The following is a 115343-nucleotide window of genomic DNA, read 5'->3' on the forward strand; positions in this document are numbered from 1 at the left end:
TTTCCCATCAGCAGATTTTTTATTAACTACCAAACCAATGTGTGAGATATTACCACTTAAATTCCAGCAAACAATATCTCCGGGTTTATAATCCTCCCCATTTCGTGTCGATGGTTTAACTGCTCCCTTACGCTTAAAGAAAACCATTAAATTATAAACTCTTCTGTGATCTATATTTCTATCAGTTGTTTTTCTGCTCCAATTTTTTGGGTATAAACTGAAATTTGGCTTCATATCTTCATGAACATTCTTTTGCAAATCTATCCCCAAGGTTCTATAGGCTCTAATCACTACATCGGTGCAAACTCCTTTGCCAGCAGGAACATCTCCGTTTGGATAAGGTATTTTAAAATAAGCAGGGTCGTAAACCACTTTTTGCTTTGTTAAGGCAATTGCTGCATCAGAAAGTTTTAGCGCTTGTAGAGACTGCCCAGAACCTTGAAAGGCTACAAAAAAGAGAACCAAAAACGAAAGTAGTTTTCTTAACATATTAATCTGCTTAGTTGTTCCAAATCTAATTCAATTTTATGGTATAGAAAAGTTTAGAACAATGTTTAGACATACATGAGTTCTATTATCTATGACTAACAAAAACAATCGTTTAGTTAACGTTTATTTTTAATGCTTTTGCTATTTAGATAGAATGATTTATTATATTGTGTTCGCTATTGTAAAGAACGAACCATTATAAATCCTAACCTAAAAACAATGAAACGTAGAAACTTCATCCAATCTAGCTCCATTTTATTAGCAAGCACCGGCCTAGCTTCAGTTATGCCTTTAGATTTACTTGCATCGGCTACCCTAGCAGATAAAGTTCGTTTTGCTGTGATCGGTGTAAACGGAATGGGTTGGTCTAATTTAAATGCTTTGTTAAAAGATTCGAGAGCTCAATGTGTTGCGATTTGTGATGTTGACAAGAATGTTTTGAATAAAAGAACTGCTGAATTAGCGAAAAGAAATATAAATGTAACAACAGCTTCAGACTTTAAAACGATATTAGAGAACAAAGATATTGACGCGATAGTAATTGGCACGCCAGACCATTGGCATTGTAAAATGATGGTTGATGCACTTGCTGCTGGCAAAGATGTGTATGTAGAAAAACCTGTAGGTAATTCAATTCATGAATGTAATATCATGGTTGCCGCTCAAAAAAAATACAACAAAGCAGTACAAGTTGGACAATGGCAACGTAGCCAAAAACATTTTGCTGATGCCATGGCTTATGTTCACTCTGGTAAGTTGGGCAATGTACGTCTGGTAAAAGCTTGGGCATACCAAGGATGGATGAAGGCCATACCTGTTGTAGCTGACTCAGCTGTGCCCGATGGTGTTGATTATGCTGCTTGGCTTGGGCCTGCAACTAAAAGGCCATTTAACAAAAACCGTTTCCATTTTGAATTTAGATGGTTTTGGGATTATGCAGGTGGTTTAATGACAGATTGGGGGGTACACATGATTGATTTTGGTCTAATTGGTATGAAAGCACAAACTCCAATAAGCGTTGTTGCTTCTGGAGGTAAGTTTGCAAATCCTGATGATGCTTCTGAAACACCCGATACTTTAACTACCATATTTCAGTTTAAGGATTTTAACTTACAATGGGAACATGCTACCGGAATTGATGGCGGTCCATATAATAGAAACCACGGTGTTGCCTTTATAGGTAACAACGGCACATTAGTCGTAAATAGACAAGGCTGGGAGGTAATCCCAGAAAAAACAAATGGAAAAGACAAAATTGAACGTATAGAGCTTCAGAAATCTGTTGATAATGGCTTGGAAAAACACACCAGCAATTTCTTAGATGTTATACAATCTAGAAAGTTTGAAGACCTAAACGCACCAATTGAGGCCGGTTCTCATATTGCAAAAATTTGTCAAATGGGCAACATTGCTTATAAAGTTGGCAAAAAAATATATTGGGATGCTGAAAAGAATAAATTTACTGATGGAGAAGCCAATAAATACCTTGCCGCAGCATATCATAATGGTTATAAAATGCCAACCGTTTAGGCCTCAAATTATTTTTTTTAAACAGCTAAGAAATTACATAGTTAAGCTTTAGCTTTGCATCAAACATTTTAAAAGCCCTTTTAGGGGTTTGGGGTATGAAACAATATTTAGATTTAATGCAACATGTGCTTGATTATGGCACTCAAAAACATGACCGCACCGGCACTGGAACAATTAGCGTTTTTGGTTACCAAATGCGTTTTAATTTGCAAGAAGGTTTCCCAATGGTAACCACAAAAAAATTGCACCTTAAGTCTATTATCCATGAGTTGATTTGGTTTTTAAGTGGTGATACGAATATCAAATACTTAAAAGATAACGGTGTTAAAATTTGGGATGAATGGGCTGATGAAAATGGGAATTTAGGCCCTGTTTATGGTTCACAATGGAGATCTTGGCCGAAACCAGATGGTGAAAAGATTGATCAGATTACTCAAATCATCAATACCATTAAGAATAATCCAGATTCTAGAAGGATTATTGTTTCTGCTTGGAATGTTGCCGAAATAGAGAATATGGCATTACCTCCTTGTCATGCATTTTTTCAATTCTATGTAGCAGATGGTAAATTAAGCTGTCAATTGTACCAACGCAGTGCAGATATATTTTTAGGTGTACCATTTAACATTGCCTCTTATGCATTGTTAACCATGATGGTTGCTCAAGTTTGTGGTTTGCAGTATGGCGATTTTATCCATACGCTTGGCGATGCACATTTATACAATAACCATATCGAACAAGCAAAACTGCAATTAAGTAGAGACACCAAGGCTTTACCAACCATGAAAATAAACCCAGAGGTAAAAGATATTTTTGATTATAAGTTTGAAGATTTCACGTTAGAGAATTACGACCCACATCCACATATTAAAGGGGCAGTGGCGGTATAAATTTGTTCATTGGCCTCATTAGTTCATTAGGCATAGTTTCATAGCATAGGTCGCTTGAGAAGTTTAAATCATCCCGAAAAGATTTAAACATTAAAAAATGAGCTACAATAGAATTGAAGATTTAGAAGTGTACCTACTTGCAGAAGATTTTGCAAATGAAATTTGGGATATTGTAGTTCAATGGGATTTTTTCGCAAAAGATACCGTTGGCAAACAAGTTTGTAGATGTGCTGATTCAATAAGCGCAAATATTGCCGAAGGATATGGACGTTATCATTTTAAGGAAAACAAAAACTTTTGCTATTATAGTAGAGGTTCAATTTTAGAAACCAAGTCGTTTCTCAGAAAAATGAAACATAGAAGCCTGGTTACCAGTGAAGGTTATGAGAGTTTATTTAATAAATTAGAGCTTATTCATATTAAACTTAATGCATACATTAAATACATCGGAAAAAATACTACTTAGTTATTGTACTCTGTAACCAATGAACCATTCTATCAGAACCTGCATACCTAATGAACAATTGAACCAATGAACCACTCTATCCAACCTTGCATACCTAATGAACAATTGAACCAATGAACCACTCTATCCAACCTTGCATACCTAATGAACTATTGAACTAATGAACAAATTATCCCTAATCGTAGCCATCTCAGAAAACAATGCCATTGGCAAAGACAACAAATTGTTATGGCATTTACCTGCCGATTTAAAACATTTTAAGGAAATTACAACTGGACATCCTATTCTTATGGGGCGAAAAACTTATGACTCTATTGGTAGACCCTTACCAAACAGAAGAAATATTGTGATTACCCGTTCTGCAAGTTTAGAAATTCCAAATGTAGAGGTTGTAAATAATTTAGAGGACGCCATTTCATTATGTGCAAAAGAAAATGAAGTATTTATTATAGGCGGTGCCGAAATTTATAAACATGCACTAGAACTTACAAATAGAATATACCTTACAACAGTTCATCAAACTTATGAAGCTGATGCTTTTTTTCCAGAACTAAAAATGAATGAATGGAAAGAAGTATTCAATGAGTATCATCCGGCAGATGAAAAAAATAGTGTAGCTTACACTTTTTCAACGTTGGAACGTATATAATTCAACTTCCTTAATAAAAGTAAAATAACAAGTCCTATTATTTAAAAAAATAATTAGATTTGCCGACTTGTTTAAAAACAGCACTATAGAAAATAATTACATAACAAAAAATGCAAGGTAAAGGTTTTATTAAATTTATGGCGATACTATTAGGTATTGTCTGTCTGTATTCACTATCATTTAATTTGGTTACATACAATGTAGAAAAAGACGCGAAAGCGTTTGCCAAAGGTGATGTAGTTAAAGAAAAAGCTTATTTAGATTCAATGGCGAGTGTGCCAGTTTATCCAGTATTAGGCTTAACTTACCAACAAGTTAAAGGTAAAGAAATTAACCTTGGCCTTGACTTAAAAGGCGGTATGAACGTTACAATGGAGATTTCATTAGCTGAGCTAACCAAATCTTTAGCCAACAATACAAATGATGCTACTTTTAACCAAGCATTAGCAAATGCACAAACTCAAATGAATGCTGGTGGAAAAGATTTTATCGCTTCATTTGTAAATGAATATGAGAAACTTGCACCAAACGGAAAATTAGCTGACTTTTTTGCTAATCAAGATAATACAGCATTATTAAAAGCTAACGCAAGCAATGCTGAAGTGAAAAGTTATTTATCTAAAGAAGCTACTAGCGCTATAGACCGTTCATTTACCATTTTACGTAGTCGTATTGATGGTTTTGGTATGGTTAGTCCAAACATGCAAAAACAAGAAGGTTCTAACAGAATCTTTATTGAGATGCCAGGTGTGCAAGACAAAGAGCGTGTGCGTAAGTTATTACAAGGTTCTGCTGAATTACAATTTTGGCAAGTTTACCAAAACGAAGAAGTTGTTGGTATTTTAGAGAACATTAACAAAACATTAGCTTTAACCGTAAAGGACACAACGGCTGTTGCTACAACAGCGGCTAAGCCAACAGATACTGCTAAAGCTGGTGCTGGTAAATTAGCAGACATTGTTAAAGGAACAAAAGGAAAAGATACTTCAGCAACTGCTAAAACAGCAGAAGCTGCTAAGAAAAATCCATTGTATGCAGTACTAAGTATCCCTACTTACACCGCAGAAAACGGACAACAAGCATTACGTCCAGGTCCTGTTGTGGGTTGGGTGTTGCAAAAAGATACTGCTAAAGTTAATGCATATTTTGCAAGAGCAGATATTAGATCGTTAATTCCAGGCACACTTAAATTTATGTGGAGCCTTAAGCCAATGGATAAAACCAAGGTTTTTGAATTGTATGCAATTAAAGCAACTTCATTAGATGGTAAGCCAGATTTAGGTGGTGAAGCTGTAGCAAATGCTCGTGATTCATTCGATCAAAATAACAGACCAGAAGTTACTATGTATATGACTTCTGATGGTGCTACTAAGTGGAAAAAAATTACTGCAGATGCCTCTGCAGATGCTAATAATAAAAAAGCAATTGCCATTGTTTTAGATAATACAGTTTACTCTGCTCCTACTGTACAAAACGAAATTCCAAATGGTGTTTCATCAATCTCAGGCAGTTTCACTCCAGAAGACACTAAAGATTTAGCGAACATTTTAAAAGCTGGTAAATTACCCGCACCTGCTAAAATCGTTTCAGATTATGTTGTTGGTCCTTCTTTAGGTCAACAAGCAATTGATAGTGGTTTAGCATCATTCATTATTGCATTTGTTGTTATTTTAGCTTTCATGGCTTTGTATTATAACAAAGCTGGATGGGTTGCTAACCTTGCCTTATTGATCAACTTATTTTTCATCATGGGTGTATTAGCAGCATTTGGTGCTGTACTTACGCTTCCTGGTATTGCTGGTATCGTGCTAACTATTGGTTTGTCCGTTGATGCAAACATCCTGATTTTTGAGCGTGTTCGAGAGGAGCTTGCTTTGGGCAAGAATACCGGAACAGCAATTAAAGAAGGTTTCAAACATGCAATGTCTTCGATCATCGATTCAAACGTTACGCTATTGATCTTAGGTATCATCTTAGGTATCTTCGGTACAGGACCAGTTCGTGGTTTTGCTGTAACTTTATGTGTTGGTGTTGTAACTTCATTCTTCGCAGCTGTTTTAATTTCTAGAGTAATTTTCGAATCGATGTTAAACAGAAAAGTAAACATCTCTTTCGACAATAGCGTTACTAGAAATGCATTTAAAAATATTGCTTTCAACTTCGTTGGTCGTAGAAAAATTTATTATGCAATATCAACCGCAATTATTGCTTTAGGTATAGTTTTCTATATTATAAATGGAGGTTTACATCTAGGTGTAGATTTTAAAGGTGGTAGAACCTACATGGTTACGTTTGACAAACCAATGAAAACTGAAGATGTGGCTCAAAAATTATCATCAAACTTTGATGGTGAAGAAGCATTGGTTAAAACTGCTGGTGCAGACAACGCATTAAAAATCACCACCCCTTTCCACATTAATGACCAAGATCCTAATGCAGATAAAACTGTAGAAAATGCTTTAAGAAAAGGATTAGGTGAGTTGGGAACCAAATATACTATTGAGAGTTCTCAAAAAGTTACACCAACTATCGCTAGTGATATTATCTATGGAGCTTACGGAGCAATCTTGTTCTCATGTGTGGTAATGTTTATCTATATCTTAGTTCGTTTTAGGAAATGGCAATATGGTTTAGGCGCGGTTATTGCATTATTCCATGATGTGGCATTGGTTTTATCTTTCTATACGATATTAGATGGCGTATTGCCTTTCCCATTAGAGATCGGACAAGACTTTATTGCAGCCATCTTAACCGTAATGGGTTATACCATGACAGAAACAGTTGTTGTATTTGACCGTATCCGTGAGCGTTTAGCAGAAAAAGGTAAAGATGATGTATATGGTGCTGAACGTGATACATTGATCAACTTCGCATTAAACAGCACTTTAAGTCGTACAATTTTAACTTCGTTAACTGTATTCTTCGTACTAATTGTAATCTTCATCTTTGGTGGAGATAGCATTAGAGGATTTATCTTCGCTTTATTAATTGGGCGTATCATTGGTACATATTCATCACTATGTATCTCTACACCAATCGTAATCGATTTATCTAAAAACGAAGCAAAAAAACTAAGTAAATAAGATTATAATCTTTAAAAATATAAGGGTCTCGAATTTCGGGACCCTTTTTTATTTGCCGTGTTTTAAGTTCAACCGCAAAGAAGCAAAGGTCGCTAAGATTAATTTTTCCTTTAAGCAAGATAAACCACTAAGGCATAGAGGCACTAAGTAGAACTTATATTTTCTTAAATGGTTTATACGGTTTAAACCCAATGTGTCTCTGTTTTCTTTGCGCTCTTTGTGTCTTTGCGGTTATTAATTAATCAAGTAAAAAATTACTCTATGCTCTCTGTGGAAATCTCTGCACTCTCTGCGTTAAAAAAAGCGACATTTTCTTAAACTGGTTTAATGTTTATTGACTTGATAACTTACTATATTTGCTAAACTAATTGATAGGTTCATTAGTTTATCTACTATGGAAAACAAAAAGCAAAGAATTGTAATTGTTGGTGGCGGTTTTGGTGGGATTGAGTTAGCAAAAAAACTTAGCAAAGAGAATGTAGAAGTGGTTATTTTAGATAAGCACAATTATCATACTTTTCAACCTTTGCTTTATCAAGTTGCTACAGGTGGCTTAGAAGCAGATTCTATAGCTTTTCCAATTAGGAAAATATTTAAAGGACAAAAAAATCTAACTTTTAGAGTTACAGAAGTAGAAAAGATAATTCCTGAAGAAAATAAGTTACTTACCTCCATTGGTGAAATTAACTATGATCATCTAATCATTGCAACTGGTTCTACCAGTAATTTCTTCGGTCAGGATGAGATACAACAAAATGCAATGCCGATGAAATCTATACCTGAAGCATTGAATTTACGAAGCTTAATTTTACAAAATTTAGAAGCATCACTCATTACAAAAGATCCTACAACCAAAGCCGGGTTGTTAAACTTCGTAGTGGTTGGTGGCGGACCAACTGGTGTAGAAACTGCAGGTGCTTTAGCTGAGCTAAAAAAGCATGTATTAAAAAACGATTACTCGGAAATAGACATCAACAACGTTAATATTTATTTAATTGAAGGATCCCCTGAATTGTTGGGACCTATGTCTCCTCAGGCTCAGAGAAAATCTCAAGAATTTTTAGAAGAAATGGGGGTTATTGTTTATACTGAGGCTAGAGTAAAAGGATATGATAGTAAAGCTATTACCTTACTAGATGGCAGAGTCATTCCATCAGCAACGGTAATTTGGAGTGCCGGCGTAAAAGGTGTTGTTTTAGATGGTTTAAAACCAGAATGTACGGTTAGAGGAAATCGATTAAAAGTAGATAAAATAAATAAAGTTGAATGTTACGATAATATTTATGCCATAGGCGATGTTGCCGCAATGATTACCGATGAAACCCCTAATGGTCATCCTGGAGTTGCTCCTGCTGCAATACAACAAGGAACTTTGTTAGCCAAAAATCTGATTAATATCATAACAGGAAAACCTACAACAGATTTTAAATATTTTGATAAAGGTTCTATGGCAACTGTTGGTAGAAATAGAGCGGTAGTAGATATTGGTAAGATCCGTTTTCAAGGTGTATTCGCTTGGTTTACTTGGATGTTTGTACACTTAATGACCTTAGTGGGCTTTAGAAACAAATTAATCGTGTTTGTAAATTGGGTTTGGAGCTATTTTAGTTATGACAGGGGAACAAGATTAATTATTAGACCGTTTATAAAAGGCGAAAAATGGAAAGCAATTAATACTACGGAAGTTGCAAAGACTGAAGGTTCAGTGGTTCATTAATTATTGGTTCATTAGTTCATTGGTCATTGGTTCAATTGTCTAGGCGACATTACAAATCTCAATACGCAATACTCTATTCTCAATACTCAATACTCACTTCTCTATACTAAAAACATGAAACTCATAGAATGCCCTCGTGATGCCATGCAAGGTTTGCATAATTTTATTCCTACAGAATTAAAAGCAGCATACATTAGTCTCTTATTGCAAGTAGGTTTTGATACCATAGATTTTGGAAGTTTTGTTTCACCAAAAGCAATTCCGCAATTAAAAGATACTACTGAGGTTTTAGCGCAATTAGATTTAAGCAATACAACTACTAAATTGCTTGCCATTGTAGCTAATTTAAGAGGCGTAGAAGAAGCTGTTCAACACAACGCGATAAGTTACCTCGGATTTCCCTTCTCTATCTCAGAAACATTTCAACAGCGAAATACAAATTCCAGCATCGCCCAATCTTTAACAACTGTGGAAGAAATGCTAAATCTTTGCGATAAAAACCAAAAGACAGCGGTAGTTTATTTATCTATGGGTTTCGGCAATCCTTATGGCGATGAATGGAATATAGAGATAGTAGAAAAGTGGGCAGAAGAATTAGTGAGCAGAGGAGTTAAAATACTTTCATTGGCAGACACTACAGGTGTTTCTACCCCAGAAAAAATTAAAACCATCTTACCAGCACTAATTGAAAAGTTTAAACAAACAGAAATCGGTATTCATTTACACAGCACACCGTTTACCCGTTTAGAAAAAATTGAAGCTGCTTACAATGCTGGCTGCAAACGCTTTGACAGTGCTTTAAAAGGTTTTGGAGGTTGCCCTATGGCCACTGATGATTTAACTGGAAATATGGCTACTGAAGATTTAATCTCTTTTTTTCAAAGCAAAGGCGAAGATTTGAATATGGATATGAAAAAATGGAATGAGGCGATGTTATTGTCTTCGAGTGTGTTTGCAGCAAATTAATTTTGAAAACATAAAGCAGAGTACAATACCTAAAGATCATTGTAATAGTATTGGAAGTAAAAATTTATGCTATAGAGGTAAATAAAGTAAAACAGCTGATGGATTAGGATTGTAAAATCTTTTATACCAACATTTAAAAAGAACTTATTTACATATCTTAGATTTAAACAAATTATTTAATCTATCAATAAACCTCTCCACCATGTTTAAAAGATTATTTACCTTTTTGGTAGTCGTATCTATAGCAAATACTTCGATTGCACAAGATTTTGAACCAAAAGACTATTTTACAAAAGAATTTCATGCCAATAGAAGAGAAGCATTGCGCAACAGTATGCCAGAAAGCTCAGTAATGGCAGTTTTTGCATTTCCAATGCGTAATTTCTCTAATGATGTAGATTACCTTTATCACCAAAATCCAGACCTTTATTATTTTACCGGATATAAAGAACCCGATGCTGTTTTGTTTATTTTTAAAGATGCCCAAACCGATGATAAAGGTAATACATATAAGGAGCTTTTCTTTGTACAGAAAAGAAATCCGATGCAAGAAAGTTGGACAGGGAAACGTTTGGGTACAGAAGGTGTAAAAGAAAAACTAGGCATAAACATGGCCTTTAATGGATCCGATTTTAAGGATTTCCCAGTTGACCTCTCTAAGTTTACAAATATCATTTACAGCCTACCTCCAGATTTGGTAATGGCTAAAAGCGAAACTGTTAATTTGGCCGGATTAGTTAATTCATTTTTAAGAAAAGCTAATATTTCTTTAGATCAAACAACGAATGTAAATACGGCAAGAAGAACATATTATAAACTTACTGGTCAGTTAAGAGAAATTAAAACTCCAGAAGAAACAACAATGTTGCGTAAAGCGGTAGAGATTTCTTGTCAGGGACAAAATGAGGTAATGAAAGCTGCTCATGCAAATATGAGTGAATTTGAAATTCAAGGCTTACATGAATTTGTACATAAAAAATATGGTGCGGAAAATGTAGGATATGGATCTATTATTGGCGCAGGAGAAAATGGATGTATCTTACATTATGTAACCAATACAAAAACCAAAGTTGGCAATTCACTAATTTTAATGGATGTTGGGGCAGAATATCATGGTTATACAGCCGATGTTACCCGTACAATACCAGCAAGTGGCAAATTTACTGCCGACGAGAAATTGATTTATCAAATTGTTTATGATGCTCAAGAAGCTGCATTTAAGACTTTAAAGGATGGTTCTTCTTTCGCAGCAGCTAGTAATGCCGCAAATGAAGTAATTTCTGAAGGCTTATTCAAATTGGGCATTATTAAGGATAAAAAAGATTATAGAAAGTACTATACACATGGGCTAGGTCACCACATCGGACTTGATGTACATGATAGAGCCGCTACTAACAAATTGCTAAAAAACATGGTGATTACCATTGAGCCAGGTATTTATATCGCTCCAAATAGTGATTGTGATAAAAAATGGTGGGGAATGGCCGTACGTATAGAAGATGATGTGCTAATTACCCAAGATGGTTATGAATTACTATCTAGTTTTGCACCAAGAAGCATTGCTGATGTAGAAAAGAAAATGGCAGAAAAGAGTGCCTTAGACAATTTCAAACTCCCTGTTCTGAAATCCAAATAAACAACCTAAACTCATTAAAAAAGCCTTTGATAGAAACATCAACGGCTTTTTTTGTATATTTTAAAATAACTAGCCTGTTGCCATTTAGTATTGAGAAATGAAAATAATACATTGTTCTTATCTTCAAAGGTTTTAATAGGAAATTAATAATTGAATTTTATATTTGAGTTAAATAAAAAGGAATAAATCCACAATATGGACATAAAAGACATTGAAAAAAACTATGAAAGAATGTCTGATAATGAAATTATCAGAATAGCCACAACTAATGCTTATGGATTGCGTCCTGAAGTTTTTGGAATTATCGAAAATGAAATCAATAAAAGAAACCTCAATCCAGACATTTTAAAAGGTGCAATAGCTCAAAATAAAGATTATTCCGTAGAAGAGATTGAAACCTATTCAAAACTATTGAGAGATTTACCATGCCCTATATGTGAGAAATACGAAGAGAAATTAAACGGAACAATTTCCCACACTGTTAAAAGTTTTATTTTCTTTACATCATCCGAAACTGAACTAACAATTGCCTGCCCTGATTGCTTAGACAAAAAGAACAATAATGCAATACTTTCTACAGCACTCCTTGGTTGGTGGGGTATCCCTTGGGGTCTTTTTAAGACACCAGTCTATATTTATAGGAATTTTAAGGCCAAAGAAAAAAATAGACTTGAAAACCCAAATGAATCTTTACTTTCCTACACATTGGGAAACATTGGTGAAATCGAATCCTACAAGGACAATAAAGAAAAATTAAAAGATATTATAACCACTAAAAGATAATAAGCTACAACTATATAGTTGAAATCATCAAAGTTTCAACCACTTAGTATCACATAAAAAGCATTAAATCTTCTTCACCATTTTAAAGTGCTGTATACCTGCTTCTTCAAATTGGTCACCCTCTGCAATGAAACCAAATTTGGCATATAAGCTCATGGCATCTAACTGAGAATTTAGATAAATGTAATTGGCATCTGGAGGCAAATCATCTAATGCAGTTGCGATTAAAGCTCTTCCAACCCCTTGGCCTCTAAATTCTTTAAGTACTGCAAAACGCTCTAGTTTATAACCTTTATCTGTTTTACGCCACCTACAAGCACCGCACGGTTGATGATCTGATAAAGCTAAAAAGTGATGTGAAACATCTTCATTTTCCCATTCTAATTCTGGCGGACAGTTCTGCTCTTCAACAAAGACAATTTTGCGAATGGCAAAAACTTTTTCTAATTCTTGTTCAGTTGTCGCTTTTTGTACGTGCAGTGTGTCCATTTTTCGGTTTTTTATAATGTTTAATATTTTTTGCTTTTTCAGTACTTAATTCTTCTGCAGCATCTATAGAATGTGAACAATGTATATCACTTTCTTTCTTGGCTAACATTGCTAATTTAACGTAATATTTGTGTAATTGGTCTAATTCATCCTCTGATAGGTCTTCAATGTCAACCATCCTATTGCTGGTATGTTCTTGTGCCGCAATCAACTCATTCAATTTCAACTGTATTGCTTTACCATCTTTATTCTGTGCTTTTTGAATTAAAAATACCATTAAAAAAGTAATAATTGTAGTTCCAGTATTGATAACCAGTTGCCAAGTTTCAGAATAATCAAATAAAGGGCCCATTGCGGCCCATAACACAACTACTCCCCCCGCAATTAAAAAAGCTGGCGAACTGCCAGTAAATTTAGTTGCCGCATTAGCAAATCTTTCAAAAAGACTAACACCCGTTTTCGTTTTCATTTCTAAATGTTTAGGTAATCAAATATAACCTATATATCAATTAAAGTTATGAGATAACTAATGACAAATCACAAACAAGAAAGTTTAACTAAACCTAGTCATTGTATAGTAATCAAATCTTCTATAAAAATCTCCATTTCATAGGCTCATACACTTCGTTTGTCGCAATTAACATTTGTTAACAAGCACTTTTTTAAAATTTGCCTTCACATATGAGGAGAATTTTATTATTATTTAGCATGAGCTGCGCCTTGAGCCTTAGCGCCTTCGCCCAGCGACCATTAAAAACTGATGCTGTTATTAGTGGTTTCTTTACCATACCTATGGAAACGATGTTAGATACCATCGCAAAAAAAAGCAAGATTAGGTTTATCTACGACCATGAAATGATCAAGAATATTCAAATTACAGATCAATTTCATCAAGAACCTGTAAAAAATGTATTGTCTAAAATCTTTAAAAGCAACGACCTTCACTATTGGGTAGAATCTGATCAAGAAATCTATATCATTAAAATGCCTGAAGACTTGCCTCGGCTTAAAAAAATGGCATTGGTTGGAGATTCTAATTTGTTTTACTCCAATCAGCATGCAAAAATGGATAAGAAAGAACTACCAATCTTAAATGCAAAACTGAACGCTGAGGTTATTAATGTAAAACCACAAAAAAAAGTTGAACCATTTACCATTAATGGAAAAGTAATAGATCAAAACACGGGCGAATCATTACCATCGGCAATTATTAAAGTAAGAAATACCAATATTAGTACATCTACCAATTCTGATGGTTACTTCACCATATTGCACGTCCCATCAGACACTTGTACGCTAGAAATCAACTATGTTGGCTACAGAAGAGATACTTACGAACTTAATAGCGAGAACATAAAAAAAGAAATCGTAATCGGATTATTCATTTCTGTAAAATCACTGAATGAAGTAATTGTTGTGGGTAAAAAGGGAGAAAGTGTTATGACGACCGACAAGCGTAGGGTAAGTGTGTTGCAAATTTCTCCAGCAAAGCTTGATGAATTACCAAATATTGGAGAAAGAGATATTTTAAGGTCTTTCCAGTTAATGCCAGGTATTAGTGGCAGCAATGAATCCTCTTCTGGAGCTTATGTAAGAGGCGGAACACCAGATCAAAACTTGGTGCTTTTTGATGGCTTTACGGTTTATCAAGTAGATCACCTTTATGGCTTTTTTAGTGCTTTTAATAGTAATAGTGTTAAAGATGTAACGATGTACAAAGGTGGTTTTTCTAGCAAATATGGCGGACGATTGTCTAGTGTAACGGATATTGTAGGCAAAGAAGGTAATAGTAAAGAATATAATATTGGTGGGGATATTAGCCTTTTAAGTGCTAATCTTTATTTAGAAAGACCTATAAATGATAAATCTACCTTATTGCTAGCTTATAGGCGTTCTTACGAAGGTCCCCTCTATAATAAAATCTTTAATAAATTTAACACAACAACTACTTCTACCACCGGTGGTCCCGGAGGTGGACCAAGCGGAGGTATGGGTGGCCCTCCAGGTGGCGGTGGAAGAGGTGGCTTTAGTCAAACCGTAACTACACCAGCTTCAGCTTTTTATGATTTAAATGCTAAATATACTTATGCTCCCGATCAAAAGAATAGATTTTCATGGAGCGTTTATCAAGGAAATGACAACTTAGATAATAGTAAAACCATAGAACTACCTTCATTTATTTCTAGTGGCGGAGAAATTACCAATACCGATAAAACTACTTATGGCAATTTAGGTTCTAGCTTAAAATGGTCGAGACGTTGGACACCGAAAGTCTATTCAAACACATTAGCTAGTTTCTCTACTTACCATAGCAATAGGGACAATAGCAATAAGGTTACTATTGCAGACTCACTTGGTAATGAGACAGAATTAAACAATGGTACCTTTGAAAAAAACAGATTGAAAGATTTTAGTATGAAATCTGATTGGGAGTGGCAAGTTAAAGATAAAGTAAAAGCACTTTTTGGTGTGTATGCTTCAAACCAAGATGTCTCTTACGAGTATAGCCAAAACGACACCAGCAAATTAATTGACCAACATACCAAGGCAAATATTGGTGGGCTTTATGGCGAAATAGAGTTTAGTCCCGGTAAAAACTTGCAAATTAAGCCAGGAATTAGATCAACCATTTACGACCAAACCGGAAAGGTCTATTTTGAGCCACGTTTATCTGGAACTTATACTTTAAATGATAAACTTACGCTAAAAGCCTCCACGGGCAAGTTTTATCAATTTACCAATCGTGTAATAAGAGAAGACATTTTATCTGGTAGTAGAGATTTTTGGGTATTGGCCAATGGCTCTTCTATTCCGGTAAGTTCGGCTTACCATTACATTGCAGGTTTTAGTTATGAAGCAGATAAATTTTTAATTGATGTAGAAGGATATTATAAAACGTTAAATAACTTATCTGAATATTCGCAAAGACAAATTGGTAACAGGAGAACTGGAATTTCTTTAGAGGAGCATTTCTACACGGGTTCTGGTTATACAAAAGGTATCGAATTTCTAATTCAAAAAACAAAGGGTAAATACACAGGGTGGATAAGTTATACACTCGCCGAAGCAAAAAATAATTTCGAAGCCTATGGTGGTGAATTTGCAGCCAGCCAGGATACTCGACACGAGCTAAAGTCAGTTAACTTATATCACTACGGTAGATGGACATTTTCTGCTACCTGGATTTTTGCGACAGGCAAACCTTACACTGCACCTTTAACGAGCTATACCGTTAACGACTATAGCGGAAATGCAAGGACATTTTTAACCATAAGCGATAAAAACAGTCAACGTCTTCCATCCTACCACAGGTTAGATATTTCTGCACTGTACGATTTAATTAAAATTGATAGCCGTAAGATAGGTAGCATTGGCTTCTCCATCTTCAATGCCTATAACCGAGGTAATATATGGTACCAACAATATTCAATTGTAAACAATCAAGTCATCACATCAAACGTAAACTATTTAGGGCTTACACCTAACATAACACTCAGCTTAAAATGGAAATAAATAAAAACCTGAAATATCTATTTACTTTAATATTCATCGTTATCGTTTACTGCTTTTCATCTTGTCAGAAAGATAATGCAGCTGCAGATTATGCTCGGCCAGTTGTAGAAGCTTATTTAATACCTGGTCAAGCTTTACAGGTAAAGGTATATTATCAGAAATACCTTGAGGATACGATATCTTATGGATTCCCCATTACGGGATTGGCACTCAAAGTTTCTGATGGAACAAGTAATGTTTCGTTAACCGAGACAAAATCTGGCATTTATACTTATGCAGATGCAAATTTCATTAAGGATAGCAAAACTTATGCATTAAGTTTTTCTTATTTAGATAAAACGATAAGTGCACAGACTACAATACCAAGTAAACCAGCAAATTTTAAGGCGTCAAGTACGCAGCAAGAAGTCCCAGCAATGACAGTTGGTTCTACACCAACAACTTTTATACCTGTAACATATAGCTGGGCAAATGCTACATCAGATTATTATATGTTATCGATTCAAAATATAGAAACTTATCCAAGCAGTATCTCTAGAAATACAAGGTTAAAAAACGAAGTATTGGTTGGTCAAGTTTCTACCTATAATACAGAAGCCATGAATTTTAGCTATGCAGGTAATCATAAAGTATTATTGTTTCATATTAATAAAGAATATAATGATGCCTTGAAAAACATAGGTGGAAATTCACTTAATTTAACAAATCCATCAACAAATGTTATCAATGGTTTAGGTATTTTTACCGGACTTAGAGCAGATACTTTAGACTTGTTTGTTTATCAGTAAAACATTAATAAGCAACACGATAACTAAGAATGGTAAAATTAAAATCCTGGAGGTTTTTTAACATCGTTATCCCTCTTCTATTTTGGGTTATTGTATTTAGTTTGCCCTATTTTTCTGGGCCAGATAACTTTCCAAAAGAGTTTCGTGAGCAACACTTAAAGAGCATGTTAGTTTCTAACTCGCTTCTTATCATCATTTTCTATGTACATAGTTATTTAATTTATCCCATTAGAGAAAAGAAAAATGGCATACTGTTCTATATTACCCTATTACTAGCATGTATGGCTATTTATCTTTGCACCAAAGATCTCTTTAGACCAGATTTTCCAAAAAATCCAATGTTTACTAAAGGGCAAAGGCAATTTGGACCACCCCTATTAAACATCATGTCTATTTTTCCTTTTCTTTTTGTAATTGTCGCCAGCTTCTGCCATCAATTATATTTAGATAAGGTGAGGAGAGAAAAATTAATCAAAGAGCGTGAAAACATCCATCTAAAAACAGAGCTTGATTTTCTTTCCTCACAAATCAGCCCTCATTTTATGTTTAATATTTTAAACACTATGGTATCTATGGCAAGAAAAAAATCTGAGGAATTGGAATCATCACTCATTAATCTCTCTCAGTTGATGCGTTACATGCTTTATGACACCAATGGCAAACCGATTAATCTTGCTGATGAAATAGAATATCTAAAAAGCTATGTTAATTTGCAATTAATTAGGTTTAAGGACGATGTAAATGTAAATATTCAGTTAACAGGAAATTTTGAGAATTTGCTCATAGAACCTATGTTACTTATTCCTTTCATAGAGAACGCATTTAAGCATGGGATTGGAAACATTCAAAATCCAACTATTAATATTTCTATTCAAGTAGATGATAAAGAACCATCTTTGAAGCTGATGGTCATCAATAATGTAGCACTAATAGAAACAAAACCAGAGAAAAGCTCAGGAATAGGGTTAAATAATGTTAAAAGAAGGCTAGAATTGCTCTATAAGGGTAGGCACCTACTCCATACCCAACAAAAAGATAATACTTTTATAGCTATACTTCAAATTACCTTATAAAATGAATTGCATTTTAGTTGATGATGAGAAACCTGCGCTAGAATTATTAGAGGACAATGTAAAACAAATCCCTTTTTTAAATCTAATAGCAACTTGTCGTAATCCCTTACATGTAGCTGACTTACTAGAGAAAAATGTTATTGACTTGATTTTTTTAGATATACATATGCCAAGCATTAATGGTCTTGAATTACTAAAAACACTCAAAAATCCACCAATGGTTATTCTAGTTACAGCTTATGAGGAATATGCAATAGATGGTTTTAATTTAGATGTAGTAGATTATTTGGTTAAACCAACCCCATTTAATCGTTTCTTAAAGGCAGTAAATAAGGCCCACGAACTTTATTTGAGCAAACAGAAGAGAGTTTTGCCAGAAAATGATTACGTATTTGTAAATGCAAATTATTCATTAATTAAAGTAAAAATACAGGATATTACCTTTATTGAAGGACTTAAAGACTATGTGAGAATTCATATAACTACAGGAAAACCAATAATTACAAGATTAGGGCTAAAGGGCCTAGAGGAAAGATTGGGCGCAAGCAAATTTATCCGCATCCATAAATCATATATTATTGCGTTAGATAAAATCGAATCGATTCAAAAAACCCAATTAGTTGTTGCTGGAGAAGAAATCCCAGTTGGCAATGGTTATCGCGATTTACTGCAAGAATACATCAACCACAAAAACTTATAAAAAAGGGCTTCATTTTTAAAAATGAAGCCCTTTTATTTTGGTATAGCTTACTTATAATTTATCGTTTGCATTAATGCAATTCAAATCTTCAAAAGCGCCAGTTAAACGTTTCACAAATTCTTCTTCGCCTTTACGTAACCAAACACGTGGATCATAGTATTTTTTATTTGGCTTATCATCTCCATCCGGATTACCAATTTGACCTTGCAAAAATGCTTCGTTCTTTTTGTAATAATCTAAAATACCTTGCCAAAATGCCCATTGCATATCAGTATCAATGTTCATTTTAATTGCACCATAAGAAATAGCTTCTCTAATTTCTTCTTGAGATGAGCCAGAACCCCCATGAAACACAAAATTGATTGGTTTCTCTGCAGTTAAGCTATATTTTTCTTTGATATAATCTTGAGAATTTTTAAGAATAATTGGCTGTAATTTTACGTTACCTGGTTTGTAAACACCATGCACGTTACCAAAAGCCGCAGCGATAGTAAAACGATCACTTACTTTACTTAATTCATCGTAAGCATAAGCAACTTCACTAGGTTGAGTATATAATTTAGAGCTATCTACATCACTATTATCAACACCATCTTCTTCCCCACCGGTAACACCTAATTCAATTTCAATGGTCATTCCCATTTTGTTCATGCGTTTGAAATATTCAACACAAACTTCCATGTTTTCTTCGATAGATTCTTCTGAAAGATCCAACATGTGTGATGAAAATAGAGGTTTACCTGTTTCTGCAAAGAATTTTTCGCCATGTGTTAAAAGGCCATCAATCCAAGGCAATAACTTTTTAGCAGCATGATCTGTATGTAAAACTACAGCAACACCATAATGCTCTGCTAATAAATGAACATGCTTAGCTGCAGAAACTGCACCTAAAACGCAAGCATTTAAGTTATCATTATTTAAAGTTTTACCTGCGTAAAACTGTGCACCTCCATTAGAAAGTTGGATCATTACAGGTGAGTTTACTGCTTTTGCAGTTTCCATTACCGCATTTATAGTATTGGTACCTGTAACATTTACCGCTGGTAATGCAAATTGATGTTTTTTAGCCTGTTCAAATAATTCCTGAACGGCTGCTCCGTAAATTACGCCTTTATAGCCTTTTAAACTCATTTCTATTTAAATTTGATGTTCCGAAGTTATAAAAAAAATTAAGAAAACAACAATTTTTACCTAAGTGTACTTTTTACAATAACTACAGCTTATTTTTACCATTTGCCACAAAACAGTTCATCAAAAACAGGTGCTATTGTTAAAAAAATTTTCGTTTCTTTGTACTCGCATTTTTAAAAGTAAACATGGCTTGGTTTAAGAGAGAAAAAAAAGGTATCAGTACCACTACCGAAGAAAAGAAAGAAGCACCAGACGGCTTGTGGAATAAGTGCCCAAATTGTAAAAAAGCACTTCACAGTGCAGATTTAATAGAAAACAAATACGTTTGCCACTATTGTGATTATCATTTAAGAATTGGTTCTAAAGAATATTTTCAAGTTCTTTTTGACAATAATGAGTTTACAGAAATGTTTGCAAACTTAACATCTGGTGATCCGCTACAATTTAACGACAATAAACCTTATACAGATAGAATTGTAGAAAGTCAAGCAAAAACTGGTTTAAAAGATGCTATTCGTGCTGCTCATGGTAAAATAGATGGTCAAGAATTAATGGTAGCTTGTATGGATTTTGCTTTTATTGGTGGTTCTATGGGTTCGGTAGTTGGAGAAAAAATTGCCCGTTCTATTGATTATAGCATTAAAAATAAAGTGCCATTCTTAATGATTTCTAAATCTGGTGGTGCCCGTATGATGGAAGCTGCATTTTCATTAATGCAAATGGCTAAAACTTCGGCTAAACTGGCATTGTTAAGTCAAGCTAAAATTCCATATATCTCTTTACTTACCGACCCTACAACTGGGGGTGTTACCGCATCTTATGCTATGTTGGGAGACATTAATATTGCAGAACCAGGTGCCTTAATCGGCTTTGCTGGTCCACGTGTAATCAAAGAAACTATAAAAAAAGATTTACCAAAAGGCTTCCAAACTTCTGAATTTGTATTAGAGCACGGCTTTTTAGATTTTATTGTTGATAGAAGACAGATGAAAGCTAAACTGGCAACGTTCTTGAAAATGATGAAGAATTAATTAGTTCAATAGTTCACTTGTCATTAGTTCATTAGGTAGGTTGGTTGCCAAACCAATAATACTGTTGAACCAATGATACCAATGAACCAAATATATCAGAAAAGCAGGGTTCGAAATTCGTAGGAATGTCAATCCTGCTTTTTGCTTTACTTCACTTCGTTCCGTGTTCGCTACAATCAGGTTTAAATACATAGGTTTGTACAGCTATTTAAGGTTTCTGCAAACGTAAAAAACATTTAATAATCGGATATTAAAGGATTATATTCGTTTGTTAATCTTTATATCCGATATGTAGCGTAAGCGGCAACTTATCGGCAACCTTCGATTACATTAACTACTAATAGGCAAACAGAACTTAAAAAAATGACAATGACTTTAAAGACTATTATAATGACAACTGTTGTATTGTTATTTTCTATAACAGACATTAAAGCTCAAAATGCTTGCCCTCTTAATTTTGGCAGCAAACAATTGGAAAAAGCAAAGCATGACATTAAGAATTGGAACGGAAAAATAATAGCTTGTGATGTTGAAGTAATTCAAGTTGAAAAAGGATATCAAAGCAAACCCTACTATAAAGTAAAACTTGAAGATGGCGGACAATTTTGGGTTGGTTCATTGGTAACAAGTGGCTACGAAAAGACTAGTGCAAAGCTTAGACTTTTGGGTTACTTTTCATTAGTCGATAAAGACGATATTGGAAATAAATTTAATAAAGACGGTTTTCATATTTTATCATTTGTAGTTATTGACCTTGCGACAAAACAAATGGCAATGTTTCCTGGCTCTGACAAACAAGTTAAAGAATGGATGAATGGAACTGTTCCTGTTGGGCAAAAATAAAATTAATAACAGCGAGTTAAATAGGATGGCAGAAGAAAGGGGCTTCAAAAAAATCCTTATTAAATTGAAATCTTTATCTTAGTTATTCAAAATCATTTCAAATGAAAAAACTATTGCTATCCGTATTTGGCTTAATCTTACTTTCTAGTTTTACAATTAGCCATTTAAATAAACCAAAGGCAATTGTAGTGTGGCAACCATCACATCAAACAGATACTGGAAAAGACTTTAGTGAAGCGGCTGTTTGCAATGGCATTATTGAGGCTGCAATAGCTGGAAAACCAAATTTAAAAGAATACAAAGTTTGGAGTTTAAATAAGCCAAACCTTCATCATCCAAATGTAGGGAGCAACACAATTATAGAACACACATCTGCAGTTATTGATGGCAAAATATCAGGCTATGCTTACGAGTTGCAAGAGTCGAACAAGAAGAATCCAACTGTTTTTATAGCAGTTCATAATAACGGTGGCACAAAACGCCATGCCATTTGGGGTTTTATTCATGATGGGGATGAATATGAAGCAGAAAACAGAGCCTTAGCAGCAAGGTTAATTGCAGCAGTTAGTGCAGTTACAGATTTAGAAAATAGAGGTGTTCAATTAGATAGTTCAACTGGCAGAAATGATTACACCTGCAAAAGCACTGGAAAAAAAGCATTCTATAGTCTTGATGAACATATCAATACTGCCAAATACAGGGTGCTTTTAGAAGTAGGTGACAATGGTGTAAGCAAAGAATTCTTGGAAAATCCTGCTAACCAGAAAAAAATGGGTGAAGCCATTAAAGCTGAATTGGCGAAATGGCTTACTGAAAAAAATTTAAATTAATTCATAAATCATAATACCATGAAAAAATTAATGTTCTTATTTATCTGCTTATCAATAGGATTTGTTGTAAATGCACAAGACAAAAAAGTAAATCCAAATTACGATGCTGCCCTAGCAAAACAGTATGGTGCCGATGATTATGGAATGAAAATGTATGTTTTAGTAATCTTGAAAACAGGAACAAATACTACTGCCACCAAAGCAGAAACTGATAGCTTATTTGCAGGACATATGGCTAATATAGGCAAATTGGTTAAATTAAATAAACTCGTAGTAGCTGGTCCATTGGGAAAGAACGACAAAACTTACCGTGGTATTTTTATCTTAAATACGAAATCAATTGATGAAGCGAAAGAGTTATTAGGCACTGACCCTGCCTATAAAGCAAAGTTACTCGACGCCGAAATTATCAATTGGTATGGCTCTGCAGCCTTGGCCGAGTATTTAAAAGCAGATGATAAAATTGGAAAGTATAAATTTTAGTTAGTTTTTGTCATCCAGAGCGAAGCGAAGGGTCTATTTATCGAACACTTCAAACAGATTCCTCCAAAGTCGGAATGACAAGTCTATTGAGCATTTTGTCATCCAGAGCGAAGCGAAGGATCTATTAATCGAACTCCTCAAACAGATTCCTCCAAAGTCGGAATGACAAAAAAAATTTTTCTTTGCGTTCTTAGCGCCCTTTGCGGTTATCCCTACTCTTCCTTTTGCTGAAACTTATAAAACAAATATCCTAAAAAAGGCAGGATCAAAAAGCTACCAAGCACCAATGCCCAACCTAAACTCTCTACCGTTTTAACTGGAGCAATGCTATCATAAAGTGAAATAGCGCCCCCAGCTTTTAACCTAATAAAATTTGGAAAGTGTGCATAGCTTATTGCTACTAAAATCATGGTTACTTGAAAACCGGCTAGAACCCTCAGTACTTTTGTTTTTCCTTTTAAGAGTAAATACCACAATAAAATAAGTGATAAACTTGCTAAAACAACTGCAATTAATCCAACTTCATTTTCAAAAACCCAAGTCATTAATGGTACATTTTCGAAATAAGCAGCTGTAAAAACCACTGCTCCAAAAATTACTGCAGCTACATTCATAAACTCAGCTTTTTTAATGAAACGCTTTTTGTCTTCATCAGCTTTACTTTCACCTATTAAATAAATAGCAGCCAGAAAACCACACAATGCCACTGTGAATAAACCTACTGCAATAGAGAACCAATTTAACCAACTAAAAACATATGCTGAAGCAAAATCCTTTGCCTGTGTATCTATTTGACCTGAAATTACACTTCCGGCAATTATGCCCAAGAAAAGAGGAGTAATAAAACTAGAATAAATAAAAATCTTATTGTAAACTTCCTGCATTTGGTCTTTTACCGCATCATAATGTCTAAATACAAAAGCTGTCCCCCTAGCAATAATTCCAATTAACATAATTGCCAATGGAATATGTAGATGAACTGACATGGTAGTATATATTTTTGGGAAAGCAACAAACAAAATTACAATGGCTATAATTAACCACATGTGGTTGGCTTCCCAAATTGGACCAATGGCTTGGTTCATTGTTTTACGCGTTTTACTCCTATTTTTTTGAGAGGTAAATAGCTCAATAATTCCAGCACCAAAATCGGCACCACCAAGTAAAAAGTAAAGCAAGATGGCCAAACATAAAAAGGCTATAATTACGTAATCCATATTAATCTGCTTTGAATTGGGTTGAAACTTGGGCTGGACTATATAAAATTGGCACCATCTTAATTTGTCGATATAATAAGAAAATGACAATAACATTTAATGATGCGTAAATTGCAGAGAACAAATAAAATGACCAAGCAATTCCAGGCATCGGCGTAACTGCGTCTTTGGTACGCATAACGCCATAAATTATCCAAGGTTGGCGACCAACCTCTGTAACCACCCAACCCGCCTCTAAAGCAATGTATCCAAGTGGGATGGCCAATACAAATAGTTTCAACAACCATTTACGCTCCAATATAGATTTCTTGCGCAATAACAAAATAAAATAACCTAACGAAATCAGCACTAATAAACTACCAATCCCAACCATAATCTGAAAAGCGTAATGCGTAATTGCAACTGGTGGCTGTTCATTTTCTGGAATTTTATCTAATCCTGTTACTTCAGCTTTAAAATCACCATGAGCTAAAAAGCTCAATGCACCCGGAATTTCAATGGCATGACTTACTTTTTTATCTTTTTCGTTTACAATTCCACCTATTAATAAGGGTGCCGGTTTTTGTGTTACATACAAAGCCTCCATTGCCGCCAATTTTGCAGGTTGTCTTTTTGCTACATCTTTTGCAGATAAATCTCCACTTATGGGTTGTAAAACAGCACAAATTGTAGCAAATACTGCAGCAATTTTAAATGCTTTATAATGAAAATCGGTGTTCTGCTTTTTTAAAATCATAAGTGCGTGTACACCCGCAACGGCAAAACCAGTTGCCGTAAAGGCTGCCAAACACATGTGTAAAGCTTGCGTAAACCACGCTTTATTAAACATAGCTGCAATTGGATCTATGTTTAAATATTTTCCATCCACGAAATCAAATCCAGCTGGACTATTCATCCAAGCATTTGCAGCAACTACCAAAATTCCAGAAGCTAATCCGCTTACACCTACCACAACTCCGGTAAACCAATGAAACCATTTATTCAATTTATTCCAGCCATATAGAAAGAAACCTAAGGCAATCGCTTCGATAAAAAATGCTGTTCCTTCTAGCGAAAAAGGCATTCCGAAAATTGGGCCAGCATGTTCCATAAACTTTGGCCAAAGCAGACCCAGTTCAAATGAAAGCATAGTGCCTGAAACCGCACCAGTAGCAAAAAAGATAGCTACACCTTTACTCCAAGCTTTTGTAATGTTTTTATAAACTTCATTATTGGTTTTAAGCCATTTGTAGTGTGATATGGCCATGAAAAATGGCATCACCATTCCGATACAAGCATAGATAATGTGGAAGCCCAATGAGAGGGCCATCTGTGAGCGGGCTGCTAAAAAATCATCCATAAGAAATAAGGATTTATGTTTCAGCAAATATACCCTATAGAATTTTGGAATTCTTTAACTGTCAATTAAATAGCTAAGAAAATTTTAATATAGAATGTTTATAAATTGCATTTTCTTTAAAAAAGATAGCCGCAGATTTGCAGATTATATTTAAAAACAAATCTGCTGATCTGCGGCTATAAATTAATAGAAATTAACCAGTAGTTAACTCTGTATAAGCGGCTGTTAAACTTCTTCCAATACCGTCTCCTTGCCATTCTGGTGCACCTGGAATTGTAGTTGCTTTTAAAATTTCTTCTTTAGTTTTACCTGCTTTTATCTCCCCTTTAACAAAGGCCAATAAGCTTTCTAAATAGTTTTTAAAAGCCTTTACATTTTCTTTATCTCCAACTACTTTATCTGGATCTAAACTATGTCCAGTAATTACAATTGTATCCTTATCAAACTGATTGTATATTTTATCTAAAGCAGTAATCCAATTACCAATATGCGCACCATTAGCTTGGTCTATAAACGGAAAACGACGATTGAAAACCAAATCTCCAACATGTACAATATTTGCATTTTCAAAATGATAAACTACATCACCATTAGTATGGCCCGAACCATAATAATAGGAGCTTATTTTTTCTTTCCCTACAGGTGCTTTCCAACCTTTACCAAAAGTAACATCTGGATAAAGCTGCTTATCATCATTTTTAGCTTTTTCTGCTGCCAACTTCATATTCACTAAAGCATTTTGATGTGCAACAACGTGTTCTGCTAAGCCTTTAAATGCAATATTGCCCGCTGTATGATCTCCATGATGATGTGTATTGAGCAAATACTTAAATGGTTTTTCGCCCAATTTTTTCAATTCTTCAATTACATGCGGTGCAGATGTAGGAAATTGTGAATCGACTACTACAAAACCATTTGTACTATTTAACCAGGCAATGGTACCACCTTGTTCTGTAAAAATTCCTACATCATTTCTTAAAGCTTTAAATTGATAAGCTCTTAATTCATTTGAACTTGCAAAAGCATCGCTTTTATAAAAAGCTAAAACTGCAGCTGCCAATGCAGAATTTTGGATAAACTGTCTTCTTTGCATAATAAGGAAAATTAAAAAACCACGAATATGATCGTGGTTTAAATGTAATGAAATATTTTTTCGAATACTATACTCCCGTTCCAGGCATTGTTCCTGGCTCATGCCCATCACCTAATGCATTGTTAGTACGGCCATGTTTTTTCTGAAAATTACTAGTAACTTTCGAAGAAGAATTCTTTTCTACATTCTCTTCATTTCTTGGTGTTTCTTGCTCAGTATCTGTTACAGTAGCATCTTTTTTAATGGCACTGTCTTTTTCATTATAATTTTCCATGATATTTAATTTTTTGATGTACTTAAATAACAATGTTCAAAATATTTTGTTTTTTATAATTAGAAAAGCTGTAACACTAAAGCTATCAAAAGGTAGTCCTGCCAATGCTTCAATCTTTTTGTTTTGTGTCATTTGGACTGTAAGGAGAAATCTGAAATAAACAAAAAGGATTTTCGCGTATGTCAGGTTTAGCATACACAGTCTTTGCTACTATTTAGGTTTGCTCCTAGCAGCTGCCAAGAATTACAAACTTTGTTATTTAAACCTGATTGAAATGTAAAGCCCCGATTTTCTTCGGGCTTGCAATGAAAAGCAGGACTGCTTTATCCGATGAAGAACTGACATTTATTTACAAAAAAGCCTTAACAAAAATGCTAAGGCTTCAATATTATAAATGAGGTCGCTTAGTACCTCGCAATGACGATTAAGCTAACGCATTTTGCTTAACCACCATTTTAACTTTTTCTAACACGTAATCTAGTTCTTCTTTTGTGGTGTATTTACTAAAAGAAAAACGTACTGATGGCCGGTTTGGATCGGCTTTAATTCCATTTAATACATGTGAGCCAATGTTAGAGCCCGATGAACAAGCACTTCCGCCCGAGGCGCAAATACCATTAATATCTAAATTAAACAACAACATATCTGCCATGTCCATTTCTGGAAATGATACATTTAAAACAGTGTACAAGCTTTTATTCGGATCGGTTTCACCATTAAAAGCAATACCAGGAATTTCTGCAATTAGTTGCTCTTTTAAATAATCTTTTAAACCCTGAATATAGTCCTGATGTTCAGTCATTTCTGTATAAGCAATTTCTAAAGCTTTTGCCAAACCAACAATACCATACACATTTTCTGTACCACCTCGCATGTTGCGTTCTTGTGCACCTCCATAAATCATTGGTTGAATTTTAATATTGCTGTTTACATATAAAAAGCCAACACCTTTTGGCCCATGCAATTTATGTGCAGCACACACAATAAAATGAGCTTTAAGTTTACGTACATCATGTGCATAATGCCCCATGGTTTGAACGGTATCTGCATGGTAAATAGCATTGTATTTTTCGCAAATATCACCTACCTTTTCCATATCGGTTAAGGTACCCAACTCATTATTAGCATGCATTAAAGAAACAAAACTACGTTCGTTAGTTTGTAGTAATTCTTCTAAATGATTGTAATCTACATTACCTTTTTCGTCAATATTAACAAAACTTAATTTATCTATAATCCCATCTTTTAAAAGCATCCCTAAAGTATGTTCTACAGCATGGTGTTCTATTTTAGAGGTAATGGCATGTTTAATTCCATATGCAGAGATACCACAACGAATAGCAGTATTATCAGCCTCTGTACCACCAGATGTAAAAAAAATTTCTGATGGAGATGCATTTAACAATCCCGAAACAGTTTTTCTAGCTTTCTCTACCAAAGTTCTAACTTCACGACCAAGGGCATGTATTGCAGAAGGATTTCCGTAAAAATTCTGCATTACGTCAGTCATTTCAGCTATAACCTTAGGGTCTAGAGGTGTAGTTGCTGCATTATCTAAATAAACTCTTTTCATATTAAAATTGATTACACTGATTACTAAAATTGCACTGATTAAAGTGATTTCATAGCAATAGGTTATTGATTAGTTAAGTTGTAATATTTCTTTAATATCCGAAATGATTTTTTTGGCTAAATTTTCTGCTACAGTTTCATTTTCTGCTTCACTATAAATACGAATGATTGGTTCTGTATTAGAACGGCGTAGATGTACCCATTCATTAGCAAAATCAATTTTTAACCCATCAATTGTACTTGTTTTTTCGTCTTTATATTTCTCTTGAACTTTAATTAATAACGCATCAATATCCATTTCTGGTGTTAATGTTATTTTGTTTTTTGAGATATGATAAGCAGGATAAGTACTACGCAAACGTGAAATTGTAGTACCTTCTTTTGCCAAATGTGTTAAAAATAAAGCAATGCCAACTAAGGCATCTCTTCCATAATGTAGTTCTGGATAGATAATACCACCATTCCCTTCACCACCAATAATTGCATTGGTAGCTTTCATTTGGTTTACCACATTTACTTCACCAACGGCTGCAGCATTGTATTGTCCGCCTGCTTTTTCTGTAACATCTCTTAAAGCACGAGTTGATGAAAGATTAGAAACAGCATTTCCAGGAGTATTTTTGAGGATATAGTCTGCAACAGCAACCAAAGTATACTCTTCTCCAAACATAGTTCCATCTTCGTTAACAAAGCAAAGCCTATCAACATCAGGATCTACAACAATTCCTAAATCTGCTCTTTTAGCTTGAACAACTTTTGCAATTTCCGTTAAATTTTCAGGTAAAGGCTCTGGATTATGAGGAAACTCTCCGTTGGGTTCACAATACAATTCATAAACGGTTTCAACCCCTAAAGCTTTCAATAAAGCTGGAATAAAAATACCACCACTTGAATTCACACAATCAATAGCAATTTTAAAATTTGCCTTTTTAATCACTTCAACATCTACTAACGGCAATGCCAATATTGCATCAATGTGTTTTTGCAGGTATGTGTCGTTACTAACTACTTTACCAAGCTCATTTACATCGGCAAAAGCAAAATCAGCAGCTTCAGCAATTTCTAAAACTTCCTTACCATCAGCATCACTAATAAATTCACCTTTTTCATTTAGCAATTTTAATGCATTCCACTGTTTAGGATTATGGCTTGCTGTTAAAATAATACCACCACCTGCTTGCTCCATAGGCACTGCAATTTCTACAGTTGGAGTAGTAGACAATCCTAAATCAATTACTTCAATGCCCAAGCCTTGTAAGGTGCCAATAACTAAATTATTAACCATCTCACCAGAAATACGAGCATCTCTACCTAATACAATTTTTTTATTTTGAGTTTTATTTACTACCCAAGAGCCATAAGCAGCAGTAAATTTTACAATATCAATTGGGGTTAAACCATCACCAGCTTTTCCGCCAATGGTCCCTCTAATTCCGGAAATAGATTTTATTAAAGTCAAGTTCTATAAATTTTCTCAAAAATATAAAATTTTAATCAATGGTAGCATTAAAAGGCACACATCTAGGTAATTTTTGATGAGATTTTTACCAAGTTAATATTTAAAAGTCATAACTGTTGAACATCAAAATGCTATATTTGTTCCTCACAAAAAGTCAACAGATTAGCAGGATGCAGCGAAAATGGTTTCAATATTGGTTTAATTCTCCGTATTATCACGTTCTTTACAGCCAACGTAATGATGAAGAAGCTGAGTTTTTGATTGACAACCTTTCTTCTTATTTAAGGCCCAAAACAAATAGCAGAATTTTAGATATCGCTTGCGGACGCGGGCGCCATGCTATTTATTTAAATAAAAAGGGTTATGATGTTACAGGAATAGACCTTTCTGAGCAGAGCATTAAATATGCACAACAGTTTGAGCAAAAAAATCTTCATTTTTATGTACATGATATGCGTAAGCTATCTTACATTAACTATTTTGATATAGCACTAAACTTATTTACCAGCTTTGGTTATTTTGATACAGAGAAAGATCATGTTAATGCTTTAAAAGCTTTTAGAAAAGGATTAAAGCACGATGGAACGCTAGTAATTGATTATTTTAATACGCAGAAAATTATTAAAAACTTAACCAATCAAGAAATTAAAACTATTGATGGCATTGAGTTTCATTTGCATAAATTCGTTTCTGAAGGGAAAATCATCAAACATATCAATTTTGAACATAAGCTAAAAGTACATGCTTTTGAAGAGCGGGTTCAAGCTTTTTTCCTTGCAGATTTTGAGAGGATGTTAACCAAAAGTGGCTTTATAATTACTGAAACCTTTGGAAATTATGCGCTAGATGCTTTTGATGAAATTAAATCTGATCGTTTAATTCTTGTTTGTAAGAAAGCGTAATGGCAGACATCCAACAGTTTGATGTAGAATTATTTGTACGAATCCACCGTGGTTTAAGTAATGGTTTTTTTGACTGGTTGATGCCATTATTGAGAAACCGTTTTTTTTGGTCGCCACTTTATCTATTCATCATTGTTTTTTGTATTAAAAGTTATAAAAAACAAGGTTATTATATAATTGGAATGATTTTAGTCACTTTTGCTGTAGGTGATCTAATTGCGTCTCGCTTAATTAAACCCTTCATTGGAAGAATTAGACCTTGTAATGATATTAGCTTAGCAAATGATATCATTCATCGGGTGCCGTGCGGAAGCGGTTACAGCTTCCCATCAACTCACGCCACTAACCATTTTGCCATTGCGATATTTCTAATCTGTTTATTCTATCCTAAATGGAAGCCAATATTACCATTAGGTATTTTTTGGGCATTTAGTATTGCTTTTGCACAAGTTTATGTTGGTGTGCATTACCCAATTGACACCATGTTCGGTGCTTTACTAGGTACTTGTATTGGTTTCTTTACTTTTTATTTATATACAAAAATAAAACCTGCAGTATAATGGAGATCTGGAAATTTCTTGTTCTGTTTTTTTGTGCCTTTTTTGGAGGATTAGCGATCTTTTTAGTTAAAAATGATAAATCTCAATTGTTAAAATTGATTCTCTCATTTAGCGGAGCTTACTTATTTGCAATTACGGTTCTACATCTAATTCCTGATGCTTATAGTGGAACAGATAAGGAAGAAATTGGGATTTTTATTTTAATAGGGTTTTTATTACAGATATTTTTAGAGCAATTTTCAGAAGGTGTAGAACATGGTCACATCCATAAACATCATGATAGTCATGTTTTTCCATGGGGAATTATGATCAGTTTATGTTTACATGCTTTTTTAGAAGGAATGCCTTTAGCTAAAGATCAAAATAACGAGTTGATCTTTGGCATATCTTTACATCATATTCCTGCGGCGTTTGCGCTAGCAAGCATATTAGTTCAGAACAATTTTAAGGTTAGCGGTGTTGTTTTTTACATTACACTTTTCGCAATTATGGCACCTGCCGGATACTATTTTAGCTTGAGCTTAAGTAATGGCAGTATTAGCGGAATGGAACCCTATTTTAATAAAGTAATGGGCATTGTAATTGGTATATTTTTACATATTTCTACAACAATACTTTTTGAATCAAATGCAGACCATAAAATTAATAAACGTAAAATGCTAGCAGTTTTATTAGGTATAAGTGTTGCATTAATAGGCTTTTTTGCAGCTGGACACCACTAATATCTTAACTGATTATCCTCTCATCTTATCTAATAAGCTATTCAACTGTTTTGCTTCTTCATCAGTTAAATTTGGAGCAATAAAAGTGGAGAAGTCAATCTGCTTATCCATTTTTTTTAACAACGCGAGTCCCTTTTCAGAAATGATAACATCAACTGCTCTTTTATCGTAGCTATTGATTGTTTTCTCAACGTATTCTTTTTGAATTAGTCTATCTACAATCCTAGAGGTATCACTCATTTTATCTAAAATTCTATTTTTGATAAGATTTACGGTTGCAGGACTCGGATATTGACCTCTTAAAATTCTAAGTACATTATATTGTTGCGGAGTAATTGCAAAAGGCTCTATGAGCTCTTTAACTTTTTGATTACTCCAGTGATAAGTGAACATTACATTAATTAATGTTTGTTGATAAACATTTTCAAATTTTGAAACTTTTACTTCTTTTTGTAGTTGGACCATTTAGCGTCTGATTCGTTAATAGATGATTTTGAGGAATTTTGATCATCAGTTTTCCCAAAATTCCACGGACAATGTTTGCATCTATTTTTACAACAGTGCCCCCTTTTAAGGTGATAAGCACTAGTAAAAACCATTAGTCCCTGTTCATTGAAATAATAATCAACCCCTTCTTCCATTAATTAAGCAATTTAACTACCAATTTAGATTCGAAATAAGATTTTAACTGAGTTCCACTCCCGTGTGTTGTCCATATTTGCATTGGCTTTACCATTTCAATGGTTTTTAAAATGGCTTTCCAATCTACGTGATCAGAGATATATAGTTGAATTTCGTTATTATTTTGCAAATGTTTCCATCCCGTAGCAAAAACTCTAACTACATTAATTGCCTTGAAATAACTGTTAAAAACCATTGGGGGAACGATGTAAATCATATTCGTTTGGTTATTTTTCATCACTTTCCTATCGTACACTTCATATTTACCTAAAGAAATACCCATTTCTTCATAAATTTTACCAAATGGAACAATGCTATGGTGTAGCAATATCCTTTTTTCTATACAGTGTTGATTGATCATGGCTATTAAACGCTGGCTTTTACCTAGGGCATAAGAGCCTAGCATGATATTAGCACTTACACTATTTAATTTTTTAATTTCTTCAATTGCATTTGGATGTTCAGTTTCGGGGTTTGCAAATGTTGTTTCTGTAATTAATACATCTGCATTAACAAATTCAATTGCCTCACAGGTAGAATCCTCCTCCAATTTATAATCTCCAGTATAAAGATATTTAATGCCTTTATACTGCATTAAAACCAGCGCAGAGCCAAGTATATGTCCTGCTGGATAAAAACTAATTTCAATGCCATTTAGCTCAAAAACTTCATGGTAAGTTTTAATATGAAAATCAACAGCCGCAAACTTTTTGTATCGATGTTGCATAAACATTGATGTAGCTTTTGTGCAGTAAACATTTGAATTGCCTCCTACCGCATGATCACCATGTGCATGAGAAATTACAGCATCTACTATAGGCTCTTTGGGGTCTAGATAGAAATTACCATAACTACAAAATAAGCCTATTTTAGTTTGAAGGATAAAATCGTCTATAATTTCATTTTGGTTTAACATAATTTTAGATGGGCAGTTATAGCTTTAAAAACTGCTGATGTAAGTCTAAGACTTGCATAATAACAGAATTATTTTCTGTATTTTCTATAAAGTAATCGGCCATTTTAGCCTTTTGTTTATCGGTAAATTGTTTATCCATTCGGGCTTTAACCTGGTCTTCTGTAACGCCATCTCGTTGCATTACCCGCGTTAACTTTGTAATTAAAGGAGCTGTAACTAAAATATTTTTATCACACATTTTATAAGAGCCACTCTCAAACAATAAAGCAGCCTCTTTTAAAGTATATGGCACAGTTGAAGGCATTTCTTTTTCCCACAAATCAAAAGCTCTAAAAACAGCAGGATGAACGAGCGCATTTAACTTTTCAAGTTCTTTTAAATTATTGAATACAATAGCTGCAATATGTTTGTTGTTTAGCTCACCGTTTTGCAGATAACTATCATTTCCGAAAGTTGATTTAATTCCATCTATCAAAACCTGATCAGTAACCATAATTTGCTTGGCAACAGTATCTGCATAAAAGACAGGAATACCTAAAGTTTCGAAAACCTTACAAACAGTTGTTTTCCCACTCCCTATCCCCCCAGTAATTCCAATTTTCAACATTATTTTTCGATGATAAAATTAATTTTATTAGGGACTATTTTAATCAACTTACAGTAGTTGGGGAAACGATTAATTTTAACTGTAAACTTATGATGGCCTAATTTTTTCCATTCGTTTACATCAACAACAGCGTCTATAAAATCTTCATCAACTTCTTGATAGCTTGATAGGGACACTAGAAATGTAATTTTTATTTTCTTTGGATAAAGCTTAATGTCATAGAAATCAATGTTATTAATTATCCTTAAAGGAACTTCAATCGTTTTCTCTGTAAATTCATCAACAGGCACCTTTACACCCACACTACTTGGATAAATGCTGATGTTATTTGAGTTATTTTGTTTTATTGCTATCCTCGCATTTGTCGTTTTTTGTAAGTCGGCTAGTTTTAATGTATCCGTATACCATTCTTTTATTTTTGCGAGCTCTTCTTGTGGTCCAGAAATATTTACATAAGCTGGTTTTAATTGAACTGGACTTGAAATTCCGTATTGTTTTAAAAAGGTAAATTTAGAAGTTAGTTTTATAGGAACACGTTTATTGGTACGTTTAGAGAAGTCAAAATATAAGGTATCCGGCTTAATTGAAATAATTTTTTGTGATGTTTCAAGCTGTTTATTAATCTGCGCAATCTGCTCAGAAAAAAGAATAAAACTTCTATTATTCAGTTTTTCTAAACTCACAGTAATTGATTGAGGATTAATGCGTAAACGCGAAAAAAGCAGTTGCCAACCCGTTCCTTCTACCAACAAATCTACTGCATTTGGCTGTAAAGGCTTAAATGCTTTATTTTGAGGTTCGTCCTTATAAATCAACTCTGTTTTTGCCGTGTATTTATATTTACCATTTAGTGCCATAAATAACCAAGCAGCCATAGCAAAAATTAAGCAAGTAACAAGCACTAAAAAACGTTTTCTTTCTACTTTAGTTAATCTGATAAAAGGCATAATGTAAAATTACAAAAAAAAGCCACTCTCCCGAAATTACGGAAGAATGGCTTAAATTTTAAAAACAATAGGTTCTATGCTTTAGTTGCTGGTGCCGGAGCTGAAGCAGCTTTAGTAGCATCTAAAGATATTGCTGATTTGTCAAAGCGAATTTTTGTACCACCTTCAACTTCAATTAAAAATGTTGTTTCGTTAGAACCAACAATTTTACCATGAATACCTGCTGTAGTAATAATTTTATCTCCTATTCCCAGTTCAGCAACTAATTTTTTATGCTCTTTTGCTTTTTTAACCTGAGGTCTAATCATGAAAAAATAGAATACGACCATAATCGCTCCCATCATAATTAGTGTTTTATAATCAAATCCTCCTGCTGCTTGTAATAATACTGATGATGTCATTATTTTATATTTATTGTTTGTTATTGTTAAATTGATTTATTGGTTAATAGTCGATGGTTGATAGACAATAGCCAGAGACTATCAGCTATAAGCCATCAACCTTTTTATTTCTTCTCTTTTATTTCTCCTACTAAATGCAATTTCTCTGGTTCAGGATTAGCATTAGATACTAATGTAACTTGTTTATCTTGCATACCAATTTTTCCAGCACTGTTAAACACTACTTTAATAATACCACCTTCACCTGGTTTTACTGGAGTTTTAGGAAATTCTGGAACTGTACAACCACAGGTAGCTGTTGCATCTGTAATTATTAATGGAGTTTTACCTGTATTTTTAAACTTAAAATCAAATGTAACCACTTCTCCTTGTTCAATTACCCCGAAATCATAAATTTCTTTTTCAAATTTAACTTTAGGGGCATCTTCTGATAATACAGATGGTACTGCTTTTTCAGCTTTATCTTCAATTGTTTGAGACTTATCTTGTGTGCAAGCCGCAAAAGAAAGTACAGTAAATGCTACGAGCAATAATTTTTTCATTTCTATTCTTCAATTAGGCCTCTGCCTATTTTTTTAATACTATTTGTTCTCTTTAAATCATTTAAAATTTTATCCAAGATACCGTTTATAAATGAATTACTTTTCGGCGTACTGTAATCTTTTGATAATTCTAAATATTCATTAATGGTAACTTTAACTGGAATAGATGGAAAGTTCATCAATTCACAGATTGCCATTTTCATTAATATCGTATCCATTAATGCAATCCTTTCCGATTCCCAATTTTTGGTCCGCTCTGCAATTAACTCCTGATAAGCACCGTCATTTTTTAAGGTATATGCAAATAGATCTTTCACAAATCTGCTATCTTCTGTCCAATCTGCACTAATTGGTGTTAATTTATTTTTAAAAGGATCTTCTGAGGTAAAATTCTTTAATGTTTTAGCGATCATGCCTTGCATTACCTCTCTATCTACAGACCAGTTGATAAATTTATCTTCAAAAGCCTGGATGATATTTTGATTTTTTAGCAATACTTTACGGAAAATAAATTTGATGATGTCTTTAGAGCTCTCTAAAGTTTCAGTTTCTTCCGCTAAATATTCGGCATATTCTTTAGTATCCTTTAGCTTGATAAAAATAGATTTTACCAATTCAGGATCTGAATGCCAATTTACCTGATACTTATTAACTAATGCAGTATATTCGGGATTTAGCTTTAAAATTTCAATAAATTTATTGTGCAATAACTTCTGATTTGGATTTAAATCTTCGGCCGTTGGCAAATGTTTATTAGCTCTTTCGATAGCATCATTTGCGGTATATTCAGTTACATCTACCAATAAGGCAAGCATACGAATGTACATTTCATAAACACTATCAATACTTTGCATTAAAGTTTTTTGACTGCTTACGCTATCTTTTTTTTCTGTCATGTGCCATGCATAAATATTTTGCAAAGCTTTAATTCTTAGGTGCCTTCTGTTTAACATGAATGTAAGAACGATTGGTAAATTATACCGTTTATAAATTTATTAATATGATGATTTGATTTTCTTTATATCGCTTATTCTTTTTTCTGCAATGCGACTTGCAGCTAAATTGGTAGGTATTTTTTCAGCTTTTGATAGTTTGATTACTTCACGAGTGGCATTGTAAATATTTTCTGTTAATTGCATTGTGCGTTTTTTGCCAAATCCAGTTAATTCAGAATAACAGTTAATCAATCCACCAGCATTTATTAAATAATCTGGAGCATACAAAATGCCTTTATCTAACAATAGCTGACCATGAACTTCTTCATCTGCTAGTTGATTATTAGCAGAGCCAGCAATGATGGCAAACTTCATGTTTTTAATAGTTTTATCATTAACGGTTGCCCCTAGCGCACAAGGTGCATAAATGTCTGCACCCATTGTAAAAATTTTATCTGCACTAATTGGTTTCGCCTTATATTTACGTGCAACTTCATGCAAACGCTCTTCATTAATATCGCTAATGTATACCTCTACATTTTCTTGTCTTAACAACTCAACTAAGTTTTCTCCAACGTTGCCAATTCCTTGTACCACTACAGATTTTCCTGCAAGCATATCAGTACCAAAAACCTCCTTTACACAGGCTTTTATTCCTAAAAAAACTCCTTTTGCAGTAACTGGAGCAGGATTACCACCACCACCAATAGATTCAGGCACACCGGTAACATGCTCCGTTTCCATACGGATATATTCCATGTCTTTGGTTGTAGTACCCATATCTTCTGCAGTAATAAACTCTCCGTTTAAATTTTTGATAAAACGGCCATAACTACGCATTAAAGCTTCAGTTTTTATCCTCCTTGAATCGCCAATAATTACAGCTTTACCACCACCTAAATTTAATCCGGTAATGGCAGATTTGTAAGTCATTGCTTTAGATAAGCGCAACACATCTTCTAAAGCTTCTGCCTCAGAATTGTAATTGAACATGCGTGTACCGCCTAAAGCAGGACCTAATGTGGTATCATGAATAGCAATAATGGCTTTTAATCCGGTATCGGGGTCATTACAAAAAACCACTTTTTTGTGGCCAGATGCACTTAATTGGTCTAAAACAGAAGTTACGATAGAACTATTACCAGACATACAAGATTGTTGAATTGATAGGCGCAAAATTAAGATAAAAAAACCATTATTTTACTTTGTTTTTAAATTTCACCAAAACTTTATATTCTTCTAGCGTTCCTAATTGGTGTTATTATAATTAACAAAGAAATTAATATCCTTTTGAATACTAACATTAAAAAAGTGGCTGGTGATAACACCAACCCACAAGGGAGTGTATCTAATGCTGATTTGTAGGCTCTCTATCTCTAGGAACATAGTTTTTGTTTCTATTAGGTTCATAAATAGCATCCAACATAAATAAATTAATATTATTGTTTGGCAATATAAGTTGTTTAAGCGCCCATTTTACAAATCCCTTATTTTCCAGGCTCAATCCTTTTTCATCCAAATACTCTTTAATCTGCATTACAACATCAGGATTTTCGGCTTTCTTAAGCATTTTTTTTTCTTTAGAATTGAAACCAACACTATCTAAAAGATACCTTAACGCTAACTTATGACCAGACGGCTTGGGACCATATTTTGGCTTATAGTTATTTTCATCGACTACTGGCAAACCTCTAAAATCTATGGGCAATAAGTCATCATTTTTCTTAAATAAACTATATTTAATCACTCGAAAAAAATCTATCCATTTTATTAAGTATTGACTTAAATCATTAACATCAGTTAAAGGATATTTATATTGAAGCCGTTCTTTAGTTAATTTGAGTTCATCCGTCTTCAAGGAATTCTTTATGTAGTATAAATAAATTTCAGGTGATTTTTTTATTTTATTGATATGATCTTTATAAAGAATCAAAACAGAGTCTTTTTTAATTGTATTATTCCTGTATTTTTCAAAATCTACTTTTAGATTTGCTAGTTTTTGAAAATCTAAACTTATTTGATTATCACTGATCTTTTGTGCATACGCCAAGTTCATCAAACAGATTAAATAAATTATGGTTAAAATAATTTTTTTCATAATTGTAATTATTTTTTTCTCCAATATATCCTTGACGGAAAGGTTTTTTATGGAAAAAGTTACAGGTTTAAAAAGTGGTTGGTGTTAACACCAACCACAAAAAAAGAGAAAATGTATTAAACGTTGATTAATTAAAACAATCAGCAGAGATTTTTTTTAATTCTACTTTAGCTATGGAATCTAATTCATGACTAGCATAAAAATGTAATGCCTGTGCCATAAATTTTGTTCTTTTGTGCATTCAATACATAATGATGCTGGTGGCATTTTTTTTACAAAATCTTTTCTTATTGAATCTATCTTTTTAAAAAGTACAGGATCATAAATTCCGTCGTATGGATTCCCCACATCTCTCTTTTTGATTTCTTTTATAGCGTCTGTACCTTTGTAGCTTTCTTGAAGTATAGAAAAAAACACCTTGTCTTTAAAGGCATTAATACATGGATTGGGGCCGTTATTATAATCAAATTTTGGGTATTTATATTTTGTTTTACACCCTATGCCTATTATAAGCACCATACCAATCAATATTATTTTTTTCATAATTTTATTGTAATACCCACACATCAATCCAAAAAAAACATGACCAAGGAATTATATTTTCTATTTTTCTTTTAGCTCAGGTGGTGGGAACATTGGTTCTTCATGCTCAACTTTCTTTTTCAAGTCTATATACCATTGATCTTTTTCAAAATCATAACTTTTTCTTCTTCCACCAATATCATTAGCAACTGCTACTATATTCCATCTTTCATTTTCCTCAGTTAGCTTGAAAAAATAAAATAACTGAGACCCATTTTCTACAAATGATACAGAGACTGTGTCTAGTATTTTAACAAAATTATATATACTTATTCTCTCCCTTTTATCATAGGGATAATTAATCCCCCCAATGTTTATCATCCTAGACCGAGGGCTATCTTCCAGAAAGACAATTTTAAAGTACTTGCTTTTTCTTGGCCAACTTTTATTATAAAACTTCGTTTTTAAAAAATAAAGGGTATCAGCGTTAATCGTTTCCTTAAGCAACACTTTATTTTCCAGAATACTGTTAAATATAGCTGTGGTATCACTTGCACTTAACCTTTTATTGTCAGCTTGTCTACATGATAATAGGCATATTGTCAACAACAAGTAAATTATATTTTTAAACATAAAATTAATTTTTAGTTTTAACTCTATAGTATCTCAACCATTCCTTTGCATTTTCAGGCACTAAATAGCCTGGAGCTCCAGGTGGTTGAATATGGCCCTCCATATACCAACCAGGCTCTTTTATGGTTCCTTTTATATTTGTCATTTCAACTGGTAAATTATTTATGTCTCTTCCAAAATGAACAAATTCATGAAGTGTTGCAATGGTTACAATTAAACCTAATTTTTGGTAATTGAAATTGGTTTTATTGTTTTCTAACTCATTTACAAAATCATTATCAATTTGTAGTGTCTTTGTTCTGCTATCATAGTGGCCAACTATATCATTCCCTTTATTATCTTTTAGATTATGTATGACAACTACTTTAGGTCCCTTACCAGGCTGCATTAATTCCTTTATTTTTTTCTCACTAAAACCTGTTGTATAAGTCAGAGCTTTTAAAATGTTAGGGTATCGGGTTAAAAAGTTAGGCAAATCTGTAACTAAGGCCTTAAAATTTGGATAGTTATTTAATTCCGAAACATCTAAATTAGGCAAATTAATAGTTGAGTTTGGAATATTATTCATCTCTGTTAAATCTGAGAAAGGAACATCTCTATTATCATCCAAATAACCAACAGCCCATTTCCCAAATTCTTTAACTTCTCTTTCTTCAGAATTTAAATGGGTTAGCAATTCGTTTGCTATAGTTGGATTATCATTTAAAAATGTTGCTTCAGCAGCAGATAGATGTAGTTGGGCATCGGGATCTGAATTAAACCAATCGATTAACAATTGTGCTGCTGTTTTTGGTGTTGGTGCATTAACGGGGGATCTGGTGTTCCCTCTGTAGGAATGGCGATTGAAGAACAGGGCAGCACGTACTCCATGCCAGGTGGGGGCGGAGTTGTTGGAATGGTATAATTTGGGTCGGGATTGCAGTTTAACGGGGTATAGTCGTTTGGATTGGGGCCACCTCCGCCCGGGTTCCCTATAGGACTATAGCCTGACCCATTATTGTTATTACCTGTTCCACCAGTTGGACCATCAGGTCCGTCAGGGGGCAATGCACAATCATATTCAACTTCCACCGCAATAGTTCTAGTATAACCTTTACTTGGTGGTGTTGGGCATGGGCAAAATCCAGCAACAAATTGTTCATAGGTATGGCCTTGGCATGGGCAAACTTTTGGCTCTGTTTTTATAGTAACAGTTGTGGTAACGGTACACAACATATCTCCATTGCCAGTATCCATTTTTGAGCCATTTATACTAGCAATCTTATTTAACTTGTGGTTTAAGGCTCCACTAACTCGAGCTGGCTCAGTATTTCCAAAAGAATATATCTTCTTTATTTTCCCATCCCAGTCTTTAACAAATATTTTCCCATCATATTTTCTAGAAAATTTGGCATCAACCCATTTTTCGGAAGGTTTTAGTTCTACCCATTCTGTGATGATGTTGTCATGTTTGTCCTTATACATCATCATATAGTTCAAATAGCCAAACTTAACCATCCTATCTTCTGAAATATGAACGTATAACCCTTCTTTGTGCATTGGTACCAAAACCGCATCAGTTTGTATAGACAGTTTTTTAAGTATAGACGCATCCCACATAGGCTGTTTACCATCAATAGGGTTTGATGATATAGTTGCAGAACTTGAACCATTAGTGCTCATCTGCTTTTTTAAATTCACAGTGTTTTGAAAGTTATGCTCAAAATAACTTTTTGCCTCGGCAATGGTTAAGTTGTTTACTCCTTTACTTGGCAATAAAGTTTCTTTTCGGCAAGATTGTGTTAGAAATAGACACAGTAAGAATGGAAAGAGCATAGCTCTCCCCTTGTAGAGTGTTAATTTGTTTTTCATAAATAGATATTATTTTATAGGTATCTAAAGTTAATGATATGCAATCTTAAAACCTACAGCTCTAAAAAATTATTTATAAATAATTGTTGCCAGTAGTTAATTTCTAAACATTATATCCAAAAAGAAAGTCTTTTGGCTAAATTAGCAGCTCATGAAACATTTAAGTTTTTTAAACAAATACTTCTATAAATATAAATGGTGGATAATCCCTGGGATTATTTTTGTAATTATCTCTAACATTTTTGGTGTTGTACCTGCTCAAGTTGTTGGTCATGCCTTCAATTTGATAACTGAGAACATTGCTATTTATCAACTTTTTAACGGATTTAATCGTCAGCAAGTTATTTATGATATTTTTAGTTATAGTCTCTTCTTTTTTGGCATCTTAATATTAATCATGTACCTCATCAGAGGGTTATTCTTATTCTTTATGCGGCAAACAATTATTCTAATGTCTAGACACATTGAATATGATATGAAGAATGAAATTTATGCGCATTACCAGAAATTAAGTCTAGGTTTTTACCGAAGGAACAATACTGGCGATTTAATGAATCGTGCTACAGAAGATGTAAATAGAGTTAGAATGTATGTTGGTCCTGCGATTATGTATACCATAAATACAGCGGTGCTTTTTTGCTTAATTATTTATTTCATGTTTGATGTGAATAGTACTTTGGCTATTTACTGCTTACTTCCCTTACCTGTTTTAGTAATTACTATATATTATGTAAATACGCTAATTAATAACAAAAGCGAAAAAATACAAGAGCAATTATCAAAATTATCTTCTTTTGTACAAGAGCGCTTTTCTGGCATTAGAGTAATTAAATCATACGTTAGAGAAGACCAAACCCAAGCAGTTTTTGCTCAGGAAAGCAATGCCTACAAAACAAACGCTATGAGTTTAGTTAAGGTGCAGGCTTTGTTCTACCCATCGATGTTATTATTAGTGGGGCTAAGTACCATTTTAACAGTTTATATTGGCGGAAAACAGGTAATAGATGGAGCCATAACTCCTGGTAACATTGCAGAATTTATAGTGTATGTTAACCAATTAACGTTCCCTGTTACCATGTTAGGTTGGGTTACCACTTTAATTCAAAGGGCAGCTGCTTCTCAAAAAAGGATCAATGAGTTTTTACAGTTAGCGCCAGACATTACATCAAATAATACTGAGACACCAGAATTTGAAGGAAAAATAAGCTTTAAAAACGTAAGTTTTACTTATCCAGATACCGGAATAGAAGCAATAAAGGATATCAATTTTGAAATAGAAAAAGGAAAATTCTTGGCGATAATTGGTAGAACAGGCTCAGGAAAATCTACATTAGCCAATTTAATTATGCGGATGTATGATGTTGATTCAGGAAAAATTGAAATTGATGGAAAAGAATTAAAAGGATTAAATCTTAATAATTACCGTGACCAAATTGGTTTTGTACCACAAGAGGTGTTCTTATTTTCTGATACTATAAAGAATAATATCGCTTTTGGTTTAAGTGCTGTAGAAGACGGGCAAGTTGAGCAGGCTGCTAAAAATGCAGCGGTTTACAACAACATTATAGATTTTGATTTAAAATTTGAAACGATGTTAGGCGAAAGAGGAATTACGCTTTCTGGCGGTCAAAAACAACGTGTATCTATAGCCAGAGCTTTAATTAAAGAGCCTAAAATATTAATATTTGATGATTGCCTATCTGCTGTTGACACCAAAACAGAAGAAGAAATACTGAGCAATTTAGGAAAAATAATGAAAGGAAAAACCAGTGTATTAATTGCACACAGAATATCAACCATAAAAAATGCAGATAAGATTATTGTATTAGATAATGGAAGAATTATTGAGCAAGGCACACATGATGAGCTACTTAAGAACAATGGTGCCTATGCAGAAATGCACGACAATCAATTACTTGAAGAAGAAAATAGCTAACAAGCCAATTGATAAGTAAATTATTTTTTGAGTTAATTGAAAATGTAGTTATTTCTATTTTGAATTAATAATTATTGCTTTATATTTACCCCAACCTTAAACTTATACTACGAGACACAATGGGAGATTTTGACAACAAAGAGAGAGAAGAAGTTTTTAGCAAGAAAGTAAGAGCTGGTAAGCGTACTTATTTTTTTGATGTAAAAGCAACACGTTCAGGCGATTATTACTTAACCCTAACAGAAAGCAAAAAGAGATTAGAGGATGGAGTATTTGTAAAACATAAGATCTTTTTATACAAAGAAGATTTTGAAAAGTTTACTGAAGGCTTAACCGAAACTGTAGAGTATATTAAATCTCATCAGGATGTGGTAGAAAAAAGATATGAATATTCTGAAAATCCAGAGTATACGCATACTCCAAAAACAGAGAGCGACGATTTTTCTTTTTAAGAAAATTAGATAATAAAAAAGTCCCTAATAAAATTAGGGACTTTTTTTGTGATCAAATTCTCTTTCTAAGAAGCTACTGCTCCACTCATTATCGTAGATATAATCATCAATATATATAGTGCGATGTATACAATTGTAATAATTCCCCAGTATTTAAACAAGGATTTCAATTTGCTCATTGCCTCATCTAAGCTTGCCTGCTCACCATACAAAACACCAAGTTTTGCTTTTGTAGCATATTTAAACATTAGTAAACTTGGATAAAAGATGGCAAAAGCTATCACCAAAAAAAACACAGTAAATACAATACTGGCTAATGAACCCATTGAAGTGGCTATAGCTAACATTTGTGGATTAGAATTGATTGCTGCACCAACTGTAAAGGCGCTTATTATCATGATACCAGTAAATACAAAGCCAATTATAGCTAAAAAGCTTGCCCATTTTGCTATTTCATAAATGTAGCTTCTCATCTCTTCACTAACTACTAATTTTAGCTCACTTTGTACTTCTGTTGTTTCTTGAAGGTTTTCCATTTTAAGCGTTTTAATCTAATTCGTAAATATATACATAATTAATATTAGCGTACCTATATTTTACTAGGCAAAGGCCTTAAAAATTAATATCTTTGCGCCCTTTGGGCAAATAGTCAATAGATTATGGCCCATAAACTATTTACAAATAATTAAAAATATAAATGGCATTACAATGTGGTATAGTTGGGTTACCTAATGTTGGTAAATCAACCTTATTTAACTGTTTATCTAACGCAAAAGCACAGGCTGCAAATTTTCCGTTTTGTACAATTGAACCAAATATTGGTGTAATTACTGTACCTGATGATCGTTTAACTAAACTTGCTGACTTGGTTAAACCAAACAAAGTTCAACCTAATACTATTGAGATTGTTGATATTGCTGGTTTGGTAAAAGGTGCATCAAAAGGTGAGGGTTTAGGAAATCAATTTTTAGGAAATATTAGAGCTACAAGTGCGATTATACATGTTTTGCGTTGTTTTGACGACGGAAACGTAATTCACGTTGATGGTTCTGTTGACCCTATTCGTGATAAAGAAATTATTGATACTGAATTACAGTTGAAAGATTTAGATACAGTTGCTAAACGTATCCAAAAAGTTGAGAAAATGGCTAAAACCGATAAAGAAGCCAAAAGAACATTTGATATCTTAACTATTTTTAAAGCTCATTTAGAAACTGGTAAGTCTATCCGTACTGCAAGTGTAGAGAAAGATGACTTCGATTTTATTGAGGATTTAGGGTTATTAACTCAAAAACCTGTAATGTACGTTTGTAATGTTGATGAAGCTTCGGTTATTGACGGAAATAAGTATGTTGATTTGGTTAAAGCAAGTGTAGCCGAAGAAAATGCTGAGGTTTTAGTAATTTCTGCTAAAATAGAATCTGAAATTGCAGAACTAGATAATTATGAAGAACGCCAAGAATTTTTAGCAGATTTAGGCTTAACAGAATCTGGTGTAAATAAATTGATTAGAGCCGCTTATCGTCTACTTGATTTATATACTTACTTTACAGCTGGTGTGCAAGAAGTTAGAGCTTGGACAATTACCAAAGGTTTTACAGCACCACAAGCTGCTGGTGTAATTCATACAGATTTTGAAAAGGGATTTATCCGTGCTGAGGTTATTAAATATAATGATTTTGTAACCCTAGGTTCTGAAGCGGCATGTAAAGAGGCTGGAAAATTAGGTGTAGAAGGTAAAACGTATGTTGTGGAAGATGGAGATATTATGCATTTTAGGTTTAACGTTTAACCCCTAAATCTCCTAAAGGGGACTTTTAATACGAATTGTAAAAATTTCAAAAGCTGCTTCAATTGAGGTGGCTTTTTTTGTTTTACTACAAAACCTTTATGAAACTCATTATATCCAACATTATTACTAATAGCGATAAAGTATAATGGTATAATAATAATCTTACGTTCATCCTTCGTTCATCTTACGTTTATCCTTCGTTTTAATAGGCATATCATAAGCTTGTTGATAGTAAGTAGTATTAATAAAAGATTGGCCAAGAACTTCAAAACTAAACAACTATAAAAGCTACTTCAATTTGAAGTGGCTTTTTTTGTGATTAGGAAATAAGGCTTTATTTAGATAGCTGGTCTTCAACAAGCTCAGACCGACACGAGTAAAACCTCTTAATAGTTGTACATACTATTGTTATTTAAACCCGATTGAAGTAGAAATACTTTTACCAGTCCCCTTTAGGGGATTTAGGGGTAAAAGATTGCAACGAAAAGCGGGACTGAACTGTCCGAAGAGCCGCTGCAATTTGGTTTTCAAAAATTTAATATTATACGCTAAGAATGGCATGAAGGAGATTGCTTCGTCGTTCCTCCTCGCAATGACGAAGTTATTATTAAAGCAAAATGCCTTTTAAAAACAACATTGCAAAAGAAAAATAAATAATTAAGCCGGTAACATCTACTAAAGTTGCTACAAATGGTGTTGATGAAGCAGCTGGATCTGCACCTAATTTTTTAAGTATTAATGGAAGCATTGAGCCCATTAGCGTACCCCAGAGCACAACACCAACTAGCGAACAACCCACTACTAAACCTATTAAAATGTAATGTTCACTAAAAGAAGGCATGATAAAATGCCAAACTAAAATTACACTGAAGCTAAGTAAACAGAGTGTTGATCCTAAGAAAATACCTGAAAAAATCTCTCTTCGCATCACATTCCACCAATCTTTTATAGTTACCTCACCTAATGCCATTGCCTGTATAATTAAAGTAGCTGCTTGTGAGCCACTGTTGCCACCACTTGAAATAATTAATGGAATAAAAGTGGCTAGAATTACAACTTTAGCTATTTGATGTTCAAAGTTTGACATAGCTGCAATTGTTAAAAGTTCTCCAAAAAACAACACAATTAACCAAACCACCCGCTTCTTGTAAAGTTCAAAAACCGGCACATCAAGATAAGGTTCATCTAAGGCTTGTGTACCTCCCATTTTTTGGATATCCTCTGAATATTCTTCGTGGGCAATCCACAAAATATCATCAATGGTAACAATACCTAATAACACATTCTGATCATCAATAACCGGTAAGGCTACTCGATTATTCATTTTAAATACGTTAATGGCTTCTTCTTGAGGGTCATTTACTTTTAATGCAATTAACCTATTATCTGTTAGCTCCCCTATCTTAACTTCTGGATCGGCCAATAAAATTTCACGAATCCGAATATCATCTAACAGCACACCATCTTTGTCAATTACATAAACAACATCTATGGTTTCCGAATTTTTACCATATCGGCGAATATGTGAAAGTACTTTACTTACTGTCCATTCTATTTTAACAGCAATAAAATCGGGGGTCATCATTCGTCCAACACTATCTTCTTTATAACCTAAAAGATGTAATGCCTCTATACGATCATTGTCTGGCAAAAGCGCTAAAAGTTTTTTTACAGCATCTCCTTTCAGTTCTCCTAAAAGCGCTGTTCTATCATCTGGAGGTAATTGCCTAATAATTTCAGTGAGCTTATTATTCTGAAGTTTTTTGATGATCCGTTCTTGTGTAGGAAAATCGAGGATACGAAAAACGTTTACCGCTCTTTTAATGGAAAGTGTTTCGATAAATTTAACGGCATATTGAGGAAGTTCATCTATCAAATGTTCAACATCTGAAATATTTAACTCATTTAAATAGGTCTTTAACTGCTTATCGCTGTCGTTTTCTAACAATTCCAACACTTCGTCTACAAGCAGTTCTTCCATAAGCTTACTATTTAATTACACGCTTTACTATTTACATCGTTTTGCAAAAGTGCTTTTTTCTTTTTGTAATGCCAATTAATACCTTATAAATAGTTTTTATGTTCATCAGGTTTTAAGCTGTACAAATAATAACGATTTATTTAGTTAAAAAAATCTATAATTAATTACATCTTATTATATTAGCGAGATAAAGCTCTCAAATTTTTGAATGAAATTTTTCTATTCTTTTATTCTCTCGGTTTTAAGTTGTTCCATCGCATTTGGACAAGAAACCCCTCGTAGTACTCAGTATATTTTCAATAATTACCTACTTAATCCAGCTTTATCTGGTATTGATAGTTATATAGATTTAAAATTGGGCTATAGAAAACAATGGTCTGGATTGGATGGTGCGCCAAGCACGCAATATCTTTCTTTAAGTGCGCCATTGGGCGAAGAATTTATAAGGGGCTCTATCAACTCATTTTCTTCTAGAGGTTACAATCCATTGAGCAGAAGTTTTGTAAATACTTATACCGCCGCTGAACCTCATCATGGAATTGGCTTGGTTGCAATGACAGACAAAGCCGGTTTAATAAGACAAAGTAATATCAATTTCACTTATGCCTACCATTTAGGATTAAGTAATGAAGTTAATCTGTCTGTTGGTGCATCTGCGGGGCTTAATTTTCTAACATTTAATGCTACCAATATTATTGCAGAAAGTGCATCAGACCCATTATTTGGGGCAGATTATAACAATAGATTTAGACCAGACGTGGGTTTTGGTTTGTGGTTATACAGCCCGAGGTTTTTTCTTGGAGCCTCTGCAAAACAATTACTTGGCACTAGGGCTGCAATAGAAGACAATAAGAGCGTTTCGCTTCCTTACCAATCTGTCTCAATTTATGCAACTGCAGGATATAAGATATTTTTAGATGAGGATATTGCCATGATCCCTTCATTTTTGGCAAGTTACCGTAAAAATTCGCCAGCAGCTGTGGATGCTAATTTAAAACTGGCTTACCAAGATAAATTTTGGATTGGGGCTAGTTATAGAAATAGCGATTCGTTTTCAATGCTTGCAGGTTTTAATGTTGCCTCAATTGTAAACTTAAGCTATTCTTACGATGTAAATACATCAGCTTTACGGTCAGTTAATAACGGAACTCATGAAATTGTGTTGGGCTTTTTGCTGAACAACAAATATGATGTAAAATGCTCTACCCGTCAGTTCTAACGCAATAACGTAATACTTCCACTTATTGGTTTACATTCTGCTCTTAGATCAATTATATAAAAATAAATTCCTGCTGGCAAATCTTTTCCTCTAAATCTACCATCAAATGGTTTAACGTAATTGCCTATAGATTCGTAAACCAACTGCCCTTCGCGTGTATATACTTTAATATTGTTTCCTTTAAAATCTGGCAATCCTTTAACCATCCAAGTATCATTTAAACTATCACCGTTAGGCGTCATCACATTTCCTAACTCAAGGTTGTCATGCGTTACTTCGATGTGCATTTTAGTAAACTCACTTACACATGTACCAAGTCTGCGTCTGATATAATAATCTGCAGTTTTGCTGATTTTGAAATTAAATATGCCTGTAGCTGTTTCAAAAAGTGGCTTATTGTCATTTAGATTAGCATACAGTTCATAAGTACCTTCTTGTTTGCCAATAATAGGAATTGCAATATCAGTTACATAACAAACCCTAATATCTGCAACTACAGGTGCTTCTAGTATAAAAGGCTCATCGATAATCTCATATTCTTGACTAATAGCATAACCACAGGCCGTCTTATCTCTTACTTCTAAGCGATATTTTCCAGCACCTACGTTTGTCAATTCTTGAGTAAACTGAACAGCTTGGCCAGCCTCATTTATCCATTTAAAATCATAATCTGTAACACCACCAAGCACTTGAACGCCTTTTACAGAACCACGTTTTAGCCCACAACCATCTTTAGCAGGCACACCACTATCGGGTACTACTGTTAATTTTGGAATTGTAATAATTCTAAAAGGACCATGAACAGAAGGGCAGTCGTTGATATCCCAAGCGTACAAAGTATAATTACCTGCCGGAAGATTTTTGATTTCGGTTCTCGTGCCAGGAATAATAGTCCCAGATTCATCTCTCCATTCAAACCTAGTTGGCCTTGCTGTAGTAGTATAGTTTAATACCACACTTCCATTGATCAATTCGCAAGTTGTATTGTTTTTTAATTCTGTGAATGCAAATACTTCTGGTACTAATGCCGTAACTGTAAAAGATCTATTTATAGCACAAGTGTAAAGTGTATTACTTGCTGTTAAAGTATAGGTTCCGGGAGCCAAATCTGTTAAGCCAATTTGCATTCCTGTAGAATACACTCCTTTTTTAAGTGATATACCAGCTGCATTTTTCCACTCGTAATAATCAGCATTGCTTATAGTAGGACTACTTATTGCACCATTATCTAAACCACATTTGCTTCGAGTAATTGTAGCATCGCTGATAGCAACATTATTATAAATGCCTACTGTATATTGTAGAGAAATGGGGCACTGACCATCATCAGAAATCATAACAGTATAAGTTCCGCCACCTACGTTTTCTAGATCTATTTTATCTCCAACTATTGTGGTACCAATTACACCAGTAATCGGATCATGTTTATACCATTTAAAAACTGCTGTTCCTGTAACATCCTCCAAAACCATCCCTTTAATGGACCCATTGTCATCTCCGCAAGCAGCATTCGTTCTCGTTGGTGCTGTCTTAACTTTTGGCTGTGGTTTTCTATTTATTGTCACAGGATCAGAAGGCAAAGTACAACCTGCTTCATCCTTAACTGTTACAAAATAAGTTCCTTCAGGTAAATTTGCAGGATTGTTTCTACTTAGTACCGTAGTTGGGTTTGCAACGCTATACCATTCATAACTTAATGTTCCCTTTCCTCTTAAAACTTCAGCAAGAAATGAAAATGTAGTTTGTCCGCAAGTTGGAATTGGTGCCTTAATTGTTGGTTTTGTGAGTTTTTGGTCCTTTACGATATGAATACTTGAAAAAGCTTTACAACCATCATCAATTGTTACTTCGTAAGTACCTACATCTAAACCAATAATACTTTGTGTATTTCCTTTTGGTGTACGACTGTTATCTGTCTCTATTTTTACCCAACTAAATGTAAAACCTTCATGATCTTCTGGAATAGTAATTGAACCATTCCCATTACAAGTTACAGGCTCTATAATTGCTTCATTTGGCAATAAGTCTGCAGTTGAGAAAGGTGATGTTGTTGCATTTAGTAAGCTAGCAGTAGCAGTCACGGTTCCACTTATATTGCCAGTATACTCCCATCGCCCATCACTTCCTGTCTGTACAGTTGTAATATATGTCTTTCCTTCACAAATACCATTGCAATTTTGAGAGAAAAATATTTCTACTTCTGAATTTGGAGTAGCTTTTCCAGAAACATAATTTGCTCGCTTTTTTAAGATCTGAATATAAGGTTGAAGTATTGTTAAAGTCTTCCCGATTCCGAATGTTTTATTACAAAACATACTATTACGCGTAATTTTAACTGCTTTTGTAGAAGTTGTTTCTATTCCAAAATTGTTATTTGCTATAATATTTTTTTCGGCACTAGCACCTCCTCCTATTGTTCCAATTCCATTATTCCCAATTTGAATTCCTATGCCATTGCCCATATCAATGGCACCGGTTAAATCCGTTCCTATTGCATTTCCTGTTAGGATAAAATCTGAGTTGGCTATGGAAACACCTAATGTTCTGTTACCACCAATTATATTGTTACGCACATAAAGTGCTGAGTTTATAGCATCTACCTTAAGACCAGAAATTTCTAAAGTTGAGGAGGAAAGAAAAATAGGCAATTGGCGAAAATCCTTTTGCCCAGTTACATCTACCCCTATTTTATTATTTACTACGTTGATGTTAAATCGATTACTTGTAGAACTAAATCTTTTAATGTCTACATTAATTCTATTGGCAGCAATTACGTTTCCTTCTCCTGCATTATCCCCACCAACTTCTAAATCACAATCATATAAACTTGCCGAAATACCAGTTACATTTGTATTAGCTGTTACACCATCATAAAATAAACCAATAAAATTCGACTGGATTTTAAGTTTACTTAGTGCATTCGGATTTGTAAATGAAGTTGAATTCTGAATGATAATTCCGTTGATATTACCCCCAATTACATTTCCTTTATTTGGCGCTCCAATAGTGATGTTATTTGATCTATAATCGATAACAATACCAGAACCTTGGTTTGTATTTACATTTTGTAGGTTTGTTATGGTTGCAAAATTTCTTAAATAAAGCCCATAAATTTCAACCGCAGTAGTTTGAATGCCTGTTGAGGAAGGTTGTCCGATTACCAATCCTGAAAAGGTTGTATTAGCAAATTCTGGTTCGATAATAATTTTTGCGCCTGAGACACCTAATGCTGACCAATTTTGAGAACTACCATCAATAACGGTATTCGATGTAACGAGCGGTAACGCAGAGCGCAATCTTATAGTTCTGTTGATATTATTTGTTGGATCTCCAGAGAGTTGGAAATTAATGATAAAAGGTGTAGCTCTACCAACTACTGAAGCATCCAAAAGCCCCTGTCTTAAAGTTCCAGGACCATTATCAGCTATGCTTGTAACCGTATAAGTTTGTGCATACAGCTTATTGAAAGTTAATAATATAACTAGAAGTGTAAAAAATCTGAGAGAGCGCATAAAACGATTTGAGTAGCCAAAATACAATTTTGTAAATGCATTGCCTAACAGATTAGTTAAAAAATTAAGCTATTTTTTTAGATTGCTTGAATTTTCTTTCTATAGGATATTTAAACAGATGTTTCTCTATATTTGCAAACTCTGCTCCCGTAGTTCAATGGATAGAATTATGGTTTCCGGTACCATCGATATGAGTTCGAATCTCGTCGGGAGCACAATAAAAAGGCTTGCAAAATTTGCAAGCCTTTTTTATAAAATTGTCGTCATGCTGAATTTATTTCATGGTCTTCTCTGCAAGCCAGATGCTGAAATAAATTCAGCATGACGATGCGGCGGGTTAGTTATTATTTATTGCCACCCACCACCAAGCGCTCTGTATAAAGAAACGCTAGCATTTAGCTGAGCAGTTTTAAGACTGGTTAAATTTAATTCGCCTTGCAATAAATTACCTTGCGCTGTAATCACTTCTAAATAATTTGCCATTCCACTTTTAAATAACAAATCTGAATTTTTAACAGCTATTTGTAAGGTTTTTACTCTGTTTTGAGCAATTTCAAATTCGCTTTTTAGGTTTACAATTTTTGCTTGCTCATTTGAAACTTCAACAACAGCTCCGATTACAGCCTGTCTAAACAATAAAACTGATTGATCTCTTTCTATTTTAGCAAGTTCGAATTCTGTTTTTAAAACTCCTCTTTGAAATATTGGTTGTGTAATTCCGCCACCAACTACGCCAAATAATGATGCAGGAATATTAAACCAATTACTTGCTTTAAAAGAATTTAATCCACCACTAGCAGAAATAATTAATGTAGGATATAATTTGGCATTTGCGATGCCAACTTTTGCATTTGCAATTCTTAAACCTAACTCTAAACTTCTTACATCTGGCCTAATATTTAACATGGTAGCCGGAACTCCAGTAGCTAATTGTTCTGGAATTGTGAGTTGTTCTAATGTTACCGAACGTTCTATTGCTGTCGGAAATTTTCCGGTTAAAGCGCTTAATGCGTTTTCCTGAATATTAATTTCCTGATTAATTTGAGGGATTAATTGTGTTGAACTTAATTGCTGTGCCTCTGCTTGTTGAATTGCCAATGATGTTACTTGACCAGCATCAAACTGCATTTTAATCATTTTTAGTGTATTATTGTTCAATTCAACGTTCCTTTTGGCTACATTCAACTGTGCATCTAACATTAATAAACGATAAAATCCTGATGCTACATCTGCCACAATACGAGTTTGTACCGCTTTTTTAACTTCAGTAGATTGTAAGTATCCAGCGTATGCTGCATCTTTTTGTCTACTGATTTTACCCCAGATATCCGCTTCCCAACTTAAGGCCAAATTGGCATTGTAATCTTCGATATGAGTTGTATTTAAAAATTGAGATGTGCTTAATCCATTTAAACTATTATCTGATGGGCGACTTGAATTTGCAGTTACCTGCAGATTAAGCTGAGGAATATTACCCAGCTTGGCTCTTTTTAAAATCAGTTCTGCAGCATCGATATTTTTTAATGCAATTTGTAAATCGAAATTCCTTATTAAGGCACTATCAATTAAATTGCGAATTGTAGCTGTGCTAAAAAAATCTTTTATAGGCAGTGCTCCAATACTTGCTGTATCATTTGCTGTTATGCCCCTAAAATTAATTGGCAAGCCATCTTTAGGGGTTACTATGTTTTTTGCTATACCACAACTGCTTAATACTAAAAGCAAAAGGGCAAAAAAACTATTTATAAATTGTTTCATTTTATTAAATTTTAGTTGTACCATTTCTTTAACCACGAAGAAATGAGTGGTAGGAACTCGTTAATTACAACTTGATCCTGCGTTTGTGTATTTTGATTAGTTTTCATGATTTGCTAAGTTTTGCTTTGCATTAATAACTGCCAGTGGTTCCTTCGTTATTTTTTCTTGTAAATATTGAAAGATGATGAAAAGTACCGGAATGATAAACAACCCTAAAATTACACCAGAAACCATACCTCCAGCTGCGCCAATACTAATTGAATGGTTACCTTGAGCAGATGGACCTGTTGCTATCGTCATTGGAATTAAACCAACAACAAATGCAAGTGAGGTCATAATAATTGGGCGAAGCCTTAATTTTGCAGCTTCCAAAGCAGATGCGATTAATGGTTGCCCTGCCCTTCTCCTCTGCACTGCGAACTCAACAATTAAAATCGCATTTTTTGCAAGCAAACCAATAAGCATAATCAGTGCTACCTGAACATAAATGTTGTTTTCTATTCCTGTTAAACCAATGGCTACAAACACACCAAATACTCCGGCAGGGATAGACAAAATAACAGCTAATGGAAGTAAATAGCTTTCATATTGCGCAGCAAGCAAGAAATAAATAAACACTAAACACAGCAAGAAAATAACGGTCGATTGTCCACCTGATGAAATTTCTTCTCTTGTTTGTCCAGAAAACTCATAACCATAACCAGCTGGCAACTGTTTTTCGGCTACTTCTTCTATTGCTTTAATGGCATCACCAGAGCTAAAACCAGGTTTTGGTATGGCATTAATTTGAATAGAGTTAAATAAGTTGTAACGTGATGCAGTTTCTGATCCATAAATACGACTCAATTTTACCAAGGTATTAATTGGTACCATATCGCCAGTTTTATTTTTTACAAATACCCTGTCTATAGCTGATGGATCTGCTCTGTCGGCAATATCTGCCTGAACAATTACCCTATAATATTTACCAAAACGATTAAAATCTGAAGCTTGAGCACTCCCGAAATAAGTTTGCATCGTTTGTAAAATGTCTTTTACATTTACACCGAGTTGATCAGCTTTTTCATCGTTGATATCTAATTGTAACTGAGGATAATCTGCCTTGAAACTGGTAAAAGCTACAGCAATTTCTGGGCGTTTCATTAATTCTCCAATAAAGTTTTGAGAGATTCCACTAAACTTATCAAGTTTTCCACCAGTTTTATCTTGTAAAACCATATCCAAAGCTTCAACATTACTAAAGCCAGGAACAGTTGGGAAACTGAATACGAAGAAAGTACCACCAGAAATAGTCCCTAGTTTACCTCTAACCTCATTCATAATCTCATCTATATTTTTCACCTTACCTCTTTCTTCTGTTGGCTTAAGTAAAACAAAAACCACTGCTGAAGATGGACTTGTAGAATTAGTTAATAGGTTAAAACCAGATATGGCGGTTACAAATCTTGAAGCATCTAATTTGTTTAGGGTATTTTCTGCATCTGTCATTACTTTCTGGGTTCCATCTAATGAAGTTCCCGATGGAGTTGATACAGCGATGGCGATAAAACCTTGATCTTCAGTTGGAATAAACCCAGCTGGAGTTATCTTAACCATCCAAACTGTAGCTAATGTAATTAAGGCTAATCCACCTAAACTTACCCATCTATTGCGAATTAAAAACTTTAATCCTCCAACATAACGGTTAGTCATTGCGTTAAAACTACTATTAAAGCCACTAAAGAATTTCTCTTTAAATGTTCTTTTAACGGTTTGCTGATCTTGATGATGACCAATATGGTTATCCTTTAAAAACAAAGCTGCAAGTGCTGGACTTAACGTTAAAGCATTAATTGCTGAAATTACAATTGCAATTGCCATTGTGAAGGCAAACTGACGATAAAAAACACCTGTTGAGCCTTCCATAAAACCTACCGGTAAAAACACTGCAGACATTACCAATGTAATTGAAATGATAGCCCCAGTAATTTCATGCATTGCTTCTTGCGTTGCAACTTTCGGTGATAAATGCTTATGTTCCATCTTTGCATGAACTGCCTCTACCACCACAATAGCATCATCTACCACAATACCAATTGCTAAAATTAAAGCAAACAGGGTTAGTAAGTTAATAGAGAAACCGAACAATTGCATAAAGAAAAATGTACCTAAAATAGCTACAGGCACTGCAATAGCAGGAATAAGTGTAGATCTAAAATCTTGTAGAAATATAAATACTACAATAAAAACTAAAATAAAAGCTTCAATTAGGGTATGGATTACCTGATCTATAGATTGATCTAATGCAACTTTAGTACTGTAAAAAATGTTGTGTTTAATGTCCTTCGGGAAATCCTTAGAAGCTTTAAGCATTAACTTATTAATGGCAACCTGAATGTCATTAGAATTGGAACCTGCCAATTGAATGATACCAATTACCACTCCTTTTTTCCCATTTAAGCGAGTTAAACTATTATAAGAATAAGCACCCAGTTCAATTCTTGCTACATCTTTTAAATGTAAAATGGAACCGTCTGGATTAGATCTAATAGCTATATTTTCATATTCATCAGGTTTAGTTAGTTTCCCTTTATATTTGATTACATATTCGAAAACTTCTTTACTTCGCTCCCCGAATTTACCAGGGGCAGCTTCCAAACTTTTATCTTGGATGGCTTTCATTACTTCATTTGGCGTAACTTTATAGGTAGCCATTTGTGTTGGATTTAACCAAACACGCATTGAATAATCTTTTACACCCCCAAAAATACTTGCAGCGCCAACACCTGGAATCCTTTTAATTTCAGGGATGATGTTAATTTGCGCATAATTAGCAACAAAAGTTTGGTCATATTTTGATTCGTCTTCTGTATACATTCCAATAGCCATAATAAAGCTATTTTGTTGTTTTGCTGTGGTTACACCTTGCTGAACAACTTCTGTTGGCAGTTGACTAGTAGCTTGTGCTACTCTATTTTGCACATTAACTGCTGCTTGGTCTGCATCAGTACCTAATTTAAAGAAAACAGTAATTGCTAATGAGCCATCATTACTTGCGGTTGAACTCATGTAAGTCATGTTTTCAACACCATTAATTGATTCTTCTAATGATGGTGCTACCGAACGTAACACTGTTTCGGCATTTGCACCAGGATATACCGCAGTTACCAAAACTGATGGTGGCGCAATATCTGGGAATTGTTGGAGAGGCAATTTTGTTAAACCAAGTACACCCAATATCACCAATAAGATGGAAATAACGGTTGCCAGTACAGGTCTTTGTATAAAAATCTTAAACATTATCTTTTTTTTATTTTTGAGAAATTAATTGAGCTATTTTATCATTCTTTTTATCTGGTTGAATAAGTTGCCCATCTTGGATGCGGTCTAAACCACTTAGAACAATTTGTTGTCCTGCTTTTAAACCGTCTTTTATTAAATAGTTTGTACCACTTTTTCCTTCAATAGAGATTGCAACTTTGCTTACCTTATTGTCTTTACCAACTGAGAAAACAAAAACTTTATCTTGCATTTCTACAGTTGCTGATTGAGGAACTAAAATTGCATTGTTATGTGTTAAACCTAATCTTACCTTACCAGTATTACCAGATCTAAGTAAACCTTTGCTATTAGCGAAACTTGCTCTTAAAGTTATTGCACCAGTTGTTTTATCAAACTGACCATCAATCATATCAATTTTTCCTTGTACAGGATATATGGTTTGATCTGCTAGAACCAATGAAACCGCAGGCAAATGTTTAATTCTATCTGCCACAGAATTACCAGGATAAGTTGTATTAAAATTGATAAAGTCAGTTTCTGCTAAAGAGAAATAAACATGCACTTCGTGTACATCAGAAAGTTGTGTTAATGCTTCTGCATCTGTTGGCCCAACTAAACTACCTTGTTTTTTAGGTAGCCTGCCTATATTACCGCTAATTGGCGCTTTAATTTGAGTATAGTTTAAATTAATTTGAGCGCTATTTACAGCTGCTTTTGCCTGTTCTACATTAGCTAAAGCTATTTGATGCGTTGTTTTTGCTGTTTGTAACTGAAATGCAGAAACTACTTTTGCCTGTACTAATGGGGTTAATTTATCAATTTCTAACTGCGCATTTAAAACCGCAGCTTTTGCAGCACTTAAAGCAGCTTTAGCATTATTTAATTGGGCTCTGAAAGGAAGTTGAGATATTTGAAACAGCAATTGACCTTTGTTAACTTTCTGACCTTCGTTAACTAATACTCTATCTATTGTACCAGCAATTTGAGGGCGAATTTCTAAATCTGAAACACCTTGTATTGATGCTGGATAATCTACAAATGTTTGTTGTGAAGTTTCATTAACTGTAAGTACGGGTAACGATGGTGGTGGCGGTGCTGCAGCCATTTGAGCTGGAGTTGAACTGCAACTTGCTAAAAATAAAACAATAGCAGTTGCTAGTGATATTATTATTGTGTTAAATAATCTAACATTGTTAGATGTTTCGTTGAAGTCTGGCATATAATTCATGATTAAAGGGATTTAAATTTTACTTTACGTTTATAATTAATTTAACAGCGTTAGATTTTTAAATAAAAAATTTTAGTCGTTTATGGTTTTAATAATTGCTTTTATTGCACTTCTTAAAATCTGTTGGTTAATTTCATCATCAGCCCCTTTTTGAACTAAATTGATTGAGATTAAGCCGTGTATAAGTGACCAAAAAGTATAATATTTTAAGCAAGATGTGTCTTCTGATACTGGGAGTTTAGTAAGCAATTTTTCAATTGCATCATAAAACAAATCAGTTGTGTATTCTGCTTCTGGCATTTTTTTATATAGCTCGCAACAGTTTACCTGTACACCATACATCAATTGATAAAACTCTTTTTCTTCAAAGGCAAAATCCCAATAGGCAAGCCACATTGCTTCTAATTGTTCTTCTGGATCGCTTTTACTGTCTCTAGCCGCTTTTACCTTTATACCTAAATGAATATAGCCTTGCCTGGTTAATTCAAGAAGAATACCTTCTTTGTTAGAAAAGTATTCGTAAATAATAGGAGCCGTGTATTCAATTACATCTGCAATTTTGCGCATACTTAAAGCAGCCCAACCTTCTTGTTTTACAATTTGTAAAGCAGCATCTAATATACTCTTGCGGGTATCTTCTTTTTGACGCTGTATTCTTTCTTTACTTCCCATGATTTGTTAAATGATATAAAATAATCTAACACTGTTAAGCAAATGTAGAAACACTTTTTAAAATGCGTATCATTTATTTGTCAGATAAAATAGAAAGTGCTTTTAACAAGTTTTAACAGCCTTTTTAATTAAAAATTAATACATTTAAAATATGGAAACACCCATTGAAAACTTAAAACCATGGTCAATTAGCAAAAGGTTTTTTACGCTATTATCTATCTATTTTGCTTTTTTGATGTTAGATTTTACCAGCAGTGATGAACTGTACCCGCACTTTGTATATGTACTTATGACTCCATATACTGAGTTTTGGCATTGGATAGTGCCTTGGTTTGGCGAACATATTTTGCATTTGAGCTATCCTATAACCGTAAAACCTAATGGCAGTGGGGATACAACTTATAATTATGTTCTTCAATTGTTATGGATAATTTTCGCTTTACTCATTACTACAATTTGGACTATTCTAGACAGAAGGAGGCCATCTTATCACCAATTTCAATATTGGTCTAGAATAGTTGTCCGTTATTTTTTGGCTTATATGCTTTTCGTTTATGGATTTGTTAAGGTTATCAAGCTACAATTTCCTTTTCCAGATTTGATACGATTGACTGAGCCTTATGGAGACTCGACACCAATGGGTTTAGCTTGGACATTTGTTGGTTATTCTTCTGGCTATAATTTATTTACCGGTGGAGCAGAAGTTTTGGCCGGCATTCTTTTATTCTACAAAAGAACCGCCTTATTTGGTGCATTAGTTGCAATGACAGTAATGGCTAATGTTGTTGCAATGAACTTTGCTTATGATATTCCGGTTAAAATCTTCTCTCTAAACTTATTAATTATGGCTGCATGGATAGCTTGGTACGATAAAGATAGGTTAATCAACTTTTTCTTTCTTAATAAAACTGCTACTCCATCCTTAATTGAATATACTTATCACACCAAGTGGAAAAAAAACATTCAACTGTCATTGAAAGTGATTGCTATTTTATTTGCTTTGTATTCAACGCTATATAGTAATCTTAACACAGCCAAAAAATATGGAGATGCCGCACCAAAACCATCTTTATATGGAATTTATGATGTTAAGACTTTTAATTTAAAAGGGCAATTACTGCCCCCACTTACCACAGATTCGCTCCGCTGGAAAAGAATGATTATCAGCTACCCTGGTTATGCACGGATTACAAAAATGAATAATAGCACATTTTGGATAAAACTAAAAGTTGATACCAATGCTAAAACGTTGAACTTTACTAGTACAAGCGATAGTACTCATCAATATATGTTAAACTATGCAAAATTGGGAAAAGACCAATTGGTGTTAAAAGGTTTAATGAATAAAGATTCCGTTAATATTCAATTTAAACAATTTGACCATACTAAATTTAATTTAGTTAAAACTGGTTTTAATTGGGTTAATGAATACCCTAATAATAGATAATTACGTTGTAAGAGTTAAATATCTGTTCGGTAGATTGGTGATAACACCAACTACTAGTAAGTGGAAAATTTTCGGATTCCTAAACTGTGGTCTGTGGCACACAGAAAACTAAATAAATATATTAAAGAAGAAAAGGTAAAATTTTAAGAGAAATATAAAGATTCTCGCTTTGCCCTGAATAACAATTAAAGCTGTTCATCGAACTTTTTTAAAGGATTTTTCTTAATCGATTTTTTCAATTTAGTAAACTGCTCATCATAAAAATCACAAGACATGTAGTTTACACCAACTCGTAAAGCTTTTAAGCCACTTACACCTTGCAACTCTTCTAAATCTAGTGTTTCTAAGTCGTCTTGTAAAAAGCCTTGCTCCTGTAAATATTTGATGTATTCTTTATACTCATTTGCTTCGTAGGTATTAAAATAAACCAAAGCTATTTTACCAGGCTGTGTTAAACGTTCATCTGTTCCTTTAACTAAAACCTTATCAATACGTTTTTTAACAACTTCATAACGGATATTGTACGCTCCTTCTACATCAAATCTTCTTTCATCATTTCTAAAACTAATGTCTATTGGATTTGAATGAATAAATATCAGCTGTGTTGTAAGCAGTGCTCTTGGCATTTGGCTAACCAAGCTATTGGTTAAACGAGCTGCCTCAACCATGGATGTAAGCTGCCAAAGGCGAATGTTCTTTAAATACAATAAATCGAATGGTATATCAGGTGCAATATCCTGACCAATATAAATATCATATTCTACGCCATCAGTTCTAAACTTGGCAAAATAACATGGGTAAGATTCTTGTAAAGTTTGTTGTGCTTCTTCTAAATACTCACTTACTGCAGTGTTTATAAATTGCATAGAAGTTTCTAAAGTCCTTCTATTATCATAAGCAATCCCTTCTTCAGAATTAATGCTTTTAAAATACTCTTGGATAATCTCTTGAGTTTGAGGATGTCCTCTCTCAATGTGTTTTAGCATTGGATATACTTCCAATTCTAAAAACTCATTTAGTTGCGCTTCTTCGCTAGAGTTAATAAAATCATCTATTTTCTTCATCCAATCTTTACAATTGAATAAAACTTTATCTAATAAATCAAGACGTATAATATTTCGAAGATTTTCTAATGATTCACTTAATTTAGCTAATTGAACTTTTAAATCTTCTTTTAAAGCATAATTTCGCTCTATGGTAGAATTTTTAATATCTATAGCACCAAACAATGGGTATAATCCTTTAAAAGTTACGGTATCAATTTCTTGGGTTTTCTTTTTGCTCTTACTCATTTTCAAGTAATCCCAAACTACCTGATTAAATTTCCATTGAACAGATGGTTGTAATGCGGTAAATTTATCTTTCAGCACATTATCCATCTTATTGTTAAACTCTTCAATCCTGTATTGTAAAAGCTGTCCTAAAAGTGGCAAAGCCGAATGAAACCTTGATAATAACTTTTCGTCTACAACCAAATCTTGCTCAGAATAAATTTCCATTATACCGGCCAATTGGTTGTTATAAAAAATTGGAAGGAATGAATAGGATTTCACTCCATTCTTTTTAAGTATATCTAAAAATGGGAATTTTTCAATCTTTTCATCCGTCAAATTATTAAAGAAAACTGGCCTGGGATGATCTATATATTCATTTACTAAAGCAAAAAAAGTTTCTTCTTCTAAGTTGTGTTTTTTTGCAGAATCGAGTAAAATACTTTGAGAGTTTAGATCGTTGTCAAATACAAATTTATTGTTCACCATTAAAAATGGCAATAATCCAAATTCAATATGACCGTTTCCTGCTAGTGTTTTTAAGGCCTGTATTACATGCTCATAAGCCTCAATTTCATAAGTATGATTAACTAATGCATCACGAATGCCATCTATAGCGTGCTGTAAAGTTACATCTGTTAATGTGATAACCGTAAATCCATCAAATCTAAACTTATCAAGAGGCAATAGATCTTGCAATAACTCAACCTCTTTACCTTCTTGTATCTGTGTGGCTACAGCTTCAAAATTAAGTTCCGGCAACTCTCCATCATACTGAATATCAACAAACTGAGTATCGGGACTAATATTATAATAAGACGTTAAATGAGTTGTTGGATTTGTATAAGCATACAAAATTTCATTTCCAGAAATTGAAGTGTAGTCATAAAACCTTCTCAATATCATTTTATAAATGAATTGAATTTGCTGCTTCTCTTTAGATTCTTCTATGTATCCATTTTTCTTTTTCTCTTCTTTATGTACGCCAAAAAATTCGAAAAATCCGTCTGTGCTAAAAAAGATACGGTCTGGCACTGGTGTACTCATTGCCCAATACAAATCTTTTTCATTCGCCATTAAAGGCGTTAAAATGGTAAAAATGAGCTCTAAAGTATCTTTATATTTTGCTAAATCCTCAACCTCAATATCATTTTTTAATGCTTCTTCACGCTCTATTTTTTCTAATAAAAAACGATAAAATTCTGCCTTTAAGGTTTGCTCAGTTTTGAGCCTACCTTTTAAATATGCAATTAACGGCCTAAAAGACAGGGTATATTCTACCTGACAAGCTATGCATTCATCTTCATTAATCTTTACAACACTTGTATTCATCTTTTTTTATTAATATCTAAAACTCATAGAAACGTAAGGATACCAACCTTCTACTGAGTGGCCCATTACAAAACGGAATATGGCTAAAGAAGCTGGAGAGAAATATATACCACCACCAGCACCATGATGCCAAGCGTTTGATTTTTCATTACTATTCCAAACCCTACCTACATCATAAAAACCCATTAAACCTAACTGACCTGGAAGCACATAGCTTATAAAGTCTCCTAATTTTGCTCTAAGTTCAACATTATTATAGAAACTATGTTGTCCTGCGAATCGAAATTGACGATAACCTAACAAATTCCCTTGTCCACCTAGAAATAAATTTTGATAAAATGCTGGTTTTCCAACGGTTATACCTCCTCCAAAACGGTCTGCAAGTACAAATTTAGCTCTTCCATCTAAGTTTTTATACAAAGCAATGCTTGCTGTAAATTGTCCGTAAGAATTTGCATATTTATTTAGGCCCTTAAACGCTGTCCATTTAAAATCTACATAACTTCCTAGTGTTGGTAAAATCTCGTTGTCTCGAGTATTGTTAGTGAAATTAACTACCAAGCCTCCATATAATTTATTTTGAGTAACTGTTAAGCTATCATAAGAATGCAATGCAGCGGGAACTGTGGTAATTTTACCAATATTATCTTCTGCATCAAATTTATAAAACTGAAATTGGGTACCCATGCTAAAGGTAGATTTAGGTCTACGCCATCTTAAAGCAGATTCTATCTGGTAAATATTAAATCTAGCTCTGTAATACCTAATATCTTGAGTATATGTTGTTTCATTACCTACACCAAAAAAGTTTTGTGTATTATCTGGTGCATAAGCATCTGCTTTTAATACCAGATCGGCTTTCCCAAACAGATTTAACCAGTCACCTTTATAATTAAACCTAAAAGCCGTGGTTGCGAATGAGCGTAAAAACGAGATATGCTGTGAGTTTCCGTAAGGTGCTTTTCTAAATCCTGGGTTTGTTACTTTATAATTTAATCCAGCTAATAATCCATCATCTTGATTAAAACCAACATTTAAATTTAATGTTGATCTACTATACATGTCTTTATTGTAAAATGATACATTTGAAGTATCTGCAGACATCTTTTTACGCAACATATTTTGATCTTCGCCTTCAAATTTAGAATTGCCATTTTTCCTTCCAAATAACTGAATGCTTCTTGATACGTTTGGTAAATCGTAATATTTTTTACCGCTACCGGCTATAATTCTAAGTTTAATATTTGAAGCTTTATTATCAATCAACACACTATCATTACCGTCTTTAACGTATAAGCGAATTTCTTTAGTAACGCTAGGATCAAAATTGCGGCTAAACGTTTCTTCTTTAATATTACCTTCTTTAGAAATTTTATTGATTTGAACTTTTAAATATTTTCCTGCTGAATCAGTAATTAAAACACGCTCATTTTTATCACTCGCTTGCACATCAACAATTCTATTAAAAAAATGATAGAAATCGTTCATCAACTTTGGCAAAGAGGCTCTTCTCTCTTTTAAGCGTTTCAAAAACTGATCATGTCTTAAGGTATAATTAGGTTCGGGTAAATGTTTCAATGCTTTTTCTAAAACATCATCAGTTAATTTAGCACAAAAAGCTTTCACCTCATTATCCCACTCTTTTTCAGTGTACTGGGACAACAATCTGCTATTCATTGCTCTACCTTCCCACAAATACCAATCAATTTTTTTGATCTCTCTTTCATATCCTTGCATCATAGGCAAGAGTGATGAGGATTGAGCATAACGTTGAACAAAACCATCAGAGCTATAAAAAACCTGATCACGATCTCTTGGAACTGCTAAATACTTTTTGCCTTTTTCTGTTTTCTCGGGCATCCATCTCCATTGGTCTTCATGACGATCCCAATCGCCGATCATTATATCTAAAGCTCTAGCTCTTAAGTACATTGATGCATCATAGGTGTTATCATTATCCTCATCAAGCTTTTTAAGCATCTTAGTGGTATTATCAGACTCTCCTATAGGTTCTCTCTCTTCAAGCAAACAAAGTGTATTTGCAAACATACCTCCATAATCTCCTAAATTTACATCTGGAGAAACCCAACCAATAATTGGTGTACTATGTGGCACATCTACTGCCTTTGCAAGTGTAGGTACAACCAAAGCACCAAATGGGTGTTGAGCAGACATGTTATCTTTTAAAATATCCTTAGCAAATGTTTCCCTTAAGCCCTGAGGCAATAACACTTCTGGATATTTTTCTATGCTACGTAAAACCCATTCTTTACCATCTTTGTCTTCCAAACGAAGAGATCTCGATTGATTCCCTCCACCCAACTGAGTAGGTTTTAATCCACCTTTAATTTCCGAAATTCTTAGCACCGGAAATTTAGTGTCCATAGCATAGTCCTTGCGGTAATTTTCTCCAAATAAGAAACGATGAAACTTGCCTACACTATCATATGAAGGGTGAACCTTAATGGTAATGCTATCTGCTTTTATCACTTTTAATTCGTTCTTTTTAGGAGGGGCTAACTCTTTATATTTTTGCGTGTAACTGAATATTTTTTTAACACCAGTGTCTGCATAAATATAATAGTCATATCGCATATCATTATTTATGAGCTGATCTGCAACCACATAGCCTTGATTTTCTTCTTCAAGTAATGCATTTTTACCCAGTTTGTTTGCAGTTACTTTAGAACCAGAGCCACTTACAATTTGTAATTGTTTGCCTTTTATAAATTGCAAGCCATGCTCATGGCCTGCTGCATAAATAACATTTGGTTTATCTCCAAAAACGCTATTTACGCTTTTCATCATATCTTTATAAGCAGGGTGATTTAAATCTTCAGGGCTTAATAAAGTTGATCGTAAAAGCGGATAAATTGATCCTATAATAGGCAATGGGATAACTAAACTTTTATTTAATGATGTTAAAGGTAAGAGGTGATTCTTCCAGGTAAAATATCCACCATGTACGCCATAGCTTTGAAATGGATGATGAGAGGCAAGAATAATTACCTTATCTCTGTTTTGTTCCATTAAATCTTGCATTCTAGCAATCACCTCATCTTTAGTCTGACAATCGCAATCTGCTACAGGATTTTGTTTATTATATGGGAATAAAAACCATTCACTATCATAAGCTATTAGGGTAAGTTTATCTGATAGTTTTATCGCAACTGGATCTGGACAGCCATTTGAAGGAAGCAGCCTTAATAACGGATCATTAAAAGATTCTAGGTATTCGCTTTGAGCCTTAATTTTTGCTAAACCATTAGGCCCTGATTTATCCCAATCGTGGTTACCGGGAACAAAATATACTGCAGAACCTGCATCACGCATGGGTTTAAATTGAGACTGTAATATTTTGCTGGTCTCTTCAAAAGACCCATAACCTGGAATTGCCATGCCAGATGGATAAATATTATCTCCTAAATAAACGGTAGTGGTTTTTCCTTTAATTACATGATTGGCTGCATTTTTTAAAGCTGCGAACTGGCCTTCGTTCATTTCTCCAGCATCACCTATTAAAATTACACGATACTTTACATCCTTGTCCTGGGCAAATCCAATAGAGGTTATAAATAATAAACATAAAGCCGTGAGTAGTTTTTTCAACATACTGAGAATATGAAGGTTAGATTAAATATAATTAATAATTTAAGGTTTTTTATAATTGAATCTCAAGATATTTCCACCGGTTGTTTCACTACCTTCATTCGATATGTAAAGATTGCCTGATGAATCAAAAGCTATACCTTCTGGCTGATTAAATTCATTAGAGCTTAAATGATACACACTTTTTATTTTAAAGTTAGCATCTGTAACAACTAAAGCTTTATTTACTGATGAAACGATATACCACTCTTTTGTAAGAGGGTTTATGGCCAATGCAGATGGATGAAATGAACCTTTCTTTTTTCCGCTCATTTTGTCAACAGAACTAACATCTATAGTAAAATTACCTGCAGCTTTAAATGAACCATCCTTTTGTAAGTCTAAGATATAGCCACTAGAATTTTTCGTGTCTTTGTCTACTTTACAGGATTTACAGAGTAAATAAACCTTCCCTGTTGCTTCATCTGCATACATACCCTCATATTCACCTTTTGGCACTAAGTTTTCAGATACTTTAACGTTTGTAGTTTCTGTATTTTTTGTTTCACTAAGTTGAAAAGAATACAATTCTCCATTACTTTTTAACAAGACTGCCCAGCCTTGTATAATTGCTACATCTTCATAATCTCCCTTTTTGGCAAATTTGGTAACGGTTTCGTCTTTTGTACCTAAAGGCAATTTGAATAAACTCCCATCTTCATCTTGTTGAGCATATACAAAATCATTTTTGCCTTTATCAAAGGCAATACCTGAAATTTCTTGTAAAATATCTGGCATAATATATTTTTCTGGCTTACTTAAATCGTAACCTTTAGGATTTTCTTCTCCTGCACCCTTAGCTTTTTTCTGTGCACATGATATTATCGAAAAACTAATTGTAATAACTATAAATCCTAATAATATTAATGTACTTTTCTCCATTCTAATCTTTGAATTACTTAGCATCTTTTTCTTCTTTTAATAATTGATAAATACGATATTGAGACTGTATTGGTTTACCTTTTGTTACGATTGGTATATTATTCATTTCTTGGTCTATTGATACAGCTTGAACATTATCAGTTAATTGGAGGTTCAACATCTCTTTAATTTGTTTCTTTATGTGTGCTGTTAATACAGGAAAACAAACTTCTATTCTTCGGTAAATATTTCTATTCATCCAATCTGCAGAACCTAAATAAATTTCTTCATTTCCAGCATTGTTAAAAACAAATATCCTACCATGTTCTAAGTAACGGTCAACAATCCTACGTACAGAAATGTTTTCGCTCATTCCTTTAACACCAGCAACCAATCTGCAAATTCCCCTAATAATTAGCTCAATTTTAACACCCGCATTAGAAGCTTCATAAAGTTTAGCAATGAGCACCTTTTCTTCTAAATTATTAAGTTTTATAACAATAGATCCAGATTTTCCGTCTTTTACATATGAAATTTCTCTGTCAATTAGTGCAATAAAACGTTGTTGAAGGTTAAACTGAGCAACTAAGAGGAATTGAAATTTAATTAAATCAGCATTAGTTGGTTTTAATCTTTTTGCTAAGAAAATAAAGAGTAACTCCATTTCTCTCAACATCTCTTGATGGGCAGTCATTAAAATATGATCTGTATAAAAATTGGCAGTAGTTTCATTAAAATTTCCAGTAGCCAAAAGACCAGTATAAATTTTTCTTAAACCCACTCTTCTTTTCACCAAAGCTATCTTAGCATGTACTTTTAAGGCTGTTACGCTATACATGATCTCCACACCAGCATCCTTCATTTTATTAGCCCATTTAATGTTGTTAGCTTCATCAAAACGGGCTTTAAGCTCTACTAATACAAATACTTTCTTGCCATTTTTTGCTGCGCTAATCAAAGCATTAACTATTTTAGAATCATTTGCCACTCGATAAAGCGTTACATAGATCTCCTCTACTTCCACATCTGTTGCAGCTTCATTAAAAAACCTTAAAACGCTATCATAAGATTGATAAGGCGGGTTGATTAGTATATCTCCTTCAATAATTTGATCATACAATGATTTCCCTTTTACCAATACAGGATGGTTTATTTTTGACCAAGATTGGCTTGAAAGTTCTGGAATATTTATTGGGAAAGATGCTAAATCTTTAAGGTTATGGTACCTTCCGCCAGCAACCAAATTTGCATTTTGAAGATTTAATTTCTTTTGCAATAATTGCATGGTGTCATCAGGAATACCTGGTTGATATAAAAACCGAGTGGCCAACCCAAAATCTCTTTTGTTTAACTGTTTTTCTATTTGCTTAGCTAAATCGCCCGCATATTCATCTTTTAAATCTATTTCTGCTGTACGCGTAATTTTAAAACTAAAACAGCCAGTAATTTTTGCGTTCTTAAAAAGTATATCGAAATTGTTTCTAATGATATCATCTAAAAACAAAATAAAGGTATCTTTCCCTTTAGTAATTTTATAAAACCTCGGGAGATTAGCAGATGGTATATTTAAAATTAAGGTCTGCTCTTCTTCTTTTATGAGTGTAATTAAGAAATAAAGCTCATTATTTTTAGGAAAAAAAGAAGATTTGACAGTGGTTAGATTAACAGGCTGTAAAAAAGCTAAAACTTGGCTAAGAAAATATCTACTCACCTCGTTTTCCAATTCTACAGGAATATCATGCCCGTAAATAAAATTGATATGATTTTCTTGTAATTGTGGGTTTATTGTTTCTCTTAAGATGCTGCCATATTCTTGCTGTTGTCCTTGGATAATCTCAATTGCTTTACCTAACAGGTCTTCCTCAATTTTTATATTATTCTTGTCCTTTTTACTCAATTTAGCTAATGCCAATAACACTGGCATTCTAACACGGTAAAATTCATCAAGATTGGAAGAGTAAATAGAAAGAAATTTAATTTTTTCAAGCAATGGAACATTTGCTCTTGCAGCCTCTGCTAAAACACGTCCATTAAATGTTAACCAACTTAAATCTCTGTCAAAAAACAAGTTTTGAGCTACTTTTTCAAGCATGTTAAGATAATTTACCGTAGGCAATATAAGAAATTACATAGGCTAGAACTGCTGCAATTAAACCAAACATAAAGATGTTATAAGCAATTCTTATCAATTTATATTTACGGCCTAAAACAACACCTTGAGAATACACATCTGTTATAAGTGTACCATATAAAAACTCTTGGTCGTTCATTACTTTAATCATCCCTTTACTGTAATCATTTAATGCCATTTTATAAAAGTTACCAAAAAACAAAAGATTAACTTTTTTTCGTTCTATATCATTCTCTGTAAACAATCCATCCGGAATAGCAGGTCTGGTTGCCAAAATTGAGAAGATGATACAAGATAAACTAACCATTAAAAGAATAAAAGTAGGCACTATTAAAAATGCATTATCCTCTAGCCTCCTTAGCACCAAACTCACTATTAATGATAAAATGATTGAGTTTACTGTAATAAGTAATTGAGCTTTGTTATCTGCCATATCACTTAATCGTTGGTTATTTGCAGAGGTAATTCTAAACATGGTTTCAATACCTTTGTCTGGTCTTTGCTTGTCTTTTGTCTTTAGCAATTTTTCTGGTTTATCTTCTTTACCATTATGGCTATCATCAGCTATAGTTACATCTAAGACTTCATCAGCTTCATCAATATCCTTTAATTTACTTTTTAGTTTCTCTAAGTTTTTAGATTTTTGATCACTCAAAAGCAGGATGCAGTAATCTGTATGGTATTGATGACTTTCTAAAAACTGGATATCTTTTTTTCTCCATTCCTTTTTGTTTATGTCAACATTGTAAAGAAGTTCTACCTCTTTATGCATCAACTTTCCTTTTTTCCTAAAATCTTCTGTTCCTAAATGAAAAAGGTCGCCATCACAAACAATATTCTCTAATTGATTTGTTGGTCTTTGAGGCATCTTAGTAGACAGAATTACTTGCATAACTTGATCTCTAACATCGGCCTTAACATCTATTTTCTTTAAGAATTCTATTGCTAATTCTGCACCTTTCTGCTCGTGGTTATTTGGATCTTCAAAGTAACCTGTATCATGAAACCATGCACTAGTTGTAACTATAAAAAAATCTTTATCATTTAATTGGTAATGATTTGCAATTTGTATGGTTGCTGCAACAACGTCCTGAGTATGTTCTAAATTATGGTATACCAATTTTGGATCATGATGGGTATTAAAATATCCCAACACATGATCTTTCACTTCTTCTAATAAATGTTTGTAGTTCATTTAATTTTAATTGACAGTTAATGGCTGATAGAATAATCAGCAGTAATTAATAGTTACGAAATATAAGGATTTTTATTCACGGTATATTCAAAACTCCGAAAATTGAAAAATGTTTTACAGGTTATTACTGTAGGTGATAAAACAAGCGGTAAACTTATTTGTTATTGAAAAATAAGTTAACGAACTCATGCCGAAACATAACAAGAAATTTGAATTTTTACCATTTGTAATCTTTTTAATCATTCCGCTTGCAATTGGTGCAATTGGTGGATTTTTTACCATGGAATCTGTAAAAACTTGGTATACTACTTTAAATAAACCAACCTTTAATCCACCAAATTGGGTATTCGGACCTGTATGGACAACATTATATGTTTTAATGGGGATAGCATCATACCTAGTCTGGAAACAACGAAGTATAGTTGCTGGCTATAAATGGGCATTTGGTATTTATTTTCTTCAATTAGCATTAAACTTAATGTGGTCCTTTTTATTTTTTTATCAGCATCAAATCGGCCTTGCTTTAATAGAAATTGGTTTATTGCTCGTAACAATTATTATAAATGCGTTTATTTTTTATAGAATAAACAAGGTAGCTGGTCTGTTATTTATCCCCTACATTCTTTGGGTCAGCTTTGCGTCTTATTTAACCTATTCTATCTTTATTTTGAATTAATTTAAAAAGAAAACGATATTTTTATAGGAGATGTATCCTAAAAAGCTAATCGTTTTTATTTTAGTGCTTTTGGTGCTACAAGTTAAAGCACAAAAAGTTGGCCTGGTATTAAGCGGCGGAGGGGCTAAAGGTTTGGCACATATTGGCACGCTGAAAGCCTTAGAAGAAAACAACATCCCTATAGATTATATTACTGGTACAAGCATGGGCGGCATTGTTGGTGCAATGTATGCTGCGGGATATTCTCCTACCCAAATAGAAAAAATTGCCTTAAGTTCTGATTTTCAAGATTGGGTAGGTGGAAAATACAAAAGCGATTATAGTTTTTATTTTCAAAAGAATAGCATTAATGCTTCTATTTTAACTGCTAAACTATCAATTGACACAAGTTTAAGATTAAATTTCAGGCCCAATTTAGTAAATGACATTCCCTTAAATTTTGCTTTATTAGAACTCTTTTCTCAAGCCTCAGCCATTTCTAAAGATAACTTTGATAATCTATTTGTTCCGTACAGGTGCATGGTTTCTGATGTACTTTCTCAAAAAAGTATTACCATGAAAAATGGGAGTTTAGCAGAAGCAGTTCGTGGTACAATGACAGTTCCTTTAGTTTATAGACCAATTAAATTGGAAAATAAGTATGTTTTTGATGGTGGTTTATATAACAACTTTCCAGCAGATATAATGAAAACTGAGTTTAAACCAGATTTTATTATTGGTGCAAATGTATCTTCTAAAACTTTTAATGAATATCCTAAAAACGATGATAGAATAATGAACCGCCTTTTGGTTTATATGTTCTTATCAAAATCTGACTCTACTTTAGTTGGAAAAAATGGTGTTTACATAGAGCCAGATTTAATTAATTACTCCGTTACCAACTTCGCCCCTGTTGCAGAATTAATTAAAAAAGGTTATGATGCTACGATGGCCGACATGGAAAATATTAAGAAAGCAATTTCTAGACGAGTTAGCCCACAAGAGTTGTTAATCAAAAGAAATGCTTTTAATGACAGGAAACCAGATTTATTGTTTAGTAATGTAAAAGTAACAGGGGTAAACTCTCAACAAAAAAAATATATTGAACGATTGTTTAAAAGTGACCAGTATACATTTAATTTAAAAGATATTAAAAGAGGGTATTATAAGTTGGTGGCTGATGAAACTTTTGAAACTGTTTACCCTAAAATCTCTTACGAGCAGCAAACAGATAGTTACAATTTTGAAATAGTTGCACAACCTAAAAAGAGTTTTAAAATAGATTTTGGAGGTAATATTTCATCAAGGCCAATTAGCAATGTTTATTTAGGCTTACAATACAATTACTTAAACCGTAAAGCCTATACTTTCGGCGCAAATTTTTACTCTGGGAGGTTTTATGAATCTGTTCAATTAAGTGGGCGCATTGATTACCCTTCTGGCTTACCTTTATTCTTAGCTGCCGAGGTTACCTATAATCACTGGAATTTTTACAATACGAGCCAGATCTTTATTGAGAATCCCCGTCCGACCTACATAGAGCAAGCGGATAGAAAAATAGACCTTAAATTAGGAATGCCATTAAATCGCAACGCTAGGCTTACTTTGAGTGCTGCTTTTATTAATAATAATGATAGTTACAGTCCAACAAATACATTTACTGTGGGTGATGTATTAGATCGAACCGTTTTTAATGGACTAAGAACAAGCTTGTTGTTTGAGCAAAATTCACTTAATAGAAAACAATATGCAGATAAAGGCCATAGTTCGCTATTAAGTATAAACTTCTCAACTGGTAAGGAAAACTATACTCCGGGTAATATTTTCAGGGCTTATACTTCTTTTACAGATCAATTAGAAATTACCAGAAAGTTTAGAGAATGGGGTAGCATAAAATTAAGTGACGAACGGTATTTCTTCCATACAAAAAAATATGCTGTGGGTTACCTAGCTGAAGGGGTTATTTCAAACCTACCCCGATATTCAAATTATCATTCCACCTTATTAGCGGCTCCAGCATTTTATCCTCTAAATGATAGTAAATCAATTTTTTTAGAAAATTTTAGAGCAACCAGTTACTTAGCAGGTGGACTTAAAAATGTATTACATCTTAAACATAATTTAGATTTTAGAGTTGAAGGGTATGTATTTTTACCCTATAAGGAGTTCGAGCAAAATGGATTACAAGGTATTGCTTATGCAAAGGCATTTAGTAAATGGCATTATGCAGGTACTGCGGGGTTAGTTTACCACACTCCTGTTGGGCCAATAAGTTTTAGTTATAATTTATATGATGACCCTATAAAAAGGCACGGAGTTTTACTACATTTAGGCTACCTAATTTACAATAAACGTTCTATCGAATAATGAAACATATAATCGCTGTACTCTTTCTGCTTTTTGCGGGTAATACATTTGCTCAAACTGCAGATATCAATAATTTTCTTGTTAAAGAGAGTTTATTAAAAAATAGTAAACTAGCAATTATTGCGGCCGATTCCTTAGAAAATCCATTAGAGAAAATTAATGGAACTTACACTTTTAGTGTAAGTGGTTTTACGCAAGAGCTTACCTTTAATGAAGGTGTTGCTATTTTACCTCTGCAAATAAATAAATCTGCTTTTGTATACATCAAACACCAAAATGATAAAGGAACGCATAGCAAATTGCTTTACATTTATAAAAAAGAAGGCAATTTAAACCCTTTTACAATTAGTAGAATTTTTCTAATTGTTATTCCCTTAATACTTGTTATCCTTATTTTTGCTTTTAAGAAATTTATATACATAGCAGCAATATTGCTGGTAATTTTCTTAATATTTAGCTATAATAACGGCCTAAATATCTCAACCTTTTTTGAAACTACATTCGATTACCTAAGGAATTTGGTCTAAGGGAAGAAATTTTTTCATGTGTTATTAGTCCTTTTAATGATAAAATATATTTTGCTAAATGTTTAAGCAATTACGAAACATTACCACACTCTTATTACTTTTAATAAATTCAATTTTTACTAGTGCACAAACTCAAAGTTTTGATCATACTAATGTTGATAGCTTAACATTTATTGAAACAAGAGCTGTGATAAATAAACTATCAACAGCAAAATTTCAAAAGGGCTCTTATAATCATGGCGATAAAAAACTACTATATAGGCTTTTATTACCAAAAAACTATGACAAAACAAAAAAATATCCTTTAGTCATAACCTTTCACAATTCAACAAGAATTGGAACTGATAACGAAAAACAATTAGAACCTTTATCGAAAATTTGGATTAGAGAGGAGATTTACACTAAATACAATTGTTTTGTAATCGCACCTCAATTTGCTGAACGTTCTTCAAACTATACTGAAAATGAAGATGGAATTTTAGTTTCAAAACCCAGTGATGATGTTCAATTAGTTTTAGAATTATTAAAAACCATAGAGAATGAATATCGTAGTATAGACAAATCAAGAATTTATTTGGTAGGTTATTCGATGGGAGCGTCTACAGCACAAAATCTAATGAGTATAGCACCTAAAAAGTTTGCTGCTATTGTTTCTGTTGCTGCAGTTCCTGATTTTTCTAATTTAAAAGTATTAAAGGAGAAAAACATCTTTTTAATTCATGGTCAAAAAGATACTGAAAATCCTTACAATGGGAGTGTAAATTTATACGCCAAACTTAGTAGAAGCAAAAACTTAACTTTTAAAACTTATACAGAACTTGATCATGACTACATCAACATTCCGTTGCTTTTGAGTGATGAAATTCCAAAGTGGCTTTTTAAATTGAATAAATAGGCCATCGTAAATTAAAAAGGCATTCCTATACCAAAGTTATATTGCATAAAGCGATAGCTTTCAGGATCATGAGCTGCAAAGTAACGTGCTTTAAAATCTTTTGCACCTTTAACAAACTTGCTAATAACCCATTGTTCAGAGGCTTCAAACTGAGGATCTTTAACTTTAAGTCCTAAATCAAATCTGAAAACAAAAAATTGCACATCAAACCTAAACCCTATACCAGTACCAATAGCAATTTGTTGACCTATTTTTTTAAAATCAAAATAAGTTTCTGGCTGAGGATTATTTGGTGAAATATTCCATACGTTACCCATATCTACAAATGTTGCCGCTTTTAACTTACCGCCAAAAAGCTTGTTAACCAACAGAAAACGATATTCGAAATTAGCTTCAATACGCATTTGACCCAACTGATCAAGACCATAAGAGGCATTTCTTTCTACACTAGTTAATACTGCTCTATTGTAATTACCTGGCCCTAATGTTCTTGCTTGCCATGCTCTAACCCCGCTCGAGCCTCCAGCATAGAATAATTTTTCGAATGGTACAGAGATTGAGTTACCATAGGCATAACCTATGCCTGTGTTTAACCTTGCTATAAACTGTTTTTCGCTTCCTAAACTTTTGTACCAACGCACATCAATCTCTGGACGAACATATTGATTAAATGGAAGTCCTAAAATTGTACCAAAATCGCCATTCTGAGGGTCATGTTTATTTCCTAAAGTAGTTGAGGCCAATTGCAATAAGTTACCTGCCAAATCAATGTTTCCCCTAAAATAAACGAAGGTTCTATTCTGATTAAGTTTATCTGCATTTAATGAATAGGCATATTTCATACCTAGCGTAAAATCTTTACGTCCTAGTAATTTGATATTGTAAGAGTTGTTTTTATAAATAGAATAATTGGGATCTGAAGTATTATTTGTATCAATTAATACGCTACCGAAACGGTACTCTACATTTAAAGGTGTAAATGAATGTAATTTTGATTTTGTTTCTACCCAATCGTAGCTAATGTAATTAATGAATATTCTACGAACTGTGATGTTCTTTTGTAAAGCGTACAAATAACTAGAAGAAAAGGTTGTAGTTGGCATTCCATTTTTCCCCATCATGGGGATAGCAAATGGAACCATTAACCTTGGGATGGTTAAACTTGCACTAACCGAAAAATCTCTTTGGTAAATATCTGCAAATATTGATTTTCCACCCTGTAGTCTCGATTGTAAACCTCCTTTAACCTGAAATTGAAATTTCTCTGCCCCTCTTAAAAAATTATTATCAGTATAAGTGTTACTTAGGTTAAAACCTATAGTACCATCATTAAAAGGTATCTCTCCTTCAATTCTATTGCTTCTTCTTTTTTGGGGAATTAAAGTAATTATTGGCAAAACTTTCTGACTACTATCACTTGCCTTTACATAATCTATTTTAACGTTCTTGAACACATTAAGTTCATATAACCTATCATAAGTAAGTTTTTCTTTTCTGATATCGTAAATCTCACCTTCTCTAATAAAATCATAACGCACAATTGGGTTTCTTCTAAAACGGGTAGACATATCCATAAAGGTAATTCCCCTAAAATTTCTATATCCCGTTTTCAAACTGTCTAAATTCAAATTTTCTGGAAACCCTTCCGAATTAGGTGCAATTACAATATTAGATTGTCCGATAGTATAAATTTTATGTTTTAAGCTACTATCTAATGGATTATCAATGATTAAATTAACGCTAACTCTACTGTTATTCTGATTTGAATCTGGCGAATACCTAACATACGGACGTTCAAAATCTCGGTAACCGTTCTGGCGCATGAGTTGATAAATTTGCTCCCGCTCATAAACCAAAGAATCTTCATCATACTGCATGCCTGTACGTAAATGTGTAAACAAATCTTTGTTAGCTACATAGAGCGTTTTAACAGTAGTATCAGGAATTTCATACGTAATTTTATTTACAAAAAAGGCAGGTCCAGGGTCAGCAACAAACTTTAGCTGAGCCTTTTTATCTTTTACACTAATTTCTGACTTAACTTTGGCTTTAAAAAAGCCTTTGCTTTTTAAGTATTTTTCTATCTGGTTTCTAGAAATCTCTACCAATGTGCTATCTAAAATTGGTGGTGGAGAGCCCAGGGGTTTAATATTACTGGTTTTATACTTACCATTTTTGGTATTGAAAATATTATAAATTGCAACATTAAGTCCCAAACCCTCAGATGGTCTAATGTCTTTCTGAACATAATTGTAAGCTTGTTCTTCAAAGGCTTTATCAATACTATCTATTCTAACCTTTTTTACAATAGATTGGTAATCTTCAATATATTTTGTTGAAGAGCATCCTGCGAAGAAAACAAGAATTAATAGTAATATTGTAAGAAATTGTACCTGCTGTTTATAGTTATACTTGTATGCTTTCAAAATCTCAAATCAGTTTTATAAAATCTTTACATCAAAAGAAGTACCGCAAGGAAAATGGAATATTTATTATTGAAGGTATAAAATCTATTACAGAATTCATAAATTCAAGCTACCAAATACATAGCATTTATTACACCTCACAATACTTACCCCTATTGCCCCAAAACACCGCAAATATAAAGTTATTTGAGGTAAACAACGCCGAATTGGAGAAGATTAGTACATTACAAACTCCACAAGGAATTTTAGCGCTAATTCATACCCCTCTTCAACAAAAACTATACCCAAAAAATTTACAGAACTCTTTTTCGCTAGTATTGGATAATGTACAGGATCCCGGCAATTTTGGAACAATTATTCGCACAGCTGATTGGTTTGGAATTAGGTATATTATCTGCTCAGAAAATACAGTAGAAGCATATAATCCTAAAACAGTACAATCCACAATGGGCTCTTTATGTAGAGTAAATATAGTTTACACAAATTTGGCTAGTTTTTTAAGTGAAACAACATTGCCGGTTTTTGGTGCATTGTTAAATGGTAACGATATTTATAAAACAGATTGGGGCAAAGAAGGATTAATTTTACTTGGAAATGAAGGGCATGGAATTGGTGAAGAATTAATAGAAAAAATAACTGAACCAGTAACAATTCCGAATTTTGGAAAAGCAGAATCTCTTAATGTTGCTGTTTCTGCTGCCATATTTTGTAGTGAGTTAAGGAGAAATGTTAAATTAAATTGAAATAATAGCCAATCTACTTTGCATACTAACTTATAATTACTATTTTTGCAACCTTGAATTTAAAAGGTCGAGTGGCCGAGAGGCTTAGGCTCAGCTCTGCAAAAGCTGCTACAGCGGTTCGAATCCGCTCTCGACCTCAGATTTTATACTAATTAAAGAAATAAAGCTCATTATCATGGCAGTTACAAGATTAAAAAGAAAAGACAGATACAATAAAAACGTTTCTCGTTTAGAAGTTAAAACTTTAAAGTTAGCTACTAACCTTGAGTTAGGTAGCCGTTCTAAACAATCTAAAACAGATCAATTGGCTAAAAACAATGCTATTTTAGCTCAATTATCAGCTAAAGCTTAGTTTTAGATTTTCTTAAAAACATTAAAAGCATCTCAGATTTATTTTTGGGATGCTTTTTTGTACACTATATTTTCTGCCTAGCTTTAAACAGCTATATTTACATCGCTATTTTATTTTAGTTAAATACGATGAAAAAATTCTTAACGGTAATCCTTTTTGCCCTTCTCTATACCACAATTTCTGCTCAAAATATCAACGTTACAAAACTTGATAGCTTATTCACTTCTTTAGCAGACAATAATAAATACATGGGAAGCATTTCTGTTTCCCAGAATGGAAAATCTATTTATAGTAAGGCAATAGGCAAAGCTGACATAGAAACCAATAAAAATGCTACCCCAGAATCTAAATATAGAATTGGCTCTATCTCAAAAACATTTACAGCAACACTAGTTTTTAAGGCCATTGATGAAAAGAAATTATCGCTTGAACAAACAATAGCACAATACTTTCCAAATGTTAAAAATGCAGATAGAATTACTATTGGAAACTTATTAAATCATCGAAGTGGAATATTTAATTTCACCAACAACCCTGATTATTTAAAATGGAATACTGTACAGAAAACTAGAGAAGAGCTAGTTGGTATTATAAGCAGCAATCCAAGTAATTTTGAGCCTAATAGCAAAGCTGAATACAGTAATTCTAATTATGTTTTGTTGAGTATAATTTTAGAAAAAATTTACAAGAAACCCTATCAGGATATTTTAACTGAGAAAATAATAAAACCGTTAAAACTCAACAATACCTATTACGGAGATAAAATTAAACTAGACAACAACGAGGTTAATTCTTACGCATTTACAGGAATTTGGATTAAACAACCAGAAACAGCTATGTCAATCCCGTTAGGAGCTGGCGCTATTGTTTCTAATCCTGCAGACTTAAGCATATTTATAGCTGCTTTACTTGAAGGAAAATTGGTATCTGCCGAGAGCTTGACTACGATGAAAACCATAAAGGAAAATTATGGAATGGGTTTAACATCTATCCCATTTTATGACAAGGTAGGTTTTGGCCATGGAGGTGCAATAGATGGTTTCACCTCATTATTGTATTATTTCCCTAGTGATAAATTAGCCGTTGCCATCACATCTAACGGAAATAATTACGGAAACAATCAGGTATTGATCGCTCTACTTAGCTCTTATTATGGCAAACCATTTGATATTCCGAGCTTTAAGGAATTAACACTTAAAAGCGAAGAACTTGACCAATATTTAGGGAATTACGGAGCAGCAAATTTTCCGATGAAAATTACAATTAGCAAAAAAGAAAACGTATTAATTGCTCAAGCTACCGGCCAAGGACCTTTAGAATTAAAAGCTACTGCTAAAAATATATTTGAATTTCCAGCTGCTGGAATTGTATTAGAATTTAATCCAATAACGAAACAAATGATTTTAAAACAAGGTGGCGGAAAATATATATTTACAAAAGAGTAAAGCATCTATTCATGCACTAATCGATATGCATTTTGCATTTAAATCGCTTCAGCAGTTACATTAGAAAATTTAAAAATTCTTCCTTATAACATTACGCAGATACATCTTCCAAAAATAGATTTGCGTAAGTGTTTACTTACCTATATATTTATAAGCGAACACTTACCTATTTACAATGAGAAGAGATGTCTTTCAGGCTATCGCCGATCCTACCAGAAGAGAAATTATAAACTTATTGGCTGCGAAATCGTTAAACTTAAACGCAATAGCAGATAATTTTAAAATGAGTAGGCCTGCTATTTCCCAACATGTTAAAATACTTATAGAATGTGGCCTTATAAAGATTAAAAAAAATGGCAGAGAAAGATTTTGTGAAGTTAAGTTTCAAAAACTAAAGGAAGTTTCCAAATGGGTAGAACAATACAGTTCCTTCTGGAATAACAAATTAGACGCACTCGAAATTTATTTATCAGACATTAAAACTAAAGTAGAACCTAAAAAATAATACTATGAAATCAGAAAATGTTGTTGTAGAAAGAACATACAATGCTCCTATTGACAAAGTTTGGAGCGCAATCACTAATGTTGACGAAATGAAAAACTGGTATTTCCAATTAGAAGATTTTAAACCTAAAGTTGGTTTTAAGTTTGATTTTTTGGGCGGTCCAGAAGATGGTAAGCAATATCTTCATTTATGTGAAGTAACAGAGGTTGAAGAAGGTAAAAAAATAACCTACAGCTGGCGATATGATAATTATCCTGGAAATTCATTTGTTACCTGGGAGCTCTTTGATAAGGGAGACCAAACTTTATTAAGACTTACGCACGCAGGATTAGATACACTTGAAGAAGGTGGCCCAGACTTTGCAAAAGAGAACTTTGTAGAAGGTTGGACATACTTTGTACATACTGCTTTAAAAGGGTATTTAGAATCAGAAGATTAGGATATAAAAGAGTTTGCATTTTTTGAATTAAAGTTTAATTTTAAAAAATGCAAACTAATGAAAGCGGATTATCATTGCCATTACTAAGTTTTAGACCAGATGGAGCATTAGACATTAAAGCATCTACAACTTCATCAAAAACTGATTTTGATTTCTTTGAGGGAAAATGGAATCTTCAAAATAAAAAATTAAAAACAAGGTTTAGCAATTGCAATGAATGGGTTGAGTTTTCCTCAACTCAAGAAATGTATAAAATTCTGAATGGGATTGGCAACATAGACAACTTCTTGGCAGATTTTGATGGAGAAAAATTTGAGGGAATGACTGTAAGACTTTTCAATCCAAAGACAAAATTATGGAGTATTTATTGGGCAGATTCTAACAATGGCGTATTAGACCCACCAGTTGTTGGCTCATTTGAGAATAACGTTGGTCATTTTTTCACCAAAGATATTTTTGAAGGAAAGGAAATAATCATGGCATTTCGATGGGATGCAAGAGACGTTAATAACCCAATTTGGAGCCAGGCTTGTTCACTAGATAAAGGAAATACTTGGGAATGGAACTGGTATATGTTTATGAGTAGAATAAATTGATAGCGCATCAATTTATTTTAAGTTTAACTATTTTATAAAAGGGGCTCCACAAATTGTCAGTTTGTAATTTCATATCATATAAAGTACAATGCTTAACAACATTGTCTTGATTGACCCTAAAAATGTCTCTTATAAGTTCATTAAACTTATTATAACATCATAAATTTGAATAAAATTAGGTAAGTATACCAATTTTACACTAGAATAAAAATCAACAATAATTAACGGAGCATCTATATAACTTATAGGTGCTTTTTTGTTTTACAACTAATTTTTACAAATATGGATAATGAGAAAAACCTCCCTATTGAGGAGGTTAATAAAAGGATAGGAGATGACATCATAAAATTGTTAACGGGCAAATCTTTTGGAGATGCTATATATTTATTAAATGATGTAAAGAGAAGATTAGAGACTTCGTCCTTCGTCAGCTTTGGAGATAAGAGTCTCGATACCCTTAGCACTTAGGTTGGTTTTAAAAACCTCTCCATTAGTCAAAACTACAAAAGTAACACCTTTATCTTCATACATTCGCACGATATGAAAACTATTAATGGCTATATTGTTTGTCTGTAAATCCACGATTGTTATAAAAATTGGCTTCATAATTATTAGTTGATTTTAAGTTTGAAATTTTTAAAGAATGTTATTAGTATTAGAATTATTCCTGCGAGTAAAAATATGTATAAGTAATCACTTAAGGTAGCCTTTACATAGAAATCCAGTTTGGTTGCATAGTTATACTTTTCGGTATGAAACCATATATCTTCCATCGTTAATTTTACATCGTATTTGTCAATTTTAGTATTAAACGGTGATTTATAGGAAAGAGAAGTAACAGGAGTGCTAGAACCAAGATAGTTATTGTAAGTAGTTTGACCTGTATATGGGTTGTATTGCGATGTGTCAGCTAAATACGAAAATTTTCCAAAGTGGTTAATCGCAAGCAAAATTAAAAAGCCAATAACAAAACTAATAGGAACGGAAATTAGCCAATGTTTATTAATGGTTATTTGCTTTTTGTCAGAAGAAGGGCTTATAGTCTCCTTATGCCCTAGATAGCTATATCCCTTTATCGCCTTATACGCTAGAAAAAGCAATACTATTATGATTATCGAAACAACAATCATTATTGTTCGTGTTTACTATTGTATTTAACAAGACTACCATCGGGAGCATAGACATACATATCTCCACTAGGATATTGGTTTATCCAAAATTGTAATATATCTTCCAAATCATAAATATAAAACCTCTTGTATACTGTCTTATCTACAAAGAAAGAATAACCGTATGTTTTCCCTTGGGGATTTTTCATATAGTTCCTTTTTTCATACGGCACATATTTAGGTGTAATTATTTTTGTAGCAGTTGATGGACTTGTGTATTTAGTGATGGTAGTTGTGACAGGAATGTAGTTTTTTGTCCTATCAAAGTCCTTAAGGTCGTTTCTTCCTATTGCCTCCCAATCTGTATTGTCATTTATTTTTGGAGATGTGTATGTAGAACTACCTGTAACTTTCCCCGTATTTGGATTGTAATTACCCGGATAGGAATAGTTATCGGTTATAGTGTTGTTTGGTGGTGTTCTTTCGTGTGGTTGAACATACGTTCCATTACCCTTATAGTAACCTTTGACAGATACCTGTGAGTAGGTGGTTGCGCTGATTAGAAGCACAAATAGCATTAATAGAAGATTTCTCATTTGTCGTAATTTGAGTAAAAAAATATGGCGTGGACTATAATCTCCAGCCTACTCAGGGTTACGACACCCTTCCACGCATAAAGATACAGCCACGCCATGACGGCGTACTTGAACTTTATATTGCGTGGGCTTCTTTGTCGTAATTTGAGCAAGCAATAAACTCTAGTACAGTATTATAAAATCCTTAAAAGGATTGTCAATCAGTTTTTTAATTCATAAATCAAATATAGTAAAAATGAAAATAATTATCGAGTGCAAAAATGCGCCAACAACAGCCAACATCAAAGATGTTTTATTTAATGTTCAAATAGAACAAACAGATGGTTTATTAAAGCCAGAAATTTATGGAGAGCTAATTCATAAGCTTAATGAGATTAAAGAGATTATGAACCTAAATCAATCCTTAATTTTTCAGCCAATACATGTATAAGCTTACCTATATTATAATATTCTGATACACCAACTACGGTTCTACAAGATGCACATCTTATAAACTGCAACTTATAGTTAGAATTTTTAGGTGTTTCAAGTACTGTTTCAAAGTTACTTGCTTCACATTTTGGGCATTTAGAGGCTAATTGCATAATAATAAGGTTTTTGTTTGAGTTCAAACATACAGGATATTTAATCAATTTCCCAACCCTTCAAATGCTCCGTATCTTTGTAAGGCGGAGCGATTAGTCAGAATTATTTTACACTAAATTATTTGTATTAGTGTAATTAAATTCTTAAATTTGAATAAATCAAAACGTAAAAATATGTTCAACAAAGACTTCAATTCGTTGTTAGACGTTATCAGGCAGTTCTCTACAGAAGAACAATGCATCAAACATTTAGAGGAACTCTATTGGCAAGGTGTGCCACAAAGTCCATTTGCCGAAAGTAGTAAGGTGTATAAATGTGCCAATGGTAAGTACCGTTGTAAGGAAAGCAAAAAGTATTTCACGGTAAAGACAGGTACGATGTTCGATAATACAAAAATCGAGTTGCCTAAATGGTTCTGTGCCGTATATTTGGTAATCAATCACAAGAAAGGTATTTCATCGGCTCAACTAGCACGAGATTTAGGAAATGTTAGCCAAAAAACAGCGTGGTTTATGTTGATGCGTATTAGAAAAGCGTTTGAGATTGAAAATTATAACGAACTTGGTGGAGAGGGACAGATTGTTGAGAGTGATGAAAGTTTTTACGGTGGTCGTAATAAAAACCGCCACGCAGATAAAAAGGTAAAGAATAGTCAAGGTAGGAGTTTCAAGGATAAGACGGCTATAACGGGTATTGTTGAAAGAGGTGGTAAGTTAACGGCAATAGTAACCTTAAGTACGGGAGCAGAAGTATTGCAACCAATGATTAAGAAATATGTTGCAAAGGGAAGTGTATTGATTTCAGACGATTGGAAAGGTTATCACGGTTTACATACAGATTACCACCAATATATGATTAAAGATACTGCATCGGGCTATAAACACGGTTATGACAGCAGTATAATACACACCAACACGATAGAGGGAAGTTGGAAAATTATGAAGAACAGTTTAAGGGATATGTATAACAGCGTATCAAGGAAACATCTTCAAAGTTATGTGGATGAATTCGTTTTCAGATACAACACAAAATTAATAGAGAATGGTGAGAGGTTTAATTATCTTTTGACAAACTCCGCAGTTAGGACAAAATATAAAGACTTGATGAATGCTTAAGATAAAGGAAGAAGATTTACAGAAGTCAGATGATGTGTTAAAAATACAGTTTGATAATAAGTGGTACTACGATATAAAATCTGTTGCCACTTTTTTAAAGGAGGACTTATCAGGCGTGGAGTCGATAAAGCTACCCCTGAAAGGAGAATACAAAGAAGTTGCAACGTTGGAGGAAATTGAAAAGGGAAGAAAAGAAGAACCTTTGTCAGAATTCAATCAGGCACTTCTGAAAATGAAGAAATTTAAGAAATAAAAAATGGGGATATTTGCAGTATCCCCTTTAGCTAACAATAATAAAACTGCAATAATTACCGTTCATCCAGCCATTTAGGGTATAACAGAAAAACTCTGTGTTCGGATTAAGTATTAACTATCATAAATTAGCGTATTTCGTATCTTTCAAAGCTTCCTAAGTTTTGGAGTCTGTAAGTTGCAGTTTTAAATCCTAATTTTCCGTCAGTAGATTTATGCAATTCTAGATCTTCTACCAACATAACATCTATTTCTACCTCATCTTCTTGATAGGGTTTCAAGCCTGTAAAATCTATAGGCTTTATACCGTTTGGTTCCACATATATCAAACGTTTAACGCCTAAAATTTCAATATTAATGTAACCCCTTGTCCCTAAAAGGCCATAATAAACAGATGTACCCATGAAAGAAATCTATGCTTTTTATAACACACATTCTAAATATACCAAAAACTACGGCTCACACAAGGAAAACTATTTAAGATTTTCTATACGTGTTCTTATTGATGTTATATCTTTACCTATTTCTGAACTTATTGAACAATTAGAAAAACAGTATATACAAAATCGAGAAGACCAAATTCTAAATTTGGACGGAAAAGAATATTTAATTAGAGTTTTAGTGTAAAATTGGTATACTTACCTAAAATTATTGATTTCATGAATGCACCAACAAATATCGACGAATACATTTCTAGCTTTCCTCATGAAGTAAAAACGATTTTAGAAAAAGTTCGTTCTACAATAAAAAAAGCTGCTCCAGAAGCGGAAGAATCTATTAGCTACACAATGCCTGCCTTTAAGTTAAAAGGAAAACCACTAGTTTATTTTGCAGGGTATAAAAGTCATATTGGTTTTTATGCTACACCTACCGGCCATGCAGCATTCGAAAAGGACTTATCTGTTTACAAACAAGGTAAAGGATCAGTACAATTCCCATTAGACAAACCAATGCCTTTAGATTTAATAGCTAGGATTACGAAATTTAGGGTTGAAGAGACAATAAAAAAGAAAAATTAAATTACTTATAGACTATCTCAGTTACATGACATTATGGAAATTATCTATAAAACTGATATCACACCCTCAATAACTCAAATAATTGAGTTATATGAAACTTCTGGACTTCCTAGACCAACACATGATGTAGAAAGGATAGAAAAAATGTATAAGAACTCTGATCTAATTGTAACTGCTTGGGAGGGTGACAATCTTGTGGGAGTTTCTAGAACAATAACAGATTGGGTGTGGTCTAGTTATCTTGCTGATCTTGCTGTAAGTCCGAATTATAAAAAATCGGGAATTGGTAAAAGAATAATTGAAATAACTAAAGAAAAGTTAGGTGAACAATCTATGGTCTTATTACTTTCGGTTCCAACAGCAATGGAATATTATCCAAAAGTGGGCTTTAAAAAAGAGAATAGAGGTTTTATAATTGAAAGAAGCAAATAGCCTTGAAACTAGCTAATCAATTCTTTGCAAATCCTCTTCACTAAACCCGGTCCTTCATAAATAAAGCCAGTATACAACTGTACTAAAACTGCACCAGCTTCAATTTTATCTTTCGCATCTTGCGGAGAATGTATACCTCCTACCCCTATAATTGGGAATGATTTATTAGACTTTTCTGATAAATAACGAATTACCTCTGTAGAACGCTGGGTTAAGGGCTTACCACTTAAACCACCCATTTCGCTTTTAACTTTCTCTTCTGTATACAGTCCGTTTCTGTCTATCGTTGTATTCGTAGCAATTACGCCAGCAATACCAGTTTCTTGAACAATTTCTACAATATCATCTAATTGTTCATTGGTTAAATCTGGTGCAATTTTTAAAAGAATTGGACGAGAAATATCATTCTTTAGATTACGTTGCTGTAAAGTATTCAACAATTCTTTTAAAGGTTCTTTTTCTTGTAAAGCTCTTAAACCTGGTGTATTAGGCGAGCTTACATTCACTACAAAATAGTCTACAACATCAAATAAACGATCAAAACACTTAATATAGTCGCTTACCGCATCTTCATTAGGAGTGTTTTTATTCTTACCAATATTACCACCAACAACAATATCTGGATCTTTATCTTTCAATAATCGCAAACGTTCTGCCATTACATCAACCCCTTTATTGTTAAAACCCATTCTATTGATGATTGCATTATCATCTTGTAGTCTAAACATTCTGGGTTTATCGTTACCTGGTTGTGGCAAAGGAGTTACAGTACCCACTTCAATAAAGCCAAAACCTAAATTACTTAAAGCTTCAACATATTCTCCATTTTTATCAAAACCTGCGGCTAAACCAACTGGGTTTTTAAATTTTACACCAAAAACTTCTCTTTCTAATCCTTTTAAATGAATATCATAACTACTACGTAAAATGGTTTTACCTAAAGGAAAATAATCATGAAACCATTTTAATCGTTTTACCACAAAGTGATGTACATTTTCTGGGTCGAACTTAAAAAAAATAGGTTTGATGATTCGATACATACTGCGAAGATAAGTAAAGTGAGCTAAGATGTAAAATGTAAGATGGAAAAGGGGTAAATTTAGAATCAATATTATTCTATTGTTGAATTGCTTTATTGTTTGGACAAATCGCAATACTCAATATGCACATCTCAATTCCATCTTACATTACATTTTCTTCTTTAATACGCTGCAGTAAACTGCTCTTGATGATGCGCTTCGTTTTCTAATTCATCCGCAATTACAATAGCTAAATCTTCAACTGATAAAATTGAACGACCTTCTTCATTAAATACAGGGCTAGTTTTACCCAAACGATATTTACCAGTACGACCAATAGTAATTCCTGGGTGCATTTCTATTGCCGGACTAAAAAACAACCAATCTAATTCTGTTTCTTGTTTAAGGGTATTAAAATAATCTCTAACAGCAGAGGCACCTGGATAAATTTCTGCTGGAAATTGTGGTCCATCAACTAATTGGTTACCATCAATTTGCAAAGTTCCTGCACCACCAATAAAGATATAGCGCTTAACACCTGATAATTTTACAGCTGATTGAATTGCAGTTGCTCCGGTGATGGTATCATTATAAAGATTTGGATTTGCCCAACCTGCATTAAATGCACTAACTACTGCATCAGCTCCTTTTAATGTTTCCGCTAACTCTTCAGTATTTAAAACATCAACAGCTACCTTGATTAACTTTTCATCATCATTTTCAATTTTATCCAAGTTACGAGCAATGGCAACTACCTCATTTCCGCGACTTAATAATTCATTTAAAATGGCTGTTCCCACAAATCCTGTGGCGCCTAAAATTGCTACTTTCATTTTTTTAGTATTGCGATGAGCGTATTGCCTTAGGGGACGAATTGCACTCATCTGGTTAAAGATATATGTTAATTGTAATTAATTTTGTTACAGTTTAGGCTAAAAAATTTTTACTCGAATTTTTTACTGAAATCTGATAAGCTTTGTTTACTCAACTGCTCAATCAGCACTAATTCTGTATCATTATATAAATTGTCTAAATGTTCGTTAATGTTTTTTCCAACAGGACATTTTGGATTTGGCGTATTTTTTTGATGGCCCAAAAAAGAAAGCTGTCTTACACTTTTGTAAACTTCTCCCAGCATAATCTTGTTTGATGAAATAGCTAATGAAGAACCACCATTTTTACCTTCTTTGCTTTGAACAAATCCATGTATACGCAGATTTATCAATTCCTTTCTAACTAAAACAGGATTAATATTTATACTACCGGCCAAGTATTCTGACGACAACAATTCGCCCTTAGCTTTATCTAATAAAGTTAAAATATGCAAAGCGATAGCAAATCTTCCGTTGTTCATTCTGTAATTATTTTTATTACAGTACAAAGATATAAACTAAGTTTGAAAATCCAAATTTAGCTTGGCGATTGTCTATTCATTTTCCTTAATTATTTCCCTTACAGTTCCAAACTATTGGTTAAGAGTTATTAAACTATTCCTAAAAGTTTTAAAAAAGCTATCTTTGTAACTAATCTTTTACAACATTTACGATTGAAAAAATTCATTAAAACTCTAGCTATCAGCATCATTTCTATATTTGCTGCCTTATTTATCATTCCTTATTTAATTCCTCAAACCATAAATAAGGGAATTACAACAGCAATTAATAAAAATATTAAAGGAGAAATTAAATTTGAAAACACTAGTATCTCATTTTTTTCTCATTTTCCTTCACTTACATTAAACCTAAATAAATTTTTATTGAAGGGTTCTGCCCCATTTCAGCAGGACACCTTAATTGCAGCTAAAAAACTTTCATTAGGTATTAATTTGTTTTCTTTATTTTCTAATCAGATTAAGATTGATGAGTTTTATTTAGATAGTGCAAATATTAACATTTTAACAAACGAAAAGGGAATTGCCAATTATAATGTTTACAAAAATGAGCCTAGTAAAGAAGTAAAGAAAAATGATAAAGATCCATCAATAAAAATAGAAGGCATATTCATTACCAATAGTAATTTAGTATATAATGACAAGTCAATTCCTATGTTAGTTAAAACCAGCGGCTTTAATTATTCTGGTCAGGGAGATTTAAGTAACGCCCTTTTCGATTTGAAGAGTAAATTATCCATAGAAAAAATAGACCTATTTTACAACAATACTCCTTATTTACTCAACAAAAAATTAAATGCTAAATTAATCACCAAAGTAAATACCAACTCATTAAATCTAATATTTGATGAGAATAACTTAGAAATTAATGCACTGCCAATTCGTTTTGTGGGTAGTTTTTCTTTCTTGAAAGATGGTTATGAGCTAAATTTTAAAACCAAAGCCAAGGAAACAGATTTACAAGATATATTTAGTGCCCTACCTGCTGAAGTATCAGACAGATTGGCAAAAACCAAAATTAAAGGTTACGGAGAAATCAGCGCATCATTAATAGGCAAATATATTGCAGCTAGTAATACAATGCCTACGCTGTCTTTTGCCATAAAAGTTCGGGATGGCTCTATCTCAAACCCTACTGCTCCTGAACCAATTAGCAACCTATTTCTAAACTTCAAAGCTAAAGTTCCAAATCTAAATCCAGATAGCTTAACTATAAATATGGACAGCTTATTCTTTAACATTGGAAAAGATTTTGTAGCATCCGTAACTAAAATTAAAGGTTATAAACAACCTGAAATTTACACAAACACTCGTTCGAACATTAATTTAGAAAAATGGGCTAAAGTTGTTAATTTCAATAGTTTGCATTTAAAAGGCCAGTTAATAGTTACCTTAAAAGCTGATGGAAAATACAGCACTAAAGTCGTTAAGTCTGGTATAAGACAAATTGATACCGTAATTGCTACTATACCTAAATTTTCCTTAAAAGCAACCTTCTCCAATGGTTATTTAAAATATGCTAGCTTGCCAATAGCGATAAATAAAATTGCCTTTAACATTGATGGTTCAAATACTGATGGTGATTATAAAAACACCGAAATCGCCATCAACAATATTGAGGTAGTGGCATTAAACAATTTCATCAAAGGTTTTGGCAAATTACAAACCACTGAAAATATGGCATTGGATGTTCAGCTAAAATCGCTTATCAATTTTGCCGACATTAAGAACATTTATCCTGTTAAAGGATTAGAATTAAGCGGCTTAATGAACATTGATTTACAAAGCAAAGGTAATTATAATAAAGCCAAAAAGTTATTCCCATTAACTAAGGCAAATATTAAATTGGCTAACGGAAGGATTAAAACTTCAAATTTCAACCAACCATTGGAACAAATAAACATTAATGCAAGCTTAACAAATAATGATGGCAGTTTAAGAAATACCTTTTTGATCATTAAACCAATTTCTTTTGAAATGGCTAAACAGTCTTTTACCTTAAAAGCTGATCTTAAGAATTTTGAAAATATTGCCTATAATGTGAGTTCAAAGGGCGCAATTGATATTGGTAATATTTACCAAATATTTGCTGTAAAAGGATACCAAATAAAAGGAACTATCGTAACAAATGTAAATTTTAAAGGTTTACAAAGTGATGTAAAGGCAAGTCGCTATGGCAAATTACAAAACAGTGGAACTATAACAGTAAAGGACTTAAACTTACAAGCTGATTTGTTCCCAAAAGAGTTTTTAATAAAAAATGGGTTATTCTCATTCGTTGCAGATAAAATGAAATTTGATGAATTTAATGCAGTTTATGGAAAATCTGATTTTAAGTTAAATGGTTATTTAAGCAATGTAATAAATTATGTTTTAAACGAAAAAGCCAAGCTGGAAGGTAATTTTAGACTGCAAAGCAAGCAAATTAATGCTGACGAATTTATGGTATTTGCAGATGAAAAATCAGTTAAATCTACAGCTAGCAAAGGTATTATCTTAATCCCAGATAATCTGAATATCAATTTTACTGCAAATGCGAATAATGTTTTTTATAACGGGTTAAACCTAAAAAATGCTAAAGGAAATATAACTATAAATAATGGAGCACTAGCTTTAAAACAAACAGGATTTAATATTGCAGGTGCAAATATTGAAATGAATGGCAATTACAAAAGCTTAACACCAACTACTGCAACTTTCGATTTCGGATTAAATGCTAAAGAGTTTAACATTGCCAGAGTTTATAAAGAAATTAAGTTATTTAGAGAAATGGCTTCTTCAGCTTCAAAAGTTAAAGGAATAGTAGGTTTAAATTATCAGTTGACAGGTAAATTGAATGATGAAATGTATCCTGTATTTTCATCTCTAAAAGGTGGCGGCTCTCTAACCTTAAAAAAGGTAAGCTTAATGGGCTTTAAGATGATGAATGCTATTAGTAAGGAGACGAAAAGAGATAGTTTAAATAATCCAGATCTTTCTGATGTTGAGATTAAAACGAGTATTAAAAACAACATTATTACAATTGAAAGAACTAAGATGAAAGTAGCTGGTTTTAGACCAAGGTTTGAAGGACAGGTTAGTTTTGATGGCAAACTTAATTTAAGTGGGCGTTTGGGTCTACCACCATTTGGCATTATTGGTATTCCATTAAGCATTACAGGTACACAAGAAAAACCAATTGTCAAATTAAAAAGAAACAAAGATAGCAAGCTAGAAGAAATCGAAGAAAAATGATGGAAAGTGTCAATAGAAAATGGAAAATTGGCCTATTATTAAATTGCTGTATTTAGACAAATTGCAATACTAAATCTCAATTCGCTTTTACATATTTAAACAGCTATAAGAGCCTTTATTAAAAAAACCTAATTACAACTAACACATAGACTGGGAACGAAGACAAAGTAAAGCGAAAAGCAGAAATGATATAGTCATATATTACTCTCTTTCATTTTCAAAAAATAGGCTTGAAAACAGGCTTAAAAATCGTATTTTTGCAGCGAAATGATTTCAATAAACGACTTAACCTTCCTAATTGGCTCAAGAGCCTTATACGACGAAGCAAACTGGCATATTAAACCAGGTGACAGAGTTGGACTAATCGGTGCAAATGGTACCGGAAAGTCTACTTTATTAAAAATAATTGTTGGCGAATATGCTCCATCTTCAGGTAGCATTTCTATGGCGAAAGATATAAAAATTGGTTATTTAAACCAAGATTTACTTTCTTATGAATCACATCACACCATTTTACATGTGGCAATGGAGGCTTTTGAGCGTCAAAACCAATTACATGATGAGATTGAAGAATTATTAAAAAAGATCGAAACAGATTACAGCGAAGAAACTTTGTATAAACTGAGCGATAAACAACAGGAGTTTGAAGCGCTAGATGGTTATAACATTGAATATCGTGCAAACGAAATTTTAGCTGGTTTAGGTTTTAGTACAGAAGATCAACACCGTCCGTTAAATACCTTTTCTGGGGGTTGGCGTATGCGTGTAATGTTAGCGAAAATTCTCTTGCAAACCCCTGATATTTTACTACTAGATGAGCCGACCAACCACATGGATTTACCATCAATTAAATGGTTAGAGAACTATTTAGGTAGCTTTGAAGGTGCAATTGTAATCGTATCTCACGATAGGTATTTCTTAGATAAGATTGTGCGTAAAACGGTTGAATCAAGAAAAGGAAAATTAACTGTTTATGCAGGAAATTATTCATTCTATGTAGAAGAGAAATCATTACGTGGCGAAATTCAAAAGGGAGAATTTAAAAACCAACAAGCTAAAATTAAGCAAGAAGAACGTTTAATTGAGCGTTTTAAAGCAAAGGCAAGTAAAGCTAAAATGGCTCAATCGCGTATGAAAGCTTTAGATAAGATGGAACGTGTGGAAGATGTAGATGATGATAACCCGACCGTAAACTTTAGCTTCAAGTTCTCTAAACCAAGTGGCAGACACGTAATTAAGGTTGACAATGCAACAAAAGCTTATCCAAATATTGATATTTTAGAAAATGCGGATGGCTTGATTGAAAAAGGCGATAAAATTGCCCTGATTGGAGCTAATGGTAAAGGTAAATCTACTTTGTTAAGGATGATTGCTGGAGCCGAAGGTTTTACTGGAAAAATTGAAACCGGACATAATGTAACCACAACTTTCTTTGCGCAACACCAGTTGGAATCGTTGCACTTAGAGAATACTATTTTAGAAGAGTTGCAAGCATTTGCTCCTAAACATACCGATACCGAATTGCGATCTATTTTAGGTTGTTTCTTGTTTACAGGCGATGACGTTTTCAAGAAAATTAAGGTGCTTTCTGGAGGAGAAAAATCGAGGGTTGCCTTGGCTAAATCTTTAACTACAGATTCTAACTTCTTAATTCTAGATGAGCCTACCAACCACTTGGATATTCAGTCTGTTAACATCTTAATTCAGGCTTTACAACAATACGAAGGAACATTTATATCTGTTTCTCACGATAGGTATTTTTTAGATAATGTAGCTAACAAAATCTGGTTCATTGAAGAAGAAAAAATCAAGGAATATCCTGGAACTTATGCCGAATATGAAGAATGGAATAGCAAAAGGGTAATTCCTACGCCTAAACCAATTCCTGTTAAGCCTACTACTGTTGAAGAAAAAAAACCTGTTGAACAAGCACCTGCTAATGCACAACAGCAATTGAAAAAACTCAATGATAAATTAAAAAGAACTGAAGAAGAAATTTCAGTTTTTGAATTGAGCGTAAAAGAAGCTGAAGCTGAATTAGCAAAAGAAGAGATTTTTTCTAATCAGCATAAATTAGAAGAGGCCAATAAAAAATATTTAGCAGAAAAAGCTTTGTTAGACCATGCCCAAAAAACTTGGGAAGATTTGGCTGCAGAGATCATGGAATTAGAGGCTTAATGAAAAAAATAGGGCTGATCTACTTTATGATAACGTGTTATTTTAGCGCTTTTGCACAATATCCAGTTGTCGTGTATGACAATAAAGTATATCAGCCTAATATTAAGACGATTGAGTGTTACAATTCAAAAAAAGAACAATCTTTGCCCCTTATTGCACTAAAGAGTGGTGAAACCATAACCTTAGCCTTTGATGATTTAAAAGGTGGAAATAAAAATTACAGTTACACCATAGAGCACTGTACCTATGATTGGAAGCCCTCTAAAATTAACCAGCTTGATTATCTAGAGTCTTTTAAGGAAGATATCATTTTTAACTATCGCTTCTCTTTCAATACTTTACAAAAGTTTACCCATTATCAACTCAATTTACCAAATGATCAAATTAAGCCCAAACTGGCCGGAAATTATTTGCTAAAAGTTTATGAAGGTAATAACCCTCAAAAAATAGTTATTACGCAGCGTTTTTATATTACAAATAATGCAGTTAATGTGGGTAGTGAAGTTGTTCCAAGCAGTCAGGTAGAATTTAGAAATAGCAAGCAAAAAATTAATTTCACCATTTTTCATCCTATGCCAATCACAAATCCTTTTATGGATTTAAAAGCGATTGTGATGCAAAATAACGATCCACAAACTGCTATACTAAATACCAAACCTACTTTTGTTAAACAAGGTTCATTGGTTTATAATGACATTAACTTAAATGAATTTTGGGCGGGTAATGAGTATCGAAAATTTGATACAAGAAGCTTTCGCTATAAAGGTGAACATGTGCAAGATTTTTATAGAGACACTGCTATAAATGTAATTTTAATCGCAGACCAGCCTTACGGAACCGCTCGTTACAGCAATCAATTTGATGAAAATGGCAACTTCTTTATCCGAAACCAAGACGGAAGAGATAACGTTACAGATAGCGACTACGCTGACGTTTTGTTCACTTTAAATGCTAATCCACCATCTTCAATAGGAAATGCATATGTTGTTGGTAGGTTTAACAACTATATTTTAAATGAGGAAAGCAAGTTAAATTACGAACCAACAAGAAAACGTTTTTATCAGAACATTAAACTTAAACAGGGTTTGTATGATTACAAATATGTTTGGGTAGATGAAAATGGAAAATATAACAACACTATTTTCGAAAGCTCTTTTTTTGAAACAGAAAACACTTATCAAATATTCATTTATTACAAAAGACCGGGCGGTAGATGGGATGAATTGGTTGGCTTTAATAGTGTAAATTCGCTTAAAAAGTAAATTTGTTCATTAGTACATTAGTTCATTAGTCAGGATACACTTCCATATAAACTACAAAACTACTGCACCAACTCAGATCTGAAACTATCAGGTAATGAACAAATGACTATTGAAGAGTGAACTATTCAACTTTTAAAACCCAAACAGAAACACTTCCAGCTTCGCAATAAAACTCTCCTAAACCCTCCTCACTAATTACAACTTCTTCTCCTCTTCTCTCTAAAATATCTACAAAGGTTTTACCTGCAAAATGTTTACCAATCTCCATTTCCTTAAAACCCTCATTACCATTACTCATTAAAACTGCAATACCAGAATTTGGGTGTTCGTCATCCCCTGCTCTTGTCCAGCCTATACAATTGTTATGGTCTAAATAATCTATCTGACTGCCATAAGCGAAACTCTGCCTTACTTTCAACAACTGCGGAAGTTCCGCCAAATGAACCAATTCAACTTTCTGACCATTATCTTCATATGCAGCACCATATACATCCGTGTAAAATACGCAAGGTATACCTGCCTCTCTCAGTAAAATCATAGCATAAGCCAAAGGCCTAAACCAATATTCTATAAAAGATTCTAAAGCTTGCATAGGCTGAGAATCATGATTATCAACAAAAGTTACTGCTAATAATGGATTTCTGTGTGCTAAAGTATTTTCGAATATGCAGTTCAAATCATACTCTTTCCCAGCTTTAGATGCCAGATAGAAATTATGATGTAACAATGAATCAAAAAGCTGTGTTTTACCACCCGTAATTTCAATGTATTTTTCAAGTTCTTCTACACTTTCTATATTCCAATTTTCAGCAACAAAAAAGAGCTCTCGCTGGCATTCCTTTTTCATCCAGTCAATCCATTCTACTAAAAATTCTGCAGGAATATGTTTAACTGCATCTAATCTAAACCCATCTAAGTTGCAGTTATCAAAATACCATTTCCCCCACCTTTTTAACTCTTCCCTAACAGCTAGATTTCGAAAATCAATATCATTAAACATCAAATAATCGTAATTACCAAGCTCTTTAGATGGAACCTCTTCCCAACCTTCACCGTATTCATTTTGTATGGCATATATCGCTGTTTCTTTTATGTCTTCAGCATAATCTACCCCACTAAAACATTTGTAGTCCCAAATAAATTCAGAATATTTTCCTGCCCTACCAGGAAACGTAAATTTCGTCCATGCTTCGATTTCCATATCTTCAGAAATGAACTCATTTCTATCCTCTTCGTTTACCTTTCTAACTTTTATCTTTTCCACTTCATCGCCTCCGGCTTTGTGATTGAAAATGGTATCAGCAAGCACATTTATTCCATTTTTATGAAATTCATTAATTGCAGCTATATACTGTTCTTTACTTCCGTATTTGGTAGGGATGCTATTTTTCTGGTCAAATTCTCCCAAATCAAATAAATCATAGATATCATAACCTATAGAGTAACCACCATTACTGCCCTTACAAGCAGGTGGAAGCCAAACTCCAGTAATACCCATTGATGCTAAGTTTTTGGCTTCTTTTTTTGCCTTGGTCCATAAATTATCTGGTTCATTGTAATACCAATGAAAATATTGGATGAGCGTTTGATTTTGCATAGTAAATTTTGGATTTCGATGCGTTTATAACGGTAATTTATGGTTATTGTTTGAATTATTGTTAAATTAAACGTTAAGGAATTAAGCTACATCACTCATTAATGCTTAAAAGATTGTTTTAAAAGCAGGAGTAGTTTTTCATTGGATAAAACAGCCCTGCTCTCGTTCCAAGCGAAAAGCTTTCCACTAAATCGGGTTTAGGCAACTTTTGTTGTGCAACTATGAGCGGTTTAATAGTCATTCCCAAAAGAAAGATTTCTAAAATAAATAGCTAAAAAGGCACCTATTTTCTGTATTTTCGCCCCCATTATGAGTATAAAAGCTAAAAATCCAAAAAATTCGTTCACCATAATGAATGAATTAGTGCTACCAAATGACACAAACACTTTAAACAATTTAATGGGTGGGAGGTTATTGCATTGGATGGATATTGCCGCAGCTATTTCTGCTCAAAAACATTGCAATAGAATTGTGGTTACAGCATCTGTAGATAATGTTTCTTTTAAACAAGCTATAAAATTGGGTGATGTAATTACTATAGAAGCAAAGGTTACACGGTCATTTCATACTTCTGTAGAAGTAAGGTTAGACGTTTGGGCAGAAAATATTCCTTCTGGAACTAGAGCAAAAAGTAATGAAGCTTATTACACCTTTGTAGCGGTTGACCAAAGCGGCAGAACTATCCCTGTACCAGAACTTAAACCAGAAACAGAAGAAGAAATAGAATTATTTAATGGCGCATTACGTCGCAGGCAATTGCGTTTAATTTTGGCCGGAAAAATGGAGCCAAATGATGCAAGCGAATTAAAAGCTTTATTTTTTAAGGATTAGTTAAGGCCATTTGGTCGGTAAAAAAACAGTAAAATGACGACCTATACAACTTTAATAATCTTAAGCGGATTAGTTATTTTCTCTTATTTGTTTGACTTAGTTGCAAGTAAAACAAAACTACCTTCAGTTTTATTGTTATTACTTTTAGGTATTGGATTACGGCTTTTGGTAGACAATCTTAATATCCAGACCTTTAACTTTTTAAAAATTTTACCCGCCCTTGGCACGGTTGGGTTAATTTTAATTGTATTTGAAGGATCACTCGAACTTAAATATGATAAAGACAAGAATAAAGTTATAAAAGGAGCATTTTTAGCTGCCTTAATAATGTTACTGTTTACTGTAACTATAATTAGTTTTATTATCTATCAAATTACTGGACAAGATTTGTATCTCTGTTTTGTAAATGCGATACCATTTAGCGTAATCAGCTCCGCTATCGCAATTCCTTCTGTTGCTGGGTTAGCTAAAAAAAGTAGAGAATTTATCATTTACGAAAGTTCATTTTCTGACATTTTGGGCATTATTCTCTTTAATTTTGCCATTTCAAATCAGCACATTTCAGCAAGTTCTTTTGCAAGTTTAGGCTTAAATACTGCTTTAATATTAATTCTTTCTGTTCTAGCCTGTATTTTCCTGCTTTACATTATGGGTAAAATCTCTCATCATATCAAATTTTTTTTAATCATTTCTATTCTGATTTTGGTATATGCCATTGGGCAATCTTACCATTTATCTTCCTTAATTTTAATTCTATCATTTGGGTTATTTCTTAACAACGCCGATACTATTAAATATGCATGGTTTAAAACCATTTTTATCTATGAAAATCTTTCTAAAGATTTAGTTCAGCTACATCAACTATCTGCAGAAAGTGCCTTTATTATCCGTACTTTTTTCTTTGTAATTTTTGGTTTTACTATGAATATTTATCAGCTAGATGACCAAAACATCATTGTTAACGGATTGTTGATCTTAATAAGCATCTACATCTGTAGGTTTACTTACCTCCTTATCTTTAAGAAAGATCGTGTGTTGCCAGAAGGTTTTGTATCTCCAAGAGGCCTAATCAGTATACTTTTATATTACAATTTACCAGCCAGCATGAAATTGCCAGAAATTAGTACTGCATTTTTATTTGTGGTTGTACTTGGCTCAAGTTTAGTAATGAGTATTGGCTTAATTGCTACTAAAAAAGGTCACAAAAAAGAAACTATTGAAGCTTAATTATTTTATTGCTTTTAAGTTCTTTAATGCCAACATACTTTGTGGACTTCTTTGGTAATCTATAGAAAAGTAACTTAAACTTTGCTCTTCTTCTGCAGTAAGTTTATTTTTAAAACTATAACTAGCAATTGGAGAATTGATAGCTTGAATTGGAATAGCCATAAGATTCGCTACACCATTAATAACACCAGTAGCAACAGAGCCAGTGATCTGTTCTCCTAGGGTTGGCTCTACTTCTCCCCATTTATTAACCATTTTATCGCCTTGCGAAATATTATACTCTGAGGTATCCCAACTGTAATTAATATACGTTTTTGCTTGATATGGACTTTTAACGACTTTAATTTTTATTGATTTAATCAATTTTGTCTCAATTCTAACAAAACCCGATTCAGCGTCCAAGACTACATAATTAGAATCTACTCTTTGTAGTATACCTTTTTGTTGTCCCTGAGTAGTTTTTACTACAGCCAAATAGGGCTTTATTTGCTGAGTAAAAGCTGAATTATAAACAAAAATGATCAGAAGAAAAGAAAGCGCTATTTTCATAAGATTCGTTTTTAGCTAACTAGCAAATAACAAGCCAATTAATTAGCTCATTATAGTTAAAAACGCTTCGTTTACATCTTAAAGAACTGGCTGTTTATATACCTTTTAATGTATAACCAGCTTAGCTGCCCATTTCTAAAATTTTATCGAATTCTGTTGCTTTTAAGGGCATTACTGATAAACGACCCTGCTTTACCAATGAAATATCCTTCAAGCTTTCTTCGGCTTTAATTTGCTCTAGTGTTACTGGTTTATCTAAAGCTTGTACTGGTACTAAATCTACAACTACCCAATTTTTATCATCGGTTGTTGGATCTTGGTATGATTCTTTAACCACTTTAGCAATGCCAACAACATTTTTGCCCTCGTTACTATGGTACCAAAGCACTAAATCCCCTTCCCTCATCTCTCTGAGGTTGTTGCGAGCTTGATAATTACGAACGCCATCCCAAAAAGTACGACCTTCTTTATTAAATTTTTCCCAACTGTATTTAAACGGTTCTGATTTGACTAGCCAATGTTTCATATGAATTTATATCCCGAATTATGATTTATGAATAAAATAGCTAAGAAGCAAACTCTGGATTTTCAATTAAACCAATTACATTTCCAAAAGGATCATAAATACTGCCAACCCAAATTGCACCACCTACGTTTTTTGGTGCTTCATGAACTTCAATTCCAGCTGCCACAAACTTTTTAAAACAGGCTTCAATATCTTCAACTCCCCAATAAGTAATGGAAGTGCTTCCACTTTTATAACCAGAAGGATCTGGATCTAGACCTAACTCGAAACCACCAACATTATAACCTACATAAAAAGGTTCGTCAAAATATGGGGTTATTTCAAACACTGTTTTATACCATTCTTTGGCCTTTGTTAAATCATTAACATGATATACGATGGTTCTTAATCCTTTTAGCATTTTTTGATTTTTATATTGTTGAATTAATAAATTGTTGGAAGTTGAGCTGATAATTGCAAACTGTAAAATGACTAGTGAATCATCTTAAAAAGCATTTCTTTTAGTAATTCCCCATCAGTTGTATTTCCTGTACTATCTAATCCTTTACTTTTTAAATCATACGCTCTTAATAAACTGATGATTTCGAAAGTTTTTGCATCATTAAAAGTTCTGGCAGCCGTTTCATAATCTTTAATAAAATATGGGCTAACACCTAATTCCTTGGCAGCATCATTTTTATTTGGCAGGTAATGATATTTTAAAATCTTCGTGAAATAACCGTTTAAATTTGCCATTACCATTACCATGGGGTTTGCTTTTGGGTTATCTGCAAAGTAATTCACAATCTGATTGCATTTTAAAACATTTCTTGTGGCCAAGGCTTTTTGCAATTCGAAAACATTGTATTCTTTACTAATGCCAATGTTTTTCTGAATATGTTCTGTATTAATGGTCGTTTCTTTACTAATGTTTAAACAAAGTTTCTCAACTTCATTAGCAATTTTAGATAAATCTGTACCTAAGTATTCTGCCATTAAAGCTGCTGCCTGAGGTGCAATTTTATAACCTTTTTCTTTAATGTGTTCTTCAATCCAAGGCATTAATTTATAATCACGAACAGGATCTGATTGAAAAATTACTCCATTTTTTGAGATTGATTTGTATATCTTTTTGCGTTTATCGAAGTTGGCGTATTTGTAAGCCAGAACCAAAATTGTACTTGGTAAAGGTTTTTCAAAATAATTTAAAGCAAATTCAGCTTCTTTACTGCTGCCTTCTGTTTCTTTTGCCCATTTTAAATCTTGTGCCTCTTTAACAATAATCACTTGATACTCCGACATCATGGGGTATCGTTTTGCCGCATTTAAAATAGTTGCCATATCGGTATCTTTACCGTACAATACAGTTTGGTTAAAACCCCTTTCGCCATCATTTAAAACATTACTCTCTATATAATCAACCACTTGATCAATATAATACGGTTCTTCACCCTGTAATAAATACAGTGGTTTAAATTTTCTGGTTTTTAAATCTTTTATAATATCTACGGCACTCATTTGCGGTAAATTTACAATTTACGATTTACGATTTACGATTTTGGTGAAATAGTTTATTCACAAATATTAACTTTGACAACAATAAATTAAAAATAGATTGGATCAGGAAACCGCAAAGTATATTGTTAATTATTTTTCTGCATTATTAACCGATTCGGAAAGGCTAGCTATTAGACATACGCACTCTTTAATAAAGCTTGACTTAAAGGAAATCACACAAAATACTAATTATCCTCTATTAAATATTTATAAGAGAAAAGGGTGGATAACTGAAGATATTGAAATTTTAAATTTATTAAAAGAGGGCTATGATAACTTTGAAGTTAAAGCTGCTGAAAGAATAATGTGTGAAAATTGCGAAAAGGTTTTCTTAAATAACTGTCCTAGTTGCAATAAATTGGCAAGAACCCCTGAAGCAAAACAATGTAGATTCTGCTCATTCAATTGGCGATAAATAAATGTTTAATCCAACTCCTCTTAACCTACCTAACCATCCTTTTAAAATTACCCAAAGGGATGATTTGTATTTTATTTTCGATGAGATAAGAAAGAAACACTTGGTATTAACGCCCGAAGAATGGGTTAGACAGCATTTTATTCGCTATTTACTGAAGGAAAAAGGTTTCCCATCAGCCTTGCTACAAATTGAAGGTGGACTGAGCTTAAATCAGACTAGAAAGCGAAGTGATATTTTAGTTTATGACAATGTAGGTGAAAAGATAATGGTGATTGAGTGTAAAGCTCCTTCAATTGCAATTACCCAAGCTACTTTCGATCAAGCTGCAAGATATAATTCTGTTTACAAGGCTCGCTGGTTGGCGGTTACCAATGGCTTAAATCATTATTATGCAAAAATTGACCATACCAATGGAAAATTTTTATTTGTTGAAGAATTACCTAGTTATAAAGAGTTGTAGTAATTGTAATTCCAACTCCGTAGATCGTCAAAGTCTGTCACGTTGAGCTTGTTGAAACGGCCATTCAATTATCAACAATAGATCCTGCGACAGGCTCAGGATGACACAAACTTAAAAACCTTTTGACAAGCTCAGGATGACATTAACTCTTAGATTCTTCGCGATGCTCAGAATGACAAACAATCCTCTAAAAATAATCCTTCTTCCAAAACTGTGTCTTTCCACTATAAATTGCTTCATTACACATGGCTACGCAAATAGAGGCTTGAGTTCCGGTATTAATGTTCGAGACTGGCATTTTGCCTTCAGTAATTGATTTATAGAATTCTTCTAACGCATAGAAAGTTCCATCTTTAGTGGGTTTGTCTAAAATTGGTATTCCACCATCTTTGTTCACTACTATTTTGGTAGCTCCGGTTACTCCGTCAACAATTCCTAGCTGTTTAACTGTTTCCATTTCTGGATAGAAGATTCCGGTATCTGGCAATAAATTAACTGAACCTTTTGTGCCTTTGATTTTGAATAAATAACCATCATGAGCATTACCGCAAGTTGCACCAAAATTGCCAATCATACCCGCATTTTTGTAGCGTAAGGTTGCTTGAACATTGTCATATGTTTCCCTACCATCCTTATAAATATCTATCCCACCAGTACCAATAATTTCATCAGGTTGTGTTTCAAAAGCCCAATTAATAAAATCTATTTGATGCGATAACAACTCTGCAGGTAATCCTCCAGAGTATTCTTTATACATCCGCCAATTAATTTGTCTTTCTAGGCTCGGATCTGGAACAGCTCTACGCCAATTTCCATTTCTATCCCAACGGCAATCTATTTGAGAAACTTTGCCTATATATCCACTTTGTATCATCTCTTTAACCTTAAAGTACAAAGGAGAATAACGATACTGATAGCCTACTTGAAAAACTTGTTTTGGATATTGTTTAACCAACTTTCTTAATGCCAAAGCTTCGTCAATGTCATAAGTCATTGTTTTCTCTACATAAACGCTTTTGCCAGCCAAAACTGCATCCTTTGCAATTCTAAAATGTTCGTTTAAGGGGGTTGCTATAAAAACAGCTTCTATCTTTTTATCGTCGAGTATTTTTTTATAATCCTTTACAGCAATAGCTGATGAAGGAACATATTTTTTAGTCTGTTCTAATCTAAAATCCAACACATCGCAATAAGCTACAATATTAAATTTAGTGCTCATTTTCTGGATTACAGATAAAACTCCTTTCCCTCTATCTCCACAACCAATCATTGCGATATTTATTGGGGCTAAAGCTGCTCCTGCAAAAAGATTTTCAGCCATTAAAATACCTGAGCCAAGCAAAGCTGATTTCTTAACAAACGAACGACGATGCATTATAAAGTTTTGATTTTAATAGTCCTAAAACTCACTTTGTTACCATGATCTTGCAACAAAAGATGACCTTTCGCAGCTTCACCAAAGTTTTTCCAATCTTTATATTTACTAATGGCAACTAATTTTTTAAACTCTTCAGAGCCCTTGGTATACTCTAAAACTTTAACCCCGTTTAAATAATGTTCTACTTTATTATTAGGATAAACTACAACTCTACCTCTATTCCAAGTACCAATTGGTCTCGGACTTCCCAAAACTTTCTTTGCTGTCATTAAATCATATAATGAAGATAATGTTCGATTTCCATCTCTACCTAGTTTTGCATCTGGATGTTTTTCATCGTCCAATACTTGATATTCTAATCCAATAGCAGAGCCTGCATTTTTTTCGGCCAACGTAACGAAGTATTTAACTCCACTATTTGCCCCTTCAGTTAGTTTAAACTCAAAAGACAAATCGAAAGCAGCAAATTGTTCCTTACTTACAATATCGCCACCATTGGTAGATTCTGCGCCATTAGAAGGCAACACACTTAATTGACCATCTGCAATATCCCATCCTTTAGCAGGAAAAGCATCTTTATAAGCACCAACCCACCCAGCATTTGTTTTACCATCAAAAAGCAATTTATAGCCGTTTGCCTTTTCCTGAGCCGATAAAGTATTTGGGGTTAAATTAACCACGTATGTAGCTTTTGGAAAAGCTTGAGGTTTTAAGTTTTCTGTTTGGATATTGATGTTCTTGAAATAAACTTTCTTTCCTTCTAGATAAGTTTTATTACCCAAACCATGTACTTGCAAACCAATAAACCCAGATTTATCTAAAGTATCAATCACATAAGAAACAGGTATTCCATTAACCCAAGTTTTCATTTCATTGCCAATGCATTCTATTTTGTAATGATTAAATTCTTCGGTTTTATAAGCAGTTTTTGCAGCTGGGTTTTGTTCCAATGGATATAACCAAAGTCTTCTTGCTTCATCATAAATACCACCTGTCCAAGCTCTTGGTGTTGGATCGATTTCCATTTGTCTTCCAAAAACCCTTCCTTTTCCATTGTTAGCAGTTGGATCTAAATGGCTTCTGGTTTGTACTCCAGAATTAGTTTCCACTCCTTCTAGCTTTACATCTAGTTCTAAAATAAAGTCACCATATTCTTTTTCTGTTATTAAAAATGAATTTGGTAAACCAGCTTTCATGGTACCAACAATCATTTCATTCTCTACGGCATATGGAGCTAGGCCAGCAACAATTTTCCAACCGTTTAATGTTTTACCATCAAACAAATGTCTTTTTTGAGCATTGGCCACTGAGATGAGGCTGATTAGAGAGAGAGTTAAAAGGCTAATTTTTTTAAAGTAACTGAACATAATTATAGGGTTGATTTTTGATTATAGATCTTCGCTTCGCTCTAAATGACAAAGTTTAGCAATGACGAGTTAACTACTAATATTTAAAGATTTTTCCACCAGCCATCACTTCTTGCGTTTTTTCATCAAAAATGGCTTTTGAACCTGTACGTACTGCTGCATTTGTCATAATATTGGCAATAGAATGATAGTAACCTGCTTCAACTGGTGCATTTGGTGTTTTTCTACTTCTTACACATTCCATCCAATTGCGCATATGGCCAGAAGTTAAGTTATCTCCTCCCATATTTGCATCACTTGCGGTTTTAATTTCTTTTTTAGAAAGATCAAAAGGAGCTAGCAAATTAGCTTTCATCCCCATTGCCGCAGCTTCTCTTTCACCTAATCCACCCTTTGGTGAAACCTTGTTCGTCATTAAGTTTAATTCACCACCATTTGAATAATAAACTTCACCAACATCACCCACACTATTTTGCATTCTTGAAGTAAATGTTACCTGAAACCCATCGCTTCCATCTGGTTGTCCATAATCAAATACGGCTACCATCGAATCCCAGTTTTTACGACCATCTTTCCAAGTGTAAATTCCGCCATTGGCAACTACACTTCTCGGATGTTTTAATTTAGTAAACCAATGTACGGTATCAATTTGATGTGACATCCATTGCCCTGGCATTCCAGAAGAATATGGCCAAAACAATCTATATTCCAAGTATTTTCTTGGGTCATAAGTGTCTGCTGGGCGATTAACTAAAAATCTTTTCCAGTCGATATCTTCTTGTCTCAATTTCTCTACTAATGCAGGTCTACGCCACCTTCCAGGTTGATTTACATTCCAAACTAAATCTACAGCTGTGATTGGTCCAAATTTTCCATCTTGGATGTATTGGGCTGCGTTGGCATAGTTTTCTCCGCTTCTGCGTTGCGAACCTATTTGAACTATTTTTTTACTTTCATTTACTGCTTTTAATGCGGCTTTTGCATCAGCCATTGTTTCTGCAAAAGGTTTTTCTATATAAGCATCACAACCAGCTTTTACGGCTTCGATGGTATGCATGGCATGTTGAAAATCGGCAGTACTCACAATTACGGCATCTAAATCTTTCATAGCGTAAAGCTCATCGTTATTTCTACAAGCTTTAATATCATGGCCTATTTTCCCTTGAATGTGCGCAATACCCAAATCTCTCCGGTAATTCCAGAGATCAGAAAGACCTACAATATCAAAATTAAGTTCTTTATTATGGTTTTGGAAACATGGGAATAGGGTATCTTTAAATCTGTCAGAAAAACCAACCACACCCACTCTTACCCTATCATTGGCACCAATAATCCGACTATAACTTTTTGCACTACTTGTTAATGTACCGGCATAAGTTGCTGCTGCAAGCATAGTTGACTGTTTAATGAATTTTCTTCTCGAATTTTCCATGAAATAAAGTTTTATAGTTTTTTGGGATAATTTGCTTTCTGGTATATTGATATATGTCTATTCTAAATTTGGATATAAGCCTAGTCATTATTTCATAAACACTTCATTAATTTGCTTAGTGAGGAATTTAAATGATATTTCAGCATCTGATGGTTTAGTAAAACCTGCTTCAATAAATAATGGGCCTTTGTAATTTGCTTCTTTTAATGCTCGCAAATATGGTCTAAAATCATCACCCTGAACACCTGGTAATGTTCTCTTTTCTGTTTCCGCAATTTCGCAGTGGATGAGTAATTTTTTAGCATCAACAATGCTTTGTGGCAATTCGCCTTCGCAGCGCATGTGGTAAATATCAGCATTAAGCCCAAAATTGGGATGATTAACTAGCTTAACAACTTCAGCGGTAGCTTTTAATGAGGTTAAAAAATTAGTCTCCTTACTTTGTAAATTCTCAATAGCTATTTTAATTTTATGTTTTTGTGCCAAAACAGCTAACTTTTTACATAAAGCTACAAAATCTAATTCTGCTTTTTGTACATTATAACCTTCTGGAATTCTTCTTGATGTACCACTACCTAAAACAAGAAGCTCAACTCCAGCTTGCGCTGCTCTTAAAAAAACACTATCAGCATAGGCTAAAACATTTTTCTCATTTACATCTGGTCCAGCTATTTTCATTTTACCTGGAAACAGCACATTACACAGATAAATTTTGCATTTAGCTGCTTTTATTCGCTCAATATTTTGCCTAAATTTCTCTTCTGTTAAAGACGGAGAAATGAGTGCATTAACAGATCCACCGTTTAATTTAAAACCAGCGGCATGCACTAAACTATCCCTTTCTAGTGAGGCAATTATACCAAGTTGCAGGTATGTTTTTTGTTGAGATTGAAACCCAAGCAATACTACTGCAGATACTATGGCTAATGTGATGAAGGCTTTTGCGTTCATATCTAGTTAAATTTTATAGACAGTAATTAATTCACAATCATAAAATCAACTATAATTAATTTTCTTGCATTATTCATTTCAGAACTACAATTAGGTGATTGAAAGATTATATCTGGTTAGATTAAAATGATTTAACCCAACTCAATTATATGATTTTTTAATCAGAAACCGTAGGACTTCATGTAAAATATTTACGCAATCGTTCCTAAAATGAATTACAATGTTTAAACTCTATAATTAGAAATAGGTCAAAAATCCTTAAAGTGCTTTTGTTTCAATATTCCAAAAGGTATATTTCCCCAAAGTATAGATTGGAATTTCTGCTCCATGGAAAAATTTCACATCTGCCCTTTTTCCTTGTTTATAAAGCATTCCTTTTAAGGTGTATTTTTTATCAATCGCTAAATTTGTTACCTGATCAGCCGACATGATACCACGAATTTCTAACTCTAACTGGTTCAAAAGCGATTCTTTTGGTCTTGCCTGATCCTTAAAACTCTTAAATATGGCAACTTTTACAGCTTGGTCACTTACAGTTGTATCTGAAATTGACACTAGTTGAAATGGAAAATCAGTTAAAAACGTTCCCTCATTGCTAAGGTTTATCATTTTATGCTTAAACTTCTCTGTAATTTCGGCTTCTGTATTCACATTTTTTGTCCAACCTGGGTTATTTTCGACAAAATTACTTACTTCTTTTTCAAGGAAAATTTTAGAATCAAAACCTTTTGGTTTTTCAGAGCAGGCGAATAAAACAATCGCCATTAATAAATAAATTAACTTTCTCATTGGTTTAATTTTGTGTTTATTGGTTAGAAATTATCGAACTAATTTAATATTTAAATATAATTAAGGGAAAACTAGCGTGTAAGATTATCGTTAACATCATAAAAAAACCCTTTGAAAAACATCAAAGGGCTTAAATTTAATAATTCAAATATTTGTAAATTTCAATTTAAACTAGCCATTCTTACCGTAGTTGGAACCGGTGTTAATTCCTTAACCTGCATTGGATAAACGCCCAAAACATAAATATTTCCACCAGACTTTTTATAATAATTTACATCTGCACGTTTGCCTTGTTTATAAATCATTGATTTAAGATAATACTTGCCGCCTAATTCCAAACCTTGTGCTTCATCGATAAACTGGAAAATTCCATTTATTCTTAGTTGCATACGGTTTAGGAGCGACCCTTTAGGTCTTGATAAATCTGTATAAGTCTCAAAAGTTGCCATTTTAAAAAGTTGGTCACCTATTAAAGTGTCTCTAATGTTGGTAGCCTGTAAAGGAAATTCAGTCAAAAAATCGATGTTATTACTTAAACCCTTAACATGTCTTTGAAATGAATCTAGCGCATTGGTAAATTTTAAGCTGTCTTCGCTCTGCAATCCTTCACTTTTATTTAAATATTCAATTAAGCTATGTTCTAAAAAAATCTTTGACTGATAGGTAATTTGCTCAATTTTTGGTTTTGGCTTACTAATGCATCCTAAAAGGATAGTAGACAATGTAATAAATAGAATTGATGCTTTTACTTTCATTTTGAATTACCCTTCTAATAATGCTAAACTTTCAGTTATCGTTTTTATTTTCGATTCTGCATCAGCTTTTTTATTGCGTTCGTTTTCAATAATTTCTGGTTTTGCATTTTGCACAAAACGTTCATTACTCAATTTCGCATCAACAGATTTTAAGAAGCCTTGTAAATATTCCAATTCTTTTGTTAAACGTTCTTTTTCTGCATCTAAATCTACATTTTCATTTAAAACAATAAAAAACTCATCGTTGCCAACCATAAAACTTGCAGCTCCAGCTATCTTATCATTTACCAACTCAACTTCGTTAATGTTAGCCAATTTAAAAACAATGTTAATCCATTTCTCATAATCAACCCCAGAGTTAACTTTAATACTTAATGGCAAGGCATCTTTCGGAGAAATTTGACGTGTATTTCTTACGTTTCTAATTTCAGAAATTAAATCTTTAATCAGCTCTGCTTCTTTTAGCAATAACTCATCGGTTTGGCCAATTGTAGGATAGGCTGCAACAATACAGCAATCCATTTCAGTTCTTTCGCCAAATAATTCATCATGATATAATTCTTCCGTTAAGAACGGCATAAATGGGTGCAACAACCTCAAAACCTGCTCGAAATAGGTAATGGTAACCGCTTTAGTTTCTGCATCGATGGGGTGTTGGTATGCAGGTTTAACCATTTCTAAATACCAGGCACAGAAATCATCCCAAACCAATCTATAGGTAGCCATTAAAGCTTCGGATAAACGATATTGCTTAAAGTTAGCTTCAATTTCAGCCAATGCTTCACTGAAACGATTTTCGAACCATGTGATTGCTTGTTGATTTGGGTTTTCTAAATTTTCATCAACTTCCCAACCTTTAACCAAGCGGAAAGCATTCCAAATTTTATTGGCAAAATTTCTTCCCTGTTCACAATATGATTCATCAAACATTAAATCGTTACCAGCGGGTGATGACATTAGCATTCCAACTCTTACGCCATCTGCGCCATATTTTTCTATTAATCCAATCGGATCAGGAGAGTTACCCAATGATTTAGACATTTTTCTGCCCAATTTATCACGTACAATTCCTGTTAAGTAAACATTTGTAAACGGTTTTTTGCCCATAAACTCATGTCCGGCCATAATCATTCTTGCTACCCAGAAGAATAAAATTTCTGGTGCAGTTACCAAATCATTGGTTGGGTAGTAATAATTAATGTCTTTATTATTTGGGTCTTTAAAACCATCAAATACAGAAATTGGCCATAACCAAGAAGAGAACCAGGTATCCATTACATCTTCATCTTGTTTTACGAAAGGCGATAACTGATTTTTAAATCCCGCTTTATCTGCTTCAGCTCCATCTAGATTTTTCTTTTTCCAAAATTCTTCTAATGCTTCATCTTTAGTTTTAGCAACAACCCAATTTCCTTTATCATCATACCATGCCGGAATTTGTTGTCCCCACCATAATTGGCGAGAGATATTCCAATCGCGAACATTTTCCATCCAATGACGGTAGGTGTTTTCAAATTTATTTGGAATTAGATTTACCTCACCATTCAAAACATCAGTTAATGCAGGCTGCGCCATCTCTTTCATCTTTACAAACCATTGCATAGAAAGCTTTGGTTCTATAGCAGCATCAGTACGTTCAGAAAAACCTACTTGAGATTTATAATCTTCTACTTTCTCTAAATGACCAGTCTCATCTAAAATTTTGGCAATCTTTTTACGCGCTACAAATCGGTCTTCACCAACCAAAATAACTGCCAACTCGTTTAAAGTACCATCATCATTTAAAATATCTGTAACTGGTAAATTGTGTTTTACACCCAACTCATAATCATTCAAATCATGCGCTGGTGTAACTTTTAAACAGCCTGTACCAAATTCAATATCTACATATTCATCTTCAATTACCGGAATTTCGTGATTTACCAAGGGTACAAAAACGCTTTTTCCTTTTAAGTGTGCAAAACGTTCATCATTAGGATTAATACAGATTGCTGCATCAGCCATAATTGTTTCTGGACGAGTTGTAGCTACTGTTAAATATTCAGGCTTCCCAGCGTCTGGACTAACAATATTATACTTAATGTAATATAATTTTTGATTTACTTCTTTACGGATTACTTCCTCATCAGAAACTGCAGTTTTTCCTGCCGGGTCCCAATTTACCATACGAATACCTCGGTAAATCCAGCCTTTTTTGTACAAATGAATAAAGCTATCTATTACCGCTTCCGATAAGTCTTCTTCCATTGTGAAACGAGTTCTGTCCCAATCGCAGCTTGCGCCTAATTTCTTTAACTGTTCTAAAATTATGCCTCCGTATTTATCTTTCCACTCCCATGCATATTTTAAAAATTCTTCACGAGAAATGTCTTTTTTATTGATTCCACGCTCCTTAAGCATAGCTACAACTTTAGCCTCGGTAGCAATTGAAGCATGATCTGTACCAGGAACCCAACACGCATTTTTGCCCTGCATACGAGCTTTACGAATCAATACATCCTGAATGGTATTATTTAACATGTGCCCCATGTGCAAAACGCCAGTAACATTTGGTGGCGGAATTACGATGGTATATGGCTCACGTTCATCAGGTTCAGAGTGGAAAAACTTTTTGTCTAACCAATAGCTGTACCATTTATCTTCAGTTTCTGTAGGATTGTATTTAGTAGAAATGCTCATTTATATGGTGATGTCGAATTTAGCTTGTAAAAATACGTTTTTAGGCTCAAAAGACCAAAGCAGAAATGGCTCACTTTGTCAACTTTATAGCAAGGCTGAAAGAATTTGACAAAGTTATTCTTGGAAATTATTTGAAAATAAGAAACAGTATATTAAACTTAAATATTAATGAAATCGTCTAAAATAAATTATTAACTTATAACCAAATTATGAATTTATGGACAAGCTAGGTTTAATGAGTTGCTTTATTTTAATTATTACGTTTTTGAGCTGCTCCAAAAAACCAAAAACATACTTTAATATTCCATTATTAATTGGAAAAAACATCGACGAAACTAGAAAAATATTGAATTTAAAAAACCAAAAAGATCCATCTGACACATCAATTACACATTGGGATGACTATTATGAGGTTGAAGGAAGAATTTTAATGATAAATTATAATCCTAAGACAAGAAAAACTGGAGAGATTAGTTTAATCTATCCGAAGGGATATTCAAGTAAAAACGAAATTTTAAAAGCTGGCAACTTACAAGAAAACACACAATCTTATACTTGTGAAGTTTCTACAGATATTTGGTCACTATCTCCATTTACAAGTTACAATGGCATTAGAATAAACGCAATTAATTAATATTATAAACCCTCAAAAACATCATCCAGTTCCAGAACAAAACCTGGCAATACCGAAGAAGTGACTGCCTCCCCTAAAGTAAAAATTTTAGAGGGTTGAAATTTACCCAAATCGTTTAAAGTATATATTAGAATGTTTTGATCACTTTGACTAACCACCCAATATTCTTTAACACCAAACTCTTCATAAACTTGGTATTTATTGAACAGTTCTTTTTTATTATTTCCTGGAGATAAGATTTCTACTACGATGTCTGGTGCACCAATACAGCCTTTATCATCTAGTTTACTTAAATCACAAACTACACAAATATCAGGTTGCAAAACAGTAAAAATAGCTGCATCTGCTTTACTCTTTTTTGGAAAGCGAACATCAAACGGAGCACCGTAAACTTTGCAAGGTTTATTTTTTAGAAAATTACCTATTGATAAAAATATTGCTCCAAAAACCTCTTGATGAATGCGAGATGGAGCAGGACTCATCTTAAAGATTTTCCCTTTAATTAATTCTACTCTTTCATCAAAAAGCCAGTTCAAATAATGGGCATAGCTATATGTTAATGATTCGTCAACATCATTAACACTATAAACTTTCTTTTCAGTTAAATCTGGGTATGTTTTTTCGGTAGTCATTATACCAAATATACTAATTTAGAGGTAGATAGGAAAGGTTTATTGTCTTATTCTAACCTTAAAAACTTAGCTAACTCAAAGCATATTTTCATCACAGCACAATAAAAAGTGTTAAAATATGTTAAATAGATATAAAACTGAAAAACATGAAATCGTTTAGATTAGCATTTTTTAGCGGAGAAATCTTTCGCAGAATTAGTTTAAGTAAAATCTATTACTGGTTTAATAAGTAATATTTCTATTAACTTACATTTGTTCATTAGCTATTTCTTAATTTTCAACTTTAAATATTCTTTAAAGTATGAAAACTCAATTCAAAAACTATGTCGCAGTTTTAGGTATTGTTATTAGCAGTGTAGCTGCTAATGCACAAAAAGCTCCTAA

106 protein-coding genes and 2 tRNA genes (2 of these 108 cut by a window edge) are annotated in these 115343 nt (G+C 33.4%); 52 read left to right on the forward strand and 56 right to left on the reverse strand.

From position 1 onward, the window contains the following. Window positions 1-489 carry the 5' portion of a DUF1287 domain-containing protein gene (locus FA048_RS11480; protein ID WP_136840954.1) on the reverse strand. The gene continues 96 nt to the left of window position 1, outside the view, so 489 of the gene's 585 nt are visible here — the first part of the coding sequence; its start codon is at window positions 487-489; its stop codon lies off the left edge, out of view. A 219-nt stretch (window positions 490-708) separates the two neighbouring features. Here FA048_RS11480 and FA048_RS11485 point away from each other — a divergent pair, with 219 nt between their 5' ends. The 9 genes from FA048_RS11485 (at window position 709) to FA048_RS11525 (ending at window position 12209) form a co-directional block, all read left to right on the forward strand. Beyond that, complete coding sequence (locus tag FA048_RS11485; RefSeq protein WP_136840956.1) at window positions 709-2019, forward strand: Gfo/Idh/MocA family protein; 1311 nt, start codon at window positions 709-711, stop codon at window positions 2017-2019. 95 nt (window positions 2020-2114) lie between these two features. Further along, the gene (locus FA048_RS11490) at window positions 2115-2909 is read left to right on the forward strand and encodes a thymidylate synthase (RefSeq protein WP_136840958.1); all 795 of its coding nucleotides are present in this window, start codon (window positions 2115-2117) and stop codon (window positions 2907-2909) included. Between the two features lie 97 nt (window positions 2910-3006). Continuing rightward, a complete protein-coding gene (locus FA048_RS11495) occupies window positions 3007-3375 on the forward strand; it encodes a four helix bundle protein (protein WP_136840960.1) in 369 nt (122 codons plus the stop codon). Window positions 3376-3535: 160 nt separating this feature from the next. Beyond that, the gene (locus tag FA048_RS11500) at window positions 3536-4024 is read left to right on the forward strand and encodes a dihydrofolate reductase (RefSeq protein WP_136840962.1); all 489 of its coding nucleotides are present in this window, start codon (window positions 3536-3538) and stop codon (window positions 4022-4024) included. Window positions 4025-4134: 110 nt separating this feature from the next. After that, entirely contained in the window at window positions 4135-7107 is a 2973-nt protein-coding gene (secDF, locus tag FA048_RS11505) for a protein translocase subunit SecDF (RefSeq protein WP_136840964.1), read from the forward strand. A 394-nt stretch (window positions 7108-7501) separates the two neighbouring features. Further along, window positions 7502-8824: an NAD(P)/FAD-dependent oxidoreductase gene (locus FA048_RS11510; RefSeq protein WP_136840966.1), complete on the forward strand. Its 1323-nt coding sequence runs from the start codon at window positions 7502-7504 to the stop codon at window positions 8822-8824. Between the two features lie 114 nt (window positions 8825-8938). Continuing rightward, a complete protein-coding gene (locus FA048_RS11515) occupies window positions 8939-9790 on the forward strand; it encodes a hydroxymethylglutaryl-CoA lyase (RefSeq protein ID WP_136840968.1) in 852 nt (283 codons plus the stop codon). Window positions 9791-9992: 202 nt separating this feature from the next. Further along, window positions 9993-11426, forward strand: coding sequence for an aminopeptidase P N-terminal domain-containing protein (locus tag FA048_RS11520; protein ID WP_136840970.1), 1434 nt, complete (start codon window positions 9993-9995; stop codon window positions 11424-11426). Between the two features lie 195 nt (window positions 11427-11621). Further along, window positions 11622-12209: a hypothetical protein gene (locus tag FA048_RS11525; protein WP_136840972.1), complete on the forward strand. Its 588-nt coding sequence runs from the start codon at window positions 11622-11624 to the stop codon at window positions 12207-12209. Window positions 12210-12272: 63 nt separating this feature from the next. On the opposite strand, the gene FA048_RS11530 is transcribed toward FA048_RS11525, so the two are convergent. Together FA048_RS11530 and FA048_RS11535 are read right to left on the reverse strand one after the other, a co-directional pair. After that, entirely contained in the window at window positions 12273-12698 is a 426-nt protein-coding gene (locus tag FA048_RS11530; RefSeq protein WP_136840974.1) for a GNAT family N-acetyltransferase, read from the reverse strand. Then, window positions 12664-13167, reverse strand: coding sequence for a low affinity iron permease family protein (locus tag FA048_RS11535; RefSeq protein ID WP_136840976.1), 504 nt, complete (start codon window positions 13165-13167; stop codon window positions 12664-12666). Before FA048_RS11535 ends, FA048_RS11530 begins: the two co-directional genes overlap by 35 nt. Before the next feature lie 212 nt (window positions 13168-13379). On the opposite strand from FA048_RS11535, the gene FA048_RS11540 reads away from it, so the two are divergent. Genes FA048_RS11540 through FA048_RS11555 form a run of 4 tightly spaced genes read left to right on the forward strand, consistent with a single transcriptional unit; the run spans window position 13380 to window position 18772 of the window. After that, the gene (locus tag FA048_RS11540) at window positions 13380-16211 is read left to right on the forward strand and encodes a TonB-dependent receptor (protein WP_136840978.1); all 2832 of its coding nucleotides are present in this window, start codon (window positions 13380-13382) and stop codon (window positions 16209-16211) included. Further along, window positions 16202-16999 (forward strand): DUF4249 family protein, encoded by a 798-nt coding sequence (locus tag FA048_RS11545; RefSeq protein ID WP_136840980.1) that lies wholly within the window; start codon window positions 16202-16204, stop codon window positions 16997-16999. The genes FA048_RS11540 and FA048_RS11545 overlap by 10 nt, the downstream gene beginning before the upstream one ends. A gap of 29 nt (window positions 17000-17028) precedes the next feature. Next, window positions 17029-18072: a sensor histidine kinase gene (locus FA048_RS11550; protein ID WP_136840982.1), complete on the forward strand. Its 1044-nt coding sequence runs from the start codon at window positions 17029-17031 to the stop codon at window positions 18070-18072. Between the two features lies 1 nt (window position 18073). Continuing rightward, a complete protein-coding gene (locus FA048_RS11555; protein WP_136840984.1) occupies window positions 18074-18772 on the forward strand; it encodes a LytR/AlgR family response regulator transcription factor in 699 nt (232 codons plus the stop codon). Window positions 18773-18823: 51 nt separating this feature from the next. Here the strand turns inward: FA048_RS11555 and fbaA are convergent, their stop codons facing one another. Then, window positions 18824-19903 (reverse strand): class II fructose-bisphosphate aldolase, encoded by a 1080-nt coding sequence (fbaA, locus tag FA048_RS11560; RefSeq protein WP_136840987.1) that lies wholly within the window; start codon window positions 19901-19903, stop codon window positions 18824-18826. A 185-nt stretch (window positions 19904-20088) separates the two neighbouring features. Here fbaA and accD point away from each other — a divergent pair, with 185 nt between their 5' ends. The 4 genes from accD to FA048_RS11580 all read left to right on the forward strand — a co-directional run bounded on the left by accD (window position 20089) and on the right by FA048_RS11580 (window position 23090). After that, complete coding sequence (accD, locus tag FA048_RS11565; protein WP_136840989.1) at window positions 20089-20934, forward strand: acetyl-CoA carboxylase, carboxyltransferase subunit beta; 846 nt, start codon at window positions 20089-20091, stop codon at window positions 20932-20934. Window positions 20935-21303: 369 nt separating this feature from the next. Continuing rightward, complete coding sequence (locus tag FA048_RS11570; protein WP_136840991.1) at window positions 21304-21777, forward strand: hypothetical protein; 474 nt, start codon at window positions 21304-21306, stop codon at window positions 21775-21777. A gap of 101 nt (window positions 21778-21878) precedes the next feature. After that, window positions 21879-22607, forward strand: coding sequence for an N-acetylmuramoyl-L-alanine amidase (locus tag FA048_RS11575; RefSeq protein ID WP_136840993.1), 729 nt, complete (start codon window positions 21879-21881; stop codon window positions 22605-22607). Window positions 22608-22625: 18 nt separating this feature from the next. After that, on the forward strand, window positions 22626-23090 hold the full coding sequence (locus FA048_RS11580) for a YciI family protein (RefSeq protein WP_136840995.1): 465 nt from the start codon (window positions 22626-22628) through the stop codon (window positions 23088-23090). Between the two features lie 212 nt (window positions 23091-23302). Here FA048_RS11580 and FA048_RS11585 read toward each other — a convergent pair whose 3' ends face one another. The 6 genes from FA048_RS11585 to glmM form a co-directional block, all read right to left on the reverse strand. After that, entirely contained in the window at window positions 23303-24307 is a 1005-nt protein-coding gene (locus tag FA048_RS11585; protein ID WP_136840997.1) for a cytochrome d ubiquinol oxidase subunit II, read from the reverse strand. 1 nt (window position 24308) lies between these two features. Next, window positions 24309-25646, reverse strand: a complete 1338-nt coding sequence (locus FA048_RS11590) for a cytochrome ubiquinol oxidase subunit I (protein ID WP_136840999.1) — start codon at window positions 25644-25646, stop codon at window positions 24309-24311. A 193-nt stretch (window positions 25647-25839) separates the two neighbouring features. Next, complete coding sequence (locus FA048_RS11595; protein ID WP_136841001.1) at window positions 25840-26739, reverse strand: MBL fold metallo-hydrolase; 900 nt, start codon at window positions 26737-26739, stop codon at window positions 25840-25842. Window positions 26740-26806: 67 nt separating this feature from the next. After that, a complete protein-coding gene (locus tag FA048_RS11600; protein ID WP_136841004.1) occupies window positions 26807-27013 on the reverse strand; it encodes a hypothetical protein in 207 nt (68 codons plus the stop codon). Between the two features lie 424 nt (window positions 27014-27437). Then, window positions 27438-28586, reverse strand: coding sequence for a cysteine desulfurase family protein (locus tag FA048_RS11605; RefSeq protein ID WP_136841006.1), 1149 nt, complete (start codon window positions 28584-28586; stop codon window positions 27438-27440). Window positions 28587-28655: 69 nt separating this feature from the next. Beyond that, a complete protein-coding gene (gene glmM, locus FA048_RS11610) occupies window positions 28656-30044 on the reverse strand; it encodes a phosphoglucosamine mutase (RefSeq protein ID WP_136841008.1) in 1389 nt (462 codons plus the stop codon). Between the two features lie 170 nt (window positions 30045-30214). On the opposite strand from glmM, the gene FA048_RS11615 reads away from it, so the two are divergent. Genes FA048_RS11615 through FA048_RS11625 form a run of 3 tightly spaced genes read left to right on the forward strand, consistent with a single transcriptional unit; the run spans window position 30215 to window position 32228 of the window. After that, window positions 30215-30946, forward strand: a complete 732-nt coding sequence (locus FA048_RS11615; protein WP_136841322.1) for a class I SAM-dependent methyltransferase — start codon at window positions 30215-30217, stop codon at window positions 30944-30946. Continuing rightward, entirely contained in the window at window positions 30946-31506 is a 561-nt protein-coding gene (locus FA048_RS11620; protein WP_136841011.1) for a phosphatase PAP2 family protein, read from the forward strand. Before FA048_RS11615 ends, FA048_RS11620 begins: the two co-directional genes overlap by 1 nt. After that, on the forward strand, window positions 31506-32228 hold the full coding sequence (locus FA048_RS11625; RefSeq protein ID WP_136841014.1) for a ZIP family metal transporter: 723 nt from the start codon (window positions 31506-31508) through the stop codon (window positions 32226-32228). The genes FA048_RS11620 and FA048_RS11625 overlap by 1 nt, the downstream gene beginning before the upstream one ends. Window positions 32229-32240: 12 nt before the next feature. On the opposite strand, the gene FA048_RS11630 is transcribed toward FA048_RS11625, so the two are convergent. From FA048_RS11630 to FA048_RS11695, 14 genes are all read right to left on the reverse strand, one after another. Further along, window positions 32241-32693 carry a MarR family winged helix-turn-helix transcriptional regulator gene (locus FA048_RS11630; protein WP_136841016.1) on the reverse strand — a complete coding sequence of 151 codons (453 nt, stop codon included), beginning with the start codon at window positions 32691-32693 and terminating at the stop codon, window positions 32241-32243. Further along, window positions 32669-32869, reverse strand: a complete 201-nt coding sequence (locus tag FA048_RS11635) for a DUF5522 domain-containing protein (RefSeq protein ID WP_136841017.1) — start codon at window positions 32867-32869, stop codon at window positions 32669-32671. Before FA048_RS11635 ends, FA048_RS11630 begins: the two co-directional genes overlap by 25 nt. Then, window positions 32869-33825, reverse strand: a complete 957-nt coding sequence (locus tag FA048_RS11640) for an MBL fold metallo-hydrolase (RefSeq protein WP_136841019.1) — start codon at window positions 33823-33825, stop codon at window positions 32869-32871. Before FA048_RS11640 ends, FA048_RS11635 begins: the two co-directional genes overlap by 1 nt. A 16-nt stretch (window positions 33826-33841) precedes the next feature. Continuing rightward, window positions 33842-34432, reverse strand: a complete 591-nt coding sequence (gene coaE / locus FA048_RS11645; protein WP_136841021.1) for a dephospho-CoA kinase — start codon at window positions 34430-34432, stop codon at window positions 33842-33844. After that, on the reverse strand, window positions 34432-35379 hold the full coding sequence (locus FA048_RS11650) for a YbbR-like domain-containing protein (protein ID WP_136841023.1): 948 nt from the start codon (window positions 35377-35379) through the stop codon (window positions 34432-34434). Before FA048_RS11650 ends, coaE begins: the two co-directional genes overlap by 1 nt. A gap of 74 nt (window positions 35380-35453) precedes the next feature. Then, window positions 35454-35780, reverse strand: coding sequence for a preprotein translocase subunit YajC (gene yajC, locus FA048_RS11655; protein ID WP_136841025.1), 327 nt, complete (start codon window positions 35778-35780; stop codon window positions 35454-35456). Window positions 35781-35884: 104 nt separating this feature from the next. Beyond that, window positions 35885-36322, reverse strand: coding sequence for a DUF1573 domain-containing protein (locus FA048_RS11660; RefSeq protein WP_136841028.1), 438 nt, complete (start codon window positions 36320-36322; stop codon window positions 35885-35887). A 2-nt stretch (window positions 36323-36324) separates the two neighbouring features. Next, window positions 36325-37275 carry a transcription antitermination factor NusB gene (gene nusB, locus FA048_RS11665; protein WP_136841030.1) on the reverse strand — a complete coding sequence of 317 codons (951 nt, stop codon included), beginning with the start codon at window positions 37273-37275 and terminating at the stop codon, window positions 36325-36327. Between the two features lie 42 nt (window positions 37276-37317). Next, complete coding sequence (locus FA048_RS11670; protein WP_136841032.1) at window positions 37318-38406, reverse strand: Glu/Leu/Phe/Val family dehydrogenase; 1089 nt, start codon at window positions 38404-38406, stop codon at window positions 37318-37320. A 199-nt stretch (window positions 38407-38605) separates the two neighbouring features. Next, window positions 38606-39355 carry a hypothetical protein gene (locus FA048_RS11675; protein WP_136841034.1) on the reverse strand — a complete coding sequence of 250 codons (750 nt, stop codon included), beginning with the start codon at window positions 39353-39355 and terminating at the stop codon, window positions 38606-38608. A 180-nt stretch (window positions 39356-39535) separates the two neighbouring features. Further along, the gene (locus FA048_RS11680) at window positions 39536-39898 is read right to left on the reverse strand and encodes a hypothetical protein (protein WP_136841036.1); all 363 of its coding nucleotides are present in this window, start codon (window positions 39896-39898) and stop codon (window positions 39536-39538) included. 60 nt (window positions 39899-39958) lie between these two features. After that, window positions 39959-40510: a hypothetical protein gene (locus FA048_RS11685; protein ID WP_136841038.1), complete on the reverse strand. Its 552-nt coding sequence runs from the start codon at window positions 40508-40510 to the stop codon at window positions 39959-39961. Window positions 40511-40514: 4 nt separating this feature from the next. Continuing rightward, window positions 40515-41285, reverse strand: a complete 771-nt coding sequence (locus FA048_RS11690) for a hypothetical protein (protein ID WP_136841040.1) — start codon at window positions 41283-41285, stop codon at window positions 40515-40517. Next, complete coding sequence (locus tag FA048_RS11695) at window positions 41279-42361, reverse strand: hypothetical protein (RefSeq protein ID WP_136841042.1); 1083 nt, start codon at window positions 42359-42361, stop codon at window positions 41279-41281. Before FA048_RS11695 ends, FA048_RS11690 begins: the two co-directional genes overlap by 7 nt. 151 nt (window positions 42362-42512) lie before the next feature. Here FA048_RS11695 and FA048_RS11700 point away from each other — a divergent pair, with 151 nt between their 5' ends. Continuing rightward, on the forward strand, window positions 42513-44297 hold the full coding sequence (locus FA048_RS11700) for an ABC transporter ATP-binding protein (RefSeq protein ID WP_136841044.1): 1785 nt from the start codon (window positions 42513-42515) through the stop codon (window positions 44295-44297). Window positions 44298-44416: 119 nt separating this feature from the next. Further along, the gene (locus FA048_RS11705) at window positions 44417-44749 is read left to right on the forward strand and encodes a DUF3276 family protein (protein WP_136841046.1); all 333 of its coding nucleotides are present in this window, start codon (window positions 44417-44419) and stop codon (window positions 44747-44749) included. Between the two features lie 65 nt (window positions 44750-44814). Here FA048_RS11705 and FA048_RS11710 read toward each other — a convergent pair whose 3' ends face one another. After that, on the reverse strand, window positions 44815-45285 hold the full coding sequence (locus tag FA048_RS11710) for a DUF5362 family protein (RefSeq protein ID WP_136841049.1): 471 nt from the start codon (window positions 45283-45285) through the stop codon (window positions 44815-44817). Between the two features lie 161 nt (window positions 45286-45446). On the opposite strand from FA048_RS11710, the gene ychF reads away from it, so the two are divergent. Continuing rightward, on the forward strand, window positions 45447-46541 hold the full coding sequence (gene ychF, locus FA048_RS11715) for a redox-regulated ATPase YchF (protein WP_136841051.1): 1095 nt from the start codon (window positions 45447-45449) through the stop codon (window positions 46539-46541). A 607-nt stretch (window positions 46542-47148) separates the two neighbouring features. Here ychF and mgtE read toward each other — a convergent pair. Beyond that, window positions 47149-48522 (reverse strand): magnesium transporter, encoded by a 1374-nt coding sequence (gene mgtE / locus FA048_RS11720; RefSeq protein ID WP_136841053.1) that lies wholly within the window; start codon window positions 48520-48522, stop codon window positions 47149-47151. A 208-nt stretch (window positions 48523-48730) separates the two neighbouring features. Here mgtE and FA048_RS11725 point away from each other — a divergent pair, with 208 nt between their 5' ends. Then, on the forward strand, window positions 48731-49741 hold the full coding sequence (locus FA048_RS11725; protein ID WP_136841055.1) for a PorP/SprF family type IX secretion system membrane protein: 1011 nt from the start codon (window positions 48731-48733) through the stop codon (window positions 49739-49741). On the opposite strand, the gene FA048_RS11730 is transcribed toward FA048_RS11725, so the two are convergent. Then, window positions 49738-53253 carry a gliding motility-associated C-terminal domain-containing protein gene (locus tag FA048_RS11730; protein ID WP_136841057.1) on the reverse strand — a complete coding sequence of 1172 codons (3516 nt, stop codon included), beginning with the start codon at window positions 53251-53253 and terminating at the stop codon, window positions 49738-49740. The two genes, FA048_RS11725 and FA048_RS11730, sit on opposite strands and share 4 nt — an antisense overlap. A 143-nt stretch (window positions 53254-53396) precedes the next feature. Between FA048_RS11730 and FA048_RS11735 the strand changes: the two genes are divergently transcribed. Further along, window positions 53397-53468: transfer RNA gene (locus tag FA048_RS11735), tRNA-Arg, on the forward strand. A 133-nt stretch (window positions 53469-53601) separates the two neighbouring features. Here FA048_RS11735 and FA048_RS11740 read toward each other — a convergent pair. The 4 genes from FA048_RS11740 to FA048_RS11755 all read right to left on the reverse strand — a co-directional run bounded on the left by FA048_RS11740 (window position 53602) and on the right by FA048_RS11755 (window position 60172). After that, window positions 53602-55011: a TolC family protein gene (locus FA048_RS11740; protein WP_136841059.1), complete on the reverse strand. Its 1410-nt coding sequence runs from the start codon at window positions 55009-55011 to the stop codon at window positions 53602-53604. A gap of 96 nt (window positions 55012-55107) precedes the next feature. After that, on the reverse strand, window positions 55108-58290 hold the full coding sequence (locus tag FA048_RS11745) for an efflux RND transporter permease subunit (RefSeq protein ID WP_136841061.1): 3183 nt from the start codon (window positions 58288-58290) through the stop codon (window positions 55108-55110). Between the two features lie 10 nt (window positions 58291-58300). Further along, entirely contained in the window at window positions 58301-59491 is a 1191-nt protein-coding gene (locus tag FA048_RS11750) for an efflux RND transporter periplasmic adaptor subunit (protein ID WP_225872532.1), read from the reverse strand. A gap of 81 nt (window positions 59492-59572) precedes the next feature. Continuing rightward, window positions 59573-60172: a TetR/AcrR family transcriptional regulator gene (locus FA048_RS11755; protein ID WP_136841065.1), complete on the reverse strand. Its 600-nt coding sequence runs from the start codon at window positions 60170-60172 to the stop codon at window positions 59573-59575. A 151-nt stretch (window positions 60173-60323) separates the two neighbouring features. Here FA048_RS11755 and FA048_RS11760 point away from each other — a divergent pair, with 151 nt between their 5' ends. After that, entirely contained in the window at window positions 60324-61619 is a 1296-nt protein-coding gene (locus FA048_RS11760; protein WP_136841067.1) for a hypothetical protein, read from the forward strand. Window positions 61620-61804: 185 nt separating this feature from the next. Here the strand turns inward: FA048_RS11760 and FA048_RS11765 are convergent, their stop codons facing one another. The 5 genes from FA048_RS11765 to FA048_RS11785 are packed head-to-tail and all read right to left on the reverse strand — an operon-like array spanning window position 61805 to window position 72057. Further along, complete coding sequence (locus FA048_RS11765; protein WP_136841069.1) at window positions 61805-64222, reverse strand: GAF domain-containing protein; 2418 nt, start codon at window positions 64220-64222, stop codon at window positions 61805-61807. A 9-nt stretch (window positions 64223-64231) separates the two neighbouring features. Continuing rightward, window positions 64232-67834: a BamA/TamA family outer membrane protein gene (locus FA048_RS11770; protein ID WP_136841071.1), complete on the reverse strand. Its 3603-nt coding sequence runs from the start codon at window positions 67832-67834 to the stop codon at window positions 64232-64234. A gap of 39 nt (window positions 67835-67873) precedes the next feature. After that, window positions 67874-68776 carry an SdiA-regulated domain-containing protein gene (locus tag FA048_RS11775; protein ID WP_225872533.1) on the reverse strand — a complete coding sequence of 301 codons (903 nt, stop codon included), beginning with the start codon at window positions 68774-68776 and terminating at the stop codon, window positions 67874-67876. Further along, window positions 68766-70823, reverse strand: coding sequence for a polyphosphate kinase 1 (ppk1, locus tag FA048_RS11780; protein ID WP_136841073.1), 2058 nt, complete (start codon window positions 70821-70823; stop codon window positions 68766-68768). The genes FA048_RS11775 and ppk1 overlap by 11 nt, the downstream gene beginning before the upstream one ends. Window position 70824: 1 nt before the next feature. Beyond that, the gene (locus tag FA048_RS11785) at window positions 70825-72057 is read right to left on the reverse strand and encodes a Pycsar system effector family protein (protein ID WP_136841075.1); all 1233 of its coding nucleotides are present in this window, start codon (window positions 72055-72057) and stop codon (window positions 70825-70827) included. A 187-nt stretch (window positions 72058-72244) separates the two neighbouring features. Here FA048_RS11785 and FA048_RS11790 point away from each other — a divergent pair, with 187 nt between their 5' ends. From FA048_RS11790 to FA048_RS11805, 4 genes are read left to right on the forward strand one after another with little or no spacing between them, the layout of a single operon-like run. Next, the gene (locus FA048_RS11790) at window positions 72245-72733 is read left to right on the forward strand and encodes a TspO/MBR family protein (protein WP_136841077.1); all 489 of its coding nucleotides are present in this window, start codon (window positions 72245-72247) and stop codon (window positions 72731-72733) included. A gap of 30 nt (window positions 72734-72763) precedes the next feature. Further along, window positions 72764-75079, forward strand: a complete 2316-nt coding sequence (locus tag FA048_RS11795) for a patatin-like phospholipase family protein (RefSeq protein ID WP_136841079.1) — start codon at window positions 72764-72766, stop codon at window positions 75077-75079. Then, entirely contained in the window at window positions 75079-75606 is a 528-nt protein-coding gene (locus FA048_RS11800) for a hypothetical protein (protein WP_136841081.1), read from the forward strand. The genes FA048_RS11795 and FA048_RS11800 overlap by 1 nt, the downstream gene beginning before the upstream one ends. Before the next feature lie 58 nt (window positions 75607-75664). Then, window positions 75665-76501: a carboxylesterase family protein gene (locus FA048_RS11805; RefSeq protein WP_136841083.1), complete on the forward strand. Its 837-nt coding sequence runs from the start codon at window positions 75665-75667 to the stop codon at window positions 76499-76501. An 11-nt stretch (window positions 76502-76512) separates the two neighbouring features. Here FA048_RS11805 and tamL read toward each other — a convergent pair whose 3' ends face one another. Next, window positions 76513-78927 (reverse strand): translocation and assembly module lipoprotein TamL, encoded by a 2415-nt coding sequence (gene tamL, locus FA048_RS11810; protein ID WP_136841085.1) that lies wholly within the window; start codon window positions 78925-78927, stop codon window positions 76513-76515. Here tamL and FA048_RS11815 point away from each other — a divergent pair. From FA048_RS11815 to FA048_RS11845, 7 genes are all read left to right on the forward strand, one after another. Next, complete coding sequence (locus tag FA048_RS11815) at window positions 78918-79670, forward strand: TrmH family RNA methyltransferase (RefSeq protein ID WP_136841087.1); 753 nt, start codon at window positions 78918-78920, stop codon at window positions 79668-79670. The two genes, tamL and FA048_RS11815, sit on opposite strands and share 10 nt — an antisense overlap. Before the next feature lie 65 nt (window positions 79671-79735). After that, a tRNA-Cys gene (locus tag FA048_RS11820) sits at window positions 79736-79807 on the forward strand. A gap of 38 nt (window positions 79808-79845) precedes the next feature. Then, window positions 79846-80022, forward strand: coding sequence for a spore protein (locus FA048_RS11825; protein ID WP_136841089.1), 177 nt, complete (start codon window positions 79846-79848; stop codon window positions 80020-80022). 128 nt (window positions 80023-80150) lie between these two features. Next, the gene (locus FA048_RS11830) at window positions 80151-81467 is read left to right on the forward strand and encodes a serine hydrolase domain-containing protein (RefSeq protein WP_136841091.1); all 1317 of its coding nucleotides are present in this window, start codon (window positions 80151-80153) and stop codon (window positions 81465-81467) included. A 175-nt stretch (window positions 81468-81642) separates the two neighbouring features. Then, a complete protein-coding gene (locus tag FA048_RS11835; RefSeq protein WP_136841093.1) occupies window positions 81643-81972 on the forward strand; it encodes an ArsR/SmtB family transcription factor in 330 nt (109 codons plus the stop codon). A 4-nt stretch (window positions 81973-81976) separates the two neighbouring features. Then, a complete protein-coding gene (locus FA048_RS11840; RefSeq protein WP_136841095.1) occupies window positions 81977-82411 on the forward strand; it encodes an SRPBCC family protein in 435 nt (144 codons plus the stop codon). 47 nt (window positions 82412-82458) lie between these two features. Further along, window positions 82459-83007, forward strand: coding sequence for a hypothetical protein (locus FA048_RS11845; protein ID WP_136841097.1), 549 nt, complete (start codon window positions 82459-82461; stop codon window positions 83005-83007). A 611-nt stretch (window positions 83008-83618) separates the two neighbouring features. Here FA048_RS11845 and FA048_RS11850 read toward each other — a convergent pair. After that, complete coding sequence (locus FA048_RS11850) at window positions 83619-84137, reverse strand: hypothetical protein (RefSeq protein ID WP_136841099.1); 519 nt, start codon at window positions 84135-84137, stop codon at window positions 83619-83621. Beyond that, complete coding sequence (locus FA048_RS11855; protein WP_136841101.1) at window positions 84137-84712, reverse strand: hypothetical protein; 576 nt, start codon at window positions 84710-84712, stop codon at window positions 84137-84139. The genes FA048_RS11850 and FA048_RS11855 overlap by 1 nt, the downstream gene beginning before the upstream one ends. Window positions 84713-84947: 235 nt before the next feature. Between FA048_RS11855 and FA048_RS11860 the strand changes: the two genes are divergently transcribed. From FA048_RS11860 to FA048_RS11870, 3 genes are all read left to right on the forward strand, one after another. Next, window positions 84948-85142 (forward strand): hypothetical protein, encoded by a 195-nt coding sequence (locus FA048_RS11860; RefSeq protein ID WP_136841103.1) that lies wholly within the window; start codon window positions 84948-84950, stop codon window positions 85140-85142. Window positions 85143-85470: 328 nt separating this feature from the next. Then, the gene (locus tag FA048_RS11865; RefSeq protein ID WP_136841105.1) at window positions 85471-86412 is read left to right on the forward strand and encodes an IS1595 family transposase; all 942 of its coding nucleotides are present in this window, start codon (window positions 85471-85473) and stop codon (window positions 86410-86412) included. Then, window positions 86405-86665, forward strand: a complete 261-nt coding sequence (locus tag FA048_RS11870) for a hypothetical protein (protein WP_136841107.1) — start codon at window positions 86405-86407, stop codon at window positions 86663-86665. Before FA048_RS11865 ends, FA048_RS11870 begins: the two co-directional genes overlap by 8 nt. Before the next feature lie 127 nt (window positions 86666-86792). Here FA048_RS11870 and FA048_RS11875 read toward each other — a convergent pair whose 3' ends face one another. After that, complete coding sequence (locus FA048_RS11875) at window positions 86793-87068, reverse strand: hypothetical protein (protein ID WP_136841110.1); 276 nt, start codon at window positions 87066-87068, stop codon at window positions 86793-86795. Between FA048_RS11875 and FA048_RS11880 the strand changes: the two genes are divergently transcribed. Genes FA048_RS11880 through FA048_RS11890 form a run of 3 tightly spaced genes read left to right on the forward strand, consistent with a single transcriptional unit; the run spans window position 87067 to window position 88115 of the window. Beyond that, window positions 87067-87291: a hypothetical protein gene (locus FA048_RS11880; RefSeq protein ID WP_136841123.1), complete on the forward strand. Its 225-nt coding sequence runs from the start codon at window positions 87067-87069 to the stop codon at window positions 87289-87291. The genes FA048_RS11875 and FA048_RS11880 overlap by 2 nt on opposite strands. A gap of 32 nt (window positions 87292-87323) precedes the next feature. Beyond that, the gene (locus FA048_RS11885) at window positions 87324-87683 is read left to right on the forward strand and encodes an iron chaperone (RefSeq protein WP_136841125.1); all 360 of its coding nucleotides are present in this window, start codon (window positions 87324-87326) and stop codon (window positions 87681-87683) included. A gap of 33 nt (window positions 87684-87716) precedes the next feature. Then, window positions 87717-88115 carry a GNAT family N-acetyltransferase gene (locus FA048_RS11890; RefSeq protein WP_136841127.1) on the forward strand — a complete coding sequence of 133 codons (399 nt, stop codon included), beginning with the start codon at window positions 87717-87719 and terminating at the stop codon, window positions 88113-88115. Window positions 88116-88123: 8 nt separating this feature from the next. Here FA048_RS11890 and FA048_RS11895 read toward each other — a convergent pair whose 3' ends face one another. The 3 genes from FA048_RS11895 to FA048_RS11905 form a co-directional block, all read right to left on the reverse strand. Beyond that, complete coding sequence (locus FA048_RS11895) at window positions 88124-89155, reverse strand: quinone-dependent dihydroorotate dehydrogenase (RefSeq protein ID WP_136841129.1); 1032 nt, start codon at window positions 89153-89155, stop codon at window positions 88124-88126. 161 nt (window positions 89156-89316) lie between these two features. Next, complete coding sequence (locus tag FA048_RS11900) at window positions 89317-89967, reverse strand: NAD(P)-dependent oxidoreductase (RefSeq protein WP_136841130.1); 651 nt, start codon at window positions 89965-89967, stop codon at window positions 89317-89319. Between the two features lie 110 nt (window positions 89968-90077). Then, window positions 90078-90488, reverse strand: coding sequence for an Rrf2 family transcriptional regulator (locus tag FA048_RS11905; protein WP_136841132.1), 411 nt, complete (start codon window positions 90486-90488; stop codon window positions 90078-90080). A 192-nt stretch (window positions 90489-90680) separates the two neighbouring features. Here FA048_RS11905 and FA048_RS11910 point away from each other — a divergent pair, with 192 nt between their 5' ends. The 3 genes from FA048_RS11910 to FA048_RS11920 all read left to right on the forward strand — a co-directional run bounded on the left by FA048_RS11910 (window position 90681) and on the right by FA048_RS11920 (window position 97198). Beyond that, window positions 90681-93758 carry an AsmA-like C-terminal region-containing protein gene (locus tag FA048_RS11910; RefSeq protein WP_136841134.1) on the forward strand — a complete coding sequence of 1026 codons (3078 nt, stop codon included), beginning with the start codon at window positions 90681-90683 and terminating at the stop codon, window positions 93756-93758. A 267-nt stretch (window positions 93759-94025) separates the two neighbouring features. Continuing rightward, complete coding sequence (locus tag FA048_RS11915; protein ID WP_136841136.1) at window positions 94026-95936, forward strand: ABC-F family ATP-binding cassette domain-containing protein; 1911 nt, start codon at window positions 94026-94028, stop codon at window positions 95934-95936. After that, window positions 95936-97198: a type IX secretion system plug protein gene (locus FA048_RS11920; RefSeq protein ID WP_136841138.1), complete on the forward strand. Its 1263-nt coding sequence runs from the start codon at window positions 95936-95938 to the stop codon at window positions 97196-97198. The genes FA048_RS11915 and FA048_RS11920 overlap by 1 nt, the downstream gene beginning before the upstream one ends. Before the next feature lie 121 nt (window positions 97199-97319). On the opposite strand, the gene FA048_RS11925 is transcribed toward FA048_RS11920, so the two are convergent. Further along, window positions 97320-98795, reverse strand: coding sequence for an alpha-amylase (locus tag FA048_RS11925; RefSeq protein ID WP_136841140.1), 1476 nt, complete (start codon window positions 98793-98795; stop codon window positions 97320-97322). Between the two features lie 309 nt (window positions 98796-99104). Between FA048_RS11925 and FA048_RS11930 the strand changes: the two genes are divergently transcribed. Next, a complete protein-coding gene (locus tag FA048_RS11930; protein WP_136841143.1) occupies window positions 99105-99626 on the forward strand; it encodes an acyl-CoA thioesterase in 522 nt (173 codons plus the stop codon). Between the two features lie 33 nt (window positions 99627-99659). Continuing rightward, window positions 99660-100853: a cation:proton antiporter gene (locus FA048_RS11935; RefSeq protein WP_136841145.1), complete on the forward strand. Its 1194-nt coding sequence runs from the start codon at window positions 99660-99662 to the stop codon at window positions 100851-100853. Here FA048_RS11935 and FA048_RS11940 read toward each other — a convergent pair whose 3' ends face one another. The 4 genes from FA048_RS11940 to holA all read right to left on the reverse strand — a co-directional run bounded on the left by FA048_RS11940 (window position 100854) and on the right by holA (window position 103425). Next, window positions 100854-101402, reverse strand: a complete 549-nt coding sequence (locus tag FA048_RS11940) for a hypothetical protein (RefSeq protein WP_136841146.1) — start codon at window positions 101400-101402, stop codon at window positions 100854-100856. Between the two features lie 121 nt (window positions 101403-101523). Further along, on the reverse strand, window positions 101524-101928 hold the full coding sequence (locus FA048_RS11945) for an EVE domain-containing protein (protein WP_136841148.1): 405 nt from the start codon (window positions 101926-101928) through the stop codon (window positions 101524-101526). Between the two features lie 40 nt (window positions 101929-101968). Beyond that, on the reverse strand, window positions 101969-102328 hold the full coding sequence (locus FA048_RS11950) for a VOC family protein (RefSeq protein WP_136841150.1): 360 nt from the start codon (window positions 102326-102328) through the stop codon (window positions 101969-101971). 71 nt (window positions 102329-102399) lie between these two features. Next, entirely contained in the window at window positions 102400-103425 is a 1026-nt protein-coding gene (gene holA, locus FA048_RS11955; RefSeq protein ID WP_136841152.1) for a DNA polymerase III subunit delta, read from the reverse strand. A 97-nt stretch (window positions 103426-103522) separates the two neighbouring features. On the opposite strand from holA, the gene FA048_RS11960 reads away from it, so the two are divergent. Beyond that, window positions 103523-103879, forward strand: a complete 357-nt coding sequence (locus FA048_RS11960; RefSeq protein WP_136841154.1) for a hypothetical protein — start codon at window positions 103523-103525, stop codon at window positions 103877-103879. 4 nt (window positions 103880-103883) lie between these two features. Next, window positions 103884-104342 carry a type I restriction enzyme HsdR N-terminal domain-containing protein gene (locus tag FA048_RS11965; protein ID WP_136841156.1) on the forward strand — a complete coding sequence of 153 codons (459 nt, stop codon included), beginning with the start codon at window positions 103884-103886 and terminating at the stop codon, window positions 104340-104342. A 187-nt stretch (window positions 104343-104529) separates the two neighbouring features. Here FA048_RS11965 and FA048_RS11970 read toward each other — a convergent pair whose 3' ends face one another. The 7 genes from FA048_RS11970 to FA048_RS12000 all read right to left on the reverse strand — a co-directional run bounded on the left by FA048_RS11970 (window position 104530) and on the right by FA048_RS12000 (window position 113693). Then, on the reverse strand, window positions 104530-105717 hold the full coding sequence (locus tag FA048_RS11970; protein WP_136841158.1) for a Gfo/Idh/MocA family protein: 1188 nt from the start codon (window positions 105715-105717) through the stop codon (window positions 104530-104532). Beyond that, complete coding sequence (locus FA048_RS11975; RefSeq protein ID WP_136841160.1) at window positions 105717-107087, reverse strand: 3-keto-disaccharide hydrolase; 1371 nt, start codon at window positions 107085-107087, stop codon at window positions 105717-105719. Before FA048_RS11975 ends, FA048_RS11970 begins: the two co-directional genes overlap by 1 nt. 76 nt (window positions 107088-107163) lie before the next feature. Then, window positions 107164-108519: a Gfo/Idh/MocA family protein gene (locus FA048_RS11980; RefSeq protein ID WP_136841162.1), complete on the reverse strand. Its 1356-nt coding sequence runs from the start codon at window positions 108517-108519 to the stop codon at window positions 107164-107166. Between the two features lie 87 nt (window positions 108520-108606). Continuing rightward, window positions 108607-109470, reverse strand: coding sequence for a sugar phosphate isomerase/epimerase family protein (locus FA048_RS11985; RefSeq protein WP_136841164.1), 864 nt, complete (start codon window positions 109468-109470; stop codon window positions 108607-108609). A 258-nt stretch (window positions 109471-109728) separates the two neighbouring features. Further along, the gene (locus FA048_RS11990; RefSeq protein ID WP_136841166.1) at window positions 109729-110259 is read right to left on the reverse strand and encodes a hypothetical protein; all 531 of its coding nucleotides are present in this window, start codon (window positions 110257-110259) and stop codon (window positions 109729-109731) included. 161 nt (window positions 110260-110420) lie between these two features. Continuing rightward, a complete protein-coding gene (locus FA048_RS11995) occupies window positions 110421-111014 on the reverse strand; it encodes a hypothetical protein (RefSeq protein ID WP_136841168.1) in 594 nt (197 codons plus the stop codon). A 6-nt stretch (window positions 111015-111020) separates the two neighbouring features. After that, window positions 111021-113693, reverse strand: coding sequence for a valine--tRNA ligase (locus FA048_RS12000; RefSeq protein WP_136841170.1), 2673 nt, complete (start codon window positions 113691-113693; stop codon window positions 111021-111023). A gap of 217 nt (window positions 113694-113910) precedes the next feature. On the opposite strand from FA048_RS12000, the gene FA048_RS12005 reads away from it, so the two are divergent. Then, window positions 113911-114327 (forward strand): hypothetical protein, encoded by a 417-nt coding sequence (locus FA048_RS12005; RefSeq protein ID WP_136841172.1) that lies wholly within the window; start codon window positions 113911-113913, stop codon window positions 114325-114327. A gap of 2 nt (window positions 114328-114329) precedes the next feature. On the opposite strand, the gene FA048_RS12010 is transcribed toward FA048_RS12005, so the two are convergent. Next, complete coding sequence (locus FA048_RS12010) at window positions 114330-114959, reverse strand: Uma2 family endonuclease (RefSeq protein WP_136841174.1); 630 nt, start codon at window positions 114957-114959, stop codon at window positions 114330-114332. Between the two features lie 301 nt (window positions 114960-115260). Here FA048_RS12010 and FA048_RS12015 point away from each other — a divergent pair, with 301 nt between their 5' ends. Beyond that, a protein-coding gene (locus FA048_RS12015; RefSeq protein WP_136841176.1) for a M13 family metallopeptidase crosses the window boundary here: on the forward strand, window positions 115261-115343 show its 5' end (the start). Its footprint extends 1954 nt past the window's final position; the window shows 83 of its 2037 coding nt (coding positions 1-83); it begins with the start codon at window positions 115261-115263; the stop codon falls past the right edge of the window.

The organism is Pedobacter polaris, from assembly GCF_005116505.1.
Lineage (GTDB): Bacteria > Bacteroidota > Bacteroidia > Sphingobacteriales > Sphingobacteriaceae > Pedobacter > Pedobacter polaris.

Excerpts from the sequence above, each read along its gene's own strand:
- FA048_RS11485 (WP_136840956.1), top strand. The coding sequence starts at position 709 with ATGAAACGTAGAAACTTCATCCAATCTAGCTCCATTTTATTAGCAAGC.
- FA048_RS11490 (WP_136840958.1), top strand. The coding sequence starts at position 2,115 with ATGAAACAATATTTAGATTTAATGCAACATGTGCTTGATTATGGCACT.
- FA048_RS11495 (WP_136840960.1), top strand. The coding sequence starts at position 3,007 with ATGAGCTACAATAGAATTGAAGATTTAGAAGTGTACCTACTTGCAGAA.
- FA048_RS11500 (WP_136840962.1), top strand. The coding sequence starts at position 3,536 with ATGAACAAATTATCCCTAATCGTAGCCATCTCAGAAAACAATGCCATT.
- secDF (WP_136840964.1), top strand. The coding sequence starts at position 4,135 with ATGCAAGGTAAAGGTTTTATTAAATTTATGGCGATACTATTAGGTATT.
- FA048_RS11510 (WP_136840966.1), top strand. The coding sequence starts at position 7,502 with ATGGAAAACAAAAAGCAAAGAATTGTAATTGTTGGTGGCGGTTTTGGT.
- FA048_RS11515 (WP_136840968.1), top strand. The coding sequence starts at position 8,939 with ATGAAACTCATAGAATGCCCTCGTGATGCCATGCAAGGTTTGCATAAT.
- FA048_RS11520 (WP_136840970.1), top strand. The coding sequence starts at position 9,993 with ATGTTTAAAAGATTATTTACCTTTTTGGTAGTCGTATCTATAGCAAAT.
- FA048_RS11525 (WP_136840972.1), top strand. The coding sequence starts at position 11,622 with ATGGACATAAAAGACATTGAAAAAAACTATGAAAGAATGTCTGATAAT.
- FA048_RS11530 (WP_136840974.1), bottom strand. The coding sequence starts at position 12,698 with ATGGACACACTGCACGTACAAAAAGCGACAACTGAACAAGAATTAGAA.
- FA048_RS11535 (WP_136840976.1), bottom strand. The coding sequence starts at position 13,167 with ATGAAAACGAAAACGGGTGTTAGTCTTTTTGAAAGATTTGCTAATGCG.
- FA048_RS11540 (WP_136840978.1), top strand. The coding sequence starts at position 13,380 with ATGAGGAGAATTTTATTATTATTTAGCATGAGCTGCGCCTTGAGCCTT.
- FA048_RS11545 (WP_136840980.1), top strand. The coding sequence starts at position 16,202 with ATGGAAATAAATAAAAACCTGAAATATCTATTTACTTTAATATTCATC.
- FA048_RS11550 (WP_136840982.1), top strand. The coding sequence starts at position 17,029 with ATGGTAAAATTAAAATCCTGGAGGTTTTTTAACATCGTTATCCCTCTT.
- FA048_RS11555 (WP_136840984.1), top strand. The coding sequence starts at position 18,074 with ATGAATTGCATTTTAGTTGATGATGAGAAACCTGCGCTAGAATTATTA.
- fbaA (WP_136840987.1), bottom strand. The coding sequence starts at position 19,903 with ATGAGTTTAAAAGGCTATAAAGGCGTAATTTACGGAGCAGCCGTTCAG.
- accD (WP_136840989.1), top strand. The coding sequence starts at position 20,089 with ATGGCTTGGTTTAAGAGAGAAAAAAAAGGTATCAGTACCACTACCGAA.
- FA048_RS11570 (WP_136840991.1), top strand. The coding sequence starts at position 21,304 with ATGACTTTAAAGACTATTATAATGACAACTGTTGTATTGTTATTTTCT.
- FA048_RS11575 (WP_136840993.1), top strand. The coding sequence starts at position 21,879 with ATGAAAAAACTATTGCTATCCGTATTTGGCTTAATCTTACTTTCTAGT.
- FA048_RS11580 (WP_136840995.1), top strand. The coding sequence starts at position 22,626 with ATGAAAAAATTAATGTTCTTATTTATCTGCTTATCAATAGGATTTGTT.
- FA048_RS11585 (WP_136840997.1), bottom strand. The coding sequence starts at position 24,307 with ATGGATTACGTAATTATAGCCTTTTTATGTTTGGCCATCTTGCTTTAC.
- FA048_RS11590 (WP_136840999.1), bottom strand. The coding sequence starts at position 25,646 with ATGGATGATTTTTTAGCAGCCCGCTCACAGATGGCCCTCTCATTGGGC.
- FA048_RS11595 (WP_136841001.1), bottom strand. The coding sequence starts at position 26,739 with ATGCAAAGAAGACAGTTTATCCAAAATTCTGCATTGGCAGCTGCAGTT.
- FA048_RS11600 (WP_136841004.1), bottom strand. The coding sequence starts at position 27,013 with ATGGAAAATTATAATGAAAAAGACAGTGCCATTAAAAAAGATGCTACT.
- FA048_RS11605 (WP_136841006.1), bottom strand. The coding sequence starts at position 28,586 with ATGAAAAGAGTTTATTTAGATAATGCAGCAACTACACCTCTAGACCCT.
- FA048_RS11615 (WP_136841322.1), top strand. The coding sequence starts at position 30,215 with ATGCAGCGAAAATGGTTTCAATATTGGTTTAATTCTCCGTATTATCAC.
- FA048_RS11620 (WP_136841011.1), top strand. The coding sequence starts at position 30,946 with ATGGCAGACATCCAACAGTTTGATGTAGAATTATTTGTACGAATCCAC.
- FA048_RS11625 (WP_136841014.1), top strand. The coding sequence starts at position 31,506 with ATGGAGATCTGGAAATTTCTTGTTCTGTTTTTTTGTGCCTTTTTTGGA.
- FA048_RS11630 (WP_136841016.1), bottom strand. The coding sequence starts at position 32,693 with ATGGTCCAACTACAAAAAGAAGTAAAAGTTTCAAAATTTGAAAATGTT.
- FA048_RS11635 (WP_136841017.1), bottom strand. The coding sequence starts at position 32,869 with ATGGAAGAAGGGGTTGATTATTATTTCAATGAACAGGGACTAATGGTT.
- FA048_RS11640 (WP_136841019.1), bottom strand. The coding sequence starts at position 33,825 with ATGTTAAACCAAAATGAAATTATAGACGATTTTATCCTTCAAACTAAA.
- coaE (WP_136841021.1), bottom strand. The coding sequence starts at position 34,432 with ATGTTGAAAATTGGAATTACTGGGGGGATAGGGAGTGGGAAAACAACT.
- FA048_RS11650 (WP_136841023.1), bottom strand. The coding sequence starts at position 35,379 with ATGCCTTTTATCAGATTAACTAAAGTAGAAAGAAAACGTTTTTTAGTG.
- yajC (WP_136841025.1), bottom strand. The coding sequence starts at position 35,780 with ATGACATCATCAGTATTATTACAAGCAGCAGGAGGATTTGATTATAAA.
- FA048_RS11660 (WP_136841028.1), bottom strand. The coding sequence starts at position 36,322 with ATGAAAAAATTATTGCTCGTAGCATTTACTGTACTTTCTTTTGCGGCT.
- nusB (WP_136841030.1), bottom strand. The coding sequence starts at position 37,275 with ATGTTAAACAGAAGGCACCTAAGAATTAAAGCTTTGCAAAATATTTAT.
- FA048_RS11670 (WP_136841032.1), bottom strand. The coding sequence starts at position 38,406 with ATGTCTGGTAATAGTTCTATCGTAACTTCTGTTTTAGACCAATTAAGT.
- FA048_RS11675 (WP_136841034.1), bottom strand. The coding sequence starts at position 39,355 with ATGAAAAAAATTATTTTAACCATAATTTATTTAATCTGTTTGATGAAC.
- FA048_RS11680 (WP_136841036.1), bottom strand. The coding sequence starts at position 39,898 with ATGAAAAAAATAATATTGATTGGTATGGTGCTTATAATAGGCATAGGG.
- FA048_RS11685 (WP_136841038.1), bottom strand. The coding sequence starts at position 40,510 with ATGTTTAAAAATATAATTTACTTGTTGTTGACAATATGCCTATTATCA.
- FA048_RS11695 (WP_136841042.1), bottom strand. The coding sequence starts at position 42,361 with ATGAAAAACAAATTAACACTCTACAAGGGGAGAGCTATGCTCTTTCCA.
- FA048_RS11700 (WP_136841044.1), top strand. The coding sequence starts at position 42,513 with ATGAAACATTTAAGTTTTTTAAACAAATACTTCTATAAATATAAATGG.
- FA048_RS11705 (WP_136841046.1), top strand. The coding sequence starts at position 44,417 with ATGGGAGATTTTGACAACAAAGAGAGAGAAGAAGTTTTTAGCAAGAAA.
- FA048_RS11710 (WP_136841049.1), bottom strand. The coding sequence starts at position 45,285 with ATGGAAAACCTTCAAGAAACAACAGAAGTACAAAGTGAGCTAAAATTA.
- ychF (WP_136841051.1), top strand. The coding sequence starts at position 45,447 with ATGGCATTACAATGTGGTATAGTTGGGTTACCTAATGTTGGTAAATCA.
- mgtE (WP_136841053.1), bottom strand. The coding sequence starts at position 48,522 with ATGGAAGAACTGCTTGTAGACGAAGTGTTGGAATTGTTAGAAAACGAC.
- FA048_RS11725 (WP_136841055.1), top strand. The coding sequence starts at position 48,731 with ATGAAATTTTTCTATTCTTTTATTCTCTCGGTTTTAAGTTGTTCCATC.
- FA048_RS11730 (WP_136841057.1), bottom strand. The coding sequence starts at position 53,253 with ATGCGCTCTCTCAGATTTTTTACACTTCTAGTTATATTATTAACTTTC.
- FA048_RS11740 (WP_136841059.1), bottom strand. The coding sequence starts at position 55,011 with ATGAAACAATTTATAAATAGTTTTTTTGCCCTTTTGCTTTTAGTATTA.
- FA048_RS11745 (WP_136841061.1), bottom strand. The coding sequence starts at position 58,290 with ATGTTTAAGATTTTTATACAAAGACCTGTACTGGCAACCGTTATTTCC.
- FA048_RS11750 (WP_225872532.1), bottom strand. The coding sequence starts at position 59,491 with ATGCCAGACTTCAACGAAACATCTAACAATGTTAGATTATTTAACACA.
- FA048_RS11755 (WP_136841065.1), bottom strand. The coding sequence starts at position 60,172 with ATGGGAAGTAAAGAAAGAATACAGCGTCAAAAAGAAGATACCCGCAAG.
- FA048_RS11760 (WP_136841067.1), top strand. The coding sequence starts at position 60,324 with ATGGAAACACCCATTGAAAACTTAAAACCATGGTCAATTAGCAAAAGG.
- FA048_RS11765 (WP_136841069.1), bottom strand. The coding sequence starts at position 64,222 with ATGAATACAAGTGTTGTAAAGATTAATGAAGATGAATGCATAGCTTGT.
- FA048_RS11770 (WP_136841071.1), bottom strand. The coding sequence starts at position 67,834 with ATGTTGAAAAAACTACTCACGGCTTTATGTTTATTATTTATAACCTCT.
- FA048_RS11775 (WP_225872533.1), bottom strand. The coding sequence starts at position 68,776 with ATGCTAAGTAATTCAAAGATTAGAATGGAGAAAAGTACATTAATATTA.
- ppk1 (WP_136841073.1), bottom strand. The coding sequence starts at position 70,823 with ATGCTTGAAAAAGTAGCTCAAAACTTGTTTTTTGACAGAGATTTAAGT.
- FA048_RS11785 (WP_136841075.1), bottom strand. The coding sequence starts at position 72,057 with ATGAACTACAAACATTTATTAGAAGAAGTGAAAGATCATGTGTTGGGA.
- FA048_RS11790 (WP_136841077.1), top strand. The coding sequence starts at position 72,245 with ATGCCGAAACATAACAAGAAATTTGAATTTTTACCATTTGTAATCTTT.
- FA048_RS11795 (WP_136841079.1), top strand. The coding sequence starts at position 72,764 with ATGTATCCTAAAAAGCTAATCGTTTTTATTTTAGTGCTTTTGGTGCTA.
- FA048_RS11800 (WP_136841081.1), top strand. The coding sequence starts at position 75,079 with ATGAAACATATAATCGCTGTACTCTTTCTGCTTTTTGCGGGTAATACA.
- FA048_RS11805 (WP_136841083.1), top strand. The coding sequence starts at position 75,665 with ATGTTTAAGCAATTACGAAACATTACCACACTCTTATTACTTTTAATA.
- FA048_RS11815 (WP_136841087.1), top strand. The coding sequence starts at position 78,918 with ATGCTTTCAAAATCTCAAATCAGTTTTATAAAATCTTTACATCAAAAG.
- FA048_RS11825 (WP_136841089.1), top strand. The coding sequence starts at position 79,846 with ATGGCAGTTACAAGATTAAAAAGAAAAGACAGATACAATAAAAACGTT.
- FA048_RS11830 (WP_136841091.1), top strand. The coding sequence starts at position 80,151 with ATGAAAAAATTCTTAACGGTAATCCTTTTTGCCCTTCTCTATACCACA.
- FA048_RS11835 (WP_136841093.1), top strand. The coding sequence starts at position 81,643 with ATGAGAAGAGATGTCTTTCAGGCTATCGCCGATCCTACCAGAAGAGAA.
- FA048_RS11840 (WP_136841095.1), top strand. The coding sequence starts at position 81,977 with ATGAAATCAGAAAATGTTGTTGTAGAAAGAACATACAATGCTCCTATT.
- FA048_RS11845 (WP_136841097.1), top strand. The coding sequence starts at position 82,459 with ATGCAAACTAATGAAAGCGGATTATCATTGCCATTACTAAGTTTTAGA.
- FA048_RS11850 (WP_136841099.1), bottom strand. The coding sequence starts at position 84,137 with ATGATTGTTGTTTCGATAATCATAATAGTATTGCTTTTTCTAGCGTAT.
- FA048_RS11855 (WP_136841101.1), bottom strand. The coding sequence starts at position 84,712 with ATGAGAAATCTTCTATTAATGCTATTTGTGCTTCTAATCAGCGCAACC.
- FA048_RS11860 (WP_136841103.1), top strand. The coding sequence starts at position 84,948 with ATGAAAATAATTATCGAGTGCAAAAATGCGCCAACAACAGCCAACATC.
- FA048_RS11865 (WP_136841105.1), top strand. The coding sequence starts at position 85,471 with ATGTTCAACAAAGACTTCAATTCGTTGTTAGACGTTATCAGGCAGTTC.
- FA048_RS11870 (WP_136841107.1), top strand. The coding sequence starts at position 86,405 with ATGCTTAAGATAAAGGAAGAAGATTTACAGAAGTCAGATGATGTGTTA.
- FA048_RS11880 (WP_136841123.1), top strand. The coding sequence starts at position 87,067 with ATGAAAGAAATCTATGCTTTTTATAACACACATTCTAAATATACCAAA.
- FA048_RS11875 (WP_136841110.1), bottom strand. The coding sequence starts at position 87,068 with ATGGGTACATCTGTTTATTATGGCCTTTTAGGGACAAGGGGTTACATT.
- FA048_RS11885 (WP_136841125.1), top strand. The coding sequence starts at position 87,324 with ATGAATGCACCAACAAATATCGACGAATACATTTCTAGCTTTCCTCAT.
- FA048_RS11890 (WP_136841127.1), top strand. The coding sequence starts at position 87,717 with ATGGAAATTATCTATAAAACTGATATCACACCCTCAATAACTCAAATA.
- FA048_RS11895 (WP_136841129.1), bottom strand. The coding sequence starts at position 89,155 with ATGTATCGAATCATCAAACCTATTTTTTTTAAGTTCGACCCAGAAAAT.
- FA048_RS11900 (WP_136841130.1), bottom strand. The coding sequence starts at position 89,967 with ATGAAAGTAGCAATTTTAGGCGCCACAGGATTTGTGGGAACAGCCATT.
- FA048_RS11905 (WP_136841132.1), bottom strand. The coding sequence starts at position 90,488 with ATGAACAACGGAAGATTTGCTATCGCTTTGCATATTTTAACTTTATTA.
- FA048_RS11915 (WP_136841136.1), top strand. The coding sequence starts at position 94,026 with ATGATTTCAATAAACGACTTAACCTTCCTAATTGGCTCAAGAGCCTTA.
- FA048_RS11920 (WP_136841138.1), top strand. The coding sequence starts at position 95,936 with ATGAAAAAAATAGGGCTGATCTACTTTATGATAACGTGTTATTTTAGC.
- FA048_RS11925 (WP_136841140.1), bottom strand. The coding sequence starts at position 98,795 with ATGCAAAATCAAACGCTCATCCAATATTTTCATTGGTATTACAATGAA.
- FA048_RS11930 (WP_136841143.1), top strand. The coding sequence starts at position 99,105 with ATGAGTATAAAAGCTAAAAATCCAAAAAATTCGTTCACCATAATGAAT.
- FA048_RS11935 (WP_136841145.1), top strand. The coding sequence starts at position 99,660 with ATGACGACCTATACAACTTTAATAATCTTAAGCGGATTAGTTATTTTC.
- FA048_RS11940 (WP_136841146.1), bottom strand. The coding sequence starts at position 101,402 with ATGAAAATAGCGCTTTCTTTTCTTCTGATCATTTTTGTTTATAATTCA.
- FA048_RS11945 (WP_136841148.1), bottom strand. The coding sequence starts at position 101,928 with ATGAAACATTGGCTAGTCAAATCAGAACCGTTTAAATACAGTTGGGAA.
- FA048_RS11950 (WP_136841150.1), bottom strand. The coding sequence starts at position 102,328 with ATGCTAAAAGGATTAAGAACCATCGTATATCATGTTAATGATTTAACA.
- holA (WP_136841152.1), bottom strand. The coding sequence starts at position 103,425 with ATGAGTGCCGTAGATATTATAAAAGATTTAAAAACCAGAAAATTTAAA.
- FA048_RS11965 (WP_136841156.1), top strand. The coding sequence starts at position 103,884 with ATGTTTAATCCAACTCCTCTTAACCTACCTAACCATCCTTTTAAAATT.
- FA048_RS11970 (WP_136841158.1), bottom strand. The coding sequence starts at position 105,717 with ATGCATCGTCGTTCGTTTGTTAAGAAATCAGCTTTGCTTGGCTCAGGT.
- FA048_RS11975 (WP_136841160.1), bottom strand. The coding sequence starts at position 107,087 with ATGTTCAGTTACTTTAAAAAAATTAGCCTTTTAACTCTCTCTCTAATC.
- FA048_RS11980 (WP_136841162.1), bottom strand. The coding sequence starts at position 108,519 with ATGGAAAATTCGAGAAGAAAATTCATTAAACAGTCAACTATGCTTGCA.
- FA048_RS11985 (WP_136841164.1), bottom strand. The coding sequence starts at position 109,470 with ATGAACGCAAAAGCCTTCATCACATTAGCCATAGTATCTGCAGTAGTA.
- FA048_RS11990 (WP_136841166.1), bottom strand. The coding sequence starts at position 110,259 with ATGAGAAAGTTAATTTATTTATTAATGGCGATTGTTTTATTCGCCTGC.
- FA048_RS11995 (WP_136841168.1), bottom strand. The coding sequence starts at position 111,014 with ATGAAAGTAAAAGCATCAATTCTATTTATTACATTGTCTACTATCCTT.
- FA048_RS12000 (WP_136841170.1), bottom strand. The coding sequence starts at position 113,693 with ATGAGCATTTCTACTAAATACAATCCTACAGAAACTGAAGATAAATGG.
- FA048_RS12005 (WP_136841172.1), top strand. The coding sequence starts at position 113,911 with ATGGACAAGCTAGGTTTAATGAGTTGCTTTATTTTAATTATTACGTTT.
- FA048_RS12010 (WP_136841174.1), bottom strand. The coding sequence starts at position 114,959 with ATGACTACCGAAAAAACATACCCAGATTTAACTGAAAAGAAAGTTTAT.